The sequence below is a fragment of the Kitasatospora arboriphila genome (genome assembly GCF_039528095.1).
Lineage (GTDB): Bacteria > Actinomycetota > Actinomycetes > Streptomycetales > Streptomycetaceae > Kitasatospora > Kitasatospora arboriphila.
Genome location: NZ_BAAALD010000002.1, coordinates 1 through 114,687 on the forward strand (window position 1 = coordinate 1; position 114,687 = coordinate 114,687).

Sequence of the window (114,687 nt, forward strand, 5' to 3'; positions counted from 1 at the left end):
GCCGCCCCCCTGCTTCGCCCCGGCCGCGGCGCCCCGCCACCACGGCACCGGACACCGCGGTCACCGCCACCGACCTCGGCTACACCCAGTCACCCAGCCGGTCGTACCAGGTCAGCGCGGAGGGCTCCGCCAGCGGCACCTGCACCACCAGCGCCCCCGACCCGTCCGTGCCGAGCCGGGCCAGCCGCCGGCCCTGCCGGTCGTACGCCACCGACTCGCCCGTCAGCGCGGCCTGCACCACCGGCCGCCCGGTCTCCGCCGCCCGGATCGCACCCAGCGAGGCGTGCTGCTCCGGCGCCCACGTCCGCTGGAAGGTCGACGTGGCCGACTGGTAGACGATCAGCGGCGCGCCGTCCCGGGCCGCCGATCGCGACATGTCCGGGAAGGCCGACTCGAAGCAGATCAGCGCACCGACCGGCAGCGGCGCACCGGCCCGGTCGGTCGCCGGCAGCAGCCGGAACGCCGCACCCGGCGCCCGGTTCTCGCCCGCGGCCCTGCTCACCCCCGCGATCCAGCCCAGCGCCGAGCGGAACGGGATGTACTCGCCGAACGGCACCAGCCGGATCTTGCGGTAGCGGGCCGCCACTCCGTCCGGGGTCACCAGCACCGCGTCCTTGGAGATCCGCCCGTCCGCCTTGCGCGCGTCCTCGCCGACCAGCAGCTGCGCACCGGTCGCCGCCGACAGCGACCGCAGACCGGCCAGCACGGCGGCGTCCCGGTCCAGGTCGGCCGTGGTGCTGGACTCGCCCCACACCACCAGGTCCACCGGCCGGCCCACCAGACCGCGGGTGATCCGGGTGCTCGCCGCCAGCCGCGAGGCGTCGTCGGACGTCTGCCCGGGCTGCACCAGCGCCACCGTCGCGCTGCCGCCCTGCGGGGGCGGCGGCAGCAGCGCGAACAGCACCGGCCCGGCCGCCAGGCACCCCGCGACCACGGCCGCCGGCAGCACCCGCAGCGGACCCGCCACCAGCACCACCACCGCGGTGTTGCAGGCCACCACCACGGCACTGACCAGCCACACCCCGCCCACCGACGCCAGCACCAGCACCGCAGGATGCTCCCACTGGCTCGCCCCGAGCAGCGCCCACGGACCGCCCAGCGCGTGCCACGACCGGGCGAACTCGCATGCCACCCAGACCGACGGCACCACCACCAGCGCGGCCGCCGCCCGCCGCGGCCCGACCCGGCCGTGCAGCAGCCGGTGCACCGCGAAGCCGAACGCCGCCTGCAGCGCCCCGAACACCACCGCCAGCGGCAGCAGCGCCGGCCCGATCGACGGCACCAGCCAGTACATCGCGACCAGGATGAACCCGGCCCCGAACCACCAGCCCCGCACCGCGGCCTCGCGCCCGCCCGGGGCCGCCCGCATCAGCAGCATCCCGGGCACCAGCGCCACCCACGCCAGCCAGGCCTGGCCGGCGCCGGGGAACGCCAGCACCGGCAGCCCGCCGGCCGCGAGGGAGTACCACCGGGCGGGCTGCGACAACGCCGTGCGCAACGTCATGCGGAGATCGTATGCACCCGAGGCGCAGATCGAACGCAATCGGCGCCACCCGAATGGCGGCGCACGGGGAGGTGCCCCCGCGCGCCGCGGTGCGGCCGCCTCAGCTCTCGGCCTCCAGGTCGCCCTCGGTCTCCAGGTAGGCCGCGCGGAGTTCGTCGAGCAGGCGCTCGTCGGGCTCCGCCCACAGGCCGCGGTCGGCGGCCTCCAGCAGCCGCTCGCTGATGCCGTGCAGCGCCCACGGGTTGGCCTCGGAGAGGAACTCCCGGTTGACCGGGTCGAGGACGTACTCCTCGGTCAGCTTCTCGTACATCCAGTCGGCGACCACCCCGGTGGTGGCGTCGTAGCCGAACAGGTAGTCGACGGTGGCGGCCATCTCGAAGGCGCCCTTGTAGCCGTGCCGCCGCATCGCCTCCATCCACCGCGGGTTGACCACCCGGGCGCGGAAGACCCGGGCCGCCTCCTCGGTGAGCGTCCGGGTGCGGACGGTCTCCGGCCGGGTCGAGTCGCCGATGTACGCGGCCGGGTTCTTGCCGGTGAGGGCCCGGACGGTGGCGACCATGCCGCCGTGGTACTGGAAGTAGTCGTCCGAGTCGGCGATGTCGTGCTCGCGGGTGTCGGTGTTCTTGGCGGCGACGGTGATCCGCCGGTAGGCGCTCTCCATCTCCTCCCGGGCCGGGCGGCCGTTGAGGTCGCGGCCGTAGGCGTAGCCGCCCCACACCGTGTACACCTCGGCGAGGTCGGCGTCGGTGCGCCAGTCCCGGCTGTCGATCAGCTGCAGCAGACCGGCGCCGTAGGTGCCCGGGCGGGAGCCGAACACCCGGACGGTGGCCCGCCGTTCGTCGCCGTGCTCGGCGAGGTCGGCCTGCACGTGGGCGCGGACGAAGTTGTCGGCGTCCGCCTCCTCCTGCCGGGCGGCGAGCCGCACCGCGTCGTCGAGCAGGGCGACCACGTGCGGGAAGGCGTCCCGGAAGAAGCCGGAGATCCGCAGCGTGACGTCGATCCGGGGGCGGCCGAGCTCCTCCAGCCCGATCGCCTCCAGACCGGTGACCCGGCGCGAGGCGTCGTCCCAGACCGGGCGGACGCCGAGCAGCGCGAACGCCTCGGCGATGTCGTCGCCGGCGGTGCGCATCGCGCTGGTGCCCCACAGCGAGAGGCCGACCGAGGGCGGGCAGGCGCCGTCGTTGTCGGCGCGGTACCGCTCGACCAGCGAGGCGGCGAGCGCCTGGCCGGTCTCCCAGGCGAGCCGGCTCGGGATCGCCTTGGGGTCGACGGAGTAGAAGTTGCGGCCGGTCGGCAGCACGTTGACCAGACCGCGCAGCGGCGAGCCGGACGGGCCGGCCGGGACGAAGCCGCCGTTCAGCGCGTGCAGCACGGCGTCCAGCTCGTCGGTGGTCGCGGTCAGCCGCGGCACCACCTGGGTGGCGGCGAAGTCGAGCACCTCGCGGACGGCGTCCGGGTGCCCGGCGGCGACCTTCTCGACCGCCTCGGGCGCCCAGTCCTCGGCCTCCATCGCCTCGACCAGGGCGCGGGCCTGCGCCTCGGCGGCGTCGGTGGCGCCGAGGGTGAGCGCGGCCTCGTCCAGGCCGAGCGCCTCGCGCAGACCGGGCAGCGCGCTGACGCCGCCCCAGATCTGCCGGGCGCGCAGGATGGCGAGCACGATGTTGACCCGGTCGGTGCCGGCCGGGGCCTGGCCGAGGACGTGCAGGCCGTCGCGGATCTGGGCGTCCTTGACCTCGCACAGCCAGCCGTCGACGTGCAGCAGGAAGTCGTCGAAGCCGTCGTCCTCGGGCCGCTCGTCCAGGCCGAGGTCGTGGTCGAGCCGGGCGGCCTGGATCAGCGTCCAGATCTGGGCGCGGATCGCCGGCAGCTTCGCCGGGTCCATCGCGGCGATCGTGGAGTACTCGTCGAGCAGCTGCTCCAGGCGCGCGATGTCGCCGTACGAGTCGGCGCGGGCCATCGGCGGGACGAGGTGGTCGACCAGGGTGGCGTGGGCGCGGCGCTTGGCCTGGGTGCCCTCGCCCGGGTCGTTGACCAGGAAGGGGTAGATCAGCGGCAGGTCGCCGAGGACGGCGTCCGGGCCGCACTCGGCGGACAGCGCGGCCGTCTTGCCGGGCAGCCACTCCAGGTTGCCGTGCTTGCCGAGGTGGATCACGGCGTGCGCGCCGAAGCCGCCGTCCTCCTGCGCGGCGGCGATCCAGCGGTAGGCGGCCAGGTAGTGGTGGCTGGGCGGCAGGTCCGGGTCGTGGTAGATCGCGACCGGGTTCTCGCCGAAGCCGCGCGGCGGCTGGATGAGGACGAGCAGGTTCCCGGAGCGGATCGCGGCGAGCACGATGTCGCCGTCCGGGTTCTGCGAACGGTCCACGTACAGCTCGCCGGGGGCCGGGCCCCAGTGCTCCTCGACCTGCTCGCGCAGGCCCTGCGGCAGGGCGGCGTACCAGCGGCGGTAGTCGGCGGCCGGGATGCGGACGGGGTTGCGGGCGAGCTGGTCCTCGGTCAGCCAGTCCTGGTCGTAGCCGCCGGCCGCGATCAGCGCGTGGATCAGCTCGTCGCCCTCGTGGGAGGCGGAGGTCGTGTCCAGGCCCGGCAGGTCGGTGCCCAGGTCCATGCCCTCCTCCCGGAGGCGGTGCAGCAGGCGCACCGCACTGGCCGGGGTGTCCAGGCCGACCGCGTTGCCGACCCGGGCGTGCTTGGTCGGGTACGCGGAGAGCACCAGGGCGAGACGGCGCTCGGCCGCCGGGGTGTGGCGCAGCCGGGCGTGCCGGACGGCGATGCCGGCGACCCGGGCGGAGCGCTCGGCGTCGGCGCGGTAGACGGTCAGGCCGTCCTCGTCCAGCTCCTTGAAGGAGAACGGCACGGTGATCAGGCGGCCGTCGAACTCCGGGACGGCGACCTGGGTGGCGGTGTCCAGCGGGGAGAGGCCGTCGTCGCTCTCCTCCCACTGCGAGCGCGACCAGGTCAGGCACAGGGCCTGCAGGATCGGCCGGTCGAGGGCGGCGAGGGCGCCCGCGTCCCAGGCCTCCTCGTCGCCGCCGGCCTGCGCGTCGGCGGGCCGGGTGCCGCCCGCGGCGAGGACGGTGGTGACGATGGCGTCGGCCCGGCCGAGTTCGGCGAGCAGCTCCGGCTCGGCGCCGCGCAGCGAGGAGCAGTACAGCGGCAGCGCGCGGGCGCCCTCGTCCTCGATCGCGCTGCACAGCGTCTCGACGAAGGCGGTGTTCCCGCTCATGTGGTGGGCGCGGTAGTAGAGCACGGCGACCAGCGGGCCGTCCGAGGCGCGGGCCTGACGCTCCAGCGGGCCCCAGGCCGGGGCGGAGGCGGGCGGGGCGAAGCCGTGGCCGGTGAGCAGCACGGTGTCGGAGAGGAAGGCGCCGAGCTCGGCGAGGTTGGCCGGGCCGCCGTGCGCGAGGTAGGCGTGCGCCTCGGCGGCGATGCCGGCCGGGACGGTGGAGAGCTCCATCAGCTGGGCGTCCGGGGCCTGCTCGCCCGTCAGCACGACGACCGGGCGGGGCCCGGCGAGCAGCGCGTCCAGGCCGTCCTCCCAGGCGCGGCGGCCGCCGAGCAGGCGGACGACGACCAGGTCGGTGCCCTCGACCAGGGCGGGCAGCTCCTCGGCGGACAGCCGGGCCGGGTTGCCGAGCCGGTAGCGGACGGGGCCCTGCGAGGCGCGGGCGCTCAGCAGGTCGGTGTCGGAGGTCGACAGCAGCAGGATCATGCGGAGGGCCTCCCGGCCTGGTCGGTGTTCCACGGCGTGCGGCGGCGCACCGGGGCGGTGGACGGCAGCCCGGTGCGCGGGGCGGAGCGGGGTGCGGTGCGACGGCCTGTCTTCAAGGGTGCTCGGGTGGTCATTCCAGGGGCGCGGGGAACTGCGCAATCCGGATGCGGGCTACCGTGCAAACCGCGGCTTGGCCCGTGCCGTCGTGACACCCACCCCGGATTGCGCAGTTCCCCGTGCCCCTTGTGGTGCACCCGTGATTGTTGAGGACGCGCCCCAGGGGTGCGGCGGACCGCCGCCGGGGTCACCGGGACGGCGGGCGGCGGCTCGGCGCGTCCGGGCGGGACGGCGGAGCCGGGCATGCGGCAGCGCACAGGTCGGGCCTTCCTCGGGGTCCGCGCCCCGGGCTGGTGGAGGACGGCGGGAGTTCCTGGCTCCACGGCGGCTGAGCCGTGGTTACAGTGGCGGGACCGCACCGGATTTGCACCGGTTTCCTCCGCTTGCCGTCGCTGGCGTCGGACGGCCCGCACGGACCGTCCGGCAGCATCGTACGGGGTGGCGGACGGCCGCGGGACTGCACGCGGACTGTGATCCAGACGACGGGGCGCCCCGTCGGACAATCTGTATGCTCGCCGCCATGCCACCGACTCCCGACCCCGCCGGGGCGGGCTCCGCCGTGCCCGACCGGGGCCGGCCGGACGCCTGTCCGGGGGCCCTTCGTCTGCACACGGCCGACGACGGCGCCCTCGCCCGCATCCGCGTGCCCGGCGGACTGCTGACGGTTCGTCAGGCAATGGCGCTGGCCGATGCGGCCGAGGCGCTCGGCGACGGCGCGCTGGAGACCACCTCGCGCGGCAACGTCCAACTGCGCGGCCTGGCTTCGGCCTGCGGCGCGGAACTCGCCGACCGGCTGCGGGCCGTCGGCCTGCTGCCCTCCGACACCCACGAGCGGGTGCGCAACATCGTCGCCTCGCCGACCGCCGGCCTCGACGCCGAGGGGCACGCCGACACCGCTGCCCGGGTGCGCGAGCTGGACGCGAAGCTCTGCGCGGCGCCCTGGGCGGCCGCGCTCTCCGGCAAGTTCCTGTTCGCCCTGGACGACGGCCGCGGCGATGTCGCCGCCCTGAACGCCGATGTGACATTGATCGCAGCGCCCGGCGGCACCGCCCTGCTGCGGCTCGGCCGCGAGACGACCGTCCGCGCGGTGCCGGCCGCACAGGCCGTGGACGCCGCCCTGGACGCCGCCCGGGCCTTCCTCGACGCGCTGCGCACCACCGGCACCCGGGCCTGGCACCTGCGCGAGGTCCCCGAACTCCTGCCGCCCGGCGACCTGCCGCTGCCCCCGCTGTCCGGCGGACACCCGCCGCTCGGGGTGCTGCCCGGCGGCCTCTCGGTCGGGACGCGCTTCGGACGGGCCACCGCCGCACAGTGGCGGGTGCTCGCCGGGCTGGCCGCCGGCGAGGTCCGGCTGACGCCCTGGCGCGGCGCCGTCCTGCCCGGCGCCGGCCCCGAGGCCCTCGCCGGGCTCGCCGCGGCCGGCTTCCTGACCGGGCCCGGCACCGCCTGGGACCGCGCCACCGCCTGCACCGGCCTGCCCGGCTGCGGCAAGTCGCTCGCCGACGTGCGCGGCGACGCGGCCCGCGCCCTGGAACGGGCGGACGGCGGCGGCCTGCCGGTGCACTGGTCGGGCTGCGAACGGCGCTGCGGCCACCCCTCCGGGCGATGGGTGGACGTGCTCGCCACCGGGCAGGGCTACCGGGTGGCACCGGTCGGGACACCGGCCCGCCCCATGGATGTGACGCCAGTGGATGTGACGACGGAAGAGATGGCCGAGGCGGTCGCCGAGGCCCGGAGGACCACGTGATCGAGTACGAGAAGGACGGCGCCGCCATCTACCGGCAGTCCTTTGCCACCATCCGGGCCGAGGCCGACCTGGCCGCCCTGCCCGCCGACGTCTCCCAGGTCGCGGTGCGGATGATCCACGCCTGCGGCATGACCGACCTGGTCGAGGACCTGGTCTACTCGCCCGGCGTGGTCGCCTCGGCCCGCAAGGCGCTGCACGCCGGTGCGCCGATCCTCTGCGACGTCAACATGGTCGCCAGCGGTGTCACCCGCAAGCGGCTGCCCGCCGACAACGAGGTGATCTGCACCCTCACCGACCCGTCGGTGCCCGAGCTCGCGCGGAAGACCGGCAACACCCGCAGCGCCGCCGCCATGGAGCTGTGGCTGCCCCGGCTGGAGGGCGCCGTGGTGGCCGTCGGCAACGCGCCGACCTCGCTCTTCCGGCTGCTGGAGATGATCGAGGCCGGCGCACCCCGCCCGGCCGCGGTGATCGGCGTGCCCGTCGGCTTCATCGGCGCCGCCGAGTCCAAGCAGGCCCTGGCCGAGCACCCGTCCGGCCTGGAGCACCTGGTGGTCCGCGGCCGGCGCGGCGGCAGCGCGATCGCCGCCGCCGCGATCAACGCGATTGCGAGTGAAGAAGAGTGACCGAGCAGCAGACCGGGCAGCAGGCCGGGCAGCAGACCGACCGGCGGACCGGCCGGCTGTACGGCGTCGGCCTCGGCCCCGGCGACCCCTCGCTGGTTACCGTCCGCGCCGCCGAACTCATCGGCAAGGCCGACGTGGTGGCCTACCACAGCGCCCGGCACGGCCGCTCCATCGCCCGCTCGATCGCCGACCGCTACCTGACCGGCGGCCAGATCGAGGAGAAGCTGGTCTACCCGATCACCGTGGAGACCACCGACCACCCCGGTGGCTACCGCGGAGCCCTGGACGACTTCTACGAGGAGGCGTCGGCCCGGCTCGCCGCCCACCTGGACGCCGGCCGGAACGTCGTCGTCCTCGCCGAGGGCGACCCGCTGTTCTACGGCTCCTACCAGCACATGCACAAGCGCCTCGCGCACCGCTACCCGACCGAGGTGGTGCCCGGCGTGACCTCGGTCAGCGCCGCCGCGGCCCGGCTCGGCAGCGCCCTGGTGGAGGCCGAGGAGACCCTGACGATCATCCCCGGCACCCTGCCGGAGGAGGAGCTCGCCGCCCGGATCGCCTCCGCCGACTCCGCGGTGATCATGAAGCTCGGCCGGACCTTCCCGGCCGTCCGCCGCGCCCTGGAGCGGGCCGGCCGGCTCGACGACGCGCAGTACGTCGAGCGGGCGTTCATGGACGGCGAGCGCACCCTGCCGCTCGCCGAGGTCGAGGCCGACACCGTGCCGTACTTCTCGGTCGCCGTGCTGCCCAGCAAGGTCGCCCCGCTCGACCTCCCCGAGCCGGACGGCCCCGGCGAGGTCGTGGTCGTCGGCACCGGCCCGGCCGGACCGCTCTGGCTCACCCCGGAGGCCCGCGGCGCCCTGGCCGCCGCCACCGACCTGGTCGGCTACACCACCTACCTGGACCGGGTGCCCGTCCGCCCCGGCCAGGTCCGGCACGGCTCCGACAACAAGGTCGAGTCGGTGCGCGCCGAGTTCGCCCTCGACCTGGCCCGCCGCGGCCGCCGCGTCGCGGTCGTCTCCTCCGGTGACCCCGGCGTCTTCGCGATGGCCACCGCCGTCCTGGAGGCGGCCGGCGAGGACCCGTACCGCGAGGTGCCCGTCCGGGTGCTGCCCGGCATGACGGCCGCCCACGCCGCGGCCTCCCGCGCCGGCGCCCCGCTCGGCCACGACTACGCGGTGGTCTCGCTCTCCGACCGCCTCAAGCCGTGGGAGGTCATCGCCCGGCGGCTGCGCGCCGCCGCCGAGGCCGACCTGGTGCTGGCGCTCTACAACCCCGGCTCGAAGTCGCGCACCACCCAGGTCGGGCTGGCCCGCGACCTGATGCTGGAGTACCGCGGCGCCGACACCCCGGTGGTGATGGCCCGTGACGTGGGCGGCCCCACCGAACGCGTCCGCACCGTCCGGCTGGCCGACCTCGACCCGGCCGAGGTCGACATGCGCACCCTGCTGCTCATCGGGTCCTCCCAGACCCGCCTGGTCCGCCGCGGCAACGACACCGAGGTCGTCTGGACCCCGCGCCGCTACCCGGAGGACTGACCGGAGGCTTTCCCGGACGGGTTCTTCAGGGGCGCGTGGGGGCACCCCCAGTGGTGATCCACCCGCGCCCCTACGGCCGAGCCTCGTCCCCGATCAGCCGCAACGCCTCCGCCTCCGGCAGCGGTCCGATCCGTCGGCCGTCCCGCAGCCGGAGCGACACCAGCCCGTCGGCGGCCTCGGCCGCGCCGATGACGGCCTGGTACGGCACCAGCCGGCCGGCCCGGACCCGCGCTCCGAGGGTGCCGGACCGCGGGTCGGCGGGTTCGGCCCGCAGCCCCTGCCGCAGGGCCTGCCGGACGAGGGCCTCCGCCTGCGGCCGCTGCTCCTCGGCGACCGGCTGCACCAGCAGTTGGACGGGCGCCAGCCAGGCGGGGAAGGCGCCCTGGTGCACCTCGATCAGGTGGGCCACCGCCCGTTCCACACTGCCGATGACCGCCCGGTGCACCATCACCGGCCGGTGCCGGGCACCGTCCGGTCCGGTGTAGCCGAGGTCGAACCGGGCGGGCTGGTGGAAGTCGACCTGCACGGTGGAGAGGGTGGACTCCCGTCCGGCCCGGTCGACCACCTGGACGTCGATCTTGGGCCCGTAGAACGCGGCCTCGCCCACCTCCTCCTCGTACGGCACCCCGGCCTCGTCCAGCGCTTCGGCGAGCAGCCGGCCGGCGCGCTGCCACATCTCGGGGTCGGCGACGTACTTGCCGCCCTCGGCGGGCAGCGAGAGCCGGTGCCGGGCCGGTTCGATGCCGAGCGCCCGGTACGCGCCGTGGATCAGCGCCAGCGCCGACCGGACCTCCTCGGCGACCTGGTCGGGACGGCAGAAGATGTGGGCGTCGTTCAGCTGGATCGACCTGACCCGGGTCAGTCCGCCGAGCACCCCCGACATTTCGGAGCGGAACATGCCGCCGAGTTCGGCCAGCCGCAGCGGCAGGTCGCGGTGGCTGCGCGGCCGGGCGCGGAAGATCACCGCGTGGTGCGGGCAGAGGCTGGGCCGCAGCACCACCTCCTCGCCGCCGAGCCGCATGGGCGGGAACATGTCCTCGCTGTAGTGCGCCCAGTGGCCGGAGATCTCGTACAGCTCGCGTTTGCCGAGGACGGGCGAGTGGACGTGCCGGTAGCCGGCCAGCCGTTCCACCTCGCGGACGTACTCCTCCAGTGCGTGCCGCACCGCGGCGCCGTCCGGCAGCCAGTAGGGCAGACCGGCCCCGATCAGCCGGTCGGTGTCGAAGAGGTCCAGCTCGCGGCCGAGCCGGCGGTGGTCCCGGTGGTCGGTGCTCTCGTGCACGACGGTCTCCCTCGGTGATGCCGGGACGGGTGACCGGGCACAGCACGAAGCCCCGGGGCACTCGCCCCGGGGCTTCGGACAGCAGGTGTCAGCGCGCCGGGACCCTCTCCGGCGTCGTGGTCGCGGCAGCGCGCTGGTGCTTCATGCCGCCGAGGCTAGCGCGGCGGACGGGCGTGAGGCACGCGCTTTTCCGCGCAGGCGGCCGTCGGGCCGTCAGCCCGCCTTCGGCAGCGGGAAGGAGGCCCGCATGACGGCGTCGAAGGCGGCGTCCGGCAGCAGCCGCTTGGCGATCATCGTGCCGCGCGCCATCGCCCCGATCGCGTACCGGGCCCGCGGCCGGCGCACCGTCGCCGCCCGGACGATCACCTTGGTGGCGGCCTCGGCCGTCACGGCGCCGCTGCGCCGGGTGAACGCCTTGTTGGCGTACATGTCGGCGAGCGCCGTGGTGAACGAGCCGTACGGGCCGGAGCCGTCCGGCATGGTGGCGACCGCGGTGCCGCCGAAGCCGGTGATGGTCGGGCCGGGCTGGACGACGACCACGTCGACGCCGAAGGGTGCGACCTCCAGCCGCAGCGAGTCGCTGATCGCCTCCACCGCGTGCTTGGTGGCGTGGTAGAAGGCGCCGCCGGGCGGCGAGAACCGGCCGCCCATCGAGGAGATGTTGACGATCCGTCCGCGGCCGGCCCGCCGCATGCCGGGCAGCACCAGCTGGGCCATCCGGACGAGGCCGAAGACGTTGGTGTCGAACTGGGTGCGGACCTCCTCCGGGGAGGCCAGTTCGACCGGCTGGTGCAGCCCGTACGCGGCGTTGTTGATCAGGACGTCGACGTGGCCGTGCAACTCCTCGACGCGGGCCACCGCGGCCGTCATCGACCGCTCGTCGGTGACGTCCAGGGCGAGCGTGGTGATGCCGAGGCCGGCCAGGTCGGCGAGGGCCTCGGGACGGCGGGCGGTGGCGACCACGCGGTGGCCGAGCCGGTGCAGGGCGAGGGCGGCCTCGCGGCCCATGCCGGTGGAGCACCCGGTGATCAGGACGGTCTGCGGGGCGGTCATCGGGGGACCTGCCTTTCCGGGGGAGTGGCGTGCGGGGGAGGGGAGCGGCGTGCGGGGGGCGGGGCGGGTGCGGTCAGGGGGCGGGGCGGTGCAGCAGGGCCCAGACGCACTCCTCGGCGGCGGCGAGGTCCGCGGGGGCCATCGCACCGAGGCCGTCCGCGCGGTGCAGCTTGACCAGGCCGGTGAAGGCGCCGACGGCGAGCGCCACCAGCTGGGCGGCGTCCCCGTCGCGGATCTCGCCGGCCCGCTGGCCGCGCTCGATGAAGTCGGCGGCGATCCGGTCGATCTCGGCGGCCAGCGCCAGGCTGTCCGGTGCCAGGAAGGTGTCGTGCTGCTGGTGCTCCAGGAAGACGAACGCCTCCGGGCGGGCCCCGGCGTACCGGGTGAAGCCCCGCCAGAAGCGGCCGAACTCCTCGCGGACGGTGCCGGCCGGGCCGCCCTCGGCCATCGCCGCGGCCAGCTCGTCGAGCAGGGCCCGCTTGGCGTGCTGGAAGGCCGCGTTGCCGAGTGCCTCCTTGCTGGGGAAGTACCGGTAGATGCTGCCCACGCCCACTCCGGCGCGCTGGGCCACGGCGGGCATCTGGGTGCCCTCGTAGGTGCGCTCGGCGAAGAGGGCGACAGCGGCGTCGATGAGCCGCTCGGCGAGGTCGGGCTTGCGCGGGGTCACGGAATGAATATTCATTCCGCAGGGTGCCGCTGTCAAGGCCGCCCTAGACTGGGGGCATGGCGCGGCTCAACGACGAGGTCGGCGCACTGCTCCAGGAATACTCCGACCTGCTGCTGCTCACCGGCGGCGACGCCTACCGGGCACGGTCCTACGAGAAGGCCGCCCGGTCCGTCGGCGGCCACCCGGAGGACCTCGCCCGGCTCGACGCCGAGGGCCTCCAGGCCATCCCCGGCGTCGGGAGGTCCACCGCCGAGAAGATCACCGAGTACCTGGGCACCGGCCGGGTCGCCGCCGTCGACGCGCTGCGCGCCAAGGTGCCGCCGGGCGTCCGCGAGATCATGGCGATCCCGACCGTCGGCCCCAAGAAGGCCGCCCTCGTCCACCGCGAACTCGGCGTCTCCACCGTCGACGAACTCCTCGACGCCGCCCGCGCCGGACGCCTCGACGACCTCCCCGGCCTCGGCGCCCGCACCGCGGAGAACATCGTCCACGGCATCGAGGTGCTCCGGCAGGGCGGCGGCCGGGTGCTGATCTCCACCGCCCTCGCCCTCGCCGAGGAGATCGCCGCCGCCGTCCGCGAGGCCTCCGGCTGCGAACGCTGCACCTGGGCCGGCTCGCTGCGCCGGATGCGCGAGACCGTCGGCGACGTCGACGTCCTCGCCGCCGCGGACGACTCCGCCCCGCTGACGGCCGCCCTCACCGGCCATCCGCTCACCGCCGAGGTGCTCGGCAGCGGCACCACCAAGACCTCCGTCCGCACCACCCGGGGCCTCCAGGTCGACCTGCGGGTCGTCCCGGCCGAGGACTGGGGCGCCGGCCTCGTCTACTTCACCGGCTCCAAGGCGCACAACGTCAAACTGCGCGCCCGCGCTGTCAGGGCCGGGCTCAAGCTCTCCGAGTACGGCCTCTTCGAGGCGGACGGCGGCCGCAAGCTCGCCTCCCGCACCGAGGAGGACGTGTACGAGGCGCTCGGCCTGCCGTGGATCCCGCCCACCCTGCGCGAGGACCGCGGCGAGATCGAGGACGCCCTGAACGGCGAACTCGGCCAGCCCGTCACCGAGCAGGACGTCCGCGGCGACCTGCACACCCACACCGACCTCACCGACGGCCTCGCCCCGCTGGAGGAGATGCTCGCCGCCGCGCACCGCCGCCGCTGGTCCTACGTCGCCGTCACCGACCACGCGCCGAACCTGGCCATGCAGCGGATGACCGACGCGAAGATGCTCGCCCAGCGCGAGCAACTGCAGGCGCTGCAGGGCTCGTTCGGGCGGATGCGGCTGCTGCACGGCACCGAGCTGAACATCGACCCGGACGGCGGTGTGGACTGGCCGCCCGAGTTCCTGGCCGGCTTCGACCTGTGCGTCGCCTCGATCCACTCGGCCTTCACGCTCGACCGGGCCGCGCAGACCCGCCGGCTCGTCCGGGCCTGCGAGAACCCGTACGTCCACGTGATCGGGCACCCCACTACCCGGCTGCTCGGCCGCCGCGCGCCGATCGACGCCGACTTCGACGAGGTCTTCGCCGCCGCGGCCCGCACCGGCACCGTCCTGGAGGTCAACGCCTCACCCGAGCGGCTCGACCTCGGCGACGAACTGATCATCGCCGCCCACCGCCACGGCGTCCGCTTCGCCGTGAACACCGATGCGCACGCCACCGTCCACCTCGACAACCTCCGCTTCGGCGTCGCCACCGCCCAGCGCGGCCGGCTCGCCGCCGAGGAGGTCGTCAACACCTGGCCGCTGCAGAAGCTCCGCCGGTTCCTGAAGGCCGACTTGAAGCGGGCCCCGGGTTGAGACGGCGTCTCAGGAGGACCGACCCGCCGCCAGGGCGGTCAGCCAGTCGACGGCGCCCTGCACCCCGTCGGTGACCGGGACGCCGGAGGGCGTCTCGGGCCGGCGGACGACCACCACGGGCAGCCCGAGCTCGCGGGCCGCGGTGAGCTTGGGCGCGGTGGCCGCGCCGCCGCTGTCCTTGGTGACCAGCACGTCGATGTCGTACTCGCGCAGCACCCGGCGCTCCCCGTCCAGGGTGAACGGGCCGCGGTCGAGCAGCACCTCCAGCCGGGGCGGCAGCGGCCGGTCCGGCGGGTCCACCGACCGGGCCAGGAAGAAGGTGTCCTTCAGGTGCGCGAAGGCGGCCATGCCCTGCCGCCCGGTGGTGAGGAACACCCGGCGGCCGAGCCCCGGCAGGGCGTCCGCCGCCTCGGCCAGCGAGTCCACCCGGTGCCAGTCGTCGCCGTCGACCGGGACCCAGCCGGGACGCCGCAGGACGAGCAGGGGAACATGGACCTCGGCGGCCGCGGTGGCCGCGCTCCGGCTGATCTTCTCGGCGAAGGGATGGGTGGCGTCGATGACCGCGTCCGCCTGCTCGGCCCGTAGCCAGTCGGCCAGCCCGACCGAGCCGCCGAAACCGCCGATCCGCACCTCGCCCGCCGGCAGCCGCGGCTCCGCGACCCGGCCGGCCAGCGAGCTGGTCACCCGCAGCGCGGGATCCTCGGCGAGGACGGCGGCGAGACGGCGGGCCTCGGTGGTGCCGCCGAGGATCAGGACGTGCATCGGAACTCCAGGAGGCGGACGTGGCTGAGGCGGGCGGCCGGGCGGCGCAGCTGAAGAGTAGCGGGCTGCGGCACGGCTGGACGACGGGCGCGTGCGCCACGGCGGCCACCGCCGCCGCGTACACCGCCCTGCTCACCGGGGAGTTCCCCGACCCGGTGGAGATCGTCCTGCCGAAGGGCCAGCGGCCCGCGTTCGCCCTGGCGGCGGAGGAACTGACGGCCGGACGGGCGATGGCGGGGGTGGTGAAGGACGCCGGCGACGACCCGGACGTCACCCACGGCGCGCTGATCCGCTCCACCGTCACCGCGGGTGCCCCGGGCAGCGGCGTGGTCTTCCGGGCCGGCCCCGGCGTCGGCACCGTCACCAAGGCCGGTCTGCCGCTGCCGGTCGGCGAGCCGGCGATCAACCCGGTGCCGCGGCAGATGATGCGGGACACCGTCGCCGAGGTCGCCGCCCGGCACGGCGGCAGCGGGGACGTGGTGGTGGAGATCTCCGTCGACCACGGCGAGGAGATCGCCCGCTCCACCTGGAACCCGCGGCTCGGCATCCTCGGGGGCCTGTCGATCCTCGGCACCACCGGCATCGTGGTGCCCTACTCCTGCTCGGCGTGGATCGACTCGATCCGCCGCGGGGTGGACGTCGCCCGGGCGGCCGGCCGCACCCACGTCGCCGGGTGCACCGGCTCGACCTCGGAGAAGGTCGCCGTCGCCGTGCACGACCTGCCGGAGGACGCGCTGCTGGACATGGGCGACTTCGCGGGCGCGGTGCTCAAGTACCTCAAGCGCCACCCGGTGCCCCGGCTGACCGTGGCCGGCGGCTTCGCCAAGCTGTCCAAGCTGGCGGCCGGCCACCTCGACCTGCACTCGGCCCGCTCGCAGGTCGACAAGGGCTACCTGGCCGAGCTGGCCCGCCGCGGCGGCGCCTCGCCGGAGCTGGCCGCGGCGGTCGCCGCCGCCAACACCGGCCTGGAGGCGGTGCAGTTGTGCGCGGCGGCCGGGGTGCCGCTGGGCGACCTGGTGGCCGAGGCGGCCCGGGCGACCGCGCTCGGCGTGCTCGCCCCGGCCCCGGTGGCGGTGGACGTGATCTGCACCGACCGGGCCGGCACGATCGTCGGCCGGGCCGAGCCGCTGGGCCCGGCCGCCCGCCGGTGACGGGCGCCGCTCAGCCGATGACGGCCTGCGCGTCGATCTCCACCAGCATCGGCTCCTGCGGCAGTTCGACCATCACGGTCGTCCGGCAGGGCTTCACCCCGCCCGGGGCGACGTTCTCCTCGATGAAGGCGGCGTAGGCCGCGTTCATCTCCGCGAAGTCCGAACGCTTCGTCAGGTAGACGCGGAACATCACCACGTCCTCGACGGTGCCGCCGCCCGCCTCGACGATCGCCTTGACGTTCTCCAGCGTTCGCCGGGTCTGCGCCCGCACGTCCCCGGGGTACAGGTACTCCCCGGTCGCCGGGTCCTGCGGGCCCTGGCCGGAGACCTGCAGGATCGGGCCCTTGCGCACCCCCTGGGAGAACATCCAGGCGGGCGCGGGGGCGCCGTCCGTGCGGACCTCGGTCTTCTCGGTCATGCGGTGTGCTTCCTCTCGCGGGATCGGACTCATCGAGGATCAGAAGGGATCGGAAAGGATCAGACGGGGGCGCCCGCGTCGGCGGAGATCGCCCGGGCCGTGGCCAGCAGCTGCGGCAGCAGCTCCAGCACCTGCTCGTACGGCAGCACCACGTCCGGCACCGAGACCGACGCGGCGGCGACGACCCGCCCGGAGACGTCCCGGACGGGCGCGGCCACGCAGTTGATGAACGGCTCGTGCTCGGCGTGGTCCTGCGCCCAGCCCTGGGCGGCGACCTGCTCCAGTTCGGCGAGCAGCTGCTTCGGCCCGGCGATCGTGTTCGCCGTGTGCGGGGTGTACTCGATCGCGGCGGCCACCTTGCGGCGCTCGGCCGGCGGCAGGTCGGCCAGCAGCACCTTCGCCACGGCGGTGCAGTGCAGCGAGGCCCGCAGCCCGATCCGGGAGTACATCCGCACCGGCTGCCGGGAGTCGTACTTGTCGATGTAGACCACCTCGCCGCCCTCGTACGCGGCCAGGTGCACCGTCTGGCCGGTCGCCGCGTTCAGCTCGGCGAGGTGCGGCGCGGCGGTGCGGCGGATGCCGCGCTGCTCCAGGGCCAGGCTGGACAGGGCGAACAGGCCGGCCCCGAGGTGGTAGCGGTAGTTGGCGTCGCGGTGGACGAACCGGCCCTCCTCCAGGCTCTGCAGCAGCCGCAGCACGGTGGTCTTGTGCACCCCGAGCGCCTGCGCCAGCTGGTCGAGGGAGCGTTCGCCCTCGCCGAGTTCGGCGAGCAGGCGCAGGGCGCGGGTGACGGTCTGGCTCATGGGGTGGGTGCTCCGAGGTGCGCGGCCGGCCGGGTGAGTACCGGGGACACGATGCCATCCGCGGTCACCCGGGTCGCCGCCCAGTCCCCGGCCGGGGCGTCGAGCAGCGCCGCGACCACGCCGGGCGCGGGCAGCCGGCCGCGGTCGCCGGGGGCGGTCAGGGCGCAGGCCGCGGCGAGGTGGCCGAGCCGCAGCCGGCGGCGGCCGTCCAGGCCGCGGTGCAGGCCGGCCAGGTAGCCGGCGGCGAAGGCGTCGCCGGCACCGGTCGGCTCGACCACCTCGACGGCGAGCGCCGGCTCGGTGACGGCGGTGCCCGAGCGGTCCAGGGCGGTGACCCGGTGGCCGGCGTCCTTGACGACGACGGTCGCGGGGGAGGGGAAGGCGGCCCGCAGCGCGGCCGGGTCCCCGGTGCCGAGGGCTTCGGCGGCCTCGTCCGCGCCCAGCAGCAGGACGTCGGCGGCGTCCAGCAGGTCGGGCAGCACCGCCGGGTCGCGGCCGTGCCAGAGCGCGGGGCGCCAGTTGAGGTCGAGGGAGACCAGGCGGCCGGGCCGCCGGTCGGCGAGCAGCGCGCGGACGAGTGCCAGGCAGTCGTCGGAGAGCGCCGCGGTGATGCCGGTCAGGTGCAGCAGCCGGGCGCCGGCCAGCAGCCGGGCGGCAGCCGGGTCGGCCAGCAGCGCGGGGGAGAGCGCCGAGGCGGCGGAGCCCGTCCGGTAGTAGTGCAGCCGGCTGCGGCCCGGGCCGAGGTCGTGCGGCAGCGCCGAACCGCCGGTCTCCTTGACGTAGAGGCCGGTGCGGCGGTGCGGGTCCACCGCGACGGCCGAGACGTCCACCCTGCAGGCGGCCAGATCGGCGGTGACCATGCGCCCGAACCCGTCGTCGCCGACCCGGCCGATCCAGGCCGCCGGCACACCCAGCGCGGCCAGCGCGCACGCCGTGTTGGACTCCGCGCCGCCCACCGCCGGCCGGAAGCCGCCCGCGGCCTCCAGCGGGCCCGCGGCGTCCGGCAGCAGCACCGCCATCGACTCGCCCAGGCACACGGCCCACGGGCCGGGCGACCGCTCCGCCATCCGCCGCACTCCCTTTGCCCGCGCGCCCCTCGGACGCGCCCGTCTCGTTGACCGCGCTTCGGCGTGAATGTTAGAACCGTCGTGGCACTATCCGCAACGCACGTTGCGAATAACGCAACATTGCAGGTGAGGAGTGGTCTGGTGGCCGATCTGGTGATCCGCGGCGCCACCGTCGTGGACGGCACCGGCGCCCCGCGCCGCCGCGCGGACGTCACCGTCACCGACGGCCTGATCGACACCGTCGGCGTCCCCGGCGAGCACCTCACCGCCCGCCGTGCGCTCGACGCGGACGGCCTCGTCCTCGCCCCCGGCTTCGTCGACATGCACACCCACTCCGACCTGCGCCTGCTCGTCGAACCCGGCCACCCCTCCCGGATCACCCAGGGCGTCACCTGCGAGGTCCTCGGCCAGGACGGCCTCTCCTACGCACCCGTCGACGACACCACCCTGCCCGCACTGCGCCGCCAACTCGCCGGCTGGAACGGCGACCCCGACGGCTTCGACTGGAACTGGCGCACCGTCGGCGAGTACCTCGACCGGCTCGACACCGGCACCGCCGTCAACACCTGCTACCTGGTGCCGCACGGCACCGTCCGGATGCTCGCCATGGGCTGGGACGACCGCCCGCCGACCGGGGCCGACCTCGACCGGATGCGCGCCCTGGTGGCCGACGGCCTCGCCGAGGGCGCGGTCGGCCTGTCCAGCGGGCTCAGCTACCCGCCCGGCATGTACGCCGGAACGGCCGAACTCACCGCGCTCTGCGAGGTGGTGGCCGCCGCCGGCGGATTCCACGCCCCGCACCAGCGCTCCTACGGCGCCGGCGCGCTGGAGGGCTACGCCGAGATGATCGCGATCGCCCGCGCCTCCGGCTGCCCGCTGCACCTCACCCACGCGACCATGAACTTCGAGGTCAACCGCGGCCGGGCCGGCGAACTCCTCGCCCTGGTCGACGCGGCCCTCGCCGAGGGCCTCGACATCACCCTCGACAGCTACCCCTACCTCCCCGGCTCCACCACCCTCGCCGCGCTGCTGCCCGGCTGGGCCGCCGCCGGCGGACCGGACGCGACCCTCGCCCGGCTCGGCGACCCGGCCGCCCGCGAGCGCATCCGTACCGCCCTGGAGGAGACCGGCAGCGACGGCTGCCACGGCGTCACCGCCGACTGGCACACCGTGCAGATCTCCGGCGTCGGCGACCCGGCCCTCGCCGCCCTGGTCGGCCGCACCGTCGCCGAGGTCGCCGCCGCGGACGGCACCACCGGCACCGAGGCCTTCCTCGACCTGCTGCGCCGCGACCGCCTCGCCACCACGATCCTCCAGCACGTCGGCGACGAGGCGAACGTCCGCGCCGTGATGCGACACCCCGCGCACACCGTCGGCAGCGACGGCCTGCTCGTCGGCGACCGGCCGCACCCCCGGGCCTGGGGCACCTTCGCCCGCTACCTCGGCCACTACGGCCGGGACGAGGGCGTGCTCACCCTGGAGGAGGCGATCGCCCGGATGACCGGCCGCCCGGCCCGCCGCCTCCGGCTCCACCGCCGCGGCCTCGTCCGCCCCGGCCACCACGCCGACCTGGTGCTGCTCGACCCGGCGACCGTCCGCGACACCGCCACCTTCGACCACCCGCGCCGAGCGGCCGCCGGGATCGCCCACGTCCGGGTCAACGGCACCGCCGTCCTGGACGACGGCCGTCCCACCGGAGCGCTGCCCGGTCGCACCCTGCGCCGCACCGCCGACGGCACCCGCGCCCGGTGAACCGCCGGGTACGGCACGCCTGCCCGCCCGAACCGAGGAGCCCGAATCCCGTGACCGCACCCACCGCCACCACCCCCGGCGCCGCCGCAGCCGCCGCCCTGCGGGCCGCTCTCGCCGCCGAGCGGGTGATCGCCGTGGTCCGCGCGCCGCGGATCCCGGACGCCGCCGAGCTGTGCGCGGCACTGGCCGCCGGGGGCATCGACCGGGTCGAACTCACCTTCACCACACCGGAGGTGACGGCACACCTGCGGCACGCGGCCGGGGCCGGGCACCGGATCGGGGTCGGTACGGTGCTGACCGCCGAGCAGGCCGAACGCGCGGTGGACGCCGGTGCGGGTTTCCTGGTCACCCCGGGGTGCCGCCCCGAGGTCGCCGCCGCGGCCGGGCAGGCCGGTGTCCCGGTCGTGCTCGGCGCGCTCACCCCGACCGAGGTGGCGCAGGCCGTCGACCTGGGCGCCGCCGCGGTCAAGGTCTTCCCGGCCCGCGTCTTCGGCCCCGGCTACTTCGCCGATCTGCGCGGCCCCTACCCCGACGTCCCGCTGGTCGCCTCCGGCGGTGTCGACACGGGCAACGCCGCCGCCTTCCTCGACCACGGCGCCCTCGCCGTCTGCGCCGGCTCCGGGGTCGTCCCCCCGGCCGCCGTCGCCGCCGCCGACTGGCCGGAGATCACCCGACGGGCCCGGGCCTTCACGGCGGCGCTGGCGGCACCCGCCGGGTGACGACGCCGGAGGTCAGGCGCCGCAGGGCTCGTGCGGCCGCTCGCGCTCGGAGGAGTACAGGTGGCTGTCGCGGAACTGCTCGGCGCCGAGGGTCCGGCCGACCAGGATGACGGCCGTCCGCAGCACACCGGCAGCCTTCACCTGCTCGGCGATGTCGCCGAGGGTGCCGCGCAGCACGAGCTCGTCGGGGCGGCTGGCCATGGCGACGACGGCGGCCGGGCAGTCGGCGCCGTAGTGCGGCAGCAGCTCCTCGACGACGCTGTCGACGTAGCGGGCGGCGAGGTGCAGCACCAGCAGGGCGCCGCTGCGGCCGAGGGTGGCGAGGTCCTCGCCCTCGGGCATCGGGGTGGCCTGCCGGGAGACCCGGGTGAGGATGACGGTCTGACCGACCGTCGGCACGGTCAGTTCCCGCTTGAGCGCGGCCGCCGCGGCGGCGAAGGCGGGCACGCCCGGCACCACCTCGTACGGGATGCCGAGCGCGTCGAGGCGCCGCATCTGCTCGGCGACGGCGCTGAACACCGAGGGGTCGCCGGAGTGCAGCCGGGCCACGTCCCGGCCCTCCTCGTGGGCGCGGGCGATCTCGGCGACGATCCGGTCGAGGTCCAGGTTCGCGGTGTCCACCAGCCGTGCGTCCGGCGGGCATTCGGCGAGCAGTTCGCGCGGCACCAGGCTGCCCGCGTACAGGCACACCCCGCAGGCGGCCAGCGTGCGCTGCCCGCGGACGGTGATCAGGTCGGCGGCACCGGGGCCGGCCCCGATGAAGTAGACGGTCACTGCTCCTCCTCCACGCCGGCCCGGCCGGCCTCGGACGTCTTGACGGCCGACCACTGGGTGACCGGCATGGCCTGCCGCCAGCCGGTGAACCCGCCGACCGGTACGGCGTGCGCGACCGCCAGCTTCACCAGCTCCCCGCCGTGCCGGCGGTACCACTCGGTGAGCAGCGCCTCGGACTCCAGCGTGACGGTGTTGGCGACCAGCCGGCCGCCCGCGGGCAGCGCGTCCCAGCAGGCCTGCAGCAGGCCGGGCGCGGTCAGCCCGCCGCCGATGAACACGGCGTCCGGCACCGGCAGTCCGGCCAGCGCGTCGGGCGCCCGGCCGGTGACGACCTCCAGCCGCGGCACGCCGAGCGTGTCGGCGTTGCGCCGGATCCGGTCGGCCCGGACGGCGTCCCGCTCCACGCTGACGGCCCGGCAGCTGCGGTGCGCCCGCAGCCACTCCACGGCGATCGAGCCGGAGCCGCCGCCGATGTCCCAGAGCAGTTCTCCGGCGGCGGGCGCGAGCGCGGCGAGCGTCGCGGCCCGGACATGGCGCTTGGTCAGCTGGCCGTCGTGCTCGTACGCGTCGTCCGGCAGCCCGGGGACGAGCTGCGCCCGCGGACCCGCGCACTCCACGGCGACGATGTTCAGCGGATCGGCGGCCGGGTGCGGCCAGTCGGCGGCGGTGCCGTCGAGGACGCGTTCGCGGCCTCCACCGAGCTGTTCGAGCACCCGTAGCCGGCTGGCGCCGAAGCCGCGTCCGGTGAGCAGCGCGGCGACCTCGGCGGGGGTGCCGGCGCCGGCGCTGAGCACCAGCAGCCGCCGCCCGTCGGACAGTGCGGCGTTGAGGTTCGCCAGCGGGCGGCCGACCGCGCTGACCACCTCGGTGTCCTCCTGCGGCCAGCCGAGGCGCGCGCAGGCGTAGGCGACGGAGGAGGGGTGCGGCAGCACGTGCAGCCGCTCGGCGCCGACCGTCTCGGCGAGGGCTCGGCCGATGCCGTGGAACATCGGGTCGCCGCTGGCGAGGACGCACAGCCGCCGGTCGCCGTGCTCGGCGAGCAGACCGGGTACGGCGGGCCGCAGCGGGCTCGGCCAGGCCACCCGTGCGGCGGTGACCTCCGGCGGCAGCAGCTCCAGCTGGCGTGGTCCGCCGAGGACGGTCGCGGCCCCGAGCAGCGCCTCCCGGGCGGTGGGCGCGAGGCCGTCCCAGCCGTCCGCACCGACCCCGACGACGGTGATCACGGACGCGGGCACGGCGGTGGCCAAGGGGACTCCTTGCAGCTCGGACGGGGCAGCGGCAGCCTACCGGCCGCTCCCCGCCCCGTCGCCGGCCGAAGGCCGAACCCGCCCACGATCACCTGCGACGTTCGCCACACCACGGCCCGCACCGGCCGCCCCACCACCCCTCAGGGCCGGTACGGCAGCTGCGGGACGTCGTAGCAGTTGGTGGCCATGTCGGGCACCTGGGTGACCCAACCGCCGTGCCCGTCCTGGGCGGAGTCCTCCCAGCGGGCGGCGTTGAGGCAGGCCCTGAGCAGCCCGGTCGGCCGCGGGGTCGGGACGAAGTCGGCCGGGAGCAGCAGGCCGTGCGCGTCGTAGGGGGTGCTGCGGTTCATGAAGTCCTCGACGCAGCCGCGGGTGAGGTCGGCGCCGCAGGAGTCCATCGCGTCGGTGAGCCACTGCGCCCCGGCCCAGCCCTCCAACTCCCAGGCGGAGAGCAGCCCCTCGCGCTCGGGGTAGTACGTGGCCATCGCCTTGCGGAAGGCCTGCACGGCCGGTTGGCGGGTGTCCTCGTAGTTCTGGCTGGAGGAGGTCGCCCACAGCACCGACCGGCAGCCGGGGGAGTCCTTGTAGTCGGTGCCGACGGTCGCCGTCCAGTTCTGCACGTTGGTGACCTTGGCCTTGAGGCGCACCCCGGCGGCGTCCAGGGCCTGGCAGAGCCCGGCGTTGCCGCGGGTGTCCATGGCGTCGAAGAGCAGCTCGGTGCCGTCGGCCTTCATCGCCGCGGCGACCGCCTGGAAGCCGGGCAGCGCCAGGTCGACGGTCTGGTTGAGCACCCGGTACCCCTCGGCCTTCAGCGCTTCGGTCAACTGCCGGGCGTAGCGGGCCGAGTCGGCCTGGTCGTAGGCGACGACGGCGGCGCTGCGGGCGCCGAGCTTCTCCTTGAAGAACCGGTACACCTCGGTGCTCTGGTAGAGGACGCCGTCCCAGCCGACCGAGCGGCCGTCCCGCGGGGCGCTGCTGCCGTAGATGCCGTACAGGTGCGGCCACTGGTCGTAGGCGGTGCCGATCGGTTGGCCGCCGACGTCCGGCACGCCCTTGGCGCTGACGTAGGGGGCTCCCGCGTAGACCAGGACGCTGCCGGAGACCAGGGCGAAGACCTTCTCCTTGTCGATCATCCGGTGGACGCAGTCCTGGTTGCCGATGCCGCTGCCGCCGTCGTCGCAGGTGACGACCTGCACCGTCCGGCCGTGCACGCCGCCGGCGTCGTTCAGGGCCTTGAAGAAGGCGAGGGCGCCGAAGCGCGGCCCGGCGAAGGTCTCCGAGCCGACGGGGCTGGTGAGCGAGGTGATGATGCCGATCTTGACGCTGCGGGCGTCGGCGCCGGTGTCGGTGGTCCGGTCGACGGTGCCGCCCGCCGGAGGTGTGCCGAAGGCGCTCTCCGGCAGGCGGCTGCCGCAGCCGGCGACGGTCAGCAGCAGCGCGGCCGAGGCCGCGAGCAGGGCGGTGCGGGCGGCCGCGGCGTGCCGGGCCGCCCGTCGGAGCCCGGTCAGCTGCATCCCGGGATCGCGCTGCCGCCGGCCTGGGCGACCAGCCCGCACAGGGTGCTGGTGGACACCTTCCAGGTGCCGTTGTCCAGCACGGCCTGTCCGCTCGCGGCCGGTTCGACCGTCTGGCCCTGCAGCGTCAGCGTGTACGTCACGGTCGCGGCCGAGTCCGAGGTGAACTGGACGTCGGTCACCGTGGCCTTGACCTGGCCGACCCGCGGGTCGTTGGCGAAGCCCTGCAGGGCGGGCTGGAGCGCCTCGCCGTTCTGCAGCAGCGCGGCCCGGTCGGCGATCGGCGTGGCCGGGTCGAAGAACTTCTCCCAGTTGGTCTTGATCTGCGCCTTGGCGGCCTCCGCGTCGGCCGGTGCCGAGCCGCCGCCCGTGGGCGACGCAGCCGCCGAGGTCGTGGCCGGTGCCGAGGGCGAGGGTGAGGAGGACCCGGAGGAACTGCTGCTGCTGCAGGCCGCCGCGAACAGCAGGGCCAGGACGGCCAGGACGGCCGCCGCGAGCCGGGCGGCCGCGCCGACCGGACGGGATGAGGGGGTACGGCCGTCCGGGTGGGCGGCGGGGCCGGGGCCGGCCTCGTGGATCGACTCGCCAGGGTTGTTGCGCATGGGTTGCTCACCGCGTTCTTCCCGACCGCAGGGCCGCCCTCCCGCCGGTGGCCCCGGTCGCTCGTGTCGTGGCTGCTCTGGGTCGGTGTCTCGGTCCGTGCTGCGGCACCGGATGCCGCAAGTGACACTATGAAGGCCGATCGGCGGACGAACCGCAAGAGGAGCTGACAGAACAGTAGAATACCGAGAAATCTGGACAGTACGGAGAAATCTGGATGAACCGGATTCCCCGGCCCAGCACCGCCGGGCTGCTGCGGGCCCTGCGCGAATGGCCCGGCTGGTTCACGCTCGCCGCCGGCGCGGTGCTCTGCGTGCTCGGCTGGTACGGCGTCTCCGGGGAGGAGCTCGCGGCCCGTCAGCTGCCGTACATCGCCTCGGCCACCGCCCCCGGCGCCGCCCTGATCGTCGCGGGCGCCGTCCTCATCGCCGTCCGCCGCGGCCCCGGCCCCGGCGAGCCCGCGGACCGGCGGCTCGACCAGCTCTACGCGCTGCTGGTCACCGAGGCCCCCGCCGCAGCCGACGAGGGCGAGAGCGGCCCGCCGGTCGGCCTCCCCGACGGCACCCTCTACCACCGCCGGGACTGCCCGCTGGTCGCCGGCAAGACCGGCGCCGAACCGTTGGACGCCCGCGCCGTGCGGGAACGCGGCCTCAGCCCCTGCCCGGTCTGCGACCCCGGGCCGCCCGAGGCCCCCGGACCGGCCGCCGACCCCGGACCCGCCGACCCCGGACCCGCCGAGCCCGGGCCCCGGCCGGGTGAGTGACAGCCTCGGCCTGACCGCCGACCTCGCCCTCGCCGGCCTCTCCGTCGGCAGCGCCGCCGCGCTCAGCGGCGTCGGCCTGGTCGTCACCCACCGCGCCACCGGCGTGCTCAACCTCGCCCAGGGCGCCCAGGCCGTCGCCACCGCCTACCTGCTGCGCGAACTCGTCGTCGTCCGCGGCTGGCCGCTCTTCCCCGCGGCCGCCTTCTGCCTGCTGATCGCCGCCCCCGCCTTCGGCGTCCTGCTCGACGCCGCCGTCTTCCGCCCGCTGCAGCGCCGCGGCGCCGGAGCCGGCGAGACGATGGTCGCCGGCATCGGCGTCTTCGTGCTGCTGATCGGCACCGTCATCCTGCTCTGGGGCACCGCCCCCTTCGCCGACGCCCCCGCGCTCGTCCGGCCCGAGCACCTCGCCGACCTCGGCGGCCACGTCCTGCGCCTGGACACCGCCGTCCAACTGGCCGTCCTGTTCGCGGTGGCCGGCGGCGTCGGCCTCGTCACCCGCTACACCGCCTTCGGCACCCGGCTGCGCGCCGTCGTCGACAACCGCGCCCTCGCCGGACTCGCCGGGATCGACGCCGACCGGATCTCCGCCACCGGCTGGGCCTTCGGCTCCTTCACCGCCGGACTGGTCGGCATCCTGCTCGCCCCCTCCCTGCTGCTCGACCCCTACGGCCTGCCGCTGCTCGTCATGGAGACCATGGCCGTCGCCGTCGCCGCCCGGCTGCGCAGCCTGCCCGTGGCGGTCGTCACCGGCCTCGCCCTGGGCGTCGCGCAGAGCGAACTCACCCGGCTGCGTCCGGCCGGTCAGCTCCTGCCGCTCGCCCAGGCCGTGCAGGCCAACCTGTTCACCGTCGCGCTGCTCGTCGCGGCCCTGCTGCCCTGGCGCGGCGCGGTGGACGACACCGGCCTCGCCCCGGCCGGCGCCCCCCGGATCGAACGCGGCTCGGCCGCCGTCAAGGCCGTCTGCACCGTCCTCCTGCTGCTGCCGCTCGGCTTCCGCAACGACGACCTGCGGCACGCCCTCGCCGTACCCGCGCTCGCCCTGGTACTGCTCTCCGTCGTGGTCGTCACCGGCTACGGCGGACAGGTCTCCCTCGGCCAGGCCGGGTACGCCGGCCTCGGCGGGCTCGGGACGGCCCTGCTGATGTCCGGCCGGGTACCCGGACTGCCGGCGATGCCCGCCGTCCCCGCGCTGCTGCTGGCGGTCGCCGTCACCGTGCCGCTCGGCCTCCTCACCGGATGGCCCGCGATCCGCCGCCGCGGCCTCGCCCTCGCCCTGGTCACCTTCGCCGTCGGCACCGCGCTCAGCCGGCTCGTCTTCAACCAGCCGTACGCCACCACCGGGCTCGTCGTCGACCGCCCCGAGTTCCTCACCGGAGACGGCGCCTTCTACACCGCCGAACTGGTGCTGCTCGGCCTCGGCCTGCTGCTCGTCCGCAACCTGCACCGCGGCCGGCTCGGCCGGGCCCTCACCGCGATGCGCGACCACCAGGCCGGGGCCTCGGCCGCCGGGGTGGACGTGCCCCGGCTGAAACTCCTGGTCTTCATGGCCGGCGCCGGACTCGCCGCCCTCGGCGGCGGACTGATGACCCTTGCCGGACGCGCCTTCTCCGCCGCCGCCTTCGACCCGATCCAGGGCCTGCTCTGGTTCGCGACCGTGGTGGTGGCCGGGGCGGACAGCGCCGTCGGCGCGGTCCTCGCCGCCGCCCTGCTGATCGGCCTCGACACCGGCACCGTCCCCGGTATCTCCGCGGTCGTGGTCGGCGGCCTCGCCACCGCCCTCGGCCGGATGCCCGGCGGCCTCGCCGGCGTCGCCGGCCGCCTCGCCGCCCGCCCCGCCCCCGTCCCACCCCGCCTCACCCCCCTCGGCCGATCCCTCCGCCACCACCTCACGGACCCCCCGAAATGACCCCACCCCCGCCGAGTCCGCCGCCCCCGCAGGGACGCGGGGAACTGCGCGCAGCGGGAGGTCACCACCCGCACTCCGACCCCTCCGGCCGGTTGCACCCCCAGGGGCGCGGGGAACTGCGCGCAGCGGGAGGTCACCACCCGCACTCCGCCCCCTCCGGCCGGTTGCACCCCCAGGGGCGCGGGGAACTGCGCGCAGCGGCAGGCGCCGACCTGCACGTTCCCCGCCGACCGGCCCCTCGTCCTCCCGTCCCCACGAGTCCGGCGACCCCGCAGGGGCGCGGGGAACTGCGCGCAGCGGGAGGGCACGACCCTCACTCGACCCGTTCCAGCAACTTGCACTGCCGGACCCCACGATGAGCGCCGCCCCCACCTCCGGCCTCACCGCCCGCGGTCTCGTCCGCCGCTTCGGCGGCATCGCCGCGGTCGACGGCGTCGACCTGGACGTCCCGCCCGGCAGGATCACCGCCCTGGTGGGTCCGAACGGCGCCGGCAAGAGCACGCTGTTCGACTGTCTGAGCGGCGTCGCCCGCCCGGACGCCGGCCGCGTCCTGCTGGCCGGCCGCGACGTCACCCGGCTGCCGGACCACGCCCGGGCCCGTCTCGGCCTCGCCCGTACCTTCCAGCAGATCGCCGTCTTCCCCGGCCTGACGGTCGGCGAGAACACCCGTCTCGGCGCCGAGCAGGGCCGCGGCGGCACCGTCCGGGGTCTGCTGGGCCTGCCCGCCCCCGGAGCTCCCGCGGCCCGTGAGGCCACCGACCGGGCGCTGCGGCTGTTCGGCCTGGACGCCGTCCGGGACTGGTCGGCGGACCGGCTGCCGACCGGTGCGCTGCGCCTGCTGGAGCTGGCCCGTGCGCTGGCCGCGTCCCCCCGGGTGCTGCTGCTGGACGAGCCGGCCGCCGGTCTCGACCTGGCGCAGACGGCCCGGCTCGGCTCGGTGCTGCGGGCGCTCGCCGCCGAGGGGGTGGCGCTGCTGCTGGTGGAGCACGACGTCGAACTGGTCGCCCGACTCGCCGACACGGTCTGCGTGATGGCCCGGGGGAGGGTCCTGCTGAACGGGCCGACCGCCGAGGTCCTGGCGGACCCACGGGTGGCGGGGGCGTGGGGCGAGGCCGCGGGGGCGGAGCCGTGACCGTCGAGGCGGAGCTGCGCGGGGTCCGCGTCCGGTACGGGCTGCTGGAGGCCCTGCACGGGGTGGACCTGGCCTGCCCGGCCGGCCGGGTGACGGTGCTGCTCGGCCGCAACGGCGCCGGGCGGACGACCGCCCTGCACACCCTCGCCGGCGTGGTCCGTCCGGCCGCGGGGCGGGTGCTCTGGGCGGGCCGGGACGTCACCGCCCTCTCGGCGTTCCGCCGGGCCCGCCGGGGCCTCGCCCTGGTCCCGGCCGATCGGGCGGTCTTCCCGTCCCTCACCGTCGCGGAGAACCTCGGGCAGCACGCGGGCGAGGACACGGCGGCCGTCGAGGAGTGGTTCCCCGAGCTGCGTTCGCTGATGACCCGGCGGGCGGGCACCCTCTCGGGCGGGCAGCAGCAGATGGTGGCGCTCGGCCGGGCGCTGCTGGGCCGTCCGAGGCTGCTGCTGCTGGACGAGCCGGACCGGGGCCTGGCCCCGGCGGTGGCGGCCCGGCTGCACCGGTTGCTGCTGGAGTCCGCGGCCGACGGCGGCACGGTGGTGCTGGCCGCCCAGTCGCTGCCGGCGACGCTGGCGGGGGCCGGCGTGGTGCACGTGCTGCGGCGGGGGCGGGTGGTGTTCAGTGGCGAGCCGGGCGAGCTCCTGTCCGGTCCGATCGGCGGATAAGCTGACCCGGAGACAGGGCGTGTCTCGACGACGGGGGTTGACGATGGGAATCCTGGACGGCATAGGCCGGCTGCTGGCGGACGCGGAGCTCTCCGACCTGGCGGGCGAGCTGGAGGCGCTCGCCAACGAGGTGAGCAAGATCGCCCAGGAGCTGGAGCGGGCCCGCCATTCGGTGCACTGGACGGGCGCCGCCGCGGACGCCTTCCAGGCGCACGCCGAGAAGCGGATCAAGGACCTGCACGGCGTGGTCGGCGAACTCGAGGGCGCGGCCTCCGCCTCCAAGGCGGTCGCCGCCGTCGGCGGCCTGCTCTGACGCGGCTCTGAGCCCCCGGCTCCGCCCTCAGCCCGCCCGACCTCAGCCCTCCCGCCGGTCGCCCAGCCTCCGGTTCCGGGCCGCCCGGGCCGCGAGCCGCTGCTCGACGGGCAGGGCGGCCAGCGATCCGAGCGCCAGCGCGACGGCCCGCCCGACCCGCGCACCGAAGGGGACGGGCTCGTCGGCCGCGTCCGGGTGCTCCGCGACGACCTCGTCGACCAGGCCGACCGCGGCCAGGTCGTAGGCGCCGATCCCCTGGGCCCGGGCCAGTTCCGCGGCGTGCTCGCCGTCCCGGTGGACGATCGCCGAGGCGCCCTCGGGCGGCAGCGGGGCGAGCCAGGCGTGCTCCGCCGCGATCACCCGGTCCGCGGGCAGCAGCGCGAGCGCCCCGCCGCCGGAGCCCTGGCCGAGCAGCACCGCGAGCACCGGGGTGCGCAGTGCGGTGAGCGTGCTGAGGCAGTGCGCGATCTCGACGGCGATCCCGTCGAGTTCGGCCTGTACGGAGAGTTCGGCGCCGGCGGTGTCGACGACCGTGACCAGCGGCAGCCCCAGCTGCTGGGCGGTCCGCGCGGTGCGCCGGACGGACCGCAGGTCGGCCGCGGTGAACGGGCGGTCGCCGCCGCGCTGCTGCCCGACCACCACGGCCGGGCTGCCGCCGAACACGGCGAGCGCCCGCAGCAGCGCGCCGCCCTCGCCGCCGGGCGCGCCCAGCGGGACGTACTCGTCGGCGGCGGCGTCCAGCAGCTCGCGGGTGCCGGGCCGGTCCGGGCGGCGGGTTCGGCGGACGGAGTCCCAGGCGTCCGCCGTGACGCCGGTGGGTGGCCCGCTCGGCGGCTGGGGCTGCGGGACGGGCGCGGCGCCCAGCACGGACAGCACCCGCAGCAGGTGACCGCGCAGCTCCTGCGGCGGCAGCACGGCGTCGACCAGGCCGCGGGCGGCCAGCGTCTCGGACCGCTGCACCCCGGGCGGCAGCCGGACCCCGCGCAGCTCCTCGTAGACCCGCGGGCCGAGGAAGCCGAGCCGGGCGCCGGGTTCGGCCGCGACGACGTGGCCGAGCGTGCCCCAGGAGGCGAACACCCCGCCCATGGTGGGGTTGCGCAGGTAGGTGAGGTACGGCAGGCCGGCGGCCTGGTGGGCCTGGACGGCCGCGGTGACCCGGACCATGCAGAGGAAGGCGGCCGAGCCCTCCTGCATCCTGGTGCCGCCGGAGACCGGCAGGGCGAGGACGGGGAGGCGTTCGGCGGTGGCGCGCTCCACCGCGCGGGTGATCCGCTCGGCGGTGGCCACACCGATCGAGCCGCCGAGGAAGCCGAATTCGGAGGCGATCAGCGCCACCGGCACCCCGTCGACCAGGGCCAGGCCGGTGGTGACGGCCTCGTCCAGGCCGGTGCGGGCGGCCGCCTTCGCCAGGGACGCGGTGTACGCGTCGTCGGCGCCCGGGTGTACCGCCGGTTCGTCCCAGCACCGGAAGCCGCCGGGGTCGGCCAGCATCCCGATCAGTTCGCCCGCGCTCGGACCCCGTTCCTCGCCCACGCCGCGCACCCCCCGTGTCGTGCGGGCGCCGCCGGCGCCCGTCGGGGCCCAGGGTACGGGCTGCGGCAGCGGCCGGCGGTGGCGACCCGGTGGGCCGTCACCGCCGGCCGCGGAGAGTGCCGCGGCGGCCGATCAGAAGTTGATCATGTGCCCGGCGAGGCCGTGCACGGCCTCCTTGACCGCCTCGCCCAGCGTCGGGTGCGCGTGCACGTTGCGGGCGACCTCGTGCACCGTCAGGTCCCACTGCTGGGCCAGGGTCAGCTCCGGCAGCAGCTCGGTGACCTCGGGGCCGATCAGGTGGGCGCCGAGCAGCTCGCCGTGCTTGTTGTCGCTGATCAGCTTGACGAAGCCGGCCGCGTCGCCGAGTCCGTGCGCCTTGCCGTTCGCGGTGAAGGGGAACTTCACCACCTTGACGTCGTGGCCCTGCTCGCGGGCCTGCGCCTCCGTCCAGCCGAAACTGGCGATCTGCGGCTGGCAGTACGTGGCGCGCGGGATCATCACGAAGTCGAGCTCCATGGTCTCCGCGCCCGCGATGGTCTCCGCCGCGATGACGCCCATCGACTCCGCCGCGTGCGCCAGCATCAGCTTGGCGGTGACGTCACCGATCGCGTAGATGTGCGGCACGTTGGTGCGACTGCGGCCGTCCACGGCGATCGCGCCGCGCTCGGTCAGCTTCACACCCGTGACCTCCAGGCCGTAGCCCTGGGTGCGCGGCGCGAAGCCGATCGCCTGGAGCACCTTGTCGGCCTCCAGCACCTTCTGCGCGCCGTTCTGGGTGACGGTCACCCGGACCTTGGCGTTCGGGTCCGAGTCGTCGATCGCGTCGACCCGGGTCGACGTCAGCACCTCGATGCCGAGCCGCTTGTACCGCTTCGCCAGCTCCGCCGAGACGTCCGCGTCCTCCAGCGGCACCATCCGGTCCAGGAACTCGACGATCGTCACCTTCACGCCGTAGTTGTGCAGCACGTACGCGAACTCGACGCCGATCGCGCCGGCACCCGCGATGATGATGCTCTCCGGCAGGGTGTCGGTGAGGATCTGCTCCTCGTAGGTCACCACCCGGTCGCTGAGCGAGGTGCCCGGCAGCAGCCGCGTGGTGGCGCCCGCCGCGATGATGCAGTGGTCGAACGTCACCGTCTCGACGCCGCCCGCGGTCAGCGAGACCTGCAGGGTGTGGTCGTCGACGAAGGTGCCCCAGCCGTCGAACTCGGTGATGCCGTTCTTCTTCGTCAGGTAGTGGATGCCGGCCACCCGGCCCTCCGCGACCTTGCGGCTGCGCAGGAACGCCTCGCGGTAGTCGAAGCTGACGCTGCCCTCGACCTTGATGCCGAAGGTCTTGGCCTCCTTGGTGAAGATGTGCGCCAGCTCGGCGTTGCGCAGCAGCGCCTTCGAGGGGATGCAACCGACGTTCAGGCAGACGCCGCCCCAGTACTTGGTCTCGATGACCGCCGTGCGAAGCCCGAGCTGCGCGGACCGGACCGCGGCGGTGTAGCCGCCCGGGCCGGCACCCAGGACCACGACGTCGAAGTGTGAGCTCATGAGCCACACGATAGACCTCGCCGGCGGCGCACGGGCGGGCCGGTGCCGGCCGCCCGATCCGTCACCGACCGCCCTCCGGTGGCATGCTGGGAGAGGCCGTGCGCCCCGCCGGACGGGGGCACCGGAGCGGCCGAGGGAGCAGCCGAGGGCCCGCAAGGGGGTACCCGATGAGCCCGTCCGCAAGGCTTGCCGCACTGCCGTGCGGCCGGCGCGCCAAGTGGGTGGTGCTGGCGTTCTGGCTGGTGCTGCTGATCGTCGCCGTGCCGCTGGCCGGCAAGCTCACCGATGCCGAGGACAACGAGGCCAGCAGCTGGCTGCCCGGCAACGCCGAGTCCACCCAGGTGCTGAACGAGCAGCGCGCCTTCTTCCCCGTCGACATCGCCCAGGCCGTGGTCGTCTACCAGAACGACAACGGCATCACCCCGGCCAACAAGGCCGAGGCGGTCAGGGACGCCGCGGCCTTCGCCGACGCCCCGCACGTCCGCGGACCGGTGGTCGGACCGCAGGTCTCCGCCGACGGCAAGGCCATGCAGACCGTGGTGCCCGTGGACATCGGCACCGGCGGCTGGAAGGACCTGCAACCCGCCGTCGACAGCCTGCGCGCCACCGCCGCCGAGAACAGCGACGGCATGACCACGCACGTCACCGGCCCGGCCGGCGTCGGCGCCGACCAGGCCGAGGCCTTCGCCGGCATCGACAGCACCCTGCTCTTCGCCACCATCACCGTGGTGATCGTGCTGCTGCTGCTCACCTACCGCAGCCCGGTGCTCTGGCTGCTGCCGCTGCTGTCCGCCGGCGCCGCCCTGATCGTCGCCGAGGCCGTCATCTACGTGCTGGCCGCGCACGCCGACCTCACCGTCAACGCGCAGAGCGCCGGCATCCTGATCGTCCTCGTGCTCGGCGCGGGCACCGACTACGCCCTGCTGCTCACCGCCCGTTACCGGGAGGAACTGCGCCGCCACGAGGACCGCCACGAGGCGATGGCGTTCGCCCTGCACCGGGCCGGCCCGGCCATCCTGGCCAGCTCGGTCACCGTGGTCGCCTCGATGCTCTGCCTGCTGGTCGCCGAGATGAACTCCACCAGAGGCCTCGGCCCGGTCTGCGCGATCGGCGTGCTCGTCGCGCTCGGCGCCATGCTCACCCTGCTGCCCGCCGCCCTGGTGATCGTCGGCCGCTGGGTGTTCTGGCCGGTCCGCCCCGCGTACGGCACCCCCGAGCCCACCAAGACCGGCCGCTGGGCGCACATCGGCGCCTGGATCGGCCGCCGCCCCCGCAAGGTCTGGACGGGCACCGCCCTGGCGCTCGCCGTCTGCAGCCTCGGCCTGATCGCGCTGAACGCCACCGGGCTCTCCACCGCCGGCACCTTCACCGGCAAGCCGGACTCCGTGGTCGGCCAGCAGGTCCTCGCCGAGCACTTCCCCGGCGGCACCGGAGCACCGCTCACCATCGTGAGCACCGCCGCCTCCGGGGAACGCGTCCGGACCGTCACCACCTCCACCGAGGGCATCGCCGGCGCCACCCCCGTGCTCGCCAAGAACGGCCAGGCGCTCTTCCAGGCCACCCTCACCGACCCGCCGGACAGCCAGGCCGCCAAGGACACCGTCGACCGGGTCCGGGCCAACGTCCACGCCCTGCCGGAGGCCGACGCCCAGGTCGGCGGCAACACCGCGGTCGTCCTCGACGCCGGGCGCGCCGCCGGCAACGACAACCGGGTGATCATCCCGCTGGTGCTGGTCGTGGTGCTGGCCGTGCTGGCGATCCTGCTGCGGGCCGTGGTCGCCCCGCTGGTGCTGATCGGCACGGTGGTGCTCTCCTACACCGCCGCGCTCGGCATCAGCGCCTTCGTCTTCACACACGGCTTCCACTTCGAGGGCGAGGACAACGCCTTCCCGCTGTTCGTCTTCGTCTTCCTGGTGGCACTGGGCATCGACTACAACATCTTCCTGATGACCCGCGTCCGCGAGGAGTCGCTGCACCGCGGCACCAGAGCCGGCGCGGTCGCCGGCCTGGCCGCCACCGGCGGCGTCATCACCTCGGCCGGCCTGATCCTCGCCGCCACCTTCGGCGTCCTCGGCACCCTGCCCATCGTGGGCTTCGCCGAGATCGGCTTCGCGGTCGCCCTCGGCGTCCTGCTGGACACCCTCGTCGTCCGCTCCGTCCTCGTCACCGCCCTCACCATGGACCTCGACCGCCACATGTGGTGGCCCAGCCCCCTCAGCCGCAGACCCACGCCCACGGAGACGGGCCAACCCATAGGGGCGCGGGGAACCGCGCAACCCGGAAGCGGGTGACCGCACGGATCAGGCTCTGCGAAGACAGGGGCGCGTGGGGCACCTCCCGGCCGAAGGCTGAAAGGTGCCCCCACGCGCCCCTGTCTGTGGGGTGGTGCCGCTCCGGTGCTAGTCGAGGTCGAGCACCTCGCGGAGGGCCGCGGTCAGGACGGCCTCCGGGTCGCCGACCGGGCCGGTGGAGCGCCAGGCCACGAAGCCGTCCGGGCGGACGAGCACCGCGCCGTCGGCCCCGACCCCGTACGTGCCGGCCCAGTCGGTGCCCTCTTCGGGCTCCAACTCCATTTCGGTGCCGACCCGGTAGCCCGTCAGCGGGACACCGAGCCGCTTCGCGGCGAGCTCGCCCGCCTCGTGCCAGGCGTCCGCCGCCGGTCCGGCCAGCAGCACCGGCACCGTCTCGAACAGGTCCAGCGTGGAGACCCGCACCCCGGCCCGCCGCACCCACACGTGCGGCGCCCGGCCGCCCGGCGAGCCGTCCGCCGCGAGCTTCTCCGGCACCGCCGGGCCGTCCGCGTCGGCACCGACCACCGCACCCAGCGGGTACCGGTAGCCCAGCACCACCGACAGCACGTTGTTCTGCCGTCCGGTGCCCGGTGACACGTCGTAGCCCGGGTGCTTGTGCTCCGCGGAGCGGGCCGTCGCCCGGGCGGCGGTCGCCTCCGCGACCGGTCGGCGCTCCCGCCCGTACGACTGCAGCAGCCGCGGTCCGGCCCAGCCGCCGAGCACCGCCGCGAGCTTCCACGCCAGGTTGTGCGCGTCCTGGATGCCGGTGTTGGAGCCGAACGCACCCGTCGGCGACATCTCGTGCGCCGAGTCGCCCGCCAGGAAGACCCGGCCGACCGAGTACCGCTCCGCCACCCGCTGAGCCGCGTGCCAGGGCGCCCGGCCGGTGACCTCCACGTCGAGGTCCGGCACCCCGGCGGCCGCGCGGATCGCCGCGGCGCACCGGGCGTCGGTGAACTCCTCCAGCGCCTCGCCGTTCTCCGGGTGCCACGGCGCGTGGAAGACCCAGTGCTCGCGGTTGTCGACCGGCAGCAGCGCGCCCGCGCCCCGAGGGTCGGTCAGGTAGCAGGCGATGAACCGCCGTTCGCCGACCACGTCGGCGAGCCCCTTCGACCGGAAGGTGATGCTGACGTTGTGGAAGAGGTCGCCCGGACCGGTCTGGCCGATGCCGAGCGCCTCCCGGATCGGGCTGCGCGGGCCGTCGGCGGCCACCAGGTACTGCGCCCGGACGGTCTCCTCCTCGCCCGTCTCCCGGTTGCGGATCAGCGCCGTCACTCCGTCGGCGTCCTGCTCGAAGGAGACCAGCTGCGTCCCGAAGCGGATGTCACCGGTCAGCCGGCGGGCGTACTCCAGCAGCACCGGCTCCAGGTCGTTCTGGCTGCACAGGCACCAGCCGGTCGGGCTGAACCGCTTCAGTGCGCCGCCCGGGTCGATCTCCTTGAACAGCCACTCCTGGTCGTCGCCCGAGAGGGTGTCGGCCTGCAGGATGCCGTGGTTCTCCGCCAGCACCGAGGCGGCCTCCTTGACGGCGGACTCCACGCCCGCCACCCGGAACAGCTCCATCGTCCGCACGTTGTTGCCGCGTCCGCGCGGGTGGTGCGAGGTGGCCGCGTGCTTCTCCACCAGCAGGTGCGGCACCCCCAGCCTTCCCAGGAACAGCGAGGTGGACAGCCCCACCAGGGAGCCGCCCACGATCAGGACGGGCAGCCGGCCGTCGGCGGTTGGGTTCATCTGTGACTCCAGTCGTTCGAAGGGCCCGACACCCAATGTCCCTGTCATTCGTCCGTGCCCGCGCGGCCGGTTGCGCCCATGGCCGCGCCTTTTCGCTCGGATGGGTTCCTGCCCTCGCACGATCGGTGACGGACCGCCACGATCGAGCTCAGTCCTCGTGACCGGACCATGCCCGGCCGCCGTCGGCGGCACCGGGCCGGGCACGCGACCGCACCGGCCGAACCCCCGCCCCCGCGGGCCGCAGGCCGACCCCCACACCCGCCGCCAGCGGCCGCCGCTCCACCACGGCCGCGCGACGACACGTCCCTTCGAACAGACGAGTGATGATGACGACCCTCACCGAACCCGTGACCGACGCCCACCCTGCCGCCCTCGCCGTCCCCCGCCTGCGCGTCGTCCTCATGTGCGACGTCATGGACGGCGCCCAGGAGAAGTTCCTGACGGCCTATGAGCAGCTGCGCCACCAGGTCGCCGCCGTGCCCGGCCACGTGAGCGACCAGCTCTGCCAGTCCATCGAGGACCCCTCCCAGTGGCTGATCACCAGCGAGTGGGAGAGCGCCCAGCCCTTCCTCTCCTGGGTCGACAGCGAGGCCCACCGCGAGATGGTCAAGCCGCTGCACGGCTGCGTCCGCGACACCCGCTCGCTGCGGTTCAGCATCATGCGGGAGACCGCCGGCGACCACACCTACGACTTCGCGGCGCCGGTCTCCGACGGCATCGTCCGACACGCCCTCACCTTCACGGTGAAGCCCGGCACCGAGAAGAAGGTCGCCGGGATCCTCGCCGGCTACACCTCGCCCAAGGCCCAGGTGGACGAGCGCACCCGGCTGCTGCGCACCTCGCTCTTCATGCAGGGCAACCGGGTCGTCCGCGCGGTCGAGGTGGCCGGCGACCTCGGCGCGGCGCTGCGGCACGTCGCCCAGCAGCCCGAGGTGCGGGCCGTCGAGGAGGCCATCAACCCCTACCTGGAGGAGGCCCGCGACCTCGGCAACCCGGAGTCCGCCCGCGCCTTCTTCATGCGCGCCGCACTGCCCGCGGTGCACCGGGTCGCCGCCCCCGACGCGCCGACCGCGCCCGTCCGCCGGTACGCGCTGCGCTACCCGGTGAAGACCGGATGCGGCAGTTCGGTCGTCGGCCTGTTGGCCCGTCAGGACCGTCAGGTCGTCGAGGAGGGCTCGCCGCTCGTCGCGAGCACCCTCTTCCACCGCGACGACGTGGTCGTCCGCGTCATCGACTTCGCCGGGCCGGCCGACGCCGACCCCGCCACCGCCCTCGGCATCGCCGGACCGCGCGCCGCCGGCGTGCTGGCCCGCCTGCTGGAGCTCGACGAGCACCACGACCTGCGGACCTCCGCGGGCATCGGCCGCTTCCTCGCCGACTGCACCATGCAGCCCGTCACCGACCGCTCCTCCCAGGACGCCTGAGCGTCCACGCACCGGGGCGGCCAGCCCGCCCCCGGCCCCCATCCCTGCAAAGCCTTCTGGAGGCAGCAACCATGACCACCAAGTTCCCACGCATCGTGCACGTCGACGACGCGCCGCCGAACACCCGACGCGGCGGCGACCTGCGCGCCATGCTCACCCCGACGACGGTGGGAGCCACCAGCGGCTTCATGGGAATGGCGATCGTGCAGCCCGGCGACCGGATCGCCGAGCACTACCACCCGTACTCCGAGGAGTTCGTGCTGGTGGTCAGGGGCGAACTGGAGGTCGACCTCGACGGGGAGCCGTTCCGGCTCAGCCCCGACAACGGCCTGCTGATCCCGATGAACGTGCGCCACCGGTTCCGCAACGTCGGCTCCACCGAGGCCCGCCTGGTCTTCCACCTCGGCCCGCTCGCCCCACGGCCCGAGCTCGGCCACGTCGACACCGAGGAGACCCCGGCGCCGCCGGAACCGGCCGAGGCCGTCTCATGACACGGCGGGTGGTGGTCACCGGTCTCGGTGTCGTCGCGCCCGGCGGCGTCGGGGTCCCCGCCTTCTGGGACCTCCTCACCGCCGGCCGCACCGCGACCCGCGGGATCACCTTCTTCGACCCGGCCGGATTCCGCTCCCGGATCGCCGGCGAGTGCGACTTCGATCCGTACGCGGCAGGCCTGGACGCCGAGGAGGTGGCCCGCTCGGACCGGTACATCCAGTTCGCGCTGGCCGCCGCCGCGGAGGCCGTCCGCGACTCCGGGCTCGACCTCGGCGCCGAGGACCCCTGGCGGATCGGCGTCTCCCTCGGCACCGCCGTCGGCGGCACCACCCGGCTGGAGCACGACTACGTCGGCGTCAGCGCGAACGGCGCCCGGTGGGACGTCGACCACCGCGGCGCCGCGCCGCACCTGCAGCGGGCCTTCACCCCCGCCACGCTCGCCTCCGCGGTCGCCGAGCGCACCGGCGCGCACGGCCCGGTGCAGACGGTCTCCACCGGCTGCACCTCCGGGCTGGACGCCGTCGGCTACGCCCTGCAGGCCGTCGAGGACGGGCGGGTCGACGTCTGCATCGCCGGCGCCTCCGACTCGCCGATCTCCCCGATCACCGTCGCCTGCTTCGACGCCATCAAGGCGACCTCGGCGCGCAACGACGACCCGGAGCACGCCTCCCGGCCGTTCGACGCCAGCCGGGACGGCTTCGTCCTCGGCGAGGGCGGCGCCGTGCTGCTGCTGGAGGAGTACGAGCACGCCAAGCGGCGCGGCGCCCGGATCATCTGCGAACTCGGCGGCTTCGCCACCTTCGGCAACGCCTACCACATGACCGGTCTCACCCAGGAGGGCCGGGAGATGTCGGAGGCCGTCGACCGGGCCCTCGACCACGCCCGGGTGAACGCCTCCGACGTCGACTACGTCAACGCGCACGGCTCCGGCACCAAGCAGAACGACCGGCACGAGACCGCCGCCGTCAAGCGCTCGCTCGGCGCCCACGCGTACGAGACGCCGATGAGCTCCATCAAGTCGATGGTCGGGCACTCGCTCGGCGCCATCGGCGCGATCGAACTGGTCGCCTGCGCCCTGGCGTTGAAGCACGGCGTCGTCCCGCCCACCGCCAACTACGAGACCCCGGACCCGGAGTGCGACCTGGACTACGTCCCGAAGACGGCCCGGGAGCTGCCGCTGCGGCACGTGCTCTCGGTCGGCAGCGGCTTCGGCGGCTTCCAGTCCGCGGTCGTGCTCAGCAGAGAGGGGGCACGGACATGACGTCCGACCCGCCCGACCGGCGGACGGTGGTGACCGGCATCGGGGTGATCGCACCCAACGGTGTCGGCACCGACGACTTCTGGAAGGCCACCCGCGAGGGCGCCAGCGTGCTCGGCCCGATCACCCGCGAGGGCTGCGGGCAGATGCCGCTGCGCGTCGCCGGACAGGTCGGCGGCTTCGACGCCGAGGCCGCCGTCGAGGGCCGCTACCTCGTCCAGACCGACCGGTTCACGCACTACGCGATGGCGGCCGCCGACCTCGCCCTGGAGGACGCGCGGCTGCGGCCCGACGAGAACTCGCCGTTCGCCACCGGCGTCGTCACCGCGGCCGGCTCCGGCGGCGGCGAGTTCGGCCAGCGCGAGCTGCAGAACCTGTGGGGCCAGGGCCCCCGGTTCGTCGGCCCGTACCAGTCGATCGCCTGGTTCTACGCCGCCAGCACCGGCCAGATCTCCATCCGCGGCGGCTTCAAGGGGCCCTGCGCCGTGGTGGCCAGCGACGAGGCCGGCGGCCTCGACGCGCTGGCGCACGCGGCGCGCACCATAGCCAGGGGCGCGGACGCGGTCGTGGTCGGCGGTGCGGAGGCACCGCTGGCGCCGTACTCGATGGTCTGCCAGCTCGGCTACCCCGAGCTCAGCCTCGGCGACGACCCCGCCACCGCCTACCTGCCGTTCAGCCCGGAGGCGAGCGGGTTCGTGCCGGCCGAGGGCGGCGCCATGTTCGTCCTGGAGGACGAACGGGCCGCCCGCCGGCGCGGAGCCCGGATCCGGGCCGAACTCGCCGGACACGCCGCCACCTTCACCGGGGCGTCGCGCTGGGCCGAGTCCCGCGAGGGCCTCGCGCACGCGATCCGCGCCGCCCTGGAGCAGGCCCGCTGCGCCCCCGACGAGGTCGACGTGGTCTTCGCCGACGCCCTCGGCGTCCCGGAGGCCGACCGGGCCGAGGCACTGGCCCTCGCCGACGTGCTCGGCGAGCACGCCTCCCGGGTGCCCGTCACGGCACCCAAGGCCGGCACCGGGCGCGCCTACTGCGGCGCCCCGCTGCTGGACGCCGCGGCGGCCGTGCTCGCCATGGAACAGGGCTTCGTCCCGCCCACGCCGAACGTCACCGGCACGGCGTACGACCTCGACCTGGTCTGCGGCTACGGCCGCACCGCCCAGCTGCGCACCGCCCTGGTGCTCAGCCGCGGACTGATGGGCTCCAACGCCGCCCTGGTGCTGCGTGCCGGCCGGCCGTCCTGACCGGCTGCCGGATGCCCCCGACCCACAGGAGAACCCGATGACCCACGTCCTCACCTACGACGAGCTGGCCGCCCTGATCAAGGGCCGGGCCGGCATCGGCGTCGACCCGCTCGACCTGGAGCGCCCCGGCGCGACCTTCGAGGAGTTCGGCGTCGACTCGCTCGCGCTGCTCGGCATCGTCGGCGAGCTGGAGAACACCTACGCCACCCCCATCACCCCCGGCGCGGAGATGTCCAAGACCCCGCAGGACTTCCTCGACGCCGTCAACGCCTCTGCCACGACGGGAGCCTGACCCCATGCCCGGCCACACGGACAACGAGATCCTCATCAACGCCCCCCTCGACCTCGTCTGGGACGTCACCAACGACCTGGAGGGCTGGCCCCAGCTGTTCAGCGAGTACGCGACCGTCGAGGTGCTCGACCGCGAGGGCCCGAAGACGACCTTCCGGCTGACCATGCACCCCGACGAGAACGGCGCCGTCTGGAGCTGGGTCTCCGAGCGGGAGACCGACCGGCAGGGGCTGACCGTCCGGGCCCGCCGCGTCGAGCCCGGCCCCTTCGAGTTCATGAACATCCGGTGGGAGTACACCGAGCACCCCGGCGGCACCCTGATGCGCTGGATCCAGGACTTCGCGATGAAGCCCACCGCACCGGTAGACGACCACGGCATGACCAACCACATCAACCGCAACTCGCGGATCCAGATGGAACTCATCAAGGAGAAGGTCGAACTGCGGGCGGGCGTGCGGTGAGCGGGACGTACCGCTCGCTCATCGTCGCCCGGATGCGGCCCGGCTCCGGCGACGACATCGCGGGCATCTTCGCCGACTCCGACCGCGGTGAACTGCCGCACCTGATCGGGGTCACCGGCCGCAGCCTGTTCCAGTTCGAGGACCTCTACCTGCACCTCATCGAGGCGGACCGGCCGCCCGGGCCCTCCGTCGCCCAGCACGTGAAGCACCCCGAGTTCCAGCTCGTCAGCGACCGGCTCACCGCGCACGTCCAGGCGTACGACCCGGCCACCTGGCGGGAGCCGAAGGACGCGATGGCGCGCGAGTTCTACCGGTGGGAGCGGCCCTCGGGCTGATCCACCGCGAACGCCAGGGCGCCGACCGATCACCATCGGGCCGGCGCCCTGGCGTTGCCGCGTCCGCCGCCCGGTGCCGGCCTGCCGGTGCCCGATGCCCGGTCCCGGTGCAGGGACCGGTGGCGGGCGCACGCCGAGGCCCGCCGGCGGGGTGCTGGCGGGCCTCGGGGGAGGAGCGGAGCGCGTCAGCCCCCGACGACGCTCTCGAAGGCGTGCAGGTACGGGTTGACCGGGCGGACCTCGTCGACCCGAAGGCCGGCCTCGGACATCAGGCCCAGCATGCTCTCCCGGGTGTGCTTGGCACCACCGACGTTGAGCAGCAGCAGCAGGTCCATCGCGGTGGTGAAGCGCATCGAGGGGCTGTCGTCGACCAGGTTCTCGACCACCACCACCCGGGCGCCCGGGCGGGCCGCACCCACCACGTTCGCCAGCGTGCGGCGGGTGGACTCGTCGTCCCACTCCAGGATGTTCTTGATCAGGTAGAGATCGGCCTGCACCGGGATGTCCACCCGGCAGTCGCCCGGCACCAGGCGGGCCCGGTCGGCCAGCACGCCGCCCGGCCGCAGCCGCGGATCGGCGTCCGCGACCACCTGCGGCAGGTCGAGCAGCGTGCCGTGCAGGTGCGGGTGCTTCTCCAGCAGCCCGGCCAGCGCGAGGCCCTGGCCACCGCCGATGTCCACCACCGTCGAGACGCCCTCCAGGTTGTCCAGGAAGGCCACCAGGTCGGCGGCGGACTGCCGGCTGGAGCTGCTCATCGCCTTGTCGAAGACCTTCGCGGACTCGCCCGCGTCGTCGTGCAGGTACTGGAAGAACTCCTTGCCGAACATCTCGGGGAAGATGTTGCGGCCGGTGCGGACGGCCTCGTCCAGCCGGGGCCAGGCCTGCCACGTCCAGGGCTCGGTGCACCACAGCGAGATGTAGCGCAGGCTGTTGGGGGCGTCCTCGCGCAGCATCCGGGACATGTCGGTGTGCGCGAAGCGGTCGTCGTCCGTCTCCGTGAAGATCCCGTAGCTGGCGAGCGCCCGCATCAGCCGGCGCAGCGGCTTGGGCTCCACCTTCAGCTCGGCGGCCAGGTCGCGGACGGCCGTCGGGCTCTCGCCGAGCGCGTCGGCGACACCGAGCTGCGCCGCGGCGCGGATCGCCGCGGCGCAGGCGGCGCCGAAGACGAGCTCGCGCAGGCGCATCACCGCGGGCGGGGACGGGGACTGGGTGCTGGCGGACATGGAACCGCCTTTCGTACGGGGGCCGGGCGGCCCGGGGAGGAGGGTCTGCGGTCGGTGCGGCGGGTTGCTCGGGCGAGGGCTCAGCAGCGGCCGGCCGGCTCGGAGACGCCGCAGGTGTTGCGGGTGAAGGTGTTGCCGGTGCCCTTGTCGCGGTCGGCCAGGTCCGCGGGGCCGTTGTCGGCCAGTACGTTCCCGGTGACGGTGATCCGGTTGTTGGGCGTGCCGGTCACGCTCGGGAAGAGCACCACGCCGCCGGACATCGGCGAGTCGCCGCGGTTGCCCTCGATCTGGTTGCCGGACACCACGGAGTCCTCGGCACCGGTGAAGAGGATGCCGGTGCCCTGGATGAAGGCCAGCCGCGGGTTCGGCGGGCAGTACTTGTTGTTCTCGTGGACGTAGTTGCGGTTGACGCTGATCGCGCCCGGCTTGGGCGAGCCCTCGTCGCCGACCACGAAGACGCCGCCGCAGTTGCCGCTGATGTCGTTGGCGTCCACCGCCAGCGTCCGGGCGCGCCGGACGACCACGCCGATCCGGTTGCCGGACAGCCGGTTGCCGCGGATCACGGTGCCCTGGGTGTCGATGGCACCGCCCTCGTGGGCCACCGAGTTGGCGAGGAAGATGCCCGCCTGCACGTTGTCGGCGGCCTCGTTGCCGGTCAGCGTGGCCCGGATCGACTTCTCCTGGCTGATGCCCTGGTTGCCGTTGTGGAAGGCACCGACGTCCATGATCCGCAGGTGGTCGGTGTTGGAGGCGTCGATGCCGTTCATCCGGTAGCCGGAGACGGTCAGCGAGCCGATCCGGACGTTGTTCACCTTCTGGTCGTCCGTGCCGGCCACGCAGATGCCGTGGCCCGCCGTGGCGCAGGCGTTCCCGGTCTGCGCCGGGTCCGGGACGAGGACGGTCGACGGACCGACCCCGCGCAGGGTGATGTCCGAACGGGTGATCAGCACGCTCTCGTGGTACGTGCCGGGCATCAGCTGGACGGTGCTGCCCGGGGCGGCCGCGTCGACCGCCTTCTGGATGGACTCGCCGGGGAAGACGGTGCGCATCGAGGACGCGGCCTGGGCGGGCGGGACCGCCCCCAGGCTCGCGACCAGGGCGGCGAGGCCGCCGGCGAGGTAGTGGGTCCGTCGCATGGACATGGAACTGGGGCCTGCTTTCGGGGGTACAAGGGTCGGGCGGGCGCCGGGATCGGCGCGCCCGGTGCGGGGGTGCGGGGTTCGCGCGGTGGGGGTCGTGGGGCCGCAGGGTGCCGTGGGGGACAAGGGGTGTGGGGTCATGTGGAGGTGGCGCGCCGGGCGCGGGGGCGGAGGGCACGGGGGCGTGGGGGAGCGCAGGGAGCCTCCGTCCCCCCGAAGCTAGGACCGCCCCAGGGGGCCCGCCACTCGGGTGGGCGGTTCGGTGACGATCCCTCACCTGACGGAGTGGCGCATGTGGCTGACCGTCATGCACGCGGGCCCGCCCCGACCGTCCCCGCCGCCGTCCCCGTCACCGTCGCTCCGCACAGCCGGGCGGGGTCGGCGGCGGAATGCCCGCTCCCGAAGGGCGGACACCCCGGAGGTCGGCAGGTGCGCCCCGCCGCACCGTGGAGGACGGTGGACGGTGCGTGCCACCGGGACACGTCCGGCCCGGCGCCGACCGCGTCCCGGGTGAGCAGCCGGGCACCGGGCTGCGCACCGGCCGGTCGTGACCGGGGCAGCCCCGGTGCGGTGGCCCAGGGCCGATCGGGCGACCGCCGCGGAAGTTTCCGGAGGCCGTGCGGCGGCGGGGCGAGCGTGCCCCGCAGGGCGCCCGGACGGGGCGGCCGAAGGGCAGCCCCCGGGCACCGGTGCGACCATCGTGGGCAGGGGTGCGACCTTCGGAAGGTGCCGCTGATGCATGCCTCGCGGGCGACCGCCCGGCAGTACCGGTCCCACAGCAGGCCCACGGGCCGGCCCGTACGGACGCGGCTGCTGGCCGCCCCGCTGCTCGCCCTGACCCTCGCGGGCACGGCCGCCTGCAGCGGGTCCGGCGGCGATCCCGCCCCGGCCTCCGCCCCGGCACCCGCCTCCTCCGGCAGCCCCACGGCCCCCGCGCCGCTGCCGACCTCCGAGGACCTCCGCAGCGCGCTGCTCACCACCGAGGACCTCGGCCCGGCCTTCGCCGAGACCCTCCCGGCCGACGGTGCCGAGGACCAGGGCACCAGCGGCTGCCCGCTGCTCACGGAGATCCTCAACGGGCAGGGCGAGCCGCGGCCCGGCGCCGTCCGCGAGCAGACCGAGTTCACCACCGCCGAGTCCAGCCCGTACCTCGGCGAGTCGCTGCTCACCGAGGAGCAGGGCGCGCTGGCGGACGACCACGCCAAGGTCGCCGAGGCGCTGCGCACCTGCGAGGCGCTCACCTTCACCGGCGACTCGACCTCCGTCACCTTCACCCTCACCCCGATACGCTTCGGCGGGCTGGCGACCACGGCGGTGCGGATGGACGGCGTCGTCGACGGGGTGCTGCTCAACGGCTACCTGGCCGTGGAGCAGATCGGCCCGGCCGTCCTCACCTTCTGGTACTTCCAGGCCGGCGGAGCCTCCGCCCAACTCGCCGACGAGGTCTACCGCGCCGCTGCCGCCAAGGTCCTCCAGGTGCTGGTCGAGGGCGACGTGGCGAGCGGGTCGGCCGCGGCCGCCGGCGTCTGAGTGGGCGTCAACTCGTCCGGTCGGAGCGGTGGGAGGCGGTGGACCGCCGTCGTCGTCAGCGCGGCGGTCGTCCCCGTCCTGGGTGTCGGAGCCACCGCGGGCGGCCTCCCGATCGGCCAGGCCCGGACGGGCCGGGCGACCTGGTACGAGGACGCCGGCACCGGCGCCTGCGGAACGGCGGTCGACGCCGCGACCGAGGACCTCGCCGCCGTTCCCGCCGCCTGGTGGACGGCCGCCGACCCGAACGCCGACCCGCTCTGCGCGGGCGTCTCGGTGCAGGTCGACTACCGGGGGCGGACCATCACCGTCCCGGTCCGCGACCAGTGCCCCGGCTGCCCGGCCGAACAGCTCGACCTCAGCCGGCCCGCCTTCCAGCGGCTCGCCGACCTCGGCCTCGGCGTCCTCGACGGGATCACCTGGAAGTTCGTCGACTCCGGGCGTGGCGGCGGCGGTAGTGGGGGCGGCGGTGGGGGTGCCGGAGGTGCGCGGGAGTCCGGACACGTTCGCGAACTTCCGGCGGGGGCCGGTGCCCCGGCGGCAGGATGAGCGGAGAGACGGTTCCGATCAGCACCGAGGAGACAGGCCATGGGTCCGGTCGACGAGTTCCGCGCGGCCCGCGACGTCCTGCTGCGCCACCGCACCGATTACGACGCCGCCCGCCGGGAGTTCCGCTGGCCGCAGCCGACGGCCTTCAACTGGGCGCTCGACTGGTTCGACCGGATCGCCGAGGGCAACGACCGGCGGGCGCTCTGGGTGATCGACGACGACGGCACCGAACACACCCGTACCTTCCGCGAGATGGCGCACCGCTCCGACCGGGTGGCCAACCACCTGCGGGCGCTCGGCCTGCGGCGCGGCGACCGGATGCTCGTCATGCTGGGCAACGTGCCGGAGCTGTGGGAGACCATGCTCGGGGCGATGAAGCTCGGCGTGGTGGTCATCCCGGCCACCCTGCTGCTCAGCGCCGACGACCTGCGCGACCGGCTGGAGCGCGGCCGGGTGCGCGCCGTGGTCGCCGCCGCCGAGGTCGCGGACCGCTTCGCCGGCCTGCCCGGTGCCGACCTGCGGATCGCGGTGGGCGGCGAGCCCGAGGGCTGGCACCGGTACGCCGACGCGGACGGCGCCGCCGACACCTTCGAGCCGGACGGGCGGACCCCGGCGGACGATCCGCTGTTGCTCTACTTCACCTCGGGCACCACCTCCCGGCCGAAGCTGGTCGAGCACACCCACACCTCGTACCCGGTCGGGCACCTGTCGACGATGTACTGGATCGGGCTGCAGCCGGGGGACGTCCACCTCAACATCTCCTCGCCGGGCTGGGCCAAGCACGCGTGGAGCAACCTCTTCGCGCCGTGGAACGCCGAGGCGACCGTGCTGGTGCTCAACCACGCCCGCTTCGACGCGGACCGGCTGCTGGAGGTGCTGGAGCGCTGCGGCGTCACCACGCTGTGCGCGCCGCCGACGGTGTGGCGGATGCTGATCCAGGCCGACCTGACGTCACGTCGGCTGTCCCTGCGGGAGCTGGTGGCCGCGGGCGAGCCGCTCAACCCGGAGGTCGTCGAGCAGGTGCGCAAGGCCTGGGGGCTGACCGTCCGGGACGGTTTCGGGCAGACCGAGACCACCGCGCAGATCGGCAACAGCCCCGGCCAGCCGGTGAAGCCGGGTTCGATGGGCCGCCCGCTGCCCGGCTACCACGTCGCCCTGCTGGACGCCGAGGGCAACCGCGCGGAGGAGGGCGAGCTCAGCCTCGACCTGGCCCGCCGCCCGGCCGGGCTGATGCGCGGCTACGCGGGCGACGAGGAGAAGACCGCCGAGGCGATGCGCGACGGCCACTACCGCACCGGCGACGTCGCCTCGCAGGACGCGGACGGCTACGTCACCTACGTCGGCCGCGCCGACGACGTGTTCAAGGCGAGCGACTACCGGATCTCGCCGTTCGAGCTGGAGAGCGTGCTGATCGAGCACCCGGCCGTCGCGGAGGCCGCGGTGGTGCCCTCGCCGGACCCGGTGCGGCTCGCGGTGCCCAAGGCGTTCGTCGTCCTGGTGCAGGGCCGGGAGCCGAGCGCCGACCTGGCCTGCGACATCCTGCGCTTCACCCGCGAGCGGCTGAGCGCCTACAAGCGGATCAGGCGGCTGGAGTTCGCCGCCCTGCCGAAGACGATCTCCGGCAAGATCCGCCGGGTGGAGCTGCGGCAGCACGAGCAGCAGCACGGCGAGCGGCGGAACCCGAACGAGTACTGGGAGTCGGACTTCCCGTCGCTGAAGGACTCCCGATGAAGGGCTGAACGCGGCGAGGGCCGAACGCGGCCGAGGGCCCGCCCCGTCGGGGTGGCCGGCGTAGCCCTCGGCGTGCCGTACGGCGTTCGGCTCAGCGGGCGGTCATCCGCAGTGCGCCGTCCATCCGGACGGTCTCGCCGTTGAGGTAGTCGTGCTCGGTGATCATGGTGACCAGGCGGGCGTACTCCTCCGGCCGGGCGAGCCGCTGCGGGAAGGTCACGCTCGCGGCCAGGCCGGCCCGGACCTCGTCGCTGAAGCCGGCCATCATCGGGGTGTCCACGATGCCGGGGGCGATGGTGACCACGCGGATGCCGAACTGGGCGAGGTCGCGGGCGGCGGTGATGGTCATGCCCGCCACGCCGGCCTTGGAGGCGGCGTAGGCGATCTGGCCGACCTGGCCCTCGAAGGCCGCGATCGAGGCGGTGTTGACGATCAGGCCGCGCTGGCCGTTCTCGTCGGCGCCGTGCTCGGCGATCGCCTCCGCGGCCAGCCGCATCACGTTGAAGGTGCCGAGCAGGTTCACGTTCAGGACCGCGCGGAACAGGTCGAGGTCGTGCGGACCCTTGCGGCCCAGGACCCGGGCCGAGGGGGCGATGCCGGCGCAGTTGACGGCCAGCCGCAGCTCGGCGCCGTCGGCCTCGATCCGGGCCAGCGCCTCGCGGACCGGCCCCTCCTCGGTGACGTCGGCCGGGAGCAGGGTGACCCCGTCCGGCTGCGTGCCGGCGGCGGCGACGGCCTTGTCCAGGTCCAGCCCGTAGACGGTGGCGCCGCGGGCGGCGAGGGCGGCGGCGGTGGCCGCGCCCAGGCCCGAGGCGGCACCGGTGACCAGGGCGGCGGAACCGGCGATGTCCATGGAAGTCTCCTCGGTGGCGGTGGCGGTGGCGGTGGGACGGGTCAGCGGGCGAGGCCGCGGCTGATGACGAGGCGCTGGATCTGGTTGGTGCCCTCGAAGATCTGCATGATCTTCGCCTCGCGCATGTGGCGCTCGACCGGGAAGTCGCGGGTGTAGCCGTACCCGCCGAGGACCTGGACGGCGTCGGTGGTCACCTTCATGGCGGCGTCGGTGGCGATCAGCTTGGCCACGCTGGCCTGCCGGCTGAACGGGCGGCCGGCGTCGCGGCGGCGGGCCGCGTCCAGGTAGGTCGCACGGGCGGAGTCGACCGCGGCGGCCATGTCGGCGAGCAGGAAGCCCAGGCCCTGGTGGTCGATGATCTTCCGGCCGAAGGTGGTGCGCTCGTTGGCGTAGTCGACCGCGGCGTCCAGCGCGGCCTGGGCGAGGCCGGTGGCGCAGGCGGCGATGCCGAGGCGGCCGTTGTCGAGCGCGCTGAAGGCGATCTGCAGGCCCTGGCCCTCGGTGCCGATCAGGCGGTCGGCGTCGAGCACCGCGCCGTCCCAGAAGGCGGAGGTGGTGGGCACGGCCTGCAGGCCCATCTTGCGCTCGGGCTTGCCGAAGGTCAGGCCCTCCGTCGCGCCCGGGGCGAGGAAGCAGGAGACGCCCTTGGCGCCGGGGGCGGTGCGGGCGAAGAGGGCGTAGAAGTCCGCCTTGCCGCCGTGGGTGATCCACGCCTTGGTGCCGGTGATCCGGTAGCCGCCCTCGACCGCCTCGGCCTTGCAGTTGAGCGAGGCGGCGTCGGAACCGGCCTGCGGCTCGGAGAGGCTGTAGCCGCCGATCGCCGCGCCGGCCAGCATGTCGGGCAGCCAGCGGCCCTTCTGCTCGTCGGTGCCGAAGGCGTAGAGCGGGTGGCAGGCCAGGGTGTGGACGCTGGTGGCCACCGCGACGGCGGCCCAGCGGGCGGCGAGCTCCTCGAGGACCTGGAGGTACACCTCGTACGGCTGGCCGCCGCCGCCGTACTCCTCGGGGTAGGCCAGGCCGAGCAGGCCGGCCTTGCCGAGCAGGGCGAACAGGCCCTCGGGGTAGGTCTCGTCGTTCTCGTGCCGGTCGACACGCGGTGCCAGTTCCCGGTCGGCGATCTCGCGGGTGAGCGAGATCAGGTCCTCTGCCTCCTGGGTGGGGAGGAGCCGGTCGACGGCCATGGCGGACTCCAAGTGGTACTCGAAGCGGTACGTCAGTACCGCATAGCGTAGACCAAGGTGGTCGCGCGAGGTACCGGGCGGGTGGGGGCCGGGACCGGGGGTGCGGAAGGGCCGGAGTCCGGGCGGCCGGGAGGGGGCGGGCCGGGAGGGGGCGGGCCGGGAGGGGCAGGCGCGGGAGTGCGGCAGGAACGTGCCGGGGAAAACGAAAGGTGCCCGACCAGATCACTCTGGTCGGGCACCTTCGTACTGTGTCCGAGGGGGGACTTGAACCCCCACGCCCGATAAAGGGCACTAGCACCTCAAGCTAGCGCGTCTGCCATTCCGCCACCCGGACCGGGTGTCGTCTCCGCGGCTGCGCGCCGCGTTGACGTGCTCAACTGTAGCAAAGATCGGCTTGCGGTCCCAAAACCGCCCCCGCGGGGTGCCGGCGGGCTTCGATCCGCGGGCGGATGGCCTTGGGGTGCGACGGATGCTGGGGGAGGATGGCGGGACGGTGCCCGCGGTGCCCCGGCGTGGGGCCGGGCGGCGCCGAGGTGCGCAGGGCGGGCCGGAGACGACCGGAGACGAGGAGTGGCCGTGAGTGAGCCGAGTGCGGAGCGGGCTGGAGCGCCGAGGGTGACGGCCGAGTCGGAGGTCGCCGACATCTGCCGCGACCTGATTCGGATCGACACCAGCAACTACGGGGACGGCTCCGGGCCGGGCGAGCGCAAGGCGGCCGAGTACGTCGCCGAGATGCTGGCCGAGTTCGGCGTCGAGCCGAAGATCTACGAGTCGGCCAAGGGGCGGGCCTCCACCGTCGTGCGGATCGAGGGCGAGGACCGCTCGCGGCCCGGCCTGCTGATCCACGGCCACACCGACGTGGTGCCGGCCAACGCCGCGGACTGGACGTACGACCCCTTCTCCGGCGAGATCGCCGACGGCTGCGTCTGGGGCCGCGGTGCCGTCGACATGAAGGACATGGATGCGATGACGCTCGCCGTCGTCCGCGACCGGCTGCGCACCGGCCGCAAGCCCCCGCGCGACCTGGTGCTGGCCTTCGTCGCCGACGAGGAGGCGGGTGGCACCTACGGCGCCCGGTACCTGGTCGACAAGCACCCCGAGCTGTTCGAGGGCGTCACCGAGGGCATCGGCGAGGTCGGCGGCTTCTCCTTCACCGTCAACGACCAGGTGCGGCTCTACCTGGTGGAGACGGCGGAGAAGGGCATGCACTGGATGCGCCTGACCGTCGAGGGCCGGGCCGGGCACGGCTCGATGGAGAACGACGACAACGCCATCACCGAGCTGTGCGAGGCGGTCGCCCGGCTCGGCCGCCACCAGTTCCCGCTGCGGATCACCAAGACCGTCCGCGCCTTCCTGGACGAGCTCTCCGACGCCCTGGGCGTGAAGCTCGACCCGGAGAACATGGACGAGACGCTGCGGGTGCTCGGCGGCATCGCCAAGATGATCGGCACCACCCTGCGCAACACCGCCCAGCCGACCATGCTCGGCGCCGGCTACAAGGTGAACGTCATCCCCGGCCAGGCCACCGCCCACGTGGACGGGCGCTTCCTGCCCGGCTACGAGGAGGAGTTCCTGGCCGAGCTGGACTCGGTGCTCGGCCCCCGGGTCAAGCGCGAGACCCTGCACTCGGACAAGGCGATCGAGACCGGCTTCGACGGCGCCCTGGTCGAGGCCATGCAGTCGGCGCTGCGGGCCGAGGACCCGATCGCGCGGGCCGTCCCCTACTGCCTGTCCGGCGGCACCGACGCCAAGTCCTTCCAGGACCTCGGCATCCGCTGCTTCGGCTTCGCCCCGCTGCAGCTCCCGCCGGACCTCGACTTCGCCGGCATGTTCCACGGCGTGGACGAGCGGGTGCCGGTGGACGGCCTGAAGTTCGGCGTCCGGGTGCTGGACCGCTTCCTCGACGCCTGCTGAACCGCTCCGCAACGGCTCCGGCCGACCGCGAACGGCCCGCCCCGGGAATTCTCCGGGGCGGCCCGTTCGCATGGTACGAGGGAATGATTTGGGACGCCCTCGACCGGCTCTGAAGAAACGATTCCTCGCGCTTTCCCATGGTCGGTAGTCCGTTCGGATCATCACCGTTGCGGGTGAATGGGGAAACTCCTCCGCACCCCGTTCGCAGCAGCCTCGTTCACCCCTGTGTGCAGCCCGGGGGAACGGGCCGCAGGTATCGACCAGGAGGACTCATGAAGGTCAACAAGAAGATCGCCGCCGTTGCCGCCGCCGCCGGTGGCCTGGTGCTGGCCGGCGCGGGTGTCGCCGCGGCGGACGCGGGCGCCCAGGGCGTCGCGGCCGGCTCCCCGGGCGTGCTGTCGGGCAACCTGATCCAGGTGCCGGTGCACGTCCCGGTCAACGTCTGCGGCAACACGGTCAGCGTGATCGGCCTGCTCAACCCGGCGTTCGGCAACAGCTGCGCCAACGTCTGAGCGGGTCCGGGCGCCGAGCCCGGTCTTCCGGCACGTGCCCCCGGCCGCGGGATCCCCGCGGCCGGGGGCACGTCCGTCTGCGGACGGCAAGGGCTTTCGGCGTGCCGCTCACTCGATCGGATGAAGCTCGGGTGTCAGGTTCAACTTGTGGCCGCACCGCTCGTTGTGCGGTGTACGGGCGAGGCCCTCAGAAAGAATTCCGACCATCAGACGAATCAGGGGAGTCAATGCGACAGGTCGCAAAGAGGGGAATCCTCACCGCCGTCGCCACCGGCAGTGTGCTGGCCTCCACCGCGGGCTATGCGTACGCGGCCGGCAGCGAGGCCCAGGGTGTCGCGGCGAACTCTCCCGGCGTCGGCTCCGGGAACACGGTGCAGGCCCCGGTGGACATCCCCGTGAACGCGTGCGGCAACACCGTCAACGTGATCGGGCTGCTCAACCCCGCGTACGGCAACCAGTGCGGCAACGTCTCGCACGGCGGCGGCTCGGGGGCCACCGGGGGTTCCGGGGGTTCGACCGGCACCGGCGCGTCGACGGGCACCGGCAGCCACGCCGGTGGGTCCTCGGCGAGCGGCGGCAGCCAGGGCTCGCCGGGCGTGGTCTCCGGCAACACCGTGAGCGTCCCGGTCAGCGCACCGGTCAACGCCTGCGGCAACACCGTCGACGTGGTGGGCCTCGGCAACCCCGCGTACGGCAACTCCTGCGGCAACACGCACGTCCACGAGACCCCGCCGCCGCCCACCCGGCCGGAGGAGTGCGGCTGCACCGAGACCCCGCCCCCGCCGAAGACCCCGGAGACGCCGTCCAACGGCACCCCGCGCTCCGGTGAGGGCACCCCGCGGCCGGTCACCGTGGCCGCCCCGGCCACCCCCGACCACCTGGCGTCCACCGGCGCCTCCGGCCTGGAGTTGATCGCCCCCGCCGGTCTCGCGCTGCTGCTCGGCGGCGGCGTGCTGTACCGCCGCTCGCGGGCCGGCGCCCGCTGACCGACCCCGCCACCCCCGGCCGTGCCCGGGGTCGTCGACCCTGCTCATGCCCCTGCCGGGCCCCGCGGCCCGGAGGCCGTGCCGGGGCCCGCCCTCACCAGCTGCGCGTCTGCCGGATGATCCGGCGGCGCAGCCGGACGGTCCGGCTGCCGTCCGGGTAGAGCCGCAGGCGGTCCAGCTCCCAGTGGCCGTACTCGGCGTGCTCGGTGAGCAGCTGGCGGGCCGCGTTGCGGCTCGTGCCGCGCGGCAGGCGCAGCGACTGGTACTCGTACTCGGGGGTCCGGACCAGTTTGGGTGGGGTCAAGTTCTCCTCCTGCCTCCGTGCCTTGGCCTGAACGCAAGCCTACGGCGTGGTGCCGACGGGCGGACCGGGCGCGCGGGGCGTCCGCCAGGCCCCGCGCCCCGGCCGCCGCCGCCCCGCCCTGACGTGCGCTCAGTTCCGGTATGCCGGACCGATACCCCGGCGCGGGCCGGTCGATGCCGGAGGCCCTCTGGCGGGACGCCGCGCAGGTGGTGCGGGCTCCGGGGCGGCCCCGGAGCGCTGCCGTCCGGTGAGTACAGAAGCACACGGATCGGACATCCGGGCAGAAGTTGTCGTGAATTCGCGGGCGTAGGTGACAACCCCTGTGCGTGCGGTCACCGGGGCGGGATAGCGTCTGCACCATGTCTGATGCCGCGCAGCTCACCATCAATGAGGTACGGGCCGCCGCCGAGGCGGTCAAGGCCGCGATCGACCGGCACCTTGAGGCCGTGGCCGGCACCACCGAGGAGGGCGATCCGGCCGTGGTCGCCGCGTACGAGGACCTGGCGGCGGCGGCAATCACCTACGACCAGCTGCTGTACGAGGTCTTCGACGAGGTCACCCCCTTCGAGGTGCCGGGCGACGGCAGCGAGGGCGGCTACACCGGGCCGGAGCAGCCCGAGGCGATCAGCGTGCTGATCCGCCGGGACTACCTGGTGGCCGACCCGAAGCGGCTGCGGGACCAGGCCGAGCGGGTGGACGACTCGCTCACGCCGGGCGGCGACACCGCCGCGGGCGTGAACGCGGCGATCGGGGTGCTGTTCGGCGAGTACGAGCCCGACGAGATCGCCGCACGCTGCGAGGAATTCGGACTGGAGGAGGGCGACTCCACGCTGTGGGTCTCCGCGAGCGAGCCCTCCGAACCTGGCGAGTGGCTGCCCGAGCCGTTCGACGCGGCCGACCCGCAGCTGCTGATCTGCCGGTTCGACATCAGCGAGGTCTACGACGACGACCCGGACGCCTTCGAGCCGGAGTCGTGACCGGGCGGTGAGCACAGGAGGGGCGGGGCCCGGCGGCCCCGCCCCTCCGGCACGTCCGCGGCCCCGCTCAGCCCTCCTGGCCGGTGTGCTCGGCGAGGATCGCCCGCAGCCGGGTGGTGCGCGGTGCGGCGGGCCGCTCGGCGACCGCCTGGGCGAGCGCGGGCCCGGCCGGATGCACCACGGAGAGGTGGCGCTGGGCGCGGCCGAAGGCCGTGTACACCCACTGGCGGGTGAGGCCCGCGGCGGCGTCCCCGGGCACCACGACCACCGCGCCGGGCCAGCGCCGGCCGACCGCCTGGTGCGCGGTGAGCGCCCAGCCGTGCCGCAGCCGGGCGGTCTGCGCGGGGGAGAGGGTGAGCCGGCTGCCGTCGGACAGCTCCAGGTGCAGCCCGGCGGCACCGCCGTCGAGGACCCGGCCGGGCAGGGTCGTGCCGGGCGTCGGCGACCAGGCGACGCGGTCGCCGGGGTCGAAGCCGCCGAAGGCGCCCGGGCCCGGGTTCAGCCGGGCCTTGGCCGCGGCGTTCAGCGCCCGGGTGCCCGCACCGCCGCCGTGGCCGGCGGTGATCAGCACGACCTGCTCGGCGGGGATGCCGAGCGCCCGCGGGATCGAGTCGGCGAGCAGCTGGACGGCCCGGTGGACGGCCTCGCCGGCGTCCTGGACGGCCAGGACGACCACCTCCTTGTCCGGCGCGTCGACGGGCTGGAGCTCACCGATCGAGATGCCGGACACCAGCTCGCCGATCGGCCCCTCGTCCGGGGTGCGGGAGGCGACGACCGGGCACGCCTTGGCAGCCGTCAGATCGGCCAGGAAACGGCCGGGGCCGGCCGACCAGAGCTGGTTCGGGTCGCCGCTGAGCACCAGCCGGGTGCCGTCGGCGAGCGCCTCCAGCAGGGTCGCCGCCAGCTCGACGTCGAGCAGTTGGGCGTCCGGGACGACCAGCAGGTCGAGGGCGAGGGTGCCGTCCTCGGCGCGGCCGGGACCGCCGGCACCGAGCAGCTCGGCCAGGGTGGCGAGGCGCCCGGCCGCCGGGGAGCCGTCGAGCAGCCCGGCGAGGACCGTACGGCCGTGGTCCGTCCAGGTGCCGGCCCAGGCGCGCAGGCCGAGCCCGTCCGCGGCGCGCAGCAGTGCGGCCAGCTCGGCGCGGGAGGCCTCGCCACCGGTGTGCACGACCAGCGCGCTCCCGGAGACGGCCCGGAGCAGCGCGGTGGCGGAGGAGGAGGGCGCGGCCGCGGCGGCGGCCTCCCAGGCGGCCGGGCCGGGGGCGGCCGGCGCGATCCCTGCTGTGCCTTCCTCGGCTTCCGTGGCTTCGGGTTCGGCGTCGGGTTCGGCTTCGGCGTCGGTGCCCGGGACGAGGGTGGACTGCAGCCGCACCAGGGACTCGCCGAGGCTCTCCTCCGCGAGCGCCAGACGCTCCAGGGCCAGCAGGGTGCGGGTCGGCGGCTCCTCCTCGTCGTTGCCGTGGTGGCCGGGCAGCTCCTCCTGGAAGGCCATCGCCCGGCCGTCCACCACGGCCTCCTGCAGGGCGGCCGCGGCGTCCGGCAGCCGCAGGCGCTCCAGGCCGGCCGCGACCTCGCCGATCTCCTGGGCGGAGTGGCCGCGCAGGGCGGCCTGCTCCAGCACCCAGGGCACCAGGGCGGCGGCGCGGCGCGGGTCGCCCGGCCCGGCGGCGGGGCCGAGCAGGCCGCGGGCGAAGCCGTCCGCCTGCTCGGGGCGCACCCCGGGCAGGGTGAGCACGGCCCACGGGTCCTCGCGCTGCTGCTCGGCGGCGGGCTCACCGAGGGCGGCCACCGCGGGCCCGGCCAGATCGGCGGGGGCGCCGCCGGCGGCCAGCACCTCGGCGGCGGCCGCGAGCGCGGCGGCCCGCTGCTCGTCCGTGCGCGGGGTGTCCGTGCGCGGCGCGTCCGGCTCGGCGGGCTCGGCGGCGGGCCCCGACGACGCCCCCGCCGCGCGGATCGCCTCGGCCAGTGCGGCGACGGCCTGGGCCTGCCGCTCCGGGGCGCTGTGCTCCGCTTGCGTCATCGATGTCTCCTCACGGCCGGCGGTTCACAGCTCCGTCCAGCCCTGGTCCGGGTAGCGGTGCACCGGTGCCGACACGTCGTCCAGCGCACCGCGGATCTCACCCGGAAGCGTAAGGGCCTCCGCCGACAGGGTGGTCTGCAGCTGGGCCGCGGTGCGGGCGCCGACCAGGGCGCTCGCCACGCCGGGCCGGTCGCGGACCCAGGCGAGGGCGACCTTCAGCGGGCTGGTGGCGAGCCCGTCGGCGGCGGTGGCGAGGGCGTCGACGATCCGCCGGGACCGCTCGCCGAGGTACGGCTGCACGATGCCCGCGTGGTGCGGCGAGGCGCCGCGGGACTCCGCGGGCACCCCGTGCCGGTACTTGCCGGTGAGCACGCCCCGGCCGAGCGGCGAGGAGGCGAGCAGGCCGACGCCGGCGTCCAGGGCGGCCGGGAGCACCTCGCGCTCCAGACCGCGCTGGAGGAGCGAGTACTCCAGCTGCGCGCCCGCCAGCGGTACCCGCGCCGGGTGGCCCTGCTGCCGGGCGGCGGACTTGGCGAGCTGCCAGCCGCTGAAGTCGCAGACCCCGGTGTAGCGGGCGCGGCCGCTGGTGACGGCGATGTCGAGGGCGTGCAGGGTCTCGTCCAGCGGGGTGGCCGGGTCGTGGCCGTCGACCTGCCAGAGGTCGACGTGGTCGGTGCCGAGGCGGTGCAGCGAGGCGTCGAGGGCGGCGAGCAGGTGGCCGCGGGAGGCGTCGCGGCGGCGGCCGGGCCGGTTGCGGGCGCCGGCCTTGGTGGCGATGACCAGGTCGGCGCGGGGGACGAGCCCGTCGGTGAGCCGGGCGAGCAGGTACTCGGCGCCGCCGTCGGCGTACGCGTCGGAGGTGTCCACCAGGGTGCCGCCGGCGTCGACGAAGGCCTTGAGCTGCTCGGCGGCCTCGTGCTCGTCGGTGTCGCGGCCCCAGGTCATGGTGCCGAGGCCGAGCCTGCTCACTGTCAGGCCCGTTCTGCCGAGGTGGCGCAGTTCCATCGGGAGGGCCCCTCCGTCGTGGCTGAAAACCGCAGGTGGGGGCGGACCCCCTTGCTGGCAGAGCGTAGCGGCCCGGGAACGCGGCGTTGCGGACGACCCGCGCGGCGGCGTGACGCAGGCCACTCCTACCGGCCAGTAGCCTTTCCTCGGGCGGCGCGGCTACGCTCGCCGCAAGGACCGAACGGAAGGTGTGGGCACCGTTATGCGACTGGGCATCAACCTCGGCTACTGGGGACTCGGCATGGACGCCGACAACATCGCGGTCGCCCAGGAGGCCGACCGCCTCGGCTACTCGGTCTGCTGGGCCGCCGAGGCGTACGGCTCCGACGCGGCGACCGTCCTCAGCTTCGTCGCCGCCAAGACCGAGCGGATCGACGTCGGCTCGGCGATCTTCCAGATCCCGGCCCGCACGCCCACCATGACCGCGATGACCGCGGCCACCCTGGACACCCTCTCCGGCGGCCGCTTCCGGCTCGGCCTCGGCGTCTCCGGCCCGCAGGTCTCCGAGGGCTGGTACGGCGTCAAGTTCGACAAGCCGCTGGCCCGCACCCGCGAGTACGTGGAGATCATCCGCAAGGCGATGGCCCGCGAGCGGGTCGTCCACGAGGGCGCCACCTGGACGCTGCCGCTGCCCGGCGGCCCCGGCAAGCCGATCAAGCTCACCGTGCACCCCGTCCGCGAGCACATCCCGCTCTACATCGCCGCGATCGGCCCGAAGAACCTGGAGCAGACCGGCGAGATCGCCGACGGGTGGCTCGGCATCTTCTTCGCCCCCGAGCACGCCGCGCTCTCCATCGACCCGCTGAAGGCCGGCCGCGCCAAGGCCGGGCAGACGCTGGACGGCTTCGACCTCTGCCCGACCGTCGCCATCTCGGTCGGCGAGGACGTCAAGGCCGCCGCCGACAGCCAGCGCTCCTACGCCGCGCTCTACATCGGCGGCATGGGCAGCAAGGAGAAGAACTTCTACAACCAGCTCGCCCGCCGCATGGGCTACGAGCAGGCCGCCGACGAGATCCAGGAGAAGTACCTGGCCAAGGACTACGCCGGCGCGGCCGCGGCCGTCCCGCACGACCTGATCGACGCCACCGCGCTGCTCGGCACCACCGAGCGGATCGCCGACCGTATGCAGGCCTACGCCGACGCGGGCGTCACCACGCTGACCCTCGCCCCGGCCGGCTTCACGCTGGAGGAGCGGATCACCGCCCTGCGCACCGGCGTCGAGGCGCTGGAGCGGGCCGGCCTGGCCTAGGCGGTCGATTCAGGGGCGTGTGGGGGCACCCCCCACACGCCCCTGATGGTGGCCTTCCGAGTGCCCTTGGAAGGTCAGAGCCAGCCGGCCCGTTTGAACAGGCGGTGCAGCACCAGGCAGACCAGGGCCATCAGGGCCAGTGCCGCCGGGTAGCCCCAGGGCTGGTGCAGCTCGGGCATGTACCGGAAGTTCATCCCGTAGATGCCCGCGATCATCGTCGGCACCGCCGCCAGTGCGGCCCAGGCCGAGATCTTCCGCATGTCGTCGTTCTGCTGCACGCTGACCTGGGCCAGGTTGGCGTTCAGGATGTCCGAGAGCAGCCGGTCCAGCGCCTCGACCTGCTCGGTGGTCCGGGTCAGGTGGTCGAGCACGTCCCGCAGGTAGGGCTGCAGGGCGTCCGGGACGAACGGCACGCCGCCGCGCACCAGCCGGGTGGCCGGCTCCAGCAGCGGTGCGCTCGCCCGCCGGAAGGCCACCACCTGCCGCTTGAAGGCGTAGATCCGCTCGGCGGCACCGCGCGTCCGCCCCGGGGCGAACACGTCCGCCTCCAGCTCGTCCAGGTCGGACAGCAGCGTCGCGGAGAGGTCGAGGTAGCTGTCCACCACCAGGTCGCAGACCGCGTACAGCACCGCCGCCGGGCCCAGCCGCAGCAGGTCCTGCCGGTCCTCCAGCTCCTTGCGCATCGCGCCCAGCGGGCTGGCCTTCCCGTGCCGCACGGTGATCGCGAAGCAGTCGCCGACGAACACGAGCACCTCGCCGGTCTCCACCGTCCGGTCCGACCCCCGGTAGCCCAGGGTCTTGACCACGGTGAGCAGCGCGTCCGGGTAGACCTCCATCTTGGGGCGCTGGTGCGCCGCCGTCAGGGCGTCCTCCACCGCGAGCGGGTGCAGCGAGAACTCGGAGGAGACCAGGTCCAGTTCCTCCGGCGTCGGCTCGTACAGCCCGATCCAGAGGAAGCCGTCACCGGCCGCCCGTACGGCGTCCAGCGCGTCCGAGAAGTCCGCGGGGCCCTCCACCCGGCGGCCGTCCCGGTACGTGGCGCAATCGACGATCATGCGGGCATTCTCCCGTGCCGGGGCCCGAACGGTCATCACATCCCTTGAACGCACACCCGATGGGCACCCGTGCCCCACCCGGCACCCCAGGCCGTAGGCTAGTCCGCATGCCCACGCTGCTGCTCGTCCGCCACGGCCGATCGACCGCCAACACCGCCGGCGTCCTGGCCGGCTGGACGCCCGGCGTGGAACTCGACGACACCGGCCGCGAGCAGGCCGCCGGCCTGGTCGGACGGCTCTCCGGGCTGCCGCTGGCGCACGCCGTCACCAGCCCGCTGGAGCGCTGCCGGCAGACCGTCGCCCCGCTGCTCGCCGCCCGCCCCGAACTCGCCGCCGCCGCCGTCGACGAGCGGCTCGGGGAGTGCAAGTACGGCGACTGGACGGGCCGCCCGCTGCACGAGCTCGCCAAGGAGCCGCTCTGGCGCACCGTGCAGGACCACGCCTCCGCCGCCGTCTTCCCCGGCGGGGAGTCGCTGCGCGACCTCAGCCACCGCACCGTCGACGCCGTCCGCGAGTGGGACGCGAAGGTCGCCGCCGAGCACGGCGAGGACGCCCTCTGGCTCGCCTGCACCCACGGCGACGTGATCAAGGCCGTGGTCGCCGACGCGCTCGGCCTGCACCTCGACCAGTTCCAGCGGATCTCCGTCGAGCCCTGCTCGGTCACCGCGATCCGCTACACCCCGCACCGCCCCTTCCTGTTGCGCCTCGGCGACACCGGCGGCCTCGCCGGACTCGCCCCGAAGCAGCAGCCCGCCCAGGTGCCCGGCGGCGACGCCGTGGTCGGCGGGACGAGCTGAGCCAACCGGTCGCCGCGTCCGTGCGGCGCACGTCGTAGGGTGGCCGATGAGCCCCCGTCCGATCCCGATCCGGAGCGAGAGAGTGCCCCGTCAGGTCTTCTTCTACGACCAGCCAGAGCGGTTCGTGGCCGGCACCGTCGGCCAGCCCGGATCCCGGGCGTTCTACCTGCAGGCCAGCGCCCGGGGCCGGATCACCAGTGTGCTGCTCGAGAAGGCCCAGGTGGCCGCGCTCGCCGAACGCGTCGAGGAGGTCCTCGACGAGGCGCTGCGGCGCAGCGGCGGCTCGTCCGCGATCCCCGCCGTCGCCCCCACCGAACTGCTCGACAGTGCGCCGCTCGACCTGCCGCTGGAACAGGAGTTCCGGGTCGGCACCATGGCACTCGCCTGGGACAGCGTCGACGAACGGCTCGTCGTCGAGGCCCAGGCCCTGGTGGAGGACGCCGAGGAGGACGAGAACGCCCTCTACGAGGACGACGAGAACGGCCCCGACATGCTGCGGGTCAGGCTCACCGGCGCGATGGCCCGGGTCTTCGCCAAGCGCGCCCTCGACCTGGTCGCGGCGGGCCGCAGGCCCTGCCCGTTCTGCAACCTGCCCCTCGACCCGGAGGGCCACCTGTGCCCGCGCGCGAACGGATACCGGCGCTGAGCGCGGACGCCCTCCCGGGCACCGACCCGGCCATCAGCGCGGCGCTCGCGGCCGACGCGCCCGCGGCCCTGGCCCTGCTCGGCGCCGGCGAACTCGTCGTGCACGGCCGCCTCACCGACGCCTCCAACGCGGTGCTGTACTGCACGGTGACCCTGGACGGCACCACCGCCCCCTGCGTCTACAAGCCGGTGGCCGGCGAACGGCCGCTCTGGGACTTCCCGGACGGCACCCTCGCCGGCCGCGAGACCGCCGCGTACGAGCTCTCCGCCGCCACCGGCTGGGCGCTCGTCCCGCCCACCGTGCTGCGGGACGGCCCGGCCGGCCCCGGCATGGTGCAGCTCTGGGTCGAACCCGACCCCGGGGCACCCGAACTGCTCGACCTCCAGGACCCGGCCGGACCGGACGAGGGCTGGCTGCCGATCGTCCGCGCCGAGGTCGAGGGCGGCCGCACCGCCCTGCTCGTCCACCGCGACGACGAACGGCTGCGCCGGCTCGCCGTCCTCGACGCCGTGATCAACAACGCCGACCGCAAGGGCGGCCACTGGATACCCGCCGCCGACGGGCGGATCTACGGCATCGACCACGGCGTGACCTTCAACACCGAGAACAAGCTCCGCACCCTGCTCTGGGGCTGGGCCGAACAGCCGCTCACCGCGGAGGCCGTCGAGGTGCTCGGCCGGCTCGCCGCCGAACTGCCCGGAGCCCTGGGGGAGCGGCTGCGGCCGCACCTGACCCCGGCCGAGCTGGAGGCCGCGGCCCACCGGATCGACGCCCTGCTCAAGGCCGGACGACACCCGCTGCCCTCCCCGCACTGGCCCTCGATCCCCTGGCCGCCGCTCTGAGGCACGGCAAGCGGAGGGGGAGGATTCCGGCCGATCCCGAACACTGGTTAGCCTTTCAAATGATCGCCCGGTTAGAGTCGGAACCATGCATGCCTGGCCCGCCTCCGAGGTTCCCGCCCTGCCTGGTCAGGGGCTTCCCCTCCGTGTCTTCGACACCGCCACGAGCAGTGTCCGCGAGATCGTGCCCGAGGGCCCGACCGCCCGCCTGTACGTCTGCGGCATCACCCCGTACGACGCCACCCACCTGGGCCACGCCGCCACCTACAACACCTTCGACCTGGTGCAGCGGGTCTGGAAGGACGCCGGCCACGACGTCCTCTACGTCCAGAACGTCACCGACGTCGACGACCCGCTGCTCGAGCGTGCCGTCGCCACCGGCCAGGACTGGACGGAGCTCGCCGCCCGCGAGACCGCCCTCTTCCGCGAGGACATGACCGCCCTGCGGATGCTCCCGCCCGCCCACTACGTCGGCGCCGTCGAGTCGATCCCGTGGATCGTCCCGCTCGTCAAGCAACTACTCGCCACCGGCGCCGCCTACGAACTCGACGGCGACATCTACTTCTCCGTCGACGCCGACCCGCACTTCGGCGAGGTCTCCGGCCTCGGCCGGGACGCCATGCTGCCGGTCTTCGCCGAACGCGGCGGCGACCCCCAGCGCCCCGGCAAGAAGCACCCGCTGGACGCCCTGCTCTGGCTCTCCGCCCGCCCCGGCGAACCCGCCTGGGACACCGAGCTCGGCCACGGCCGGCCCGGCTGGCACATCGAGTGCGTCGCCATCGCCCTGAAGTACCTCGGCATGTCCTTCGACATCCAGGGCGGCGGCAGCGACCTCTCCTTCCCGCACCACGAGATGGGCGCCGCCCACGCGCAGGTCGCCAGCGGCGAGCACCCCTACGCCCGGGCGTACGTGCACGCCGGCATGGTCGCGCTGGACGGGCACAAGATGTCCAAGTCCCGCGGCAACCTGGTGTTCGTCTCCAAGCTGCGGCGCGAGGGCGTCGACCCGGCGGCGATCAGGCTCGCCCTGCTCGCCCACCACTACCGCAGCGACTGGGAGTGGACCGAGCAGGACCTCGCCCAGGCCGAGAAGCGGCTCGCCCTCTGGCGCGCCGCCGTCTCCCGGCCGGACGGGCCCCCGGCGGAGGGGATGCTCGCCGAGATGCGGGCCGCCCTCGCGGAGGACCTGGACGCGCCGGGTGCGCTGGAGGCGGTGGACCGCTGGGCCGCCGCGCAGGCCGCCGACGGCGGCAAGGACATCGGGGCGCCGGGGCTGGTCTCCCGCGCGGTGGACGCGCTCCTGGGCGTGGCGCTCTAGTCGGGGCAGGCCCGAAAGGGGCGCGTGGAACTGTGCAGTCCGAGAACGGACGGCCGTGAAGTTCCCCGCGCCCCTTCTTCGCGTTGACGTGAATCGTGCGCGGAGCCGTACCCGGGTTGCGCAGTTCTCCGCGCCCCTTGGGGGTGCCCCTGGCGGTTGCCCCTACTCGTCGGTGCCGGGCTTGTCGTCGGGGTCGTCGTCCGCCTTGTCGTCCTCGTCCTTGTCGGGCTTGGACTCGGTGGCGTGGCCGGCGACGGGCTTCTCGCCGGTGGGGCCGAGGTTCTCGCGCCGCCGCAGGTACCGCTCGAACTCGCGGGCGATGGCGTCGCCGGACGCCTCCGGCAGTTCGGCGGTGTCCTGGGCCTCCTCCAGCTGCTGCACGTACTCGGCGACCTCGCTGTCCTCGGCGGCCAGCTGGTCCACCCCGAGCTGCCAGGCGCGGGAGTCCTCGGCCAGTTCGCCCGGCGGGATCCGCAGGTCGAGCAGGTCCTCCAGCTTGTTGATCAGCGCCAGGGTGGCCTTGGGGTTGGGCGGCTGCGCCACGTAGTGCGGCACCGCGGCCCAGAGCGTCACGGCCGGCACCCCGGCGTGCGCGCAGGCCTCCTGCAGGACGCCGACGATGCCGGTCGGCCCCTCGTACTTGCTCTCCTCCAGGTCGAGCGTGCGGGCGAGCGCCGCGTCCGAGGTGACGCCGCTGACCGGGACGGGGCGGCTGTGCGGGGTGTCCCCGAGCAGGGCGCCGAGGATGACCACCAGCTCGACGCCCAGCTCGTGGGCGAAGCCGAGCAGCTCGTTGCAGTAGGAGCGCCAGCGCATGCTGGGCTCGATGCCGCGGACCAGCACGAGGTCCCGGGTCTTCGGCTCGTTCACCCGGACCACCGAGAGGCGGGTGGTCGGCCAGGTGATCCGGCGCACGCCGCCGTCCAGCCAGATGGTGGGGCGGTTGACCTGGAAGTCGTAGTAGTCCTCGGCGTCGAGTGCCGCGAACACCTTGCCGCCCCAGGTCTCGTCCAGGTGTCCGACGGCGGCCGAGGCGGCGTCGCCGGCGTCGTTCCAGCCCTCGAAGGCGCAGATCATCACCGGGTCGATCAACTCGGGAACGTCCTCCAGCTCGATCACCCAGCGTCTCCCTCCGTCGACCGGTGCCGCCCCCCTCCCGGTCCGTGGACCGGTGGCCGGCTGCCGGCCTGTCGAACCTCGCGTGGAACGCCCCGTTCCACGGTCCCTACCTGCCCAGCCTACGGGCTTTGATGCCTTCCCAGGCCGGAGTGGGAAGCCTATCCGAGCGCGGCGTCCGACACGCTCGGCAGGTAGCCGCCGGACTGCCCGGCGGCCTTCGGGTGGTACGACTCCCAGAGCGGCAGGGTGATCGGGTGGATCCACTCGTCCGGGCCGCCCCGGCACGCTCCGTGTCCGTCGAAGCCCGCCCGGACGTCGGCGAAGCGGAAGCCCTGCTTGGCGGACTGACGCTCGATCAGGTCGTCCAGCGCGTCGGTGAGGGCGTTGAAGCGGGCCCGGCGGGCCTCGGTGCCGATCAGGCAGGTCGCGGCGGTGCCGAGCAGGTGGGGGTAGCCGGTGACGACCACGCGGGCCGCGGGGGCCTTGGCGTCCAGGGCGCGGTACAGCGTGTCGAGGCGGCCCGGGAGCTCCTCGCGCAGCCGGCGCTCGGACTCGTCCAGGGCGGCGTCGCAGTGCGCGTCGGTGGTGAGCGGCTGCAGGCAGGCGACGACGGCGTCGCCGAAGCCCAGGTCGTTGCCGCCCACGGTGAGGGTGACGAGGGTGGTGTCGGCGGGCACCCGCGGGACCTGGTCGCGCTCCACGTCGGCGGTGGCGGCGCCGTTGCAGGCGGCGAAGAGGAAGTCGGCCGGCCCGTTCGCGGCCCGCCAGAGCTCCGGGTAGGAGCGGGTGGAGCGGCGGCAGCCGGCGCTCACCGGGTCGTAGGCCCCCGCGCCCACCCCGGCGGCGTAGGAGTCGCCGAGCGCCGCGTAGCGGGCGGCCGGGGCGGCGCTGGCCGGGGCCGCGGCGGGCAGCAGGAGCAGGGGAGCGGCGGCGAGGGCGGTGAGCAGTCGGGGGTGCACGGGGGTACTCCGGTTCTGCGGGGGAGGGAAGCCTGCGGGGGAGGGCCTGCGGGAGGGCCTGCGGGGGATCCGAAGGGCGGCGAGGGCGGCGCCGGATGACGTGCCGTCACGCATGGTAGTCATTCGCATGCGGAACGCGAGCGCGACAAGCTCTGCAAATTCACGCAAGCCGTTTGCGTTTTTTGCCGTACACTCGCAGCCATGACACGACGACTTGCCGAAGTGGCGAAGAAGGTCGGGGTGAGCGAGGCGACCGTCAGCCGGGTGCTGAACGAGAAGCCCGGCGTCTCCGAGGCGACCCGGGCCGCGGTGCTGACCGCGCTCGACGTGCTCGGCTACGAGCGCCCCACCCAGCTGCGCGGCGAGCGGGCCCGGCTGGTCGGCCTGGTCCTGCCGGAGCTGCAGAACCCGATCTTCCCCGCGTTCGCCGAGGTCGTCAGCGGTGCGCTGGCCGGCCAGGGCTTCACGCCGGTGCTCTGCACCCAGACCGCGGGCGGCGTCTCCGAGGCGGACTACGTGGACCTGCTGCTGGAGCAGCAGGTGTCCGGCATCGTGTTCTTCGGCGGCCTGTACGCCCAGGGCGACGCCCCGCACGAGCACTACGACCGGCTCGCCGAGCGCAGCCTGCCGACGGTGCTGCTCAACGCCGCCATCGAGGACCTGGACTTCCCCCGGGTGTCCTGTGACGACGCGGTCGCCGTCGAGCAGGCCGTCGGCCACCTGCACCAGTTGGGCCACCGCAAGATCGGCCTGGTGCTGGGCCCGGCCGACCACGTGCCCTCGCAGCGCAAGCTCGGCGCGGCCCGTGCGGCGCTGGCCAGGGCCGGTGTCGACCTGCCGGACGAGCACGTGGAGCAGGCCCTGTTCAGCCTGGAGGGCGGCCAGGCGGCGACCACCCGGCTGCTGCGCCAGGGCGTCACCGGCGTGGTCTGCGCGAGCGACCCGCTGGCGCTCGGGGCCGTCCGCGCGGTGCGCCGGGCGGGCCTGTCGGTGCCCGGCGACGTGTCGGTGATCGGGTACGACGACTCCTCGTTCATGATGTGCACCGACCCGCCGCTGACCACGGTGCGCCAGCCCATCGAGGCGATGGGGCGGGCGGCCGTCGAGCTGCTGGTGGGTGAGATCGCCGGGGTGAAGGTGACCCACGACGAGCTGCTCTTCGAGCCGGAGCTGGTGGTCCGGGGGTCCACCGCCCCGATGCGCGACCGGGGTTGACGACCCGGGAGGAATCCTTGCAACCCATCCCCTGACGGACCGTCGGACCAAGGGCGGGCACTTCGGTGCCCGCCCTTTTCGTGTGCCCGCATGCGGTGCGATCCGTTGACATGCCTGTAGCACCTCTGTAACTCTTGGCTGCCATCGCGCAAAACTCAAACAGATCAACGTCAGATTCGCGATTCCTTCTGCAACTTCCCCCCACGAAGGCAGGACCCCATGGGAATCTCGCGCCGCTCGCTCCTCCTGACGGCAGCCGCCGCCTCGACGGCCGGACTGCTGCCGGCCGCGTCCGCCCGCGCGGCCGGCAGCCCGCCCGGGGACGTCGTCGGCAGGATCACCGTCGGCTACCAGGGCTGGTTCGCCTGCCCCGGGGACGGCGCCCCGATCAACGGCTGGTGGCACTGGTCCCAGGACTGGTCGCACGCGCCGTCCCCCGGCAACAACGCCCTGCGGGCCTGGCCGGACATGCGCGAGTACACCGCCGGCCACCGCACGGCCTACGGCCCGCTCGGCGACGGCACCCCCGCCGTGCTGTTCTCCTCCTACGACCAGCAGACCGTCGACACGCACTTCCGCTGGATGCGCGAGTACGGCTGCGACACCGCCGCCCTCCAGCGGTTCGACCCCAACGGCGGCGAGGGCGCCACCCGCGACGCCGTGACCGCGAAGGTGCGCAGCGCCGCGGAGGCCAACGACCGGAAGTTCTACGTGATGTACGACGTCAGCGGCTGGACGTCGATGCAGGAGGAGATCAAGGCCGACTGGACGGACCGGATGTCGCGGCACACCGCCTCGACCGCCTACGCCCGGCAGAACGGCATGCCGGTGGTCGGGATCTGGGGGTTCGGCTTCGCCGACGCCAACCACCCCTGGAGCCCGGCCGCCTGTCTGGACGTCGTCACCTGGTTCCGGGCCCGCGGCTGCTACGTGACGGGCGGGGTGCCGACGTACTGGCGCACCGGTGTCAACGATTCCCGGCCCGGCTACCTGGACGTCTACCACGCCTTCCACATGATCTCGCCGTGGATGGTCGGCCGGATCGGCACCACCGCCGACGCCGATCGGTTCCTCACGAACGTGCAGCAGGGCGACCAGGCCGACTGCAACGCCCGCGGCATCGACTACCAGCCGTGCGTGCTGCCCGGTGACGTCTCCGAACGCCAGCGCGCGCACGGCGACTTCATGTGGCGGCAGTTCTACAACACCGTCCGGCTCGGCGCGCAGGGCCTGTACATCTCCATGTTCGACGAGTTCAACGAGGGCAACCAGATCGCCAAGACGGCGGAGAGCGCTGCGATGCTGCCCGCCGGCTCCGGCCTGCTCGCCCTCGACGAGGACGGCACCGCCTGCTCCTCCGACTACTACCTGAGGCTCACCGCCGACGGCGGCCGGATGCTCAAGGGGCAGCTCGCCCTGACCCCCGTCCGGCCCACCCCGCCCACCACCGGCGGCACCACCCCGCCGCCGCCCGCCGGGGACCTCGCACTGCGCCGGCCGACCGCCGAGAGCAGCCACACCCAGGTCTACGGCAGCGGCAACGCCGTCGACGGCGACTCCGACTCGTACTGGGAGAGCGCCAACAACGCCCTCCCGCAGTGGATCCAGGTCGACCTGCAGACGGTGTACCCCGTCCGGCGCCTGGTCCTCGCGGTGCCGCCCGCCCCGGCGTGGGCCGCCCGCACCCAGACGGTCGCCGTGCTCGGCTCCACCGACGGCACCGCCTTCACCACCCTGGCCGGCGCCGCCGGGTACCGCTTCGACCCGGCCACCGGCAACACCGCCGGGCTCACCCTGCCCGCCGCCGTGCAGACCCGGTACCTCCGGCTGCAGTTCACCGGCAACACCGGCTGGCCGGCCGGGCAGCTCTCCGCGCTGCAGGTCTTCGCCCAGTAGCGCCCGTCCGGCCGGAACACCGGCGCCCGCGCACCGCCGCGGGGAGGACGGACCCACCACAGACCTCGGGCCGCCGCACACCCGGCGGTCCGACCCGGGGCATGCCCCGGCGCACCCCGAGGGGTGCTCGCGGCGGAGCCGGGGGCCGCCACGCCGCGCACGCCATGACATCCGAGACAGAGGGACGCAATGAGATCCAACCGCACACTGCCGCGGCTCGGCGCCGCGACGGTCGCGACCGGACTGCTGCTGATGGTGATCGGGCCGGTCGTACCGGCCCACGCCGCCGGCGGTCCGAACCTCGCGGCCGGCAAGACCGTGACCGCCAGCAGTTCCACCGGTGTCCAGGTGGTCGGCAACGTCAACGACGGCAGCCAGGAGACCTACTGGGAGTCGGCCAACAACGCGCTGCCGCAGTGGGTCCAGGTCGACCTGGGCAGCCCCGCCGCGATCGACCAGGTGGTGCTGAAGCTGCCGGCGGGCTGGGGATCCCGGGACGAGACGCTGACCCTGCTGGGCTCCACCGACGGCTCGAACTTCTCCACCGTCCTCGGCTCCGCCGCCCAGTCCTTCGACCCGGGCGCCGGCAACACCGTCCGGCTGAACTTCGCCTCCACGACCACCCGTTTCGTGCGGGTGAGCGTCACCGCGAACACCGGCTGGCCGGCCGCCCAGATCTCCGAGCTGGAGGTGTACGGCTCGACCAGCGCCTCCGGCAACCTCGTCCGCTCGGCCACCGCCAGCAGCGCCAACGGCGCCTACACGGCGAACAACGCGGCCGACGGCAACACCGGCACCTACTGGGAGAGCGCCAACAACGCCTTCCCGCAGTGGTACCAGGCCGACCTCGGCTCCGCCGTGCCGGTCAACAAGCTGGTGCTGCGGCTGCCCTCCGGCTGGGAGACCCGCAGTGAGACGCTGAAGGCCCAGGGCTCCACCGACGGCAGCAACTTCACCGACCTGGTCGCCTCCGCCGCCTACACCTTCAACCCGGCCACCGGGAACAGCGCGACGATCAACCTGAGCACGACCACCACCCGGTACGTGCGCCTCTCGTTCACCGCCAACAGCGCCTGGCCGGCCGCCCAGCTCTCCGAGTTCGAGGTGTACGGCCCGAGCAGCGGCGACACCCAGGCGCCCGGCGCGCCCGGCAGCCTGGCGTACACCCAGCCGGCCTCCGGCCAGATCAAGCTGACCTGGAACGCGGCCACCGACAACGTGGGCGTCACCGGCTACGACGTCTACGCCAACGGCGAGTTGCTGACCAGCGTGGCCGGGAACGTGCTGACCTACACCGACAGCCGCCCGGACAGCGCGACCGTCTCGTACTACGTCAAGGCGAAGGACGCGGCGGGCAACCAGTCCGCGGCCAGCAACACCGTCACCCGCACCGGCCAGAGCGGCGACACCCAGGCGCCCAGCGCGCCCGGCGGCCTGGCCTACACCCAGCCCGGCTCCGGCCAGATCAAGCTGACCTGGACGGCCTCCTCCGACAACGTGGGCGTCAGCGGCTACGACGTGTACGCCAACGGCTCGCTGAAGGCCAGCGTCGGCGGCTCGGTGCTCACCTACACCGACAGCCAGCCGGACACCGCGACCGTCTCCTACTACGTCAAGGCCAAGGACGCGGCGGGCAACCAGTCCGACTCCAGCAACACGGTGATCCGCACCGGCCAGACCGGCGGCAACGGCACCAACCTGGCGGCGGGCAAGCCGATCACGGCCAACTCCTCCGTCTACTCCTTCGTGGCGACCAACGCCAACGACAACGACGTCACCAGCTACTGGGAGGGCGCGGGCGGCAGCTACCCCAACACCCTCACCGTGGCACTGGGTTCGAACGCCGACACCCAGCAGGTGGTGCTCAAGCTCAACCCGGCCTCGGCCTGGGGCGCCCGCACCCAGACCATCGAGGTGCTGGGCCGCGAGCAGAACAGCTCGACCTTCACCACCCTGGTCGCCGCGAAGCCGTACGGCTTCGACCCGGCCTCCGGCAACACGGTGACCATCCCGGTCGGCGCCCGGGTCGCCGACGTCCAGCTGAAGATCACCAGCAACACCGGCTCCAGCGCCGGCCAGGTCGCCGAGTTCCAGGTGGTCGGCGTGCCCGCCCCCAACCCGGACCTGACCGTCACCGGCACCACCGTCTCCCCGGCCAGCCCGGTCGAGACCGACGCCCTGACCCTCGCCACCACGGTGAAGAACCAGGGCAACGCCGCCTCCGCCGCCACCTCGGTCAACCTGTACCTGGGCTCCACCAAGGTCGGCACCGCCCAGGTCGGCGCGCTCGCCGCGGGTGCCTCCAGCACCGTCAACGTGAGCGTCCCGGCGCAGAACTCGGGCAGCTACCAGCTCACCGCCAAGGTCGACGAGTCCAACGCCGTCATCGAGCAGGACGAGACCAACAACACCTGGACGGCGGCGAGCGACCTGGTGGTCAACCAGGTGGCCAGCTCCGACCTGGTGGCCGCGCCGGTCTCCTGGTCGCCGTCCAACCCGGCGGCCGGCAACGCGGTCAACTTCACCGTGGCGATCAAGAACCAGGGCACCTCGGCGGCCGCCTCCGGCGCCCACGGGATCACCCTGACCGTGCTCGACGCCCAAGGCAACGCCGTCAAGACGCTGACCGGCTCCTACAGCGGCGCGATCGCCCCCGGCGCCACCACCTCCCCGGTGTCGCTGGGCAGCTGGACGGCCGTCAACGGCAAGTACACGGTGAAGACGGTCATCGCCACCGACGCCAACGAGCTGCCGGTCAAGCAGGCCAACAACACCAGCAGCCAGGGCCTGTACATCGGCCGCGGCGCCAACATGCCCTTCGACACCTACGAGGCCGAGGACGGCGTGCTGGGCGGCGGGGCGGCCGTGGTCGGCCCGAACCGCACCATCGGCGACCTGGCCGGCGAGGCCTCCGGCCGCAAGGCCGTGACGCTCAACTCGACCGGCTCCTCGGTGGAGTTCACCACCAAGGCGGCCACCAACACGCTGGTCACCCGCTTCTCGATCCCGGACAGTGCGAGCGGCGACGGCACCAACGCCACGCTGAACGTCTACGTCGACGGCACCTTCCTCAAGGCGATCGACCTGACGTCCAAGTACGCCTGGCTGTACGGCAGCGAGACCGCGCCCGGCAACTCGCCCGGCTCCGGCGGGCAGCGGCACGTCTACGACGAGGCCAACCTGCTGCTCGGCACCACCGTGCCGGCCGGTCACAAGATCAAGCTGCAGAAGGACCCGGCCAACACCAGCCAGTACGCGATCGACTTCGTGAGCCTGGAGCAGGCCACCCAGATCGCCAACCCGGACCCGGCGAAGTACGTCGTCCCGACCGGCTTCACCCACCAGGACGTGCAGAACGCCCTGGACAAGGTCCGGATGGACACCACCGGCACCTACGTCGGCGTCTACCTGCCCGCGGGCGACTACCAGACCGCCAACAAGCTCCAGGTCTACGGCAAGGCGGTCAAGGTCGTCGGCGCAGGCCCCTGGTTCACCCGGTTCTACGCGCCCGCCTCGCAGAGCAACACCGACGTCGGCTTCCGCGCCGAGGCCACCGCGAACGGTTCGACCTTCTCGGGCTTCGCGTACTTCGGCAACTACACCTCGCGGATCGACGGCCCCGGCAAGGTGTTCGACTTCTCCAACGTCGCGAACATCACGATCGACAACATCTGGACCGAGCACATGGTCTGCATGTACTGGGGTGCCAACACCGACAGCATGCGGATCACCAACTCGCGGATCCGCGACACCTTCGCCGACGGCATCAACATGACCAACGGCTCCACCGACAACCTCATCTCGAACAACGAGGCGCGGGCCACCGGTGACGACTCCTTCGCGCTGTTCTCCGCCATCGACGCCGGCGGCGCCGACGAGAAGAACAACGTCTTCGAGAACCTCACCACCATCCTGACCTGGCGTGCGGCGGGCATCGCGGTGTACGGCGGCTACGCCAACACCTTCCGCAACATCTACATCGCGGACACCCTCTGCTACTCCGGCGTGACCATCTCGTCGCTGGACTTCGGCTACCCGATGAACGGCTTCGGCGCCTCGCCCACGACGAACCTGCAGAACATGACGATCGTCCGGTCCGGCGGCCACTTCTGGGGCCAGCAGGTCTTCCCGGCGATCTGGGTCTTCTCGGCCTCCAAGGTCTTCCAGGGCATCCGCGTGAGCGACGTCGACATCGTCGACCCGACCTACAGCGGCATCATGTTCCAGACCAAGTACACCGGCAGCCAGCCGGAGAACCCGGTGAAGGACACCGTCTTCACCAACGTCTCGATCACCGGCGCCAAGAAGAGCGGCGACGCCTTCGACGCCAAGTCCGGCTACGGCGTCTGGGCCAACGAGATGCCCGAGGCGGGCCAGGGCCCGGCGGTGGGTGAGGCGGTCTTCAACAACCTCACCATGAGCGGCAACTTCAAGGACATCCAGAACACCACGTCCACCTTCAAGATCACCGTCAACCCGTAACGATTGCGCAAACGAAGCAGGGCGGGCGCCCATCGGCCCGCCCTGCTTCGGTGTTTCCTGCAGCCGCTTGCGGGCCCTGCGGGCCGCTTGCGCGGATGGTTGCGCAACCCGGTGCCACCAGGCCCGGCAAGGGCTTCCGGGGCTCCGTGGGGGGCCTTTCGGCAGGTGGCGGGCGGGGCGCGGCGACCATGCGACCGCCGGATCGGTCACGCAAACCTGCGTTGCCAGTGTCGTCTTTTTGCGAAATTCAGTCGACATCTTGTGGACATCTGTCGAGGCTGGTTAAGTAGTCGACACCGGCCGGCGCTGCTGCCAGACACAGCGACCGTGCCCCGGCCTCGCACGCTTCCCCGGCTCCCGGACGTCTTCCGGGGCCGGCCCCCCACCGGAAATCCACGGGCACCCCCGCGCCCAGGCGCAGCCCACACGTGCTTGAAAGGGTCCATCCGCATGACCAGAGACCGGCTCCTCCGCAGAACCGTCGCCCTCGCCGCCGCCGCGGGCCTCGCCCTCACCGCTGCCGCGTGCTCCTCCGGCTCCGACACCGGCAACTCCGGGGACTCCGGCAAGCCCGCGGCCAGTGCCTCCCTCGACCCGAACACCAAGGTCACCATCAGCATCGACTGCCAGCCGCCGACCACCAAGCCGGCCGAGCGCAAGCAGTGGTCCGAGGACGTCGCGGCGTTCAACAAGCTCTACCCGAACGTCACGATCAACGCGAAGGACGCCTCCCCCTGCGAGGAGCCGGCCTCCTTCACCGCGCAGCTCAAGGGCAAGACCCAGCCGGACGTCTTCTACACGTACTTCACCGACCTGGACCAGGTGCTCGACGCCGACCAGGCCGAGGACATCTCGGCCTACGTCAACGAGCAGACGGTGCCCGCGCTCAAGGACATCGACCCGTCCGTCATGAAGACCCTGACCTCGGAGGGCAAGCTCTACGGTCTGCCCACCACCAACTACAAGATGGGCCTGCTGTACAACCGCAAGCTCTTCAAGCAGGCCGGCCTCGACCCGGAGAAGCCGCCGACCACCTGGGCCGAGATCCGCGAGGCCGCCAAGAAGATCGCGGCGCTCGGCAACGGCGTCAACGGCTACGGCGACTACAGCGCCACCAACCAGGGCGGCTGGCACTTCACCGCCGAGCTCTACGGCCTCGGCGGCTCGATGACCACCGAGGACGGCAAGAAGGCCGCCTTCAACACGCCCGAGGGCAAGCAGGTCCTGCAGAACCTGTACGACATGCGCTGGACCGACAACACCATGGGCGCCACCCAGAGCCTCAAGTGGCCCGACCTGATGACCCAGATGTCGACCGACAAGCTCGGCATGTACGTCGGCGCGCCGGACGACATCACCTACATGGTGCAGACCCTCAAGGGCAACTACGAGGACTACGGCATGGGCCCGATGCCCGGCGGCAAGGGCGCCCTGCTCGGCGGCGCCGACTACATGTTCAAGAAGGGCTCCACCCCGGACCAGATCAAGGCCGGCATCGCCTGGGTCAACTTCAAGTGGCTGACCATGGGCAAGGGCCAGTTCGACTACGCCCGCACCAAGGCCGACGGCCTGCCGGTCGGCCTGCCGCAGCCCTTCCTGTTCGGCGGCTCCACCCTGGACGCCGACAACAAGGCCAAGGCCGCCAGCGCCACCGTCCCGGTGCAGAACTACGCGCCGTACCTGGCCACTTCGGTGCCCGGCAAGACCGAGCCCGCCAACGCCCAGCAGATCTACAAGGTCCTCGACGGCGCCGTCTCGGCCGTCCTGACCGACAAGAACGCCAACGTCGACAAGCTGCTCTCGGACGCCGAGAGCCAGGTCAACCAGGTGCTGGCCAACCTCCAGTGACGGCCGGTGGGGGCCGGCCGGCGGGCCGGCCCCCACGCACGCCCGAGCCACACCCTCCGACCGACCGGGAGTAACCCCATGGCAGCGATCAGCGTCTCCGCCCGCCGGAAGACCGAGCCACCGGCGCACGCCGATCCCTCGCAGGGCCGCGCCGCCCTCCGTCAGCGCATCCGCAGGCACCTCACCGGCCATGGCTTCCTGCTCGGTGCCCTGCTCTGCTTCGCGTACTTCTCGTGGTACCCGATGGTCCGCGAAGTGATCATGAGCTTCCAGAAGACCAAGCGCGGAAGGACCACCTGGGTCGGCACGGAGAACCTGGACCGCATCTTCGCGGACCCGGACTTCTGGCACGCCTGGCGCAACACCCTGCTGTTCACGGTGCTCGCCCTGGTGCTCGGCTTCGCGGTGCCGTTCGTCGTCGCCGTCCTGCTGAACGAGCTCCGCCACGCCAAGGCCTACCTGCGGATCCTGGTCTACCTGCCGGTGATGCTCCCTCCGGTCGCCTCGGTGCTGCTCTTCAAGTACTTCTACGACCCCGGCTACGGCCTGTTCAACGCGATCCTCAAGGCGCTCCACCTGCCGACCTCGGCCTGGCTCAACTCGCCCACCACGTCCATGCCCTCGGTCGTCATCGCGGCCACCTGGATGAACATGGGCGGCGCCACCCTGATCTACCTGGCGGCCCTGCAGGGCATCCCGGGCGAGCTCTACGAGGCCGCCGAACTCGACGGCGCCGGCCTGCTGCGCCGGATCTGGCACGTCACGATCCCGCAGACCCGGCTGATCCTCTCGCTGCTCCTGCTGCTGCAGATCGTCGCCACCATGCAGGTCTTCGTCGAGCCCTACCTGCTGACCGGCGGCAACGGCCCGCAGAACTCGACGCTGACCGTCGTCAACCTCATCTACCAGTACGCCTTCAGCTTCAACAACTACGGCAGCGCCTCGGCGCTCGGCCTGGTCATGCTGCTCGTACTCGCCGGCTTCTCCGCGCTGTACGTGCGCCTGAGCCGCACCAACGACTAGGACGGGAGCACCGCCATGGCAGACACCTCCACCCGTACCCTGATCTCCGAGACGCAGCTGAACCGCCCGTTCGGCAAGGCGGTCTACCGGACCGTCCTCGTCCTGGTGATCGTGGCATTCACCCTGGTCTTCCTCGGCCCGCTCTACTGGCTGGTGACCGGCGGACTGAAGTCCACCCAGGAGGTCATCCAGAGCCCGCCGACCTTCTACCCGCACCAGGTCCACACCGACACGTACACCGAGGCGTGGTCCAAGCTCAACATGGGCCGGCTGCTCTTCAACACGCTGTACTACGCGTTCGGGGCGCTCGCCTTCCAGCTGGTCTTCGACGTGGCCGCGGCCTACGCGCTCTCCAAGCTGCGGCCCGTCCTCGGCAACCTGATCCTCGGCATGATGCTGGCGACGCTGATGATCCCGTCCACCGTGCTGATCGTGCCGCAGTACCTCACCGTGCTGGACCTGCCGCTGCTGCACCTCAACCTGATCAACACCCCGTGGGCGATCTGGCTGCCCACCGTGGCGAACGCCTTCAACATCTTCCTGCTGAAGCGCTTCTTCGACTCGGTGCCGGAGGAGCTGATGGCCGCCGCCGCCATCGACGGCGCGTCGCCGCTGCGGGCGCTGTGGTCGATCGTGCTGCCGATGTCCCGGCCGATCCTCGGCGTGGTCTCCATCTTCGCGGTGGTGAACGTCTGGAAGGACTTCCTGTGGCCGCTGCTGGTCCAGCCGGACCCGAAGAACCAGCCGCTCAACATCGGCATCAACTCGCTGTCCATCGGCGTGCCGCAGAACGTCGTGATCGCCGCCCTGGCCATCGCCTCGGTGCCGACCATCGTGTTCTTCCTGATCTTCCAGCGCAACATCATGGCCGGCCTGACCTCGGGCGGGCTCAAGGGCTGACGGCCCGTCATTTCTCGAAAGGACTACCCACCGTGGTACAGCAGCCCGACCGCCGGGACTGGTGGCGAGACGCGGCGATCTACCAGGTCTACCCGCGCAGCTTCGCCGACGGCAACGGCGACGGCACCGGTGACCTGGCGGGGATCCGCGCCCGGCTCCCGTACCTCGCCGAACTCGGCTTCGACGCCGTCTGGTTCAACCCCTGGTACCCCTCCCCGCTGAAGGACGGCGGCTACGACGTCGCCGACTACCGCGCCATCGACCCGGTCTTCGGCTCCCTGGAGGAGGCCGAGAAGCTGATCGCGGAGGCCCGCGACCTCGGCATCCGCACCGTCGTGGACATCGTGCCCAACCACGTGTCCGACCGGCACCCGTGGTTCCGGGCGGCCCTCGCGGCCGGCATCGGCAGCCCCGAGCGCGACCTCTTCCACTTCACCGAGGGCCGCGGAGAGCACGGCGAACTGCCGCCCAACGACTGGAAGTCGGAGTTCGGCGGCTGCCCGTGGACGCGGATCGAGGACGGGCAGTGGTACCTCCACCTGTTCGCCACCGAGCAGCCCGACCTCAACTGGGCGCACCCGCTGGTCCGCCGGGAGCACGAGGAGATCCTGCGCTTCTGGTTCGACCGCGGCGCCGCCGGCGTGCGGATCGACTCGGCCGGCCTGCTGACCAAGGAGCCGGGCCTGCCCGACTTCGAACCCGGCGTCGACACCCACCCGTTCGTCGACCGCGACGACCTGCACGAGATCTACCGCTCCTGGCGGGCGATCGCGGACTCCTACGAGGAGCCGCGCGTCCTGATCGGCGAGATCTGGGTGCCGGACACCGAGCGGTTCGCCCGCTACCTGCGCCCGGACGAGCTGCACACCGCCTTCAACTTCGACTTCCTGGCCCGCCCGTGGTCGGCCGCCGAACTGCGCGCCTCGATCGACGGCACGCTGGCCGCGCACGCCCCGGTCGGCGCCCCGGCCACCTGGGTGCTCGCCAACCACGACGTCACCCGCACCGTCACCCGCTACGGCCGCGAGGACACCCGCTTCCAGTTCGCCACCAAGCGCTTCGGCACCCCGACCGACCCGGACCTGGGCCTGCGCCGGGCGCGCGCCGCCGCACTGCTCTCGCTGGCGCTGCCCGGCTCGCTCTACCTCTACCAGGGCGAGGAGCTCGGCCTGCCCGAGGTCGAGGACCTGCCGCTCGGCAGCCTGCAGGACCCGATGCACTTCCGCTCGGGCGGCACCGACCCCGGCCGCGACGGCTGCCGCGTCCCGATCCCGTGGTCCGGCACCCTGCCGCCGTACGGCTTCGCACCCGACGGTGCCGAGCCCTGGCTGCCGCAGCCGGCCGGCTGGGGCGCGCTCACCGTGGCGGCGCAGACCGGCGACCCGGACTCGATGCTGGAGCTCTACCGCGCCGCGCTGCGGATCCGCCGCGAGCGGATCACCGGCGGCTTCGACTGGCTGCCCTCCGGCCCGGAGGTGCTGGCCTTCCGGCGGGCCGGAGGGTTCGGCTGCCTGGTGAACCTCGGCGAGCAGCCGGTGCCGCTGCCCGAGGGCGCCCGTCCGGTGCTCAGCAGCGGAGCCCTCGCGGAGGGCGGGCTGCCGTCCGACACCGCGGTGTGGCTGGAGTTCCTGGACACTCGTCTATGATTGATGGACAGGTGTCCATGAAATCGGAGTGATCCATGCAAACGGCGGCGAACGTCCTGGTCGGCCTGGTGGCCGCACTGCACGCGTACATCCTGGTGCTGGAGATGTTCCTCTGGGAGCGCTCCCCGGGCCGGAGCCTCTCCGGCTTCGACGCCGGCCTCGCGAAGGCGACCGCGCCGCTCGCCGCCAACCAGGGCCTCTACAACGGCTTCCTGGCGGCCGGCCTGGTCTGGGGCCTGATCGCCGCCGACCCGGTCGGCCACGACGCCCAGGTCTTCTTCCTGAGCTGCGTCGTGGTCGCCGGCCTGTACGGCGGCGCCACCGCCAACCGGCGGATCCTGGTCGCCCAGGCCCTGCCCGGAGCCGTCGCCCTCGCCGCCGTACTGGCCGCCGGATGAACGACCCCCGCGCCGAGCGCACCAGGGCCGCCCTGCGCGGCGCACTGCTCGCCGAGTGCGGCGAACGGCCCCTGGCCGAGGTGAGCGTCTCGGCCGTGGTCCGCCGCGCGGGCCTCGGCCGGGCCACCTTCTACCTGCACTACGAGGACCTGCGGGCGCTCGCCGTCGACGCCTGCGGGGAGGTGGTCGAGGCCGCCGTCGACGCCCTGCACGACTGGCGCGGCCCGGTCGACCCGGCGGCGCCGCCCGCCGCGCTCACCGCCTTCCTGGCGGACGCCGCCGGGCACGCCGCCCTCTACCGGGGCCTGCTCGACCCGGGCGGCGGCGGCCCGCTCGGCGACCTCATGCACAGGCGACTGCGGGAGCGCAGCCGCACCGAACGCGAACGGGCCGGCGCCCCGCACGCCGACACGGTGGCCTCCGCGGTCGCCGCGGCCTTCACCGGCCTGCTCGCCGACTGGCTGCACGGCCTGATCGCCGCCGACCCGCCCACCTTCGCCGGCCGGGTCTGGCGCCTGCTGATCGCCCTGCACAGCACCCCGCTGTGACGCCACGGGGGCGCGTGGGGGCACCTCCCGGCCGGAGGCCGGGGGAGGACTGCGCGATCCGGGGTGGCTGGCGATGCGGGATCGGGAAAGCCGGCCAGGGGCGCCTGCTACGGCAGGTTGCGGGCCCAGATCCAGTCGAGGCCGTCCTCGCCGATCTCGTCCAGGTGGGCGGCGCGGGTCAGGCCGGCCTTCTCGGCGACGCGTTGGGAGGCCAGGTTCTCCGGGCGTATCCGGGCGATCAGCGGCAGCCGCGGCAGCTCCCGGCCGGCCCAGGCGACGACCGCGGTGGCGGCCTCGCCGGCCACGCCCCGGCCCCAGCAGGCCGGGTCGAAGCGGTAGAAGAGGTTGAGCCCGCGCAGCCCGCCCAGCACGGTGGGCTTCACCCCGCAGAAGCCGAGCGGCTGCTCCGCCCCGCGGCCGCGCACCACCCAGTACCCGAAGCCGCTGCGCTGCCACCGCTCGTCCCAGCGCCGGTACAGCCACTCGGCCTCGGCCCTGGTGCGCAGCGCGTCGGAGGGGTTGTGCCGGCAGGTCCGCGGGTCGCGGTGGACGGCCAGGATCGCCGCCACGTCCGTCGGGACCGGCCGCCGCAGGACGAGGTGATCGGTCGTCAGTTCCGCTGCGTACAGGGCCGGTTCGGTCATGGCCGCAGCCTAACCCGGGCGGCGCTCAGCGGCACCAGCCGTTGCGGTAGGCGTTCCAGTCGGCCGGGGTGGCGGTGAAGTCGACGTACAGCGCGAGGCCGAAGGACTGCCGTCCGCTGCGGCCGAGGGCGAGCCGGGCGCCGCGGACGGCCGCCGCGACGGTCTCGGCGGAGCCGCGGTGGCCGAAGTCGTCCTGCCAGTACGCGGGCAGGCCCATCAGCAGGTCCACCGAGTCCGGGGTGGCGGCCAACGCGAGTTCGGTCTGCCGGGCGACGTAGCCGCCGTACAGCGACTCCAGCGGCATCCCGGTGTCGTAGCTCATCACCGCGATCTGGTCGACCCGCCGGGCGACGTCGGCGAAGTACTCCTTCGACCACCACTTGCCGTGGTCGGCGACCGCGAGTCCGACCCGGTGCAGCCCGGGGACGGGGTCGATCTGCGGGGCTGCGACGGAGAGCGGCACCCCGGAGGCCGCGGTGAGCGGGCGGACCTGGTCGAGCAGGGCGAGGAAGCCGGCCGACCCCGAGCGGACGGGTTCGAGGTCGAAGTGCACGCCCTCGAACCCGAGGGCCAGGGTCTGCACGGTGGCGACGGTGATCCGGGTCCGGACCTCGGGCCGGTCCAGGTGGAGGCCGTCCTTCTCCGGGGCGACCACGTCGCCGAGCCAGGCCTGCACCCGCAGGCCGGGCAGCCGGCGGTGGACGCCGTCCAGGAACCACCGGGCCTGCGGGGCGAGCGCGGGGTCGAGCGAGCCGTCGTGCGCGAGCGGCCCGGTGTGCACGTACAGGTCGTGGACGCCGGTGCCGGCGAGGCGGGCGGCGAGTGCGGTGAGGTCGGCGTCGGTGCGCCGCCCGTCCACCCAGGCGTGGCCGAGCCAGAGGGCGTCGCGGTCCCGCGTCCTGGCCTCGGCGGACGGTTCGCCCACGTACTGGAGGCGGAGGGCGACGGCGGCGCCGCCCACCGGAAGGAGCAGCAGGCCGAGGACGGCGAGGACGGCGACGGTGAGCCGCCGTCGCCTGCTCCGTCCGGGCCGCAGCCTGTGCAGCCACGCCGCCGGCGCGGTGATCCTCCGTGGCACCCGGCCCCTCCCGTCCCGTCCGTTCAGGTGGACAGGACGCCCAGGATGCGGAACGGGTTCCGTCGCCGGGCAGGTGTCCGGATACCCTGACGGCGTGCATCCCCGAACCAGGAGGGGACGCATAGCCGACAGCCGTCGCACCCAGGGAGTCGCCCCATGGCCACAGCCGTCCCCTCGTCCGCCGCAGCCGCCGCCCACCAGGAGCGTGCGAACGCCCTCCGCGAAGCCCTCGCCACCCGCGTCGTGGTGGCCGACGGCGCGATGGGCACGATGCTGCAGGCGCAGGACCCGACCCTGGAGGACTTCCAGCAGCTGGAGGGCTGCAACGAGATCCTCAACGTCACCCGCCCGGACATCGTGCGCTCGGTCCACGACGCGTACTTCGCCGTCGGCGTGGACTGCGTGGAGACCAACACCTTCGGCGCCAACCACGCCGCGCTCGGCGAGTACGAGATCGCCGACCGCATCGTCGAGCTGTCCGAGGCCGGCGCGAGGATCGCCCGCGAGGCGGCCGACGAGTTCACCGCCCGGGACGGCCGGACCCGCTGGGTGCTCGGCTCGATCGGCCCCGGCACCAAGCTGCCGACCCTGGGCCACACCACCTTCGAGGTGATCCGCGAGGGCTTCCGGCAGAACGCGGCCGGCCTGATCGCCGGCGGCGCCGACGCCCTGCTGATCGAGACCAGCCAGGACCTGCTGCAGACCAAGGCGTCCGTGCTGGGCGTCAAGCAGGCGCTCGCCGAGGCGGGCCTGGACCTGCCGGTGCTCGCCCAGGTGACGGTGGAGACCACCGGCACCATGCTGCTCGGCTCGGAGATCGGTGCGGCGCTGACCGCCCTGGAGCCGCTGGGCATCGACTACATCGGCATGAACTGCGCCACCGGCCCCGCCGAGATGAGCGAGCACCTGCGCTACCTGGCGAAGAACGCCAAGGTCGGCCTCTCCTGCATGCCCAACGCCGGCCTGCCCGTCCTCGGCAAGGACGGCGCGCACTACCCGCTGAGCCCCGAGGAGCTGGCGGACGCCCACGAGACCTTCGTGCGCGAGTACGGCCTGTCGCTGGTCGGCGGCTGCTGCGGCACCACCCCCGAGCACCTGCGGCACGTGGTCGAGCGCGTCCAGGGCCGCCCGGTGGTGGCCCGCGACCCGAAGCCGGAGGCGGCCGCCGCCTCGCTCTACCAGTCGGTGCCCTTCCGTCAGGACCTCTCCTACCTGGCGATCGGCGAGCGCACCAACGCCAACGGCTCCAAGAAGTTCCGCGAGGCGATGCTCGCCGAGGACTGGCAGGCCTGCGTGGAGATCGCCCGCGACCAGATCCGGGACGGCTCCCACCTGCTCGACCTGTGCGTCGACTACGTCGGCCGGGACGGCGTCGCCGACATGCGGGAGGTCGCCACCCGGCTGGCGACCGCCTCGACCCTGCCGCTGGTGCTGGACTCCACCGAGCCGGAGGTGCTGCGGGCCGGCCTGGAGGCGCTCGGCGGCCGCGCGGTGCTCAACTCGGTCAACTACGAGGACGGCGACGGCCCCGAGACCCGCTTCGGCAGGATCGCCTCGCTCGCCCGCGAGCACGGCGCCGGCCTGATCGCGCTGACCATCGACGAGGAGGGCCAGGCCCGCACCGCCGACAAGAAGGTCGCCATCGCCGAGCGGCTGATCGAGCAGCTCACCACCGAGTACGGCATCGACGAGTCGTCGATCCTGGTCGACTGCCTCACCTTCACCCTGGGCACCGGCCAGGAGGAGTCCCGCCGGGACGGCATCGAGACCGTCGAGGCGATCCGCGAGCTGAAGCGCCGCCGCCCGCAGGTGCAGACCACGCTCGGCCTGTCCAACATCTCCTTCGGTCTCTCGCCGGCCGCCCGCGTGGTGCTGAACTCGGTCTTCCTGCACGAGTGCGTGGAGGCCGGCCTGGACTCGGCGATCGTGCACGCCTCCAAGATCCTGCCGATCGCGCGGATCCCCGAGGAGCAGCGCGAGGTCGCGCTGGACCTGGTGTACGACCGCCGCCGGGACGGCTACGACCCGCTGCAGCGCCTGCTGGAGCTGTTCGAGGGCGTCTCCTCGGCCTCGGTGAGGGCGTCCAAGGCGGAGGAGCTGGCGGCGCTGCCGCTGGAGGAGCGCCTGCAGCGGCGGATCGTCGACGGCGAGCGCAACGGCCTGGAGGCCGACCTGGACGAGGCGCTGACGGCCCGTCCGGCCCTGGAGATCATCAACGACACGCTGCTGGCCGGCATGAAGGTGGTCGGCGAGCTGTTCGGCTCCGGCCAGATGCAGCTGCCGTTCGTGCTGCAGTCCGCCGAGGTGATGAAGTCCGCGGTGGCCCACCTGGAGCCGCACATGGAGAAGTCCGACTCGGAGGGCAAGGGCACCATCGTGCTCGCCACCGTGAAGGGCGACGTCCACGACATCGGCAAGAACCTGGTCGACATCATCCTGTCGAACAACGGCTACAACGTCGTCAACCTCGGCATCAAGCAGCCGGTCTCGGCGATCCTGGAGGCGGCGCAGGAGCACCGGGCGGACGTCATCGGCATGTCCGGACTGCTGGTCAAGTCCACGGTGATCATGAAGGAGAACCTGGAGGAGCTGAACCAGCGCGGCCTGGCCGCCGACTTCCCGGTGATCCTCGGCGGCGCCGCGCTCACCCGCGCCTACGTCGAGCAGGACCTGCACGAGGTCTACCAGGGCGAGGTCCGCTACGCCCGGGACGCCTTCGAGGGCCTCAAGCTGATGGACGCGCTGGTCGCGGTCAAGCGCGGCGTGCCCGGTGCGGCCCTGCCGGAGCTGCGGCAGCGCCGGCACGCCCGGGTCGAGGTGGAGGAGGTCGAGGAGGTCAACCTCGGCCAGGTCCGCTCCGACGTGGCCGTCGACAACCGGGTGCCGGTGCCGCCGTTCTGGGGCGACCGGATCGTCAAGGGCATCCCGTTCGCGGACTACGCCTCCTGGCTGGACGAGGACGCGCTGTTCAAGGGCCAGTGGGGCCTGAAGGCCTCGCGCACCGGCGACGGCCCCTCGTACGAGGAGCTGGTGGAGACCGAGGGCCGGCCGCGGCTGCGGATGTGGCTGGACCGGCTGCAGACCGAGGGCTGGCTGGAGCCCGCCGTGATCTACGGCTACTTCCCGGCCAACTCCAAGGGCGACGACCTGATCGTCCACAACGAGGACGGCTCCGAGCGGACCCGGTTCACCTTCCCGCGGCAGCGCCGCGGCCGCCGGCTCTGCCTGGCCGACTTCTTCCGCCCGGAGGACTCCGGCGAGCGGGACGTGGTGGCGCTGCAGGTGGTCACCATGGGCAACCGGGTCTCCGAGGCCGCGAACGAGCTGTTCGCCGCCAACGCCTACCGCGACTACCTGGAGCTGCACGGCCTGTCGGTGCAGCTGGCCGAGGCGCTCGCCGAGTTCTGGCACGCCCGGGTCCGCTACGAGCTCGGCTTCGGCGACGAGGACCCGCAGGACGTCCGCGACATGTTCGCCCTGAAGTACCGCGGCGCCCGCTTCTCGCTGGGCTACGGGGCCTGCCCGGAGCTGGAGGACCGCGCCAAGATCGCCGAGCTGCTGAAGCCCGAGCGGATCGGCGTGGTGCTCTCCGAGGAGTTCCAGCTGCACCCCGAGCAGTCCACCGACGCCATCGTCATCCACCACCCCGAGGCGAAGTACTTCAACGCCAGGTAACCCGTCCGCTGCGCTCCGTTCGGCACATTTCCGGTCGGCGGGCGTATCCTGAATGATCCTGAACGGGCCGGTCCGCTCACAAGCGGGCCGGCCTGTGCCATCCCCGGCCCCGCCCGGCCACCCGTGCGGACGGGACCCCACCCGGCGAAGGGACCATGCCATGACGACCATCTCGACCCTCACCGAGAGCCTCGGCGGGACCGGCGGCGGCCTGCAGGCCGTGCTGCTCGACATGGACGGCACGCTCGTCGACACCGAGGACTTCTGGTGGCAGGCCGAGGCGTCGCTCTTCGCCGAGTTCGGCCACGTCCTCGACGAGGCCGACCGCGCCCACGTCGTCGGCGGACCGATGACCCGCGTCATCGACTACCTGCTCTCCCGGACGGCCGTGCCGCACACCCCGGCCGAGCTGACCGTCCTGATCAACCAGCGCTTCGTCGACCTGCTGGCCGGCGGCGTGCCGCTGATGCCCGGCGCCGAACGGCTGCTCAACACCCTGGCCGCGCACGGCGTCCCCGCCGCCCTGGTCTCCGCCTCGCACCGGCACGTCATCGACATCGTGCTGCGCAGCCTCGGCGCCCACCACTTCGCCTTCTCGGTGGCCGGCGACGAGGTGCCGCGCACCAAGCCGCACCCCGACCCGTACCTCACCGCCGCCGCCCGGCTCGGCGCCGACCCGGCCCGCTGCGTGGTCATCGAGGACGCCCCGACCGGGGTGCTCGCCGCCGAGGCCGCCGGCTGCCAGGTCATCGCGGTGCCCTCGGTCGCCGCCATCGAGCCCGCCCCCGGACGCACCGTCCTCGGCTCGCTGGAGCAGGTCGATCTGGAGCTGCTGCACGCGCTGATCGCCGCCCGGGTGTGAGTTCGCTCTCTTTTCCGTGCGGTGCCGCTCTCTGGCTGCGGCGCCCCGGCGACGGACCGTGCTGGGCCTGACGGAGAAAACGGACATCGGGTGACAGAACGCCGGTCTGCGGGGACCGGCGGGAGCCCCGGGAACCCGGCCCTCGCGCACGCGTGCGAGGCGGTGCGTGGTCGATATGGCACGCTACTTCCGGTCATTCCCCGAAAAGGGGACCAACGGACCGTCGCAGCCGCGCCCGCCACCCTGGGTCGCGGCCCGTGACGGCACCCTACCGGCGCCTCCCCACAAGCCCGGCCGCACGGAGAAGGAATCCATCCCGCATGTCTTCAGCCCACCGCCTGGCCGTGCTCGGCTGCGCCGTCATGGTCGCGTCCTCGGCCGCCGGCTGCGCCTCCGCGACCAAGGCCGTCACCGGCAAGGACTCGCCGTCCGCGATCACCATGGGCACCACCAACGTGACCAGCGTGCTCGACCCGGCCGGTGCCTACGACGCCGGTTCCTGGCTGGTGCTGAACAACACCTTCCAGTCGCTGCTGAGCTTCCCGCCCGGCGCGACCGTGCCGCAGCCGGAGGCCGCGCAGTCCTGCGGCTTCACCGGCGGTGACGCGATCACCTACGCGTGCACCCTGCGCAGCGGGCTGAAGTTCTCCAACGGCCACGCGCTGACCAGCGAGGACGTCGTCTTCTCGGTCCAGCGGATGCTGAAGATCAACGACCCGAGCGGCCCCGCCTCGCTGCTCTCCACCATCAAGTCCGTCGAGGCCAAGGGCCAGGACAAGGTGGTCTTCCACCTCAAGGCCCCGGACGCCGTCCTCCCGGCGAAGCTCGCCTCGGCGGCCGGCTCGATCGTCGACCACCAGGTCTTCCCGGCCGACGCGCTGCTCGCCAACGACAAGCTGGTCGGCTCCGGCCCGTACAAGATCGACTCGATCGCCACCATCGAGGGCGGCGAGAACCCGGGCAAGGTCTCCCTCTCCGCCAACAGCGAGTACAAGGGCGACAACAAGCCGACCAGCGGCAAGTTCGCGCTGCGCTACTTCAACGCACCGGACGAGCTGAAGAGCGCGCTGGAGAAGGGCGAGGTCGACCTCGCCGACAACAGCCTGGAGCCCTCGGCCGGCGCCAAGATCAAGGACGACCAGATGGCCGGCAAGGGCGACCTCAAGGTCGCCGAGGGCGAGAGCGCCGAGACCCGCTACCTGGTCCTCAACACCAAGGACGCCGTCACCGGCAACCCGGCCGTCCGCCAGGCGGTCGCCCAGCTGATCGACCGCAAGGCGCTCTCCCGCACGGTGTACGCCAACACCGTCCAGCCGCTGTACTCGCTGGTGCCGGCCGGCATCACCGGGCACAACACCTCCTTCGCGGACCGCTACGGCGACCCGAGCGTCGACAAGGCGAAGAAGATCCTCTCCAACGCGAAGATCTCCACCCCGGTCAAGATCACCCTGACCTGGTCGCGCGCCCGGGCCGGCGCCGCCGAGATGGAGCAGATCAAGAAGGACCTGGAGAACGGCGGCGTCTTCCAGGTCGACATCAAGCAGGAGCCCGACTGGAAGAAGTACCAGGAGGGCTGGAAGGCCGGCAGCTACCAGGCGTACACCGTCGGCTGGACCCCCGACTACGCCGACCCGGACAACTTCGTCAGCCCGATCGTGGTCGACGGCGGCGCCTTCCACAACGGCTGGGACGACCCGCGGATCAGCGGCAAGCTGGTGCCCGCCAGCATCAAGCTGACCGACCGCTCCGCCGGCGGCGCCTACGGCCAGATCCAGAACATCGTCGCCGAGGGCGTCCCGGTGATCCCGCTGTTCCAGGCCAAGTCCTTCTACGCCTCGCGCAACGACATCACCGGCGTCGACGGCACCGTCGACACCACCGGGATCTTCCGCTTCTGGGAGATCGGCCGCAACGGCACCAAGTGACCGAACGGCGGCGGCCCGCCCCCTCCGCAGCGGAGGAGGCGGGCCGTCGCCGCACCCGGCGGCTCACATCGAGCCGGGGCGCACCAGACCCGACTCGTACGCGTACACCGCGGCCTGCACCCGGTCGCGCAGCTGCAGCTTCGTCAGCACGTGCCCGACGTGCGTCTTCACCGTCGTCTCGCTGACGAACAGCTCGGCGGCGATCTCCGCGTTCGACAGGCCACGGGCGACCAGCCGCAGCACCTCCACCTCGCGCTCGGTCAGCGCGCCCAGCGCCTGCGGCGGCGCCTCCTCGCCGGATGGCAGCTTGGTGGCGTACATGTCCAGCAGCCGGCGGGTCACCGACGGCGCCAGCATCGCCGCACCGTCCGCGACCACCCGGATCGCCTGCACCAGCTCCTCCGCCGGCACGTCCTTCAGCAGGAAGCCGCTGGCCCCCGCGCGCAGCGCCTCGACCACGTACTCGTCCAGGTCGAAGGTGGTCAGCACCAGCACCTTCGCCGGGCCGTCCCGCCCCGGACCGGCGATCCGCCGGGTCGCCTCCACCCCGTCCATCCGCGGCATCCGGATGTCCATCAGGACCACGTCCGGCTGCAGCGCCCGGACCTGTTCCAGCGCCTGCTGGCCGTCCCCGGCCTCCCCGACCACCACCAGGTCGGACTCGGCCTCCAGGATCATCCGGAAGCCGGTGCGCAGCAGCGGCTGGTCGTCGACCAGCAGCACTCGGATCGTCACCTACGACTCCTTGCTCACCATGAGATCCCCCGTGGGATCGTCGTCGGTCGTTCTCCGCACCGGCACCGGCACCGGCACCGGCAGCGGGTACGGCGGGGGAGTGCCCCCGAACTCCGGGCACCGGGCCTTGTGGTCGCACCAGTCGCACAGCCGGTTGCGGGTGGCCGGGAAGTCGCCCGTCGCCACCGCCCGCGAGATGGTCTCCCACAGCGCCCTGAGCTTGCGCTCCACCGACAGCAGGTCCGCCTCGTCCGGGTCGTACGTGACGACGTCCCCGCCGCCGCCCAGGTACACCAGCTGCAGCCGGCGCGGGACGACGCCCTTCCAGCGCCACACCACCAGGGCGTAGAACTTCATCTGGAACATCGCCTTGCCCTCGAAGTCCCGCGAGGGCGCCCGGCCGGTCTTGTAGTCGACCAGCCGCACCTCACCGGTCGGCGCGACGTCCACCCGGTCGATGTAGCCGCGCAGCAGCACGCCCGGCTCCAGCGGCGTCTCCACGTACAGCTCGCGCTCCACCGGGTGCAGCCGGGTCGGGTCCTCCAGACCGAACCAGCGGTCCACCAGCTTCTCCGCGTCGCCCAGCCAGCCCGCCAGCGCCGAACCGTCCTCGTCGCCGGGGAACAGCTGCGCCAGCTCCGGCCGCTCGCCCAGCAGCCGCTCCCACTGCGGGCGCAGCAGCGAACGCGCCAGCTCCGCCGTCCGCTCGCCCGGCGGATGGTCGAAGAGCCGCTCCAGCACGGCGTGCACCACCGTGCCCCGGGTGGCGGCCGCGCTCGGCGGCTCCGGCAGCCGGTCGATCACCCGCAGCCGGTACAGCAGCGGGCAGGTCATGAAGTCGCCGGCGCGCGAGGGCGACAGGCCCGTCGGCGCGGCGGCCGGCCGGGTCGGCGGCTCGGTCTCGGTCTGGTGCATGCCCCCGACCCTATTGCCCCTCGCTCACATCCCGCTGCCGCCCGGCTGACACCGACACCGCTGGAGGCACCGCATCCGGGGTATCACCGAGGTACGGACAGCACCCGACCGCCGCCGCGGGCGCGGCGCGAGGGGCGCGCGCGGCATCCGGACGGAGATCACGTAGCGTGGGCGCGACGGTGCGGGCCACGGCGCCGCGACAGCACGGCGCACCGGCGGGGACGACGAGAGCGAAGGGGACGCGGTGAGCGACACCAGGGGGCAGCGGACCTCCGACCAGCCGTCGGCGGACCGGCCCGAGCGGCCGGAGCCGCGCGGCGGCATCCTGATGGGCCGACCCTTCGGCGTCCCGGTGTACGTCACGCCCTCCTGGTTCGTCATCGCCGCCCTGATCACCTGGGTGTTCGGCGGCCGGCTCAGCGAGGTGCTGCCCGACCTCGGCGCCACCCGCTACCTGGTCTCCTTCTCCTTCGCGGTCGCCTTCTACGCCTCCGTCCTGGTGCACGAACTCGCCCACACCGTGGTCGCCCTCCGCTACCGGCTCTCGGTGCGGCGGATCCAGCTGCAGTTCTTCGGCGGCGTCTCGGAGATCGAGAAGGAGGCCGAGACCCCGGCCCGCGAGTTCTGGCTGGCGTTCGTCGGCCCGCTGCTCTCGCTCGTCCTCGGCGGCGCCTTCTACCTCGCCCTCACCGCCGTCGACACCGACACCGTGCCCGGCGTGCTGCTCGCCGGCCTCATGGTCAGCAACCTCGTCGTCGCCGCCTTCAACCTGCTGCCCGGCCTCCCGCTGGACGGCGGCCGGATGCTGCGCGCCGTCGTCTGGGGCGTCACCGGCCGGCCGATGGCCGGCACCGTCGCCGCCGCCTGGGTCGGTCGCGGGCTCGCCCTGCTCGTCCTCTTCGGGCTGCCGCTGTACAGCGCCTCCCGCGACCCCCAGCAGTCCACCACCGACAGCCTGATCGACGGCGTCCTCGCCGCCGTCCTCGCGGTGATCATCTGGAACGGGGCGAGCGGCGCCGTCCGCAACGCCCGGCTCCGCGAGGCCCTGCCCCGGCTCGCCCTGCGCGACCTCGCCCGACGCTTCGTCGAGGTCCCCGCCGACACCCCGCTCGGCGAGGCGCTGCGGCGGGCCCGCGAGGCGCAGGCCGGTGCGATCGTCGTGGTCGACGGCCGCGGCGAGCCCACCGCACTGGTCACCGAGGCCGCCGTCGGCAAGGTGCCCGAGCACCGCCGCCCCTGGGTCGCGGTCGGCGCGCTCGCCCGCGACCTCGAACCCGCCATGCGGCTCGACCTCGACCTCACCGGCGAGCAGCTGCTGACCGCACTGCGGCGCGCCCCCGCGACCGAGTACCTGATCGTCCGCCCCGACGGCAGCCCGTACGGCGTGCTGGCCCTCGCCGACCTCGAACGCAGACTCGCCCGCGAGGTCGGCGGCCGGGTGTAGGCCGACGCACACGGGCGCGCCCCTGTCGGGTTGCCCCTGGCGTGCGCATGCCCCGGCTGGTCGGGGGAGGTCCGGCGTTCCCTTAGGATTGTCTGCATGTCCGAACCGACCGGTGCCACCCGCCGACGCGGGCCCTTCCAGGTCGGGGACCAGGTCCAGCTGACCGACCCCAAGGGCCGCCACTACACGTTCACGCTCCAGGCCGGGAACCAGTTCCACACCCACAAGGGTGCGTTCCCGCACGACGAGCTGATCGGCGCCCCCGAGGGCACGGTCGTACGCACGACGGGCAACGTCCCGTACCTCGCGCTGCGCCCCCTGCTCCCCGACTACGTCCTGTCCATGCCCCGCGGTGCGGCGGTGATCTACCCCAAGGACGCGGGTCAGATCCTGGCGATGGCCGACATCTTCGCGGGAGCCCGCGTCGTCGAGGCCGGCGTCGGCTCCGGCGCGCTCTCCACGTACCTGCTGCGCGCCGTCGGCGACACCGGCATGCTCGCCTCCTACGAGCGCCGCGAGGACTTCGCCGAGATCGCCCGCGGCAACGTGGAGCGCTACTTCGGCGGCCCGCACCCGGCGTGGAAGCTCACCGTCGGCGACCTCCAGGACAACCTGGTCGAGACCGACGTCGACCGCGTCATCCTGGACATGCTCGCCCCCTGGGAGTGCCTGGACGTCGCCTCCAAGGCACTCGTCCCCGGTGGCCTCATCTGCTGCTACGTGGCCACCACCACGCAGATGTCGAAGACCGTCGAGGCGCTGCGCGAGCACGGCACCTTCACCGAGCCGCAGGCCTGGGAGACCATGGTCCGCACCTGGCACCTGGAGGGCCTGGCCGTCCGCCCGGACCACCGGATGATCGGCCACACCGGCTTCCTGCTCACCGCCCGGCGCCTCGCCGACGGCGTCGAGCCGCCGCTGCGCCGCCGCCGTCCGGCCAAGGGCGCCTACGGCGAGGACTACGACAACGGCACCCCGGAGCCCTCGCTCGCCGAGCGTGCCGCGGCCCGCCGGGCCTCCCGCGAGTCGGCCGCCGCCGAGGGCGTCGACCTGCCCTGACACCGTGCAGAACCACCCGCCGAGGGGCGGCGCGCCGGAGGACCTGCTCCGGTGCGCCGCCCCTCGCGGCGTTCCGCGGAGCTCCCCCCGGAAGAGCCGTCGGCCCGGTGTCCCGCGGCGGCCGATCATGTGGCAGGATGCTCGCTCACGACACCCCCTCCTTCGCGCCCCCGGACCTGTCCGTGCCGGGCGCAGCGACCGGGGGAGAGGTCTGTCCGGCGGGCGCGGCGAGGTGGGGGGAGACCCCTCGCGGGGACGGCGGGCACCCGGGCCCGGGGGAGCCCTGACAGCGAGCACCAGCAGCGGCCGAGGGCGGAGCAGACCATGACCACGAGCGGCGTGACCAGCGGCGGACCGAAGGCACCCGGGCATGCGCGCAGCGGGCTGAAGCACTGGGCACTGGTCGCCGCCGGGTGCGGCGCGGTGGTGGCCGGGGCGCTCGCGGCGGACCCGGCGCAGGGCACGCCGACGCCGGTGCGGCCCACCGCGGAGCCGGTGCCGGCGGCCGCCGCACCCGACCCGGGGAAGGCCGAACTTCCCCTTGACTGCGGGCCCTTCGGGGTGTCCGTGGCACTGCGGGCCAGCGCGACGGTGGACGGCGTGCCCAGCACGGTGGTGGCCGCGCACTGCGCGGCCGGCAACGGCACCCCGCCGGACGGCGTCTACCTGATCACCAACGGCCCGGACGGCCGGCCGAAGGTTGCCGAGACGCTGCTCGACCCGGTGAAGGACGGCCTCACCGTCACCGCGCTCACGATCCGCAGCGACGGTGCGATCCGCGGCCACGCCCAGGGCTGGTCCTCGGACGACGTGCCGCGCTGCTGCCCCGACCGGGCGGTGGACCTCAGCTGGACGCGGCAGGGCGAGGACTGGGTGCGGGCGCAGAGCGCCGTGCCCGCCGGACAGGTCTGACCGGCGCCCGCGGGGGCTGACGGGCCGTCCTGCGGGGGCCGGGCTGAGCCGGGCTCAGCCCGGCCGCGCTCACTCGGCGTCGGGGCCGTACACCTCGACCCGGTCGTGCACCCGGCGCACGTGGATGCAGTCGCCGGGGCAGTCCTTGGCGGAGTCCACCACGTCCTGAAGCAGGGTCAGCGGGACGGGCACCGTCTCGCCGGGCTGCTGGCGCAGCTCGTCGTCCTCGCCCTTCACGTAGGCGAGGCCGTCGATGTCCAGCTCGAAGACCTCCGGCGCGTACTGCGCGCAGATGCCGTCGCCCGTGCACAGATCCTGGTCGATCCAGACTTCGAGCTCTTCGCCGGTGGCCGACATGTTCCCTGCCGTTTCTGTCACGGAACGCCCCGCTTTGCGCGGCATTTCCACTCGCACTCCAGAGCCGACCTTACCCCCGCCCTGCTTTGAACCGTTGAGCGGTGGGCACATCCACTACCAGAGGGGACGCAACGCAAGGGCGAAGATCGGACACGCCCGATCCATCTTTCTGATCTAGGGGTTTACAGACCCCTGGCTGCAGGTAGGTTTGGGTCGTCCAGCTCCCCCAGGAGGAGGTGAGGACCGTGGCAGCCCACGATGACGACTACAACCGCAGCGCCGGCCGGCCCGCTCGTGGTTCCGACGAGGCCGCGCAGGTCTCGTACCTCGAGCAGGAGATCGCCGTCCTGCGTCGCAAGCTCGCCGACTCGCCGCGCAACTCGAGAATCCTCGAGGAGCGCATCGTCGAGCTCCAGACCAACCTGGCCGGTGTCACCGCCCAGAACGAGCGGCTCGCCGCCACCCTCCGCGAGGCCCGCGACCAGATCGTGGCCCTCAAGGAGGAGGTCGACCGCCTCGCCCAGCCGCCGGCCGGGTTCGGCACCTTCCTCGAAGCCAACGAGGACGGCACCGTCGACATCTTCACGGGCGGCCGCAAGCTGCGGGTCAACGTGAGCCCGAGCATCGACCCCGAGGAGCTGCGCCGCGGCCAGGAGGTCATGCTCAACGAGGCCCTGAACGTCGTGGACGCGATGGCCTTCGAGAGCATCGGCGACATCGTCACCCTCAAGGAGGTCCTGGAGGACGGCGAGCGCGCCCTGGTGATCGGCCACACCGACGAGGAGCGCGTCGTCCGGCTCGCCGAGCCGCTGCGCGACCTCACCCTGCGGCCCGGCGACGCGCTGCTGCTGGAGGCCCGCTCCGGCTACGTCTACGAGGTGGTCCCGAAGTCCGAGGTCGAGGAGCTGGTCCTCGAGGAGGTCCCGGACATCGACTACCGGCAGATCGGCGGTCTGGGCACCCAGATCGAGCAGATCCGCGACGCGGTCGAGCTGCCCTACCTGCACGCCGACCTCTTCAAGGAGTACGAGCTGCGCCCGCCCAAGGGCGTCCTGCTCTACGGCCCGCCCGGCTGCGGCAAGACGCTGATCGCCAAGGCGGTCGCGAACTCGCTGGCCAAGAAGGTCGCCGAGGTCACCGGCCGGCCCCAGGGCAAGAGCTACTTCCTCAACATCAAGGGCCCCGAGCTGCTCAACAAGTACGTGGGCGAGACCGAGCGGCAGATCCGCCTGGTCTTCCAGCGGGCCCGGGAGAAGGCGAGCGAGGGCACGCCCGTCATCGTCTTCTTCGACGAGATGGAGTCGCTGTTCCGCACCCGCGGCTCCGGCGTCAGCTCGGACGTGGAGAACACCATCGTCCCGCAGCTGCTGGCGGAGATCGACGGCGTGGAGGGCCTGGAGAACGTCATCGTCATCGGCGCCTCCAACCGCGAGGACATGATCGACCCGGCGATCCTGCGGCCCGGCCGCCTGGACGTCAAGATCAAGATCGAGCGGCCGGACGCCGAGGCGGCGAAGGACATCTTCTCCAAGTACCTCAAGGACTCGCTGCCGTTCCACCCGGACGACGTCAAGGAGCACGACGGCTCGGTGCCCGCCACCGTGGCCGCCATGATCCAGTCCGTGGTCGAGCGGATGTACTCGGAGACCGAGGACAACCGCTTCCTCGAGGTCACCTACGCCAACGGCGACAAGGAGGTCCTGTACTTCAAGGACTTCAACTCCGGCGCCATGATCCAGAACATCGTGGACCGGGCGAAGAAGATGGCCATCAAGGACTTCCTCGACCACGGCCAGCGCGGCCTCCGCGTCTCCCACCTGCTCGCCGCCTGCGTGGACGAGTTCAAGGAGAACGAGGACCTGCCCAACACCACCAACCCGGACGACTGGGCCCGGATCTCCGGAAAGAAGGGCGAGCGGATCGTCTTCATCCGCACCCTCGTCACCGGCAAGCAGGGCGCCGAGTCCGGTCGGTCCATCGACACTGTCGCCAACACCGGGCAGTACCTGTAAGGACCGCGAACCCTCCGTCCGGCTGCGGTGCCCACCCGCCCCGCAGCCGGACGGCGCGTCTCACAGGACCACTACGGGCAAGGAGGGCCGCATGACCGTACGCCGCGTGATGGGCATCGAGACCGAGTACGGGATCTCCGTGCCCGGCCACCCGAACGCCAACGCCATGCTCACCTCGTCCCAGATCGTCAACGCCTACGCCGCGGCGATGCACCGGGCCCGCCGGGCCCGCTGGGACTTCGAGGAGGAGAACCCGCTGCGCGACGCCCGCGGCTTCGACCTCGCGCGCGAGGTGGCGGACGCCAGCCAGCTCACCGACGAGGACATCGGCCTCGCCAACGTCATCCTCACCAACGGCGCCCGGTTCTACGTGGACCACGCGCACCCCGAGTACAGCTCGCCCGAGGTGACCAACCCCCGCGACGCGGTGCTCTGGGACAAGGCCGGCGAGCGGATCATGGCCGAGGCGGCCGCCCGCGCCCTGGAACTGCCCAACGGGCAGAAGATCCACCTGTACAAGAACAACACCGACAACAAGGGCGCCTCCTACGGCACCCACGAGAACTACCTGATGAAGCGGGCGACGCCGTTCGCCGACATCGTCCGCCACCTCACCCCGTTCTTCGTCTCCCGCCAGGTGGTCACCGGCGCCGGCCGGGTCGGGCTCGGCCAGGAGGGCTCCGCGAACGGGTTCCAGATCAGCCAGCGCGCCGACTTCTTCGAGGTCGAGGTGGGCCTGGAGACGACCCTCAAGCGGCCGATCATCAACACCCGCGACGAGCCGCACGCCGACGCCGAGAAGTACCGCCGACTGCACGTGATCATCGGCGACGCCAACCTCTCGGAGATCTCCACCTACCTCAAGCTGGGCACCACCTCGCTGGTGCTGGCGATGATCGAGGACGGCTTCATCGCCGTCGACCTGGCCGTCGACCAGCCCGTGCGCACCCTGCACCGGGTCTCGCACGACCCGGGCCTGACCCACCTCCTCCAGCTGCGCAGCGGCCGCAAGCTCACCGCCGTCCAGCTGCAGATGGAGTACTGCGAGCTGGCCCGCAAGTACGTCGAGGACCGCTGGGGCCAGGACGCCGACGACCAGACCATGGACGTGCTCGCCCGCTGGGAGGACGTGCTCGGCCGGCTGGAGCGCGACCCGATGAGCCTGTCCAAGGAGCTCGACTGGATCGCCAAGCGCGAACTGCTGGAGGGCTACCGCCAGCGCGACGGGCTGGACTGGGACAACCCCCGGCTGCACCTGGTGGACCTGCAGTACAGCGACGTACGGGCCGACAAGGGCCTCTACAACCGCCTGGTGGCCCGCGGCCGGTTCGAGCGCCTGCTCACCGAGGACGAGGTCACCCGCGCGGTCTCCAAGCCCCCGGAGGACACCCGGGCGTACTTCCGCGGACGCTGCCTGGAGCAGTACGCCGAGCACGTCGCCGCGGCCTCCTGGGACTCGGTGATCTTCGACCTGCCGGGCCGCGACTCGCTGCAGCGGGTGCCCACCATGGAGCCGCTGCGCGGCACCAGGAGCCACGTCAAGGAACTCCTGGACCGCTGCCGGACGGCCGAGGATCTGGTTCGTGTACTGTCCGGAGGGTAACTCTTCGATCACCTGGGGTGAAATCCCTGCCGAAGGGGAATCATTCCGGTGAGCGCCGAGCGTTGAACGTAAACCGGGCGCGAATGCCGTACCCGGCGGATAGGGTCTGACCACACAGAGCGAGCGGGGTGAGGGAAATGGCTGGTAAGGACACCGGCGGCGGCCAGCAGCGGGCGAACCGCTCCTCCGAAGAGGTCGAGGAGCAGTCCGCAGAGGCGCAGGCCTCCGACGACCTGAAGGAGCGCCAGGAAAAGCTCAGCGACGACGTCGACGCCGTCCTGGACGAAATCGACGAGGTCCTCGAGTCGAATGCCGAGGATTTCGTCCGCGGATTCGTGCAGAAGGGCGGCGAGTAGGAGGGGGCATTCCCTTCCTGAAACCGCGCCGCGGAGACCGCGCTGCAGGTGTGTCACGGCATGCCTGCAGCGCGCTCTGCTCCCACCGCCCGCAGCGGCGCCGCCGATCGTGTGGATCAAGGGGCGCCGACGCGGGTAGGGTCCGGACATCAGCTGCTCGACCGACTGCTTGACCGTCAACACGGAAGGAATCGTGTGGAAGCCAACACTGGTGGCACCGGGCGTCTACCGGCCGCCTTCCTGACCCCCGGGTCCTCGTCGTTCATGGACTTCCTCGGCCGCCAGGCGCCGGAGCTGCTGCCCGGCAACCGCCGCCTCCCCGAGGGCGTGCTCGAGGCGCCGCACGGCACCACCATCGTCTCCGCGGTCTTCGACGGCGGCGTGGTGATCGCCGGTGACCGCCGCGCGACCATGGGCAACGTGATCGCCCAGCGCGACATCGAGAAGGTCTTCCCGGCCGACGAGTACAGCGCCGTCGGCATCGCCGGCACCGCCGGCCTCGCCGTCGAGATGGTCCGCCTCTTCCAGCTGGAGCTGGAGCACTACGAGAAGATCGAGGGCGCCGTGCTCTCCCTGGAGGGCAAGGCCAACCGGCTCACCACCATGATCCGGTCCAACCTGGCGATGGCCATGCAGGGCCTGGCCGTGGTGCCGATCTTCGCCGGCTACGACCTCGACCTCGGGCGCGGCCGGATCTTCACCTACGACGTCACCGGCGGCCGTTCCGAGGAACGCGGCTTCGCCGCCACCGGCTCCGGCTCGGTCTTCGCCCGCGGCTCGCTGAAGAAGCTCTACCGCGACGACCTCGGCGGCGAGCAGGCCGCCACCCTCGCGGTGCAGGCGCTCTACGACGCCGCCGACGACGACTCCGCCACCGGCGGCCCCGACCTGGCCCGCGGCATCTTCCCGATCGTCTCGCTGATCACCGAGGACGGCTTCCGCCGGCTCGGCGACGACGAGGTGTCGGAGATCGCCATGTCCATCACCGCCGGCCGCCGCGAGCACCCCAACGGGCCGCAGGCCCCGCTGCTCTAGTCCGCCACCCACCCAGGAAGAAGGGGACGACCGCCGGTGTCCACACCGTTCTACGTCTCGCCTCAGCAGGCCATGGCGGACCGCGCGGAGTACGCCCGCAAGGGCATCGCCCGCGGCCGAAGCGTGGTCGTGCTCACCTACGCCGACGGCATCGTCTTCGTCGCGGAGAACACCTCCCGGGCGCTGCACAAGGTCTCCGAGATCTACGACAAGATCGCCTTCGCCGCGGTCGGCCGGTACAACGAGTTCGAGAACCTGCGCATCGGCGGCGTCCGCTACGCCGACCTGCGCGGCTACTCCTACGACCGCGCCGACGTCACCGCCCGCGGCCTCGCCAACGTCTACGCCCAGACCCTCGGCACCATCTTCTCCTCGGTCGGCGACAAGCCCTACGAGGTCGAGCTGGTCGTCGCCGAGGTCGGCCGCACCGACGGCGACGACCAGATCTACCGGCTCACCCCGGACGGCTCGGTCGTCGACGAGAAGAACTACGTCGTGGTCGGCGGCAACGCCGACTCCATCGGCAACTACCTCGGCCAGCGGCACCGGGCCGGCATGGCCCTCACCGAGGCCCTCAAGCTGGCCGTCGACGGCCTCGCCCGCGACCCCAACGGGGGCAGCCCGCGCGCCATGACGCCGGAGCAGCTGGAGGTCGCGGTGCTGGACCGCAAGCGCGTCCAGCAGCGCAAGTTCAAGCGCATCCTGGGCAGCCAGCTCGGCCGCCTGCTCGGCGGCGACGCCTCCGCCGCCGAGGACGAGGCGCCCGCCGCCGACGAGCCGCCGGCGGCCGAGGGCGGGGCGCCCGCCGCCGAATAGCCCGCACGTGTGAATCCCGTACGGCACCCCACCGGTGCCGTGCGGGATTCACGTGCGCCTTCCGGGATTTGACGCGGCGCCGTGTTCGGATTGCCGGCGACACCGTGACCTTTTCGGCTCCGCCGAAGGGGTTTCGAAATGCCCCCGGAAGAGAAAAGATGCCTCATGGACCGCCGAATTTTCGGGCTGGAGAACGAGTACGGTGTCACGTGTACGTTCCGGGGACAACGGCGTCTGTCTCCTGACGAGGTGGCCAGGTACCTCTTCCGCCGCGTAGTTTCCTGGGGCCGCAGCAGCAATGTCTTCCTGCGCAACGGTGCACGCCTCTACCTCGACGTGGGCTCGCACCCCGAGTACGCCACTCCCGAATGCGACGACGTCACCGAGCTGGTGACGCACGACAAGGCGGGCGAACGCATCCTGGAGGGCCTGCTCGTGGACGCCGAGCGACGGCTCCACGAGGAGGGCATCGCCGGCGACGTCTACCTGTTCAAGAACAACACCGACTCGGCCGGGAACTCCTACGGCTGCCACGAGAACTACCTCGTGGCCCGGCACGGCGAGTTCTCCCGGCTGGCCGACGTCCTCATCCCCTTCCTGGTGACCCGCCAGCTCATCTGCGGCGCCGGCAAGGTGCTGCAGACGCCGCGCGGCGCGGTCTACTGCGTCAGCCAGCGGGCCGAGCACATCTGGGAGGGCGTCAGCTCGGCGACCACCCGCTCCCGTCCCATCATCAACACCCGCGACGAGCCGCACGCCGACGCCGAGCGCTACCGCCGGCTGCACGTCATCGTCGGCGACTCCAACATGTCGGAGACCACCACCCTGCTCAAGGTCGGCGCCACCGACCTGGTGCTGCGCCTCATCGAGGCGGGCGTGGTGATGCGCGACCTCACCCTGGAGAACCCGATCCGGGCGATCCGCGAGGTCAGCCACGACCTCACCGGCACCCACCAGGTCCGGCTCGCCAACGGCCGCGAGGCCAGCGCGCTGGACATCCAGGAGGAGTACTTCACCAAGGCGCTGGAGTTCGCGGACCGCAAGGGCCTGAACACCGGCACGGTGGCCCGGGTGCTCGACCTCTGGGGGCGCACCCTGGAGGCCGTCCGCACCGAGGACCTGGAGAAGGTCTCCACCGAGATCGACTGGATCATGAAGTACCGGTTGATCGAGCAGTACCGCGAGAAGCACCAGATGACGATGTCCAACCCGCGGGTCGCCCAGATCGACCTCGCGTACCACGACATCCACCGCCGCCGCGGCCTGTTCTACCTGCTGCAGAACAAGGGCCGGGCGGCCCGGGTCACCACCGACCTCAAGACCTTCGAGGCCAAGTCGGTGCCCCCGCAGACCACCCGGGCCAGGCTGCGCGGCGACTTCATCCGCCGGGCGCAGGAGCAGCGGCGCGACTTCACGGTGGACTGGGTCCACCTGAAGCTGAACGACCAGGCGCAGCGCACCGTGCTGTGCAAGGACCCGTTCCGGTCGGTCGACGAGCGGGTGGAGAAGCTCATCGCGGGCATGTGACGCCCGCGCCGGGCACAGGCGGCCACGAGGGGTGGCGTCCGGGTGGGTCCGGGCGCCACCCCTCGCGTGCGTGCTTGCGCCTCCCCGGCTGCGGCGTCCCCGGGCCATACGCTGGCGACCATGCGACGAATCGCCGGACTGCCGGCCGTGCCCCTCGCCGCCCTGCTCGTCGCGGTGCTCGCCGCGTGCAGCAGCGGCTCCTCCGGATCCTCCGCCGCCTCGCCCGCCGCCTCCGCCTCGGCCACCGCGGTGCCGAGCCCGGTGGAGTCCGCGGACCCGATGCCCACCGTCTCCGGCGACTTCGGCTCCAAGGCCCAGATCACCCTGCCGCAGGGCCAGCCGAGCGGCGAGTTCGTCGTGAGCGTCGTGCACGAGGGCGACGGCGCGACCGTCGCCAAGGGCGACTGGGTGACGGTCAACTACACGGCCAAGGACTGGACGACCGGCAAGGACGTCTCCAGCTCCTACGACACCGGCGGCAAGCCGCAGCTCTACCAGGCCGGCAGCGGCCAGCTGGTGCCCGCCTTCGACCAGGCGGTGCTCGGCAAGAAGGCCGGCAGCCGGCTGCTGGTGGTGGCGCCGCCGGCGGCGGGCTTCGGCACCTCCGGGAACACCGCGGCCGGGGTGGGCGGCCAGGACACCGTGGTCTTCGTCCTCGACATCCTCGACGTGGTGCCGCCGGACTCGACCGTCTCCGGGGAGATGACCCAGCCGCCCGCGACCGCGCCGCAGGTCAAGGACAACGGCAAGCAGGCGCCGACGATCACCATCCCGGCCGGGCAGAGCCCGCCCACCGAGCTGCAGACCTACGTGCTGATCAAGGGCGACGGCAAGCCGGTGCAGTCCGGGCAGCAGCTGCTGGTGCAGTACACCGGCGTGCTGTGGTCGGACGGCTCGCAGTTCGACTCCTCCTACTCGCACGGCGGCGCGCAGGCCCTCCAGGTCGGCACCGGCAGCCTGATCAAGGGCTGGGACCAGGGCCTGGTCGGCCAGACCGTCGGCAGCCGGGTGATGCTCGTGGTGCCGCCCTCGCTGGGCTACGGGAACCAGTCCAGCGGCCCCGTCCCGGCCGACGCCACGCTGGTGTTCGTCATCGACATCCTGGCGGCCGTGTAGCGGCCCGCCCGGGCCCGGGGCGTGCGCAGGGCGCGCCCCGGGCGGTTCCGAGCGCGCCCCGGGCGGGTTCCGGACGGGCCGGGGGGCGGGTTCCGGACCGGCCCCGCGGAGGTTCCGGGCAGGTTCGGGAGAGGCCCGCGGGAGATCGGTCCCCGTACGACCGGTCCGACACGCCCGGGGCCGGGTGACGGGCACAACGATCGCGCACCGGGAGGGCCCGTCCTCATGCGGACCTGACATACTGCTGGCGTTTTCGGCACCGTGGCAGCGCCGTCAGGTCCGGCGAGGGCGTGGCGGGCGAGATGGATGGGGAGCAATGTCTGAGAAAGCGTCGAGCCCGGGCGAGGCCGGTACCGCCGCCGACCCCGCGGCCGCACGGCCCGGCGGCCCGCTGCCCGGCGACGGCGAGTCGATCGTCGTCCCGCCCGCGATCCTGAAGCAGCAGGCCGGCTGGGGCCAGGCCCCGGCCCGTCCCGCCGGCGAGAAGGACGAGGAGCCGCAGGTCTTCGCCTCGACCGTGCGCCGCAAGGACCTGTCGGAGGCCGGCTATGACGAGGACCCGCCCGGCGCCGGCCGCCTGGGCGCGATCCTCGGCACCGTGCTGGCCGTCCTGCTGGTCGGCAGCTGCATCACGCTCTACATGGTGAACAAGGACGACGGGAAGTCCTCCGCGGCCTCCACCCCGGACGCGGCGGCCACCGCATCGCCGACGCCCTCCGCCGACCCGGTGCCGCCGATCAAGGACAACGCCAAGGTGCTGCCGACCGTCACCGGCGAGTTCGGCACCAAGGCGACCATCGCCCTGCCCAAGGAAGCCTCCGACGGCACCTTCGTCGTCAAGGAGCTCAAGTCCGGCGACGGCGCCAAGGTCGACAAGAACACCTGGGTGACCGCCGACTTCTCCGCCATGAACTGGAGCACCGGCAAGGAGATCGAAGGCTCCTACAAGAGCGGCAAGCCGCAGCTCTTCCAGGCCGGCGCCGGCAAGCTGATCCCGGCCCTCGACCAGGCCGTCACCGGCCACAAGGCCGGCAGCCGGCTGCTCGTGGTCGCCCCGCCGGCCGCCGCCTTCGGCTCGCAGGGCAGCAGCGGCATGGGCGTCGGCGCCAAGGACACCCTGGTGTTCGTGATCGACATCAAGAACGCCACCGCCCCGGACACCGTGCTCAGCGGCGACATGACGGCCCCGCCGGCCGACATGCCGAAGGTCAAGGACAACGGCAAGAAGCCCGCCGACATCACCCCGGTGCCCGGCACCCCCGAGGTCAAGGACCTCAAGTCGCACGTCCTGATCCAGGGCAAGGGCCGCAAGATCGAGGCCGGCGAGAAGGTCCTCGTCCAGTACACCGGCGCGCTGTACAAGGACGGCAAGGTCTTCGACTCCTCGCTCAAGCGCGGCCAGGCCTTCACCTTCGTCACCGGTGGCGGCGGCGTCATCGAGGGCTGGGACAAGGGCATCACCGGGCAGACCGTCGGCAGCCGGGTCGAGCTGGTGATCCCCGCCTCGCTCGCCTACAAGGACCAGGCACAGGGCGACATCCCCGCCAATTCGACACTGGTCTTCGTGATCGACATCCTGGATGCCGGCGTCGGCGCCCAGGACTAGTCCCGGGGCGGACGACCGGGGCCGTTCCCGGCCCGTGCGACACGTCGCGCGGTCCGGGAATGGCCCGGACGGGCAGCGGCGCGCCGTACGGTGGACCGCAGCGGTGCCTGCCGCCCCGTCATGCCCGTACCACCGAACGAGATGAGTCTGTTGTGAGCCTTTCCAAGCCGGAGATCGACTTCCCGGGCGGCGAGCCGCCGGCGGAGCTTCAGATCCGCGACATCGTGGTGGGCGACGGCGCCGAGGCCAAGGCCGGCGCTGTCGTCGAGGTGCACTACGTCGGTGTCACCTTCTCCACCGGCGAGGAGTTCGACGCCTCCTGGAACCGCGGCCAGACCTTCCGCTTCCCGCTCGGCGCGGGCCGCGTCATCAAGGGCTGGGACCAGGGCGTCCAGGGCATGAAGGTCGGCGGCCGGCGTGAGCTGGTCATCCCGCCGAACCTGGCGTACGGCAACCAGTCGCCGAGCCCGCTGATCCCCGCGGGTTCCACCCTGATCTTCGTCGTCGACCTGCTCGGCGTCTGAGACACCCCCGCAGCGCCGGGCCGCACCCCCTCGGGGGAGCGGCCCGGCGCTGTCGTCGTCCGGTCCGGACGGGCTCGGCTTTTGCTCAGCGTGCCCGGACCGGTACGGTCGGGTCCGCCGGATCACGAAGGTGCCGGTCGGACGGACAGGAAGGTCAGCGATGGCGATCGCGAAGGCGGAGCGGTTGATGAACCTCGCCCTCTGTCTGATGAACACCAGACGGCCGCTCTCCAAGAAGGAGCTGCGGGAGTCCGTCGAGGCCTACCGGGAGGCCTGGCAGCAGGGCAGCGAGGACGCGTTCAACCGGATGTTCGAGCGCGACAAGGACGACCTGCGCGAGCTCGGCCTGGTCATCGACGTCGACGAGAACGCGCTCGACGGCGAGATCGGCTACCTCGCCCGCCGGGACCGCAACCGCCTCCCCGAGATCGTCCTCGACGCCGAGGAGGCCGCCGCCCTCACCCTGGTCGCCCGGGTCTGGCAGCAGGCCAAGATGTCCGGTGCGGCCAGCGGCGCCCTGCAGAAGCTCAGGGCGGCCGGCGTGCCCTTCGCCGAGGACGCCGAGCACACCGCGCTGCAGCCGCGGATCCCCGCCCGCGAGGCCGCCTTCGAGCCGCTGCTGGTCGCCGCCCGCGACCGGCGCCCGGTCACCTTCGACTACCGCAAGGCCGGCGCCTCCGCCGCCGAGCAGCGCGCCGTCGAGCCGTGGGCCCTCGAGTGCTGGCGCGGCCACTGGTACCTGGCCGGCTACGACCGCGACCGGCAGAGCGCCCGGGTCTTCCGGCTCAGCCGGATCACCGGCAAGGTCCGCTCCCGGGCCGGCAGCTTCACCGGCGAGGTCCCCGAGCACGTGGACGTCCGCGCGCACGTCGCCCGGTTCGCGGGCGAGGGCGCCGTCACCGAGGGCGCCACCGCCACCGTCCGGCTCCGCCGCGGCGCCGCCTTCCCGCTCCGCGGCCGGGCGATCGCCACCACCCGCGTCGACGAGCAGTGGGACGAGCTGGAGATCCCGTACGGCTACGGCCTCGGCGCCGACCTCGCCGAGTTCGGGCCCGACGTCGTCGTCCTCGGGCCGGACGACCTGCGGGCGGACGTCATCGACCGGCTGCGCGCCGTCGCCGGAGTGGGGGAGTAAGGGCATGAGCAACGCGATCGACCAGACCCGGCGGATGCTCTCGCTGGTCACCTACCTGCGGGAGCGCCCCGGCGCCGAGGTGGCCGAGGTCGCCCGCGCCTTCGGCATCACCGAGCGCGAGCTGATCGGCGACCTCCACGTGCTGCCGATGTGCGGCACCAGCTTCCGCGGCGGCGACCTGCTCGACATCGACACCGACGGCGACCGGATCTGGTGGCACAACGTCGACGACGTCGCCCAGCCGCTGCGCCTGGCCGCCGACGAGGCCACCGCCCTGCTGGTCGCCGCCCGCGCGGTGGCCGGCCTGCCGGGCCTGCGCCGCCGCGACCGGGAGGCGCTCACCCGCGCCGTCACCAAGATCGAGGACGCGGCCGGCGAGAGCGCCGAGTCCAGCGCCCGGGTCGGCGTGACCTTCGAGGCCGAGGGCCAGGTCTTCGCCGACATCGACCGCGCGCTCACCGAGGGCCGCCGGCTCTGGCTGCGCTACTGGTCGCACGGCCGCGGCGGCATGACCGAGCGCGAGGTCGACCCGATCCGCCTGGTCGCCGAGGGCCACACCTACCTCGAGGCCTGGTGCCGCACCTCCGAGGACCGCCGGATCTTCCGGCTGGACCGGGTCGCCGAGATCAAGGTGCTCGACGAGCCCGCCGACCCGCCGCGGATCGAGCCGCGCGACCTGTCCGCGGGCCTGGTCAACCCGGCCGCCGACGACCCCGAGGTGATCGTCGAGGTCGGCCCCGGCGGCCGCTGGGTCGCCGAGTACTACACCCACGACAAGGCCGAGGAACTGCCCGACGGCGGACTGCGGATCACCCTGCGCAGCGCCGACCCGTCCGGGCTGCGGCCGCTCGCCCTGCGGCTCGGCCGGGACGGCCGGATCGTCTCCCCGCCGGCCCTCGCCGAGCAGGCCCGCGAGGCGGCGCTCGCCGCCCTCGCCGGCTACCCGGAGGGGCAGGCCTGACGGGTGGGGTACGGCACCAGATTCCAGGTCTACTGCTCGCAGTGCCGGGAGAAGGTCGAGCTCCCGGCGGAGGACTTCCGGCTGGTGCTCGGCCCGACCCGGGAGCGCACCTTCTACGGCTTCGTCTGCCCGGAGTGCGGGGTGTCCGTCCGCAAGCCGGCCGGGGAGAAGATCGTGCAGGCGATGACGGCGGCCGGGGTCAGCACCATGCGCCTGCTGCCGGTGGAGGGCTGACCGACCGGTAGGGTCGTGCCATGCCGTGGACCCTCACCGCCGCCGTCCTGCTGGCCACCGCCGGCCTGCTCGTCCTGGGCGTGCTCGCCGTCCGACTCTGGGCGGGCGTCCGCTCGCTGGCCCGCGCGGTCGACTCCGCCTCGCGGGCCCTGGCCGCAGCGGCGGCCGACCTTCCGGGCCGCTGACCTCCCGGACGGCGGATCTGCCGGGTCGCCGACCTCCTGGACGGCTGACCTCCCGGGCGGCCGACCTCTCGGGCCTCCGATCTGCGAGGCCGATCACCGGACCGGTGTTCCCGACGGCCGGGTACCCTCGTGGCAGGCCCCGCGGTGCGGCCGGGGCCGCAGTGGGACGGCGGTTGCCGGGCGGCAGCCGGCAACGACTACCATCGCCCGCAACGGGGAGGACGCGCCCCGCTGAGGGAATGGTGGTGCACATGCGCATCTCGCCGACGGCGATCCTGGTGGTCGCGGTCCTCGCGGTGCTGCTCTTCGGGGCGAAACGCCTGCCGGACGCCGCGCGGGCCCTCGGCCGGACGTTGCGCATCCTGCGCAGCGAGGCCAAGGCCCTGCGGACGGACGGCGCCGGTGCGCCGCCGCAGGCGCGGCCCGCGGCGGAGCCGGCACCGATGACGATCAAGCGGGCACCCGGGTCGGGCGACGCCCGTCCGGTCGGTGCCGCCGACCACGGCGCGGCCCCCCGGGGCTGAGCCGGCACCCACGGCCATCGGGGGCCCGCCGTCCGGCGGGCTCCGTCGTACGAGTTGAGGACCGGGCTTGAGCAAGTCTTCCAAGGCGCCGAAGCCGCCGAAGGACCCCGAGGGCCGGATGGCGCTCGCCGACCACCTGCGCGAGCTCCGCAACCGGGTGGTCAAGTCGGTCCTGGCCATCGTGATCACCACCGTCGTGGCGTTCTACTTCCACCGGGAGCTCACCAACTTCCTGCTCGAGCCGCTTCCCTCGTGCGGTGAGAAGGGTCTGACGGCCACCGGCGAGCGGTGCGGTGTGGTGTCGACCATCGGCCTGCTGACGCCGTTCACCCTCGCGTTGAAGGTCAGCCTCACGGCCGGCGTGGTCGCGGCCACCCCGATCTGGCTGTACCAGCTGTGGGCGTTCGTCGCGCCGGGCCTGCACAAGCACGAGCGCAAGTACTCGATGAGCTTCCTGGCGGCGGGTGTCCCGCTGTTCCTCGCGGGCGCCGTCCTCGCCTACCTGATCCTGCCCGCCACCGCGAAGATGCTGATCTCCTTCGCACCGACCGAGACCGTGCCGATCATGCCCGCCGAGGACTACCTCGACGTGGTGACCCGGATGGTGCTGGTCTTCGGCGGTGCCTTCGAGCTGCCGCTGCTGCTGGTGATGCTGAACCTGATCGGCGTGCTGAGCGGCAAGCGGTTGCTCGGCTGGTGGCGCGGCATGGTCATGGGCATCACCGTGTTCGCCGCCTTCGCGACCCCCAGTGCCGACCCGCTGAGCATGCTCGCGCTGGCCGCGCCGATCTGGGCGCTCTACTTCCTGGCGGCGGGCATCGCCGTGCTCAACGACCGCCGCCGGGCGCGGCGCAACCCGGACGCCGGGCTGGGCGACGAGGAGGCCTCGCACCTGGACCTCTCGGTCGAGGGCGTGGACGGCCCCGAGTCGATCGAGGCCTCGGCCGCCCCCGAGGCGCCCGCGCCGGTGCCGGCCGCCCGCACCGAGCAGATGGACGACATCACCTGATCCGTGCACTCCACCGGAAGCCCCGGACCGCCGAGCACCCGGCGGACCGGGGCTTCCGGCGTTGGGGCGGCTTCCGGCGCTGTGCCGGGGGCGGACGGGTCCGATGGGGTGTGATGGGAGTGACGGGAAGAACCCCGCCCGGGGCGTCCCGGAGGAGGCGTGCAGCATGCCGAAGGTGACCACGCAGAGCCCGGCCGACGGGGCCGCGCCCGCCCTCGCCCGGCGCGGAGAGCTGGAGGGCTGGACGGTCGACCACGTCGAGTTCCGGCAGCCGGTGGACGGTGCGGCGGCGATGGCCGGCCTGCCCGGCGGTTGCAGCTGCCCGCACTGGGGGTACGTGCTCCGCGGCCGGATGGCCTTCCGGTTCGCCGACCACGAGGAGGTCTTCGAGGCGGGCGACGTCTTCCACCTGCCGCCGGGCCACGTGCCGCGGATCGCGGCCGGTACGGAGATCGTCCAGTTCAGTCCGACCGCGCAGCTCCGGGCCTTCGAACAGGCGGTGGCCGCGGCGGCGGAGGACCGGCCGGGGTGGCCCTTCCCAGCCGCTGAGCCATGTGACATATTACTGTGGTGCTCACGCAACCCAGCCACGACGTCGTGGTGATCGGCGCCGGCGTCGTCGGGGCCGCCTGTGCCTACTACGCCGCCCGGGCCGGCCTGCGGGTCGCCGTGGTCGACCGCGGCCCGGTGGCCGGCGGCACCACCGGCGCCGGCGAGGGCAACCTGCTCGTCTCCGACAAGGAGCCCGGCCCCGAACTCGACCTCGCCCTGCTCTCCACCGGCCTCTGGCGCGAGCTCGCCGAAGAGCTCGGCCCGGCCGTCGAGTACGAGCCGAAGGGCGGCCTGGTGGTGGCCGCGGTGCCCGCCGGCCTCGACGCCCTGCGGGGCTTCGCCGCCCGGCAGCGGGCCGTCGGGGTGCAGGCCGAGGAGATCCCCGCCGACGAGCTGCCCGCCCTCGAACCGCACCTCGCCCCCGGCCTCGCCGGCGGCGTCCACTACCCGCAGGACGCCCAGGTCCAGCCCGCCCTCGCCGCCGCCCACCTGCTGCGCGCCTCCGGCGCCGACCGCCACCTCGGCGAGACCGTCCGGGCACTGCGGACGACCGCCACCGGCGCCGTCTGCGGTGTGGTCACCGACCGTCGGGAGCTCGCCGCCGCCGCGGTGGTCAACGCCGCCGGCACCTGGGGCGGCGAGGTCGCCGCCCTGGCCGGGGTCGACCTGCCGGTGATGCCGAGGCGCGGCTTCGTGCTCGTCACCGAGCCGCTGCCGCGGATCGTCCGGCACAAGGTGTACGCCGCGGACTACGTGGCCGACGTGGCCAGCGGCTCCGCCGCCCTGCAGACCTCCGCCGTGGTCGAGGGAACCCCCGCCGGGCCGGTGCTGATCGGTGCCAGCCGGGAGCGGGTCGGCTTCGACCGCACCCTGTCGGTCGAGGTGCTGCAGCGGCTCGCCGCGCAGGCCGCCGCGCTGTTCCCGGTGCTCCGCGGGGTCGCCGTCCAGCGCGCCTACCGCGGCTTCCGCCCCTACCTGCCCGACCACCTGCCCGCCGTCGGCGCCGACCCGCGGGTGCCCGGGTTGTACCACGCCTGCGGCCACGAGGGGGCCGGCATCGGGCTCGCCCCCGCCACCGGCCTGATGATCGCCCAGCAGCTCACCGGGCAGCCCACCGCGCTCGACCCGGCGCCCTTCCGCGCCGACCGCTTCCCGGCCCCCGCACCTGCGGGCACCGGCGCCGAGCAGGCCGCCACCGGGCCGTCCGTCACCGGGCCGTCCGTCACCGACCGAGGAGAGGCATGACCGCGGACCGCACCCCCGCCCGGCTGGCCGACGCCAGGCCGGGGCCGGGCCACACCATCGAGTTCGACGGCCGGCCGGTGCCCGCGCTGCCCGGCCAGAGCATCGCCGCCGCCCTGTGGGCCGACGGCATCCTGGCCTGGCGCCGCACCAGGGTCGGCGGACGGCCGCGCGGCGCCTTCTGCGGCATCGGCGTCTGCTACGACTGCCTCGCCACCGTCGACGGGCAGCCCAACCGGCGCACCTGTCTGATGCCCGCCGAACCCGGCACCGTCGTCACCACCCAGGAGGGCCACGGCCGTGCCGACCTCGCCGTCTGACCCGACCCCGCCGCCCGTTCCCACCGCGGAGCCGTACGACCTCGCGGTGATCGGGGCCGGACCCGCCGGGCTGGCCGCCGCCGTCACCGCCGCCGGACTCGGCCTGCGCTGCGCCCTGCTGGACGCCGCCGAACGCCCGGGCGGCCAGTACTACCGGCATCCCGCGCCCGGCCTCGGCGCCGCCCGCCCGGACCGCCTCCACCACCACTGGCCCGCCTTCGCCGCCCTGCTGGCCCGCCTGGACGCCCAGGTGCGGGCCGGCCGGATCGACCACCTCACCGGCCACCACGTCTGGACGGCCGAGCCGGGCGAGCCCTGGCGGCTGCACGCCGTCGTCGGCCCGGCCGGCAGCGGCAGCGCGGTCGTCGAGGCCCGCCGGGTCCTGCTCGCCACCGGCGCCTACGAACGGCAACTGCCCTTCCCCGGCTGGACGCTGCCCGGGGTGGTCACCGCAGGCGGCGCCCAGGCCATGCTCAAGGCCGGACTGGTGCTGCCCGGCCGCCGGATCGTGGTCGCAGGCAGCGGGCCGCTGCTGCTCGCCGCCGCCGCCTCGCTCGCCGCGGCCGGCGCCCGGGTGCCCGCCGTCGTCGAGGCCGGCGACTACCTCGGCTACGCCCGCACGCCCGCCGCGCTCGGCGCCCTGGCCGCCAACCCCGGCAAGCTCGCCGAGGGCGCCCGGCACGCCGCCCTGCTGCTGCGCCACCGGGTCCGGCTGCGGCCGCGCACCGCCGTCGTCGCGGCGCACGGCGAGGACCGGGTCACCGGCGTCACCGTCGCCCGGCTGGACTCCGCCTGGCGGCCCGTCCCCGGCACCGAGCGGCGGATCGCCTGCGACGCCCTCGCCGTCGGCCACGGACTGCTGCCGCAGATCGAGCTCGCCACCGAACTCGGCGCCCCCACCCGCACCGGCCCGGACGGCGCCGTCGCGCTCGCCGTCGACGAGCGGCTGCGCACCGGCCTGCCCGGGCTCTGGGCGGCGGGGGAGACCTGCGGCGTCGGCGGTGCCGACCTCGCCCTGGTCGAGGGCGAGATCGCCACCCGGGAGATCGCCGGCCGGCCGGTGCCCGCCGCACTGCGCGCGGCGCGCCGCCGCCGACGGGCCTTCGCCGAGCTGCTGGCCGCCGCCCACCGCCCCGGCCCGGGATGGACGGACTGGCTCACCCCGGAGACCGACGTCTGCCGCTGCGAGGAGGTCCCGGCCGCCGCGATCCGGGAGGCCGTCGAGGAGCTCGGCGCCGGCGACGCCCGGACGGTCAAGCTGCTCACCCGGGCGGGCATGGGCTGGTGCCAGGGCCGGATGTGCGGTCCCGCGGTCGCCTGCCTCGCCGGCGGCGGCGGCGAGCCGCGGCCTGACAGCCGCCCGCTGGCCTGCCCCGTTCCGCTCGCGCATCTCGCCGACGCCGTCCCGCGGCCGCCGGACGGTCCCTGAACCGGCCGTCCGAGGCGAGGGCCGGCCGGGACCCGCACACCGGTCGGCGGGTCGCCCTTGTGGCGGCTCACGAAGGTCTATAAAATGTCACACCTCACCACTCAGGAGCGAACCCCCATGACCCGAGTCCCGTACGACCCCTCCCGGCCCTGGCGCGGCATCATGGTCGCCACCGCGCTGCCGCTGCGCGCGGACCTCTCGGTCGACCACGACGCCTACGGCGAGCACGTCCGCCGGCTGATCGACGCCGGGTGCCACGGCGTCGTCCCGAACGGCTCGCTCGGCGAGTACCAGACCCTCACCCCGGAGGAGCGGGCCCGTGTGGTGCGCACCGCCGTCGAGGCCGCCGGCGACGGCGCCCGGGTGATGCCCGGCGTCGCCGCGTACGGCTCCGCCGAGTCCCGCCGCTGGGCCGAACAGGCCGCCGAGGCGGGCGCCGGATCGGTGCTGCTGCTGCCGCCCAACGCCTACCGCGCCGACGAGGCAGCCGTCCGCGCCCACTACGCCGAGGTCGCCAAGGCCGGTCTGCCGGTCGTGGCCTACAACAACCCGATCGACACCAAGGTCGACCTGGTGCCCGAGCTGCTCGCCCGGCTGCACGCGGACGGCTCGATCGTCGCCGTGAAGGAGTTCAGCGGCGACGTCCGCCGCGCCTACCAGATCGCCGAGCTCGCCCCCGGGCTCGACCTGCTGATCGGCGCCGACGACGTGCTGCTGGAGCTCGCCCTGGCTGGCGCGGTCGGCTGGATCGCCGGCTACCCCAACGCCCTGCCGACGGCCTCCGTCGCCCTGTACGAGGCCGCCGTCGCCGGCGACCTCGCCACCGCGCTGCCGCTCTACCGCACCCTGCACCCGCTGCTGCGCTGGGACTCCAAGACCGAGTTCGTGCAGGCCATCAAGCTGTCCATGGACATCGCCGGGCTGCCCGGCGGGCCCTGCCGGCCGCCCCGCGGACCGCTCGCCCCGGAGATCGAGGCGGCCGTCCGCGCCGCCACCGAGAAGGCCCTCGCAGAAGGTCTGTCCTAGGACGCAGGATTGACCGCTCAGGGGCGCGTGGGGCACCTCCCGGCGCCCCACGCGCCCTTGAACCGGCCTCCCGGGCGCCCCTGAACCGGCCTCCCGAGCGCACTTGATCCCACCGACCGACAGACCCGACGAGGGGGAGCGGCCATGCGTAGCCGCCACGTGTTCCACGCCGTCGACTCGCACACCGAGGGCATGCCCACCCGCGTGATCACCGGCGGGTTCGGCACCCTGCCCGGTGCCACCATGGCCGAACGGCGGGTGCACTTCCAGCAGCACCTGGACCACTTCCGCACCCTGCTGATGTACGAGCCCCGCGGGCACGCCGCGATGAGCGGCGCGATCCTGCAGCCGCCGACCCGGCCGGACGCCGACTTCGGCGTGCTCTACATCGAGGTGTCCGGCCTGCTGCCGATGTGCGGACACGGCACCATCGGCGTCGCCACCGTCCTCGTCGAGACCGGCATGGTCGAGGTGCAGGAGCCGGTCACCACCGTTCGGCTGGACACCCCCGCCGGGCTGGTCGTCGCCGAGGTGCGGGTCGAGAACGGCGCGGCGAAGGCCGTCACGATCCGCAACGTGCCGTCCTTCTCGGCCGGGCTCGACCTCAAGGCCGAGGTCCCCGGCTTCGGCACCGTCTCCTACGACCTCGCCTACGGCGGCAACTACTACGCGATCCTGCCGCTGGAACGGCTCGGCCTGCCCTTCGACCGGGCCCGCAAGCAGGAGATCCTCGACGCCGGGCTGGCCGTGATGGCCGCGATCAACGAGAGCGACCGGCCCGTCCATCCCGAGGACGAGTCCATCAACGGCTGCCACCACGTGCAGCTGCTCGCCCCCGGCTCCACCGGGCGGCACTCCCGGCACGCCATGGCGATCCACCCCGGCTGGTTCGACCGCTCCCCGTGCGGCACCGGCACCTCGGCCCGGATGGCCCAGCTCAACGCCCGCGGCGAACTGCCGATCGGCCAGGACTTCGTCAACGAGTCCTTCATCGGCACCACGTTCACCGGACGCATCGTGGAACGCACCACCGTCGCCGGCCGCCCCGCGATCGTGCCGACCGTCACGGGCCGCGCCTGGCTCACCGGCACCGCCCAGTACTTCCTCGACCCCGACGACCCCTTCCCGGCCGGCTTCCTGCTCTGAGAGCGGCGAGCGAGACCCGGCGACCGAGACCGGTGAGCACCCGTCCTCCCGCGCACCCACCCGAAGGACCCGACGTGACCGTCACCTCGTACAACCCCGCCGACCCGACCGACCTGGTGCTCAGCGTCGACGCCGCAGGCGCGGCCGGCACCCGGGCCGCCGTCGAGCGGGCCCGCGCCGCCCAGCCCGGCTGGTACGCCGCCGGGGCCGCCGCCCGTGCCGCCGCACCCGGCCGCGCCGCCGACGCCGTCGAGGCCGCCGCCGAGGAACTCGCCGCGCTCGCCGTCCGCGAGGTCGGCAAGCCGCTCGCCGAGGCCCTCGCCGAGGCCGCCCGCGCGGTCGCCATCCTCCGCTACTACGCCCAGGCGCCCTACGCGCCGGTCGGCGCCGTCCACGACACGGCCGCCGGGCCCGGCCTGCTGCTCACCCGCCGCCGCCCGCACGGCGTCGCCGGACTTGTCACCCCGTGGAACTTCCCGCTGGCGATCCCGGTCTGGAAGGCCGCCCCGGCGCTCGCCACCGGCAACACCGCCGTCCTCAAGCCCGCCCCCGAGGCCACCGCCTGCGCGCTGCGCCTCGCCGAACTCCTCGCCCTGCCCGAGGGCGTGCTCACCGTGGTGCCCGGCGGCGCCGAGGAGGGCGCCGCCCT

Annotated in this window: 100 protein-coding genes, 1 tRNA gene and 1 riboswitch (1 of these 102 only partly in view); of the genes, 69 read left to right on the top strand and 32 right to left on the bottom strand. The window is 73.7% G+C overall.

Annotated elements, in window-relative coordinates; genetic code table 11:
• Positions 1–79: 79 nt before the first annotated feature.
• Together lnt and cobN are read right to left on the bottom strand one after the other, a co-directional pair.
• Positions 80–1,504, bottom strand: coding sequence for an apolipoprotein N-acyltransferase (lnt, locus tag ABD353_RS01165; protein WP_344621519.1), 1,425 nt, complete (start codon positions 1,502–1,504; stop codon positions 80–82).
• Positions 1,505–1,604: 100 nt separating this feature from the next.
• Complete coding sequence (gene cobN, locus ABD353_RS01170) at positions 1,605–5,213, bottom strand: cobaltochelatase subunit CobN (protein ID WP_344621520.1); 3,609 nt, start codon at positions 5,211–5,213, stop codon at positions 1,605–1,607.
• 402 nt (positions 5,214–5,615) lie between these two features.
• Positions 5,616–5,766, bottom strand: a riboswitch (cobalamin riboswitch).
• 72 nt (positions 5,767–5,838) lie between these two features.
• On the opposite strand from cobN, the gene ABD353_RS01175 reads away from it, so the two are divergent.
• From ABD353_RS01175 to ABD353_RS01185, 3 genes are read left to right on the top strand one after another with little or no spacing between them, the layout of a single operon-like run.
• Positions 5,839–7,077: a cobalamin biosynthesis protein CobG gene (locus tag ABD353_RS01175; RefSeq protein ID WP_425555050.1), complete on the top strand. Its 1,239-nt coding sequence runs from the start codon at positions 5,839–5,841 to the stop codon at positions 7,075–7,077.
• On the top strand, positions 7,074–7,700 hold the full coding sequence (locus tag ABD353_RS01180) for a precorrin-8X methylmutase (RefSeq protein WP_344621522.1): 627 nt from the start codon (positions 7,074–7,076) through the stop codon (positions 7,698–7,700). The genes ABD353_RS01175 and ABD353_RS01180 overlap by 4 nt, the downstream gene beginning before the upstream one ends.
• Positions 7,697–9,238 carry a precorrin-2 C(20)-methyltransferase gene (locus tag ABD353_RS01185; protein ID WP_344621523.1) on the top strand — a complete coding sequence of 514 codons (1,542 nt, stop codon included), beginning with the start codon at positions 7,697–7,699 and terminating at the stop codon, positions 9,236–9,238. The genes ABD353_RS01180 and ABD353_RS01185 overlap by 4 nt, the downstream gene beginning before the upstream one ends.
• 70 nt (positions 9,239–9,308) lie before the next feature.
• Here ABD353_RS01185 and thrS read toward each other — a convergent pair whose 3' ends face one another.
• From thrS to ABD353_RS01200, 3 genes are all read right to left on the bottom strand, one after another.
• Positions 9,309–10,520: a threonine--tRNA ligase gene (gene thrS, locus ABD353_RS01190; RefSeq protein WP_344621524.1), complete on the bottom strand. Its 1,212-nt coding sequence runs from the start codon at positions 10,518–10,520 to the stop codon at positions 9,309–9,311.
• 213 nt (positions 10,521–10,733) lie between these two features.
• Positions 10,734–11,573: an SDR family NAD(P)-dependent oxidoreductase gene (locus ABD353_RS01195; RefSeq protein ID WP_344621525.1), complete on the bottom strand. Its 840-nt coding sequence runs from the start codon at positions 11,571–11,573 to the stop codon at positions 10,734–10,736.
• Positions 11,574–11,646: 73 nt separating this feature from the next.
• On the bottom strand, positions 11,647–12,240 hold the full coding sequence (locus tag ABD353_RS01200) for a TetR/AcrR family transcriptional regulator (protein WP_344621526.1): 594 nt from the start codon (positions 12,238–12,240) through the stop codon (positions 11,647–11,649).
• Between the two features lie 56 nt (positions 12,241–12,296).
• Between ABD353_RS01200 and polX the strand changes: the two genes are divergently transcribed.
• Positions 12,297–14,033, top strand: a complete 1,737-nt coding sequence (gene polX, locus ABD353_RS01205; RefSeq protein ID WP_344621527.1) for a DNA polymerase/3'-5' exonuclease PolX — start codon at positions 12,297–12,299, stop codon at positions 14,031–14,033.
• Between the two features lie 9 nt (positions 14,034–14,042).
• On the opposite strand, the gene ABD353_RS01210 is transcribed toward polX, so the two are convergent.
• Entirely contained in the window at positions 14,043–14,795 is a 753-nt protein-coding gene (locus ABD353_RS01210) for a cobalt-precorrin-6A reductase (RefSeq protein ID WP_344621528.1), read from the bottom strand.
• A gap of 20 nt (positions 14,796–14,815) precedes the next feature.
• Here ABD353_RS01210 and ABD353_RS01215 point away from each other — a divergent pair, with 20 nt between their 5' ends.
• The gene (locus tag ABD353_RS01215) at positions 14,816–15,946 is read left to right on the top strand and encodes a cobalt-precorrin-5B (C(1))-methyltransferase (RefSeq protein ID WP_344621529.1); all 1,131 of its coding nucleotides are present in this window, start codon (positions 14,816–14,818) and stop codon (positions 15,944–15,946) included.
• 10 nt (positions 15,947–15,956) lie between these two features.
• Here ABD353_RS01215 and ABD353_RS01220 read toward each other — a convergent pair whose 3' ends face one another.
• Genes ABD353_RS01220 through ABD353_RS01230 form a run of 3 tightly spaced genes read right to left on the bottom strand, consistent with a single transcriptional unit; the run spans position 15,957 to position 18,234 of the window.
• Positions 15,957–16,364, bottom strand: coding sequence for a RidA family protein (locus ABD353_RS01220; protein WP_344621530.1), 408 nt, complete (start codon positions 16,362–16,364; stop codon positions 15,957–15,959).
• Between the two features lie 59 nt (positions 16,365–16,423).
• The gene (locus ABD353_RS01225; RefSeq protein WP_344621531.1) at positions 16,424–17,167 is read right to left on the bottom strand and encodes an IclR family transcriptional regulator; all 744 of its coding nucleotides are present in this window, start codon (positions 17,165–17,167) and stop codon (positions 16,424–16,426) included.
• On the bottom strand, positions 17,164–18,234 hold the full coding sequence (locus tag ABD353_RS01230) for a sugar kinase (RefSeq protein ID WP_344621532.1): 1,071 nt from the start codon (positions 18,232–18,234) through the stop codon (positions 17,164–17,166). The genes ABD353_RS01225 and ABD353_RS01230 overlap by 4 nt, the downstream gene beginning before the upstream one ends.
• A 141-nt stretch (positions 18,235–18,375) precedes the next feature.
• On the opposite strand from ABD353_RS01230, the gene ABD353_RS01235 reads away from it, so the two are divergent.
• Both ABD353_RS01235 and ABD353_RS01240 read left to right on the top strand, forming a co-directional pair.
• Entirely contained in the window at positions 18,376–19,986 is a 1,611-nt protein-coding gene (locus ABD353_RS01235) for an N-acyl-D-amino-acid deacylase family protein (RefSeq protein ID WP_344621533.1), read from the top strand.
• A gap of 50 nt (positions 19,987–20,036) precedes the next feature.
• Complete coding sequence (locus tag ABD353_RS01240) at positions 20,037–20,705, top strand: bifunctional 4-hydroxy-2-oxoglutarate aldolase/2-dehydro-3-deoxy-phosphogluconate aldolase (protein WP_344621534.1); 669 nt, start codon at positions 20,037–20,039, stop codon at positions 20,703–20,705.
• A gap of 12 nt (positions 20,706–20,717) precedes the next feature.
• Here the strand turns inward: ABD353_RS01240 and cobM are convergent, their stop codons facing one another.
• The 4 genes from cobM to ABD353_RS01260 all read right to left on the bottom strand — a co-directional run bounded on the left by cobM (position 20,718) and on the right by ABD353_RS01260 (position 24,842).
• Positions 20,718–21,479, bottom strand: a complete 762-nt coding sequence (cobM, locus tag ABD353_RS01245; RefSeq protein ID WP_344621535.1) for a precorrin-4 C(11)-methyltransferase — start codon at positions 21,477–21,479, stop codon at positions 20,718–20,720.
• Complete coding sequence (gene cbiE / locus ABD353_RS01250) at positions 21,476–22,726, bottom strand: precorrin-6y C5,15-methyltransferase (decarboxylating) subunit CbiE (protein ID WP_344621536.1); 1,251 nt, start codon at positions 22,724–22,726, stop codon at positions 21,476–21,478. Before cbiE ends, cobM begins: the two co-directional genes overlap by 4 nt.
• 140 nt (positions 22,727–22,866) lie before the next feature.
• Positions 22,867–24,240 carry an ABC transporter substrate-binding protein gene (locus ABD353_RS01255; protein WP_344621537.1) on the bottom strand — a complete coding sequence of 458 codons (1,374 nt, stop codon included), beginning with the start codon at positions 24,238–24,240 and terminating at the stop codon, positions 22,867–22,869.
• Positions 24,231–24,842 carry an MTB12 C-terminal domain-containing protein gene (locus tag ABD353_RS01260; RefSeq protein WP_344621538.1) on the bottom strand — a complete coding sequence of 204 codons (612 nt, stop codon included), beginning with the start codon at positions 24,840–24,842 and terminating at the stop codon, positions 24,231–24,233. Before ABD353_RS01260 ends, ABD353_RS01255 begins: the two co-directional genes overlap by 10 nt.
• A 215-nt stretch (positions 24,843–25,057) precedes the next feature.
• Here ABD353_RS01260 and ABD353_RS01265 point away from each other — a divergent pair, with 215 nt between their 5' ends.
• From ABD353_RS01265 to ABD353_RS01285, 5 genes are all read left to right on the top strand, one after another.
• Positions 25,058–25,603, top strand: coding sequence for a hypothetical protein (locus ABD353_RS01265; protein WP_344621539.1), 546 nt, complete (start codon positions 25,058–25,060; stop codon positions 25,601–25,603).
• On the top strand, positions 25,596–27,509 hold the full coding sequence (locus ABD353_RS01270) for an ABC transporter permease subunit (protein WP_344621540.1): 1,914 nt from the start codon (positions 25,596–25,598) through the stop codon (positions 27,507–27,509). The genes ABD353_RS01265 and ABD353_RS01270 overlap by 8 nt, the downstream gene beginning before the upstream one ends.
• Before the next feature lie 355 nt (positions 27,510–27,864).
• Positions 27,865–28,641, top strand: coding sequence for an ABC transporter ATP-binding protein (locus tag ABD353_RS01275; protein ID WP_344621541.1), 777 nt, complete (start codon positions 27,865–27,867; stop codon positions 28,639–28,641).
• A complete protein-coding gene (locus ABD353_RS01280) occupies positions 28,638–29,306 on the top strand; it encodes an ABC transporter ATP-binding protein (protein WP_344621542.1) in 669 nt (222 codons plus the stop codon). The genes ABD353_RS01275 and ABD353_RS01280 overlap by 4 nt, the downstream gene beginning before the upstream one ends.
• 43 nt (positions 29,307–29,349) lie before the next feature.
• Entirely contained in the window at positions 29,350–29,619 is a 270-nt protein-coding gene (locus ABD353_RS01285) for a hypothetical protein (protein WP_344621543.1), read from the top strand.
• Positions 29,620–29,661: 42 nt separating this feature from the next.
• Here the strand turns inward: ABD353_RS01285 and ABD353_RS01290 are convergent, their stop codons facing one another.
• Together ABD353_RS01290 and lpdA are read right to left on the bottom strand one after the other, a co-directional pair.
• A complete protein-coding gene (locus ABD353_RS01290) occupies positions 29,662–31,152 on the bottom strand; it encodes a carboxyl transferase domain-containing protein (protein ID WP_344621544.1) in 1,491 nt (496 codons plus the stop codon).
• Between the two features lie 132 nt (positions 31,153–31,284).
• Complete coding sequence (gene lpdA, locus ABD353_RS01295; RefSeq protein WP_344621545.1) at positions 31,285–32,691, bottom strand: dihydrolipoyl dehydrogenase; 1,407 nt, start codon at positions 32,689–32,691, stop codon at positions 31,285–31,287.
• Between the two features lie 167 nt (positions 32,692–32,858).
• Between lpdA and ABD353_RS01300 the strand changes: the two genes are divergently transcribed.
• Positions 32,859–34,982 (top strand): MMPL family transporter, encoded by a 2,124-nt coding sequence (locus ABD353_RS01300; RefSeq protein WP_344621546.1) that lies wholly within the window; start codon positions 32,859–32,861, stop codon positions 34,980–34,982.
• Positions 34,983–35,090: 108 nt separating this feature from the next.
• Here the strand turns inward: ABD353_RS01300 and ABD353_RS01305 are convergent, their stop codons facing one another.
• Entirely contained in the window at positions 35,091–36,713 is a 1,623-nt protein-coding gene (locus ABD353_RS01305; protein ID WP_344621547.1) for an FAD-dependent oxidoreductase, read from the bottom strand.
• Between the two features lie 326 nt (positions 36,714–37,039).
• Between ABD353_RS01305 and ABD353_RS01310 the strand changes: the two genes are divergently transcribed.
• From ABD353_RS01310 to ABD353_RS01340, 7 genes are all read left to right on the top strand, one after another.
• On the top strand, positions 37,040–38,137 hold the full coding sequence (locus tag ABD353_RS01310; protein ID WP_344621548.1) for a SchA/CurD-like domain-containing protein: 1,098 nt from the start codon (positions 37,040–37,042) through the stop codon (positions 38,135–38,137).
• Positions 38,138–38,208: 71 nt separating this feature from the next.
• Positions 38,209–38,628: a cupin domain-containing protein gene (locus tag ABD353_RS01315; RefSeq protein ID WP_344621549.1), complete on the top strand. Its 420-nt coding sequence runs from the start codon at positions 38,209–38,211 to the stop codon at positions 38,626–38,628.
• On the top strand, positions 38,625–39,890 hold the full coding sequence (locus ABD353_RS01320; RefSeq protein WP_344621550.1) for a beta-ketoacyl-[acyl-carrier-protein] synthase family protein: 1,266 nt from the start codon (positions 38,625–38,627) through the stop codon (positions 39,888–39,890). Before ABD353_RS01315 ends, ABD353_RS01320 begins: the two co-directional genes overlap by 4 nt.
• Entirely contained in the window at positions 39,887–41,128 is a 1,242-nt protein-coding gene (locus ABD353_RS01325; protein ID WP_344621551.1) for a beta-ketoacyl synthase N-terminal-like domain-containing protein, read from the top strand. The genes ABD353_RS01320 and ABD353_RS01325 overlap by 4 nt, the downstream gene beginning before the upstream one ends.
• A 37-nt stretch (positions 41,129–41,165) precedes the next feature.
• Positions 41,166–41,420, top strand: a complete 255-nt coding sequence (locus ABD353_RS01330; RefSeq protein WP_030265077.1) for an acyl carrier protein — start codon at positions 41,166–41,168, stop codon at positions 41,418–41,420.
• 4 nt (positions 41,421–41,424) lie between these two features.
• The gene (locus tag ABD353_RS01335) at positions 41,425–41,880 is read left to right on the top strand and encodes an SRPBCC family protein (RefSeq protein WP_344621552.1); all 456 of its coding nucleotides are present in this window, start codon (positions 41,425–41,427) and stop codon (positions 41,878–41,880) included.
• Positions 41,877–42,215: a TcmI family type II polyketide cyclase gene (locus ABD353_RS01340; RefSeq protein WP_344621553.1), complete on the top strand. Its 339-nt coding sequence runs from the start codon at positions 41,877–41,879 to the stop codon at positions 42,213–42,215. Before ABD353_RS01335 ends, ABD353_RS01340 begins: the two co-directional genes overlap by 4 nt.
• 185 nt (positions 42,216–42,400) lie before the next feature.
• Here the strand turns inward: ABD353_RS01340 and ABD353_RS01345 are convergent, their stop codons facing one another.
• Positions 42,401–43,438 carry a methyltransferase gene (locus ABD353_RS01345; RefSeq protein ID WP_344621554.1) on the bottom strand — a complete coding sequence of 346 codons (1,038 nt, stop codon included), beginning with the start codon at positions 43,436–43,438 and terminating at the stop codon, positions 42,401–42,403.
• An 80-nt stretch (positions 43,439–43,518) separates the two neighbouring features.
• Positions 43,519–44,580, bottom strand: coding sequence for a right-handed parallel beta-helix repeat-containing protein (locus tag ABD353_RS01350; protein WP_344621555.1), 1,062 nt, complete (start codon positions 44,578–44,580; stop codon positions 43,519–43,521).
• A 732-nt stretch (positions 44,581–45,312) separates the two neighbouring features.
• On the opposite strand from ABD353_RS01350, the gene ABD353_RS01355 reads away from it, so the two are divergent.
• Genes ABD353_RS01355 through ABD353_RS01365 form a run of 3 tightly spaced genes read left to right on the top strand, consistent with a single transcriptional unit; the run spans position 45,313 to position 48,384 of the window.
• Positions 45,313–46,107 carry a hypothetical protein gene (locus ABD353_RS01355; protein ID WP_344621556.1) on the top strand — a complete coding sequence of 265 codons (795 nt, stop codon included), beginning with the start codon at positions 45,313–45,315 and terminating at the stop codon, positions 46,105–46,107.
• Complete coding sequence (locus ABD353_RS01360) at positions 46,108–46,653, top strand: cysteine/serine endopeptidase inhibitor (protein ID WP_344621557.1); 546 nt, start codon at positions 46,108–46,110, stop codon at positions 46,651–46,653.
• A 39-nt stretch (positions 46,654–46,692) separates the two neighbouring features.
• Entirely contained in the window at positions 46,693–48,384 is a 1,692-nt protein-coding gene (locus tag ABD353_RS01365) for an AMP-binding protein (RefSeq protein ID WP_344621558.1), read from the top strand.
• Positions 48,385–48,475: 91 nt separating this feature from the next.
• Here the strand turns inward: ABD353_RS01365 and ABD353_RS01370 are convergent, their stop codons facing one another.
• The 3 genes from ABD353_RS01370 to ABD353_RS01380 all read right to left on the bottom strand — a co-directional run bounded on the left by ABD353_RS01370 (position 48,476) and on the right by ABD353_RS01380 (position 50,752).
• Positions 48,476–49,237 (bottom strand): SDR family NAD(P)-dependent oxidoreductase, encoded by a 762-nt coding sequence (locus tag ABD353_RS01370; RefSeq protein ID WP_344621559.1) that lies wholly within the window; start codon positions 49,235–49,237, stop codon positions 48,476–48,478.
• A gap of 41 nt (positions 49,238–49,278) precedes the next feature.
• Positions 49,279–50,418 (bottom strand): acyl-CoA dehydrogenase family protein, encoded by a 1,140-nt coding sequence (locus ABD353_RS01375; RefSeq protein WP_344621560.1) that lies wholly within the window; start codon positions 50,416–50,418, stop codon positions 49,279–49,281.
• Between the two features lie 249 nt (positions 50,419–50,667).
• A tRNA-Leu gene (locus ABD353_RS01380) sits at positions 50,668–50,752 on the bottom strand.
• Between the two features lie 242 nt (positions 50,753–50,994).
• On the opposite strand from ABD353_RS01380, the gene ABD353_RS01385 reads away from it, so the two are divergent.
• From ABD353_RS01385 to ABD353_RS01395, 3 genes are all read left to right on the top strand, one after another.
• Positions 50,995–52,332 (top strand): M20/M25/M40 family metallo-hydrolase, encoded by a 1,338-nt coding sequence (locus tag ABD353_RS01385; RefSeq protein WP_344621561.1) that lies wholly within the window; start codon positions 50,995–50,997, stop codon positions 52,330–52,332.
• Between the two features lie 272 nt (positions 52,333–52,604).
• Entirely contained in the window at positions 52,605–52,844 is a 240-nt protein-coding gene (locus tag ABD353_RS01390) for a chaplin (RefSeq protein WP_344621562.1), read from the top strand.
• Positions 52,845–53,071: 227 nt separating this feature from the next.
• A complete protein-coding gene (locus tag ABD353_RS01395) occupies positions 53,072–53,830 on the top strand; it encodes a chaplin (protein WP_344621563.1) in 759 nt (252 codons plus the stop codon).
• 94 nt (positions 53,831–53,924) lie between these two features.
• Here ABD353_RS01395 and ABD353_RS01400 read toward each other — a convergent pair whose 3' ends face one another.
• The gene (locus ABD353_RS01400; RefSeq protein WP_411543675.1) at positions 53,925–54,134 is read right to left on the bottom strand and encodes a DUF5703 family protein; all 210 of its coding nucleotides are present in this window, start codon (positions 54,132–54,134) and stop codon (positions 53,925–53,927) included.
• 359 nt (positions 54,135–54,493) lie between these two features.
• Here ABD353_RS01400 and ABD353_RS01405 point away from each other — a divergent pair, with 359 nt between their 5' ends.
• Positions 54,494–55,111 carry a hypothetical protein gene (locus tag ABD353_RS01405; protein ID WP_344621564.1) on the top strand — a complete coding sequence of 206 codons (618 nt, stop codon included), beginning with the start codon at positions 54,494–54,496 and terminating at the stop codon, positions 55,109–55,111.
• A 67-nt stretch (positions 55,112–55,178) separates the two neighbouring features.
• Here ABD353_RS01405 and ABD353_RS01410 read toward each other — a convergent pair whose 3' ends face one another.
• Positions 55,179–57,131 carry an ATP-binding domain-containing protein gene (locus ABD353_RS01410; RefSeq protein WP_344621565.1) on the bottom strand — a complete coding sequence of 651 codons (1,953 nt, stop codon included), beginning with the start codon at positions 57,129–57,131 and terminating at the stop codon, positions 55,179–55,181.
• A gap of 24 nt (positions 57,132–57,155) precedes the next feature.
• A complete protein-coding gene (locus ABD353_RS01415; RefSeq protein ID WP_344621566.1) occupies positions 57,156–58,136 on the bottom strand; it encodes an aldo/keto reductase in 981 nt (326 codons plus the stop codon).
• 202 nt (positions 58,137–58,338) lie between these two features.
• Between ABD353_RS01415 and ABD353_RS01420 the strand changes: the two genes are divergently transcribed.
• A complete protein-coding gene (locus ABD353_RS01420) occupies positions 58,339–59,385 on the top strand; it encodes an LLM class F420-dependent oxidoreductase (protein ID WP_344621567.1) in 1,047 nt (348 codons plus the stop codon).
• Between the two features lie 74 nt (positions 59,386–59,459).
• Here the strand turns inward: ABD353_RS01420 and ABD353_RS01425 are convergent, their stop codons facing one another.
• A complete protein-coding gene (locus ABD353_RS01425) occupies positions 59,460–60,440 on the bottom strand; it encodes a magnesium and cobalt transport protein CorA (RefSeq protein WP_344621568.1) in 981 nt (326 codons plus the stop codon).
• A 107-nt stretch (positions 60,441–60,547) separates the two neighbouring features.
• Between ABD353_RS01425 and ABD353_RS01430 the strand changes: the two genes are divergently transcribed.
• From ABD353_RS01430 to mshC, 4 genes are all read left to right on the top strand, one after another.
• Entirely contained in the window at positions 60,548–61,237 is a 690-nt protein-coding gene (locus ABD353_RS01430) for a histidine phosphatase family protein (RefSeq protein WP_344621569.1), read from the top strand.
• An 82-nt stretch (positions 61,238–61,319) separates the two neighbouring features.
• The gene (locus ABD353_RS01435; protein ID WP_344621570.1) at positions 61,320–61,883 is read left to right on the top strand and encodes a DUF3090 domain-containing protein; all 564 of its coding nucleotides are present in this window, start codon (positions 61,320–61,322) and stop codon (positions 61,881–61,883) included.
• Positions 61,853–62,725: an SCO1664 family protein gene (locus ABD353_RS01440; protein ID WP_425555051.1), complete on the top strand. Its 873-nt coding sequence runs from the start codon at positions 61,853–61,855 to the stop codon at positions 62,723–62,725. The genes ABD353_RS01435 and ABD353_RS01440 overlap by 31 nt, the downstream gene beginning before the upstream one ends.
• Positions 62,726–62,810: 85 nt before the next feature.
• Positions 62,811–64,040 (top strand): cysteine--1-D-myo-inosityl 2-amino-2-deoxy-alpha-D-glucopyranoside ligase, encoded by a 1,230-nt coding sequence (mshC, locus tag ABD353_RS01445; protein ID WP_344621571.1) that lies wholly within the window; start codon positions 62,811–62,813, stop codon positions 64,038–64,040.
• 162 nt (positions 64,041–64,202) lie between these two features.
• On the opposite strand, the gene ABD353_RS01450 is transcribed toward mshC, so the two are convergent.
• Positions 64,203–65,159 (bottom strand): PAC2 family protein, encoded by a 957-nt coding sequence (locus ABD353_RS01450; protein WP_344621572.1) that lies wholly within the window; start codon positions 65,157–65,159, stop codon positions 64,203–64,205.
• A 158-nt stretch (positions 65,160–65,317) separates the two neighbouring features.
• The gene (locus tag ABD353_RS01455) at positions 65,318–66,118 is read right to left on the bottom strand and encodes an SGNH/GDSL hydrolase family protein (protein ID WP_344621573.1); all 801 of its coding nucleotides are present in this window, start codon (positions 66,116–66,118) and stop codon (positions 65,318–65,320) included.
• 201 nt (positions 66,119–66,319) lie between these two features.
• On the opposite strand from ABD353_RS01455, the gene ABD353_RS01460 reads away from it, so the two are divergent.
• The 9 genes from ABD353_RS01460 (at position 66,320) to ABD353_RS01500 (ending at position 80,074) form a co-directional block, all read left to right on the top strand.
• Positions 66,320–67,333 (top strand): LacI family DNA-binding transcriptional regulator, encoded by a 1,014-nt coding sequence (locus ABD353_RS01460; RefSeq protein WP_344621574.1) that lies wholly within the window; start codon positions 66,320–66,322, stop codon positions 67,331–67,333.
• 219 nt (positions 67,334–67,552) lie between these two features.
• Complete coding sequence (locus ABD353_RS01465; protein WP_344621575.1) at positions 67,553–69,229, top strand: glycoside hydrolase family 99 protein; 1,677 nt, start codon at positions 67,553–67,555, stop codon at positions 69,227–69,229.
• 189 nt (positions 69,230–69,418) lie between these two features.
• Positions 69,419–73,711 carry a discoidin domain-containing protein gene (locus ABD353_RS01470; protein ID WP_344621576.1) on the top strand — a complete coding sequence of 1,431 codons (4,293 nt, stop codon included), beginning with the start codon at positions 69,419–69,421 and terminating at the stop codon, positions 73,709–73,711.
• A 450-nt stretch (positions 73,712–74,161) separates the two neighbouring features.
• Entirely contained in the window at positions 74,162–75,559 is a 1,398-nt protein-coding gene (locus tag ABD353_RS01475) for an extracellular solute-binding protein (RefSeq protein ID WP_344621577.1), read from the top strand.
• A 78-nt stretch (positions 75,560–75,637) separates the two neighbouring features.
• Positions 75,638–76,582: a carbohydrate ABC transporter permease gene (locus tag ABD353_RS01480; protein ID WP_344621578.1), complete on the top strand. Its 945-nt coding sequence runs from the start codon at positions 75,638–75,640 to the stop codon at positions 76,580–76,582.
• 15 nt (positions 76,583–76,597) lie between these two features.
• Complete coding sequence (locus ABD353_RS01485; protein ID WP_344621579.1) at positions 76,598–77,482, top strand: carbohydrate ABC transporter permease; 885 nt, start codon at positions 76,598–76,600, stop codon at positions 77,480–77,482.
• A gap of 32 nt (positions 77,483–77,514) precedes the next feature.
• Positions 77,515–79,128: a glycoside hydrolase family 13 protein gene (locus ABD353_RS01490; protein WP_344621580.1), complete on the top strand. Its 1,614-nt coding sequence runs from the start codon at positions 77,515–77,517 to the stop codon at positions 79,126–79,128.
• A 35-nt stretch (positions 79,129–79,163) separates the two neighbouring features.
• Positions 79,164–79,526: a DUF1304 domain-containing protein gene (locus ABD353_RS01495; RefSeq protein ID WP_344621581.1), complete on the top strand. Its 363-nt coding sequence runs from the start codon at positions 79,164–79,166 to the stop codon at positions 79,524–79,526.
• Positions 79,523–80,074 (top strand): TetR/AcrR family transcriptional regulator, encoded by a 552-nt coding sequence (locus ABD353_RS01500; protein ID WP_344621582.1) that lies wholly within the window; start codon positions 79,523–79,525, stop codon positions 80,072–80,074. The genes ABD353_RS01495 and ABD353_RS01500 overlap by 4 nt, the downstream gene beginning before the upstream one ends.
• Positions 80,075–80,181: 107 nt before the next feature.
• Here ABD353_RS01500 and ABD353_RS01505 read toward each other — a convergent pair whose 3' ends face one another.
• Both ABD353_RS01505 and ABD353_RS01510 read right to left on the bottom strand, forming a co-directional pair.
• The gene (locus ABD353_RS01505) at positions 80,182–80,718 is read right to left on the bottom strand and encodes a GNAT family N-acetyltransferase (protein ID WP_344621583.1); all 537 of its coding nucleotides are present in this window, start codon (positions 80,716–80,718) and stop codon (positions 80,182–80,184) included.
• 25 nt (positions 80,719–80,743) lie between these two features.
• Complete coding sequence (locus ABD353_RS01510) at positions 80,744–81,796, bottom strand: glycoside hydrolase family 18 protein (protein ID WP_344621584.1); 1,053 nt, start codon at positions 81,794–81,796, stop codon at positions 80,744–80,746.
• Between the two features lie 156 nt (positions 81,797–81,952).
• Here ABD353_RS01510 and metH point away from each other — a divergent pair, with 156 nt between their 5' ends.
• The 3 genes from metH (at position 81,953) to ABD353_RS01525 (ending at position 88,258) form a co-directional block, all read left to right on the top strand.
• A complete protein-coding gene (gene metH / locus ABD353_RS01515) occupies positions 81,953–85,471 on the top strand; it encodes a methionine synthase (RefSeq protein ID WP_344621585.1) in 3,519 nt (1,172 codons plus the stop codon).
• A gap of 160 nt (positions 85,472–85,631) precedes the next feature.
• Entirely contained in the window at positions 85,632–86,333 is a 702-nt protein-coding gene (locus ABD353_RS01520; RefSeq protein ID WP_344621586.1) for an HAD family hydrolase, read from the top strand.
• A 320-nt stretch (positions 86,334–86,653) separates the two neighbouring features.
• Positions 86,654–88,258, top strand: a complete 1,605-nt coding sequence (locus ABD353_RS01525) for an ABC transporter substrate-binding protein (RefSeq protein WP_344621587.1) — start codon at positions 86,654–86,656, stop codon at positions 88,256–88,258.
• 63 nt (positions 88,259–88,321) lie between these two features.
• Here ABD353_RS01525 and ABD353_RS01530 read toward each other — a convergent pair whose 3' ends face one another.
• Positions 88,322–88,993 (bottom strand): response regulator, encoded by a 672-nt coding sequence (locus tag ABD353_RS01530; RefSeq protein ID WP_344621588.1) that lies wholly within the window; start codon positions 88,991–88,993, stop codon positions 88,322–88,324.
• The gene (locus ABD353_RS01535; protein ID WP_344621589.1) at positions 88,994–89,908 is read right to left on the bottom strand and encodes a RecB family exonuclease; all 915 of its coding nucleotides are present in this window, start codon (positions 89,906–89,908) and stop codon (positions 88,994–88,996) included.
• 244 nt (positions 89,909–90,152) lie between these two features.
• Between ABD353_RS01535 and ABD353_RS01540 the strand changes: the two genes are divergently transcribed.
• From ABD353_RS01540 to ABD353_RS01550, 3 genes are all read left to right on the top strand, one after another.
• Complete coding sequence (locus tag ABD353_RS01540; protein WP_344621590.1) at positions 90,153–91,352, top strand: site-2 protease family protein; 1,200 nt, start codon at positions 90,153–90,155, stop codon at positions 91,350–91,352.
• 96 nt (positions 91,353–91,448) lie between these two features.
• Complete coding sequence (locus ABD353_RS01545) at positions 91,449–92,411, top strand: tRNA (adenine-N1)-methyltransferase (protein WP_344621591.1); 963 nt, start codon at positions 91,449–91,451, stop codon at positions 92,409–92,411.
• Positions 92,412–92,735: 324 nt separating this feature from the next.
• The gene (locus ABD353_RS01550; RefSeq protein ID WP_344621592.1) at positions 92,736–93,323 is read left to right on the top strand and encodes a hypothetical protein; all 588 of its coding nucleotides are present in this window, start codon (positions 92,736–92,738) and stop codon (positions 93,321–93,323) included.
• Positions 93,324–93,392: 69 nt separating this feature from the next.
• Here ABD353_RS01550 and ABD353_RS01555 read toward each other — a convergent pair whose 3' ends face one another.
• Positions 93,393–93,680 carry a ferredoxin gene (locus ABD353_RS01555; RefSeq protein ID WP_344621593.1) on the bottom strand — a complete coding sequence of 96 codons (288 nt, stop codon included), beginning with the start codon at positions 93,678–93,680 and terminating at the stop codon, positions 93,393–93,395.
• A gap of 245 nt (positions 93,681–93,925) precedes the next feature.
• Between ABD353_RS01555 and arc the strand changes: the two genes are divergently transcribed.
• The 22 genes from arc to ABD353_RS01665 form a co-directional block, all read left to right on the top strand.
• Complete coding sequence (arc, locus tag ABD353_RS01560; protein WP_344621594.1) at positions 93,926–95,692, top strand: proteasome ATPase; 1,767 nt, start codon at positions 93,926–93,928, stop codon at positions 95,690–95,692.
• A 91-nt stretch (positions 95,693–95,783) separates the two neighbouring features.
• The gene (gene dop, locus ABD353_RS01565; RefSeq protein ID WP_344621595.1) at positions 95,784–97,295 is read left to right on the top strand and encodes a depupylase/deamidase Dop; all 1,512 of its coding nucleotides are present in this window, start codon (positions 95,784–95,786) and stop codon (positions 97,293–97,295) included.
• 137 nt (positions 97,296–97,432) lie between these two features.
• Positions 97,433–97,651, top strand: a complete 219-nt coding sequence (locus ABD353_RS01570; RefSeq protein ID WP_030274209.1) for a ubiquitin-like protein Pup — start codon at positions 97,433–97,435, stop codon at positions 97,649–97,651.
• Between the two features lie 195 nt (positions 97,652–97,846).
• Positions 97,847–98,686, top strand: coding sequence for a proteasome subunit beta (prcB, locus tag ABD353_RS01575; protein WP_344621596.1), 840 nt, complete (start codon positions 97,847–97,849; stop codon positions 98,684–98,686).
• 36 nt (positions 98,687–98,722) lie between these two features.
• On the top strand, positions 98,723–99,502 hold the full coding sequence (gene prcA / locus ABD353_RS01580) for a proteasome subunit alpha (RefSeq protein WP_344621597.1): 780 nt from the start codon (positions 98,723–98,725) through the stop codon (positions 99,500–99,502).
• A gap of 165 nt (positions 99,503–99,667) precedes the next feature.
• Positions 99,668–101,029, top strand: a complete 1,362-nt coding sequence (pafA, locus tag ABD353_RS01585; protein ID WP_030274214.1) for a Pup--protein ligase — start codon at positions 99,668–99,670, stop codon at positions 101,027–101,029.
• A 120-nt stretch (positions 101,030–101,149) separates the two neighbouring features.
• Entirely contained in the window at positions 101,150–102,145 is a 996-nt protein-coding gene (locus tag ABD353_RS01590; protein ID WP_344621598.1) for an FKBP-type peptidyl-prolyl cis-trans isomerase, read from the top strand.
• A gap of 316 nt (positions 102,146–102,461) precedes the next feature.
• Positions 102,462–103,751 (top strand): FKBP-type peptidyl-prolyl cis-trans isomerase, encoded by a 1,290-nt coding sequence (locus ABD353_RS01595; protein ID WP_344621599.1) that lies wholly within the window; start codon positions 102,462–102,464, stop codon positions 103,749–103,751.
• Positions 103,752–103,903: 152 nt separating this feature from the next.
• Entirely contained in the window at positions 103,904–104,275 is a 372-nt protein-coding gene (locus tag ABD353_RS01600; protein WP_344621600.1) for an FKBP-type peptidyl-prolyl cis-trans isomerase, read from the top strand.
• A 160-nt stretch (positions 104,276–104,435) separates the two neighbouring features.
• Positions 104,436–105,410 carry a helix-turn-helix transcriptional regulator gene (locus ABD353_RS01605; RefSeq protein ID WP_344621601.1) on the top strand — a complete coding sequence of 325 codons (975 nt, stop codon included), beginning with the start codon at positions 104,436–104,438 and terminating at the stop codon, positions 105,408–105,410.
• 4 nt (positions 105,411–105,414) lie between these two features.
• The gene (locus ABD353_RS01610) at positions 105,415–106,371 is read left to right on the top strand and encodes a helix-turn-helix transcriptional regulator (protein WP_344621602.1); all 957 of its coding nucleotides are present in this window, start codon (positions 105,415–105,417) and stop codon (positions 106,369–106,371) included.
• Between the two features lie 3 nt (positions 106,372–106,374).
• Positions 106,375–106,605 (top strand): hypothetical protein, encoded by a 231-nt coding sequence (locus ABD353_RS01615; RefSeq protein WP_344621603.1) that lies wholly within the window; start codon positions 106,375–106,377, stop codon positions 106,603–106,605.
• Positions 106,606–106,625: 20 nt separating this feature from the next.
• Complete coding sequence (locus ABD353_RS01620; RefSeq protein ID WP_344621604.1) at positions 106,626–106,790, top strand: hypothetical protein; 165 nt, start codon at positions 106,626–106,628, stop codon at positions 106,788–106,790.
• Positions 106,791–107,041: 251 nt separating this feature from the next.
• Complete coding sequence (gene tatA / locus ABD353_RS01625) at positions 107,042–107,314, top strand: Sec-independent protein translocase subunit TatA (protein ID WP_344621605.1); 273 nt, start codon at positions 107,042–107,044, stop codon at positions 107,312–107,314.
• A 118-nt stretch (positions 107,315–107,432) separates the two neighbouring features.
• Entirely contained in the window at positions 107,433–108,323 is an 891-nt protein-coding gene (gene tatC, locus ABD353_RS01630; RefSeq protein ID WP_425555056.1) for a twin-arginine translocase subunit TatC, read from the top strand.
• 166 nt (positions 108,324–108,489) lie between these two features.
• On the top strand, positions 108,490–108,927 hold the full coding sequence (locus ABD353_RS01635; protein ID WP_344621607.1) for an AraC family ligand binding domain-containing protein: 438 nt from the start codon (positions 108,490–108,492) through the stop codon (positions 108,925–108,927).
• Positions 108,894–110,120 (top strand): NAD(P)/FAD-dependent oxidoreductase, encoded by a 1,227-nt coding sequence (locus ABD353_RS01640; protein WP_344621608.1) that lies wholly within the window; start codon positions 108,894–108,896, stop codon positions 110,118–110,120. Before ABD353_RS01635 ends, ABD353_RS01640 begins: the two co-directional genes overlap by 34 nt.
• Entirely contained in the window at positions 110,117–110,437 is a 321-nt protein-coding gene (locus ABD353_RS01645; RefSeq protein ID WP_344621609.1) for a (2Fe-2S)-binding protein, read from the top strand. Before ABD353_RS01640 ends, ABD353_RS01645 begins: the two co-directional genes overlap by 4 nt.
• Positions 110,418–111,866 carry an FAD/NAD(P)-dependent oxidoreductase gene (locus ABD353_RS01650; protein WP_344621610.1) on the top strand — a complete coding sequence of 483 codons (1,449 nt, stop codon included), beginning with the start codon at positions 110,418–110,420 and terminating at the stop codon, positions 111,864–111,866. Before ABD353_RS01645 ends, ABD353_RS01650 begins: the two co-directional genes overlap by 20 nt.
• A gap of 117 nt (positions 111,867–111,983) precedes the next feature.
• Positions 111,984–112,892, top strand: coding sequence for a dihydrodipicolinate synthase family protein (locus tag ABD353_RS01655; RefSeq protein WP_344621611.1), 909 nt, complete (start codon positions 111,984–111,986; stop codon positions 112,890–112,892).
• Between the two features lie 144 nt (positions 112,893–113,036).
• Positions 113,037–114,038: a proline racemase family protein gene (locus tag ABD353_RS01660; RefSeq protein ID WP_344621612.1), complete on the top strand. Its 1,002-nt coding sequence runs from the start codon at positions 113,037–113,039 to the stop codon at positions 114,036–114,038.
• Positions 114,039–114,112: 74 nt separating this feature from the next.
• On the top strand, positions 114,113–114,687 hold the 5' end (the start) of the coding sequence (locus tag ABD353_RS01665) for an aldehyde dehydrogenase family protein (RefSeq protein ID WP_344621613.1). It continues 766 nt past the right edge of the window; the window shows 575 of its 1,341 coding nt (coding positions 1–575); it begins with the start codon at positions 114,113–114,115; its stop codon lies beyond the right edge, outside the window.

Bases quoted from the DNA above. Each gene is read 5' to 3' on its own strand.
- ABD353_RS01175 (WP_425555050.1), top strand. From the start codon at position 5,839: ATGCTCGCCGCCATGCCACCGACTCCCGACCCCGCCGGGGCGGGCTCC.
- ABD353_RS01535 (WP_344621589.1), bottom strand. From the start codon at position 89,908: ATGCACCAGACCGAGACCGAGCCGCCGACCCGGCCGGCCGCCGCGCCG.
- ABD353_RS01325 (WP_344621551.1), top strand. From the start codon at position 39,887: ATGACGTCCGACCCGCCCGACCGGCGGACGGTGGTGACCGGCATCGGG.
- metH (WP_344621585.1), top strand. From the start codon at position 81,953: ATGGCCACAGCCGTCCCCTCGTCCGCCGCAGCCGCCGCCCACCAGGAG.
- ABD353_RS01505 (WP_344621583.1), bottom strand. From the start codon at position 80,718: ATGACCGAACCGGCCCTGTACGCAGCGGAACTGACGACCGATCACCTC.
- ABD353_RS01555 (WP_344621593.1), bottom strand. From the start codon at position 93,680: ATGTCGGCCACCGGCGAAGAGCTCGAAGTCTGGATCGACCAGGATCTG.
- ABD353_RS01220 (WP_344621530.1), bottom strand. From the start codon at position 16,364: ATGACCGAGAAGACCGAGGTCCGCACGGACGGCGCCCCCGCGCCCGCC.
- ABD353_RS01620 (WP_344621604.1), top strand. From the start codon at position 106,626: ATGCCGTGGACCCTCACCGCCGCCGTCCTGCTGGCCACCGCCGGCCTG.
- cobN (WP_344621520.1), bottom strand. From the start codon at position 5,213: ATGATCCTGCTGCTGTCGACCTCCGACACCGACCTGCTGAGCGCCCGC.
- lnt (WP_344621519.1), bottom strand. From the start codon at position 1,504: ATGACGTTGCGCACGGCGTTGTCGCAGCCCGCCCGGTGGTACTCCCTC.
- ABD353_RS01655 (WP_344621611.1), top strand. From the start codon at position 111,984: ATGACCCGAGTCCCGTACGACCCCTCCCGGCCCTGGCGCGGCATCATG.
- ABD353_RS01495 (WP_344621581.1), top strand. From the start codon at position 79,164: ATGCAAACGGCGGCGAACGTCCTGGTCGGCCTGGTGGCCGCACTGCAC.
- ABD353_RS01660 (WP_344621612.1), top strand. From the start codon at position 113,037: ATGCGTAGCCGCCACGTGTTCCACGCCGTCGACTCGCACACCGAGGGC.
- ABD353_RS01260 (WP_344621538.1), bottom strand. From the start codon at position 24,842: ATGCGCAACAACCCTGGCGAGTCGATCCACGAGGCCGGCCCCGGCCCC.
- ABD353_RS01425 (WP_344621568.1), bottom strand. From the start codon at position 60,440: ATGATCGTCGATTGCGCCACGTACCGGGACGGCCGCCGGGTGGAGGGC.
- ABD353_RS01405 (WP_344621564.1), top strand. From the start codon at position 54,494: ATGTCTGATGCCGCGCAGCTCACCATCAATGAGGTACGGGCCGCCGCC.
- ABD353_RS01255 (WP_344621537.1), bottom strand. From the start codon at position 24,240: ATGCAGCTGACCGGGCTCCGACGGGCGGCCCGGCACGCCGCGGCCGCC.
- ABD353_RS01300 (WP_344621546.1), top strand. From the start codon at position 32,859: ATGAGCCCGTCCGCAAGGCTTGCCGCACTGCCGTGCGGCCGGCGCGCC.
- ABD353_RS01210 (WP_344621528.1), bottom strand. From the start codon at position 14,795: ATGCACGTCCTGATCCTCGGCGGCACCACCGAGGCCCGCCGTCTCGCC.
- ABD353_RS01645 (WP_344621609.1), top strand. From the start codon at position 110,117: ATGACCGCGGACCGCACCCCCGCCCGGCTGGCCGACGCCAGGCCGGGG.
- lpdA (WP_344621545.1), bottom strand. From the start codon at position 32,691: ATGAGCTCACACTTCGACGTCGTGGTCCTGGGTGCCGGCCCGGGCGGC.
- ABD353_RS01550 (WP_344621592.1), top strand. From the start codon at position 92,736: ATGACCACGAGCGGCGTGACCAGCGGCGGACCGAAGGCACCCGGGCAT.
- ABD353_RS01355 (WP_344621556.1), top strand. From the start codon at position 45,313: ATGCATGCCTCGCGGGCGACCGCCCGGCAGTACCGGTCCCACAGCAGG.
- ABD353_RS01590 (WP_344621598.1), top strand. From the start codon at position 101,150: ATGCGACGAATCGCCGGACTGCCGGCCGTGCCCCTCGCCGCCCTGCTC.
- ABD353_RS01345 (WP_344621554.1), bottom strand. From the start codon at position 43,438: ATGTCCGCCAGCACCCAGTCCCCGTCCCCGCCCGCGGTGATGCGCCTG.
- polX (WP_344621527.1), top strand. From the start codon at position 12,297: ATGGCGCGGCTCAACGACGAGGTCGGCGCACTGCTCCAGGAATACTCC.
- ABD353_RS01310 (WP_344621548.1), top strand. From the start codon at position 37,040: ATGACGACCCTCACCGAACCCGTGACCGACGCCCACCCTGCCGCCCTC.
- ABD353_RS01410 (WP_344621565.1), bottom strand. From the start codon at position 57,131: ATGACGCAAGCGGAGCACAGCGCCCCGGAGCGGCAGGCCCAGGCCGTC.
- ABD353_RS01225 (WP_344621531.1), bottom strand. From the start codon at position 17,167: ATGAGCCAGACCGTCACCCGCGCCCTGCGCCTGCTCGCCGAACTCGGC.
- ABD353_RS01415 (WP_344621566.1), bottom strand. From the start codon at position 58,136: ATGGAACTGCGCCACCTCGGCAGAACGGGCCTGACAGTGAGCAGGCTC.
- ABD353_RS01275 (WP_344621541.1), top strand. From the start codon at position 27,865: ATGAGCGCCGCCCCCACCTCCGGCCTCACCGCCCGCGGTCTCGTCCGC.
- ABD353_RS01595 (WP_344621599.1), top strand. From the start codon at position 102,462: ATGTCTGAGAAAGCGTCGAGCCCGGGCGAGGCCGGTACCGCCGCCGAC.
- ABD353_RS01330 (WP_030265077.1), top strand. From the start codon at position 41,166: ATGACCCACGTCCTCACCTACGACGAGCTGGCCGCCCTGATCAAGGGC.
- ABD353_RS01335 (WP_344621552.1), top strand. From the start codon at position 41,425: ATGCCCGGCCACACGGACAACGAGATCCTCATCAACGCCCCCCTCGAC.
- ABD353_RS01635 (WP_344621607.1), top strand. From the start codon at position 108,490: ATGCCGAAGGTGACCACGCAGAGCCCGGCCGACGGGGCCGCGCCCGCC.
- ABD353_RS01320 (WP_344621550.1), top strand. From the start codon at position 38,625: ATGACACGGCGGGTGGTGGTCACCGGTCTCGGTGTCGTCGCGCCCGGC.
- tatC (WP_425555056.1), top strand. From the start codon at position 107,433: ATGGCGCTCGCCGACCACCTGCGCGAGCTCCGCAACCGGGTGGTCAAG.
- ABD353_RS01230 (WP_344621532.1), bottom strand. From the start codon at position 18,234: ATGGCGGAGCGGTCGCCCGGCCCGTGGGCCGTGTGCCTGGGCGAGTCG.
- ABD353_RS01480 (WP_344621578.1), top strand. From the start codon at position 75,638: ATGGCAGCGATCAGCGTCTCCGCCCGCCGGAAGACCGAGCCACCGGCG.
- ABD353_RS01460 (WP_344621574.1), top strand. From the start codon at position 66,320: ATGACACGACGACTTGCCGAAGTGGCGAAGAAGGTCGGGGTGAGCGAG.
- ABD353_RS01420 (WP_344621567.1), top strand. From the start codon at position 58,339: ATGCGACTGGGCATCAACCTCGGCTACTGGGGACTCGGCATGGACGCC.
- ABD353_RS01265 (WP_344621539.1), top strand. From the start codon at position 25,058: ATGAACCGGATTCCCCGGCCCAGCACCGCCGGGCTGCTGCGGGCCCTG.
- ABD353_RS01500 (WP_344621582.1), top strand. From the start codon at position 79,523: ATGAACGACCCCCGCGCCGAGCGCACCAGGGCCGCCCTGCGCGGCGCA.
- ABD353_RS01375 (WP_344621560.1), bottom strand. From the start codon at position 50,418: ATGGCCGTCGACCGGCTCCTCCCCACCCAGGAGGCAGAGGACCTGATC.
- ABD353_RS01525 (WP_344621587.1), top strand. From the start codon at position 86,654: ATGTCTTCAGCCCACCGCCTGGCCGTGCTCGGCTGCGCCGTCATGGTC.
- pafA (WP_030274214.1), top strand. From the start codon at position 99,668: ATGGACCGCCGAATTTTCGGGCTGGAGAACGAGTACGGTGTCACGTGT.
- tatA (WP_344621605.1), top strand. From the start codon at position 107,042: ATGCGCATCTCGCCGACGGCGATCCTGGTGGTCGCGGTCCTCGCGGTG.
- ABD353_RS01475 (WP_344621577.1), top strand. From the start codon at position 74,162: ATGACCAGAGACCGGCTCCTCCGCAGAACCGTCGCCCTCGCCGCCGCC.
- dop (WP_344621595.1), top strand. From the start codon at position 95,784: ATGACCGTACGCCGCGTGATGGGCATCGAGACCGAGTACGGGATCTCC.
- ABD353_RS01610 (WP_344621602.1), top strand. From the start codon at position 105,415: ATGAGCAACGCGATCGACCAGACCCGGCGGATGCTCTCGCTGGTCACC.
- ABD353_RS01350 (WP_344621555.1), bottom strand. From the start codon at position 44,580: ATGTCCATGCGACGGACCCACTACCTCGCCGGCGGCCTCGCCGCCCTG.
- ABD353_RS01315 (WP_344621549.1), top strand. From the start codon at position 38,209: ATGACCACCAAGTTCCCACGCATCGTGCACGTCGACGACGCGCCGCCG.
- ABD353_RS01570 (WP_030274209.1), top strand. From the start codon at position 97,433: ATGGCTGGTAAGGACACCGGCGGCGGCCAGCAGCGGGCGAACCGCTCC.
- ABD353_RS01365 (WP_344621558.1), top strand. From the start codon at position 46,693: ATGGGTCCGGTCGACGAGTTCCGCGCGGCCCGCGACGTCCTGCTGCGC.
- ABD353_RS01465 (WP_344621575.1), top strand. From the start codon at position 67,553: ATGGGAATCTCGCGCCGCTCGCTCCTCCTGACGGCAGCCGCCGCCTCG.
- ABD353_RS01485 (WP_344621579.1), top strand. From the start codon at position 76,598: ATGGCAGACACCTCCACCCGTACCCTGATCTCCGAGACGCAGCTGAAC.
- ABD353_RS01390 (WP_344621562.1), top strand. From the start codon at position 52,605: ATGAAGGTCAACAAGAAGATCGCCGCCGTTGCCGCCGCCGCCGGTGGC.
- ABD353_RS01520 (WP_344621586.1), top strand. From the start codon at position 85,632: ATGACGACCATCTCGACCCTCACCGAGAGCCTCGGCGGGACCGGCGGC.
- ABD353_RS01195 (WP_344621525.1), bottom strand. From the start codon at position 11,573: ATGACCGCCCCGCAGACCGTCCTGATCACCGGGTGCTCCACCGGCATG.
- ABD353_RS01285 (WP_344621543.1), top strand. From the start codon at position 29,350: ATGGGAATCCTGGACGGCATAGGCCGGCTGCTGGCGGACGCGGAGCTC.
- ABD353_RS01395 (WP_344621563.1), top strand. From the start codon at position 53,072: ATGCGACAGGTCGCAAAGAGGGGAATCCTCACCGCCGTCGCCACCGGC.
- ABD353_RS01370 (WP_344621559.1), bottom strand. From the start codon at position 49,237: ATGGACATCGCCGGTTCCGCCGCCCTGGTCACCGGTGCCGCCTCGGGC.
- ABD353_RS01605 (WP_344621601.1), top strand. From the start codon at position 104,436: ATGGCGATCGCGAAGGCGGAGCGGTTGATGAACCTCGCCCTCTGTCTG.
- mshC (WP_344621571.1), top strand. From the start codon at position 62,811: ATGCATGCCTGGCCCGCCTCCGAGGTTCCCGCCCTGCCTGGTCAGGGG.
- ABD353_RS01430 (WP_344621569.1), top strand. From the start codon at position 60,548: ATGCCCACGCTGCTGCTCGTCCGCCACGGCCGATCGACCGCCAACACC.
- ABD353_RS01545 (WP_344621591.1), top strand. From the start codon at position 91,449: ATGTCCGAACCGACCGGTGCCACCCGCCGACGCGGGCCCTTCCAGGTC.
- ABD353_RS01305 (WP_344621547.1), bottom strand. From the start codon at position 36,713: ATGAACCCAACCGCCGACGGCCGGCTGCCCGTCCTGATCGTGGGCGGC.
- ABD353_RS01470 (WP_344621576.1), top strand. From the start codon at position 69,419: ATGAGATCCAACCGCACACTGCCGCGGCTCGGCGCCGCGACGGTCGCG.